We start from the raw sequence: 115,343 nt of genomic DNA on the forward strand, positions 1-115,343 counted from the left end.
TCCTGGCGTTCAGTCGAACCCGCGGGGGCCACGAACGATTCCTGCGCTTTGCGCATATTAAACAAAAAAGGGGTCCCCTTGGGGACCCCTTTTTTGTTTAATATGGCGGAGAGTGAGGGATTCGAACCCCCGGTAGGCTTTCGCCTACGTCTGATTTCAAGTCAGGTGCATTCAACCGAACTCTGCCAACTCTCCTTAACAACGGGGCGTATGTTAACGAACCTGAGTTGGGTGTCAACCAAAAAGTTGCTAAGCTGCTGAAATCAAACAAGAAAGCCCGCTTCCCTTTGGAGAACCAGCGATGTACTTATTAGTTGTTTATGTTCCAGATACACACACTGAAGCCCTCATCGAAGCCCTGTCTGACGCTGGCGCTGGCAGCATCGGAGACTATGACCGATGTGCCTGGTCAGTACTGGGCCAGGGTCAGTTTCGACCACTGACCGGGGCTAACCCGACACTGGGTCGTGCCGGTGAGCTGGAACGGGTTGCCGAGCACCGCGTTGAAATGGTGGTGGAGAAAGTCCACATCAAGGCCGTTTTGCAGGCTCTGGTGGTGGCGCACCCCTATGAAGAGCCAGCTCACCATGTGAGTGTGGTGATGGATCGGCGGGATTTTTTATAACGGGCATCTGACCAATACCCGCCCTATGACACACCCATAAAAAAACCCGGCGCACAGAATGCGCCGGGCTGAATCTTACTGCAAGAGAGTCAAAACGGTGCGAATCTTACGGCACGAGACCGGGATGTAAACACCAGCACCTAGTGTACTGCAATTAAAGCCGATCGAGCGTACATAGAATACTACAACGTACGCGCTGATTTATTCGTCGTCATTCGAGCGCAGACCTCCGTCTAGCCGCCCCTCGAACAAGTCATCGACTGTTGGCGGCAAATAGCGGTTGTCGACGTTATCCAGGGTTTGGATACGAACATCCCAAATACCATTCATACGGCGGACTCTCAAATCTTCATCGCCATCGACAATGATGGTTGGTCGAATGATAACCATCAGATTGGTTTTCTGGCGCTCGGTTGAGGTGCTCTTGAACAGATGCCCCAGAATAGGTATTCGCCCTAGCACCGGCACCCGACTTTCCCGTTCGATCAGGGTGTCATCAATCAGACCGCCCAACACTATGGTACGGCCATCGCCGATCAGAACTTCGGTTTTGACCTGGCGTTTGTCGGTGATGATATCAACGGCGCCAAAGGTGTTGTTGCCAGAAATGGATTCCACTACCTGGTCAACTTCCAGACGGACTGAACCATTCTGCTGCACATGCGGTATTACTGTGAGCGTGGTGCCCACGTCCTGGCGTTCAATAACAAAGGGGTTTTCGTCGGTTCCGTTGCCGCCGGTTTTGAAGGGCACTGAACTGCCTACGGTGATAAAGGCTTCACTGTTGTCGAGTGTCATAACACTGGGGGTCGACAACAGGTTGGTGTTCGACTGGGATTCGATTGCCTGAATGATGACAGCGAAGTTCGGGGTATCGCTGATCGGATCGACCAGTCCCAGAAAAGCGCCATTGGGCAAAGCATTAACGTTCTGGGTGGCCGCGCCGGCAACAACACTGGGTAAAGAAGAGACGGCCCCGTCGATGCCAAGGCTGGTGCTGCCAAAGGGAACGCCGTCCCCGACTTGTTCGGGGTTGGTCGCCCACTGAACCCCCAAGGCGTCACTGACGTTACCGTTCACTTCAACAATGGCGGCTTCGATCAACACCTGTTTACGGCGTACATCGAGCTGACGAATGATGCTTTCGATTTCCGTCATCACCGAAGGCTCGGCGCGCACCACCAGGGCGTTGAGGTCTTCATCTGCCAGAATGCTGACCGGACCGGCGGGCGGTTCATTCTGAGCACCCCCACTGCCTTGAGAGACATTGCTGGTCAAACCTTTCAACAGTTCAGACATCCGCGCTGCATCGGCGTTGTTTAGAAAAATAACCTTGGAGGCGCTGTTCTCCTGGGCGGGAATGTCGAGCTCACGAATCAGGGCAATAATTTGCGCCCGGGCTTCGGCTTCACCCTTGATAATAATACGGTTACTGCGTTCGTCACCGACCAGATGAACGCTGCGTGAGCCCCCTCTGGGGTCTCCATTCTGCGCACCGGAGGTCACCGGGGTCGGTGCCACGCGTTCGAGCAGGGTGATCACGTTACCCACCCAGGCATGCTCGAGCTCAATCACTTCAATTTCTTCACTGCCAGCCCGGTCGAGCAACTCGACGATTTCGGCTATTCGTTCAATGTTGGTGGCACGATCAGCGATGATCAGCGCATTGGCGGTACTAACACCCGCCAGATGGCCGTATTTGGCGACCAGAGGCCGCAGAATCGGCACCAGTTCCATGGCGGATGTATTCTGGATCGGGAATACCCGGATGATGATTTCCTCACCGGAAATCGTCCCATCGGTATCAACTTCCAGGCCCGCCGATTTGATGTCTGCCTGGCCTATGATCTTGATGGCGTTATCAGTCTCTACGGCGGAAAAACCATAGACCTCGATGGTGGCCAGAAATATTTCATAGATGGCGTCGGCTGTCAGCTCCTGGTCTGAAATAACCGTTACCTGGCCTCGCACCCGGGGGTCGACAATAAAGCTTTTTCCAGTGACGCGCGCCACCAGGTCAATCACTTCATTGATGTCCGCACCCTGCATATTCAACTGATAGGTTGGCTCTTCGGCCCGAACCGGCAGGCTAACCAGTACCAGCGCCAACATCAGTAGCAGTGACCGTAACAGAGGTTCCGCACTCCCGCGAACCAAACCGATAGCATGCATGTTGTTATCCTTTCTTAATCGATCGTTCTGCATTTGTCAGAATCGAGGTATGGATTGGTATATCGTAAAGGAGCGCGAACCCCGTTGAATCTGTATCTTTAATTCACCGCCGGTTTGCAGAATCTGGTTCAACAGAGCCTGATCCTGACCGATATTGCCGACCGGCTGATCATTGACCGCGGTCACCACATCACCCGGACGCAGGCCAGCCATAGCCAGTTGGCGCGCATTCTGAGTCACCTGATAGCCAGAACCAGTCGCTTCCAGGCCCACTTCATCGAGCAGGCCCTGAGGGTCTGAATTGGCGCGCTGCTGAACGTAGGACACCATCTGCTCAACCTGCGCCTGAACATCTTCGCCTCTATCTGCCTGCTGCTGGGCCTGATCGATGGTGTCACCAAAACTCGCGTTTTCTTCGATCGGTTCGTCGTTAACCTGCAGCAGCTGCGATGTTTCTTGCCGCTCGTAGCGCAGGGTCTCCAACTGACCGTTGCGATCGAGTATTACCCGGTCGCTGTAAACCGCTGTCAGGGTGGCCTGACTGAAAATATCGTCGCCGACGGAAAACGCACTGGCCTGACCACCACCCCGGGAAATAATAGCAAAGCCGGCACCGTCAGCTCCCCGGGAAAGTACTGCTTGCAGCGTCATGTTCAGCCGGGTCTCGGGGGCTTCGAGGGGTTGTTCCGGTTCAGTTGAAGCGACCGTTTCAAACTGCCCGAATAAATGTCGCTCACCCAGCGCGGTCCCCAGCTGCTCCGGGTTACCGCTGCCCGAGTTAGCGTTTTGGCTGGCAGGCTGAATGCGGGGTGCAGTAACGGTGGGCGCTGGCTGTAGCCAGAGCCAGGTTAGTTGTGCGCTGTACACGGCACTGAGGGCAACAAGGATCACAACGACCCAGCGTTGCAACGGCAACCAGATTTGCCGGGTTTGGTTCACCCAATCCATCAAAACACCTTTTGCGAGATTTCTACCAGGGTGTCACGTCCGCCTGGCACCGGTATACCCAAACGCTCGGCCATGGCCCGCTGCACGGTAACCTGCCCCTGCCCTTCCCGGCTTAATTCGGCCTGGATCAGTGAGGTGTTATCGAGTGCATCGATCGCCACACGCCAGGCGGTTTCGTCGCTGGAGATTTGGCCTTGCATTTGGGGCACGTCAAACTGTTGTCTGGATCCCCCCATCGGTACCTCGACGGGGCCACCCGACCACGAAAGGTCTCCAGATGCGTCACCCAGACTGCCGCCCCAGCCAGCGCTTGCATTCAGCTCTGATATGACCAACCGACCCTGAAGAGTCGAATTGTAGGCCCGGGTCACCTGAGCAAAGGCTGCTTCGTCCACATAGCCAGATACTTGCTCGATACCCACTCCAGTGGGACGCAGCAGAATCTGGCCGGACACGTCAAGTGCCGGGCTGGACACGCGTACATCGTAAGGTAACCGGGCGGTCAGCAGACCCAGGGGACGGGCATGCCATTCGAGGTTGAATGCGGGACTGTTCGGTACCAGCACCTGGCCTTCTCCCTGCCAGATATTACCCTGCGCCTGCTCCAGGCGAATGCCCAGAGATCGCAACATCGGGTCGCCATAGTGTATAACCCAGCTCAGCGGTACGGTGACCACCAGAGCGAGCAAATACACGGCAACAAACAGCACCACTAATTTTAGATTAATTCTCATAGACTTCCGTTCTGCACTATCCCTGCGCCTGCTTCAGGCATCTGCCCAAAGAACAAAATATCGGAATGTCAGTGTATAGAAGGCCCCCAAACACGACAATCGGTTTACAACGATCTGACAGTGCCAATGAGCCCTGCTGCTGCGTTGTGCCGGGTATTTATGCGCCCACAAAAAAGCCCGCACGAAGCGGGCTTGATCGGGTTAGAAAGGGGCCGGGCTGGCTTACATCATGCCGCCCATGCCGCCCATACCACCCATGCCACCCATATCCGGCATGCCACCACCAGAAGACTTGTCTTCAGGCTTGTCGGTGATCATAGCTTCAGTGGTGATCATCAGGCCAGCAACAGAGGCTGCCGCTTGCAGGGCTGCACGGGTCACTTTGGCCGGGTCGATAATACCCAGTTCCATCATGTCGCCGTATTCGCCGGTTGCCGCGTTGTAGCCGTAGTTACCAGAGCCATTCTTGACTTCGTTCAGCACAACAGACGGCTCGCCACCAGCGTTGTAGACGATTTGGCGCAGCGGTGCTTCCATGGCACGCAGTGCCAGAGCAATACCGGTACGCTGTTCTTCGTTTTCGCCTTTGATCTCGCCAACGTTCATCAGGGCGCGAACCAGGGCGACACCGCCACCGGCAACCACACCTTCCTGAACCGCAGCACGGGTTGCGTGCAGGGCGTCGTCAACACGAGCCTTCTTCTCTTTCATTTCCATCTCGGTGGCGGCGCCAACCTTGATGACAGCAACACCGCCGGCCAGTTTGGCAACGCGTTCCTGCAGTTTTTCCTTGTCGTAATCGGAGCTGGACTGCTCGATTTCGGCGCGGATCTGCTCAACACGACCTTTGATGTCGGCTTCTTCACCGGCACCGTCAACCACGATGGTGTTTTCTTTGGACAGAGTAACCTTCTTGGCGCTACCCAGGTGTTCCAGGGTGGCGGTTTCGAGGCTCATGCCCACTTCTTCGGAGATAACAGTACCACCGGTCAGAATCGCGAGATCCTGCAGCATGGCTTTACGACGATCGCCGAAGCCCGGTGCCTTGGCAGCGGATACTTTAACCGTACCGCGCATGTTGTTGACAACCAGAGTTGCCAGGGCTTCGCCTTCGATATCTTCAGCGATGATCATCAGCGGACGGCTGGCCTTGGAGACGGACTCCAGCACTGGGATCAGGTCACGAATATTGCTGATTTTTTTGTCGACCAACAGGATGTACGGGTTTTCGAGCTCGGCCGTCATGGTTTCCTGGTTGGTGATGAAGTACGGAGACAGGTAACCGCGGTCGAACTGCATGCCTTCCACGACTTCCAGTTCGTCGTCGAAGCCACTGCCTTCTTCAACGGTGATCACGCCTTCGTTACCCACTTTTTCCATCGCTTCGGCGATCAGGCCGCCAATGGTGGCGTCGGCGTTGGCGGAAATAGTACCCACCTGGGCGATGGCTTTTTTGTCTGAGCAAGGCACAGACAGCTTGGCAATTTCGTCAACAACGGCACGGGCCGCTTTGTCGATGCCGCGCTTCAGGTCCATCGGGTTCATGCCCGCAGCGACTGATTTGAGGCCTTCGTTGATGATTGCCTGGGCCAGCACAGTGGCGGTAGTGGTGCCGTCACCGGCTTCGTCGTTGGCCTTGGAAGCAACTTCCTTGACCATCTGAGCGCCCATGTTTTCGAACTTGTCTTCCAGTTCGATTTCCTTGGCGACCGATACACCGTCTTTGGTGACGGCGGGTGAGCCGAAGGATTTGTCAATAATTACGTTACGGCCTTTCGGGCCCAGTGTCACTTTGACGGCGTCTGCCAGCAGGTTCACGCCTTTCTGCATTTTACTGCGAGCGGAATCGCCAAATTTAACGTCTTTAGCTGCCATGATGTGCTTACCTTCCTTACAATTCGTTGAACGAGCTCGGTTTACTCAATAACGCCGAAGATGTCGCTTTCGGTCATAATCAGCAGTTCTTCGCCGTCGATTTTGACGGCACTGCCTGCGTACTGACCAAAGACAACGGTATCGCCTACCTTCACATCCAACGACTTGACGTCGCCGTTTTCAAGGATTCGGCCCTTGCCGATTGCCAGAACTTCACCCTGTGAGGGCTTTTCTTTGGCAGAGCCTGGCAGAACGATACCGCCAGCTGTCTTTTCCTCTTGTTCCTTGCGGCGTACAACGACGCGATCATGCAAAGGACGAATTTTCATGGATCCAATCTCCTAGAACACATAGTGGGAGTTTTGTTGTTAATTCGGGGCTGTTCGATACCGAACGGACCCGGAATATCAATGCCCACCGTTAATGGGGCCGATAAAATTTCATTTCAACACCTTGGTGGTTAAATTTTTTCTTTGGCGTTATCCCGTGCCGGGTACCGGGTATCCCTGTCGGGGGTCGGCGTAAACCCTTCCATGGGGCCTAGACCGCAACATCCATGTTGCGGACTCCCCCCGACAGGGATACCCGGTACCCGACACTCGGCTTAATTGGCAGCATAGAATTTCGAGAGTCAATACCACAGGTCTCCGATTGAGGTCGCAGATTCAAAGTGATATGCGCACTGGGCTTGAAACAGTTCTGCGGTGGCCAGGGCATCAGTGAGGGCATTATGCGGTGGGTAATGCGGCAGCCCATAGCGAATGCGGCTGTCGGCCAAGCGGATGGATACCGGGCGCCGGTTTGTCAGGCGCGCCCAGAGACTTGGCGACTTGTCACGGTGGAGGGAAGCTTCTATAGCCATGGTATCGACAATCGGGAATTGCAGGCCTTCGTTCCAGCGGGCTTTGACCACGACGTCCATAAAGGACCGCTCTATGGCCCGGTGATGTACGACGACTACTCTCCCGGCCAGGCAATCCAGCAGGTCTGGCAGGATCTCGGCCATGTCGGGCGCGTCTTTGATGTCGGTGTGGGTGATGCCGTGGAACTGTATGGATTGTTGCAGCAGCGGCAAGCGCGGTTTGACGACCCAGTGATGGCTGCCGGCTAAGGTTATTCGCTTTAACGTGAAGGGCACCAGCCCAACACTGAGAATGGCATGGCGCTCCGGGTTCAGGCCGGTGGTTTCGACATCCAGGGCGACGAATGGAACCTCGTTTAATGGGCAGTCAGAGGCTACTGCACCTGCTCGGTAGAACTGCTGGAGTTCGGGCCTTTTAACCTGATCGGCCCAGGCGGTAAACCGCGCCGGCCAGTCGGGCCTGGGGTCCTGATCTTTGTCGCGGGGCAGTACAACCGTCAAACCCGGTTAACCTGGTACCGCATGCGCAGGTACTTCTGGGCGTTGCTGATGACTTGAAAGGCATCCTTTAGGTTGCGTCGTTCGAATACGGTCATGTCTTCGGGTTCAACGTTGTTGTCGGGTTCCCGTTCGGCTTCCAGATCGAGCGCCTGGTGGCGAGCGCGGACAATTGAGATGTATTCCATGGCGTCACGCAGGTCGTCGCCATTGCTGTGACCGAGTATGCGGGATTCGGCAATGGCGTCGAGGCGATTGAAGGAATTCTGGGCGGTTGAGCCTGCTGCCAGGGCGTGCACGCGAATCACGTCGCTTAGTGGTGCGGTGCCACGGCGTTTCAGGTTGATGGATTTGTTCTGTTTGCCGTCGTTTTCCATCACAAAGGTTCTGAAGAAGCCCAGTGGCGGTGTTCGGTTCAAGGCGTTGCGCGCCAGACAGGCCAGGAACCTCGGGCTGCGCTGAGCCCGGCGGGCAATATCGACTTTCAGGGTTTCAGCCAGAGCGTTCTCGCCGAAAATGCCGTCCAGATCGAAAAATATGGAGCTGTTGAGCAGGGCCTGGGGGTCCGGGTTGTCGATCCAGTCTTTAAAATAGTCACGCCAGACCGATAATGGCTGCCGCCATTGGCTGTTCGTCGCCATGATGCCGCCTTTGCAGTATTCATAGCCACAGGCCGCCAGGCCATCGCTGACGAACGCCGCCAGTTTGGCGAAGTAGGCGTCGTGCTCGGCCGGGTTGAAATCGTCACTGAGGATCATGGCGTTGTCCTGATCGGTTACGACGTACTGTTCGTTCCGCGCCATCGAGCCCAGTGCCAGAAAGCAGTATGGCACGGGCGGTGGGCCGAGCTGTTCTTCACCGAGTTCCAGCAAACGCTGACTGAAACTGCGACCGATGCCAGCGATGGCGCTGCCGATCATGTGGCTGTTGGCGCCTTCATTGACCATGCGTATAAACGTGGCGTGAACGTCTGGCGTCAGGCTGCCCAGATCGTTCATGCTTTGCTGACGATGAATCTGGCTAACCAGATAGAGACTGCTCTGGGATTCGTAGCGGATGATATCGGACAGCGCGAGCACGCCCACTGGTTTTCGCTGACGCAGCACCGGCAGGTGATGCACGTTGTGGCGCAGCATGCTGAGCATGGCGTCGAACACGAAAGCGTTGGCGTCGATGGTAATGAGTTCACTCGACATGATTTGCCTGATCGGGGTGTCGTAGCCGAGACGCTCTGCCAATGCCCGGGTGCGCAGGTCCCGGTCGGTAATGATGCCCACCATAAAACCAGACGGTTCGGGGTGGTCCGGGTCGGTCACCACCAATGAGGACACGCCCTCGCCTGTCATCGCCAGAGCTGCCTCGTGTAAGGTCGCTGACTGGGGTAGCATCACCGCCTCGCGGGACACCAGTTTGTGCACGCGGGAGGTCATCAGATCGGTATTCTGTTGTTGGTTGACGGCGGCGCGCAGCCGGGACTGATCTTCAACTTCGACGTACTCGGCAAAGGCTTCGCTGGCTTCCCACAACTGGTCGAACAGGTCTTTGGCGATAAAGTAGATCAGGGAGTCTTCTATAGCGCGGGCCGGGAATCGCACCGGGCGGTTCATCAGTAAGCCCCAGTTACCGAAGATATCGCCTTCCGCCAGGCGGTTATAAAGATCGCCATTGCGCCGGTACAGCTCGACGGCACCACTGCGGATTATATGCAGATGAGTCACTTCCTCGCCGTGGACCAAGATCTCCGACCCAGCCTTGAAGTAGCCTATTTCTATTTGGCTGGCGAGGGTGTTAAGCCATTCATCCGATAACTGATCGAAGGGGGCAAAGCGCCTGAGCTGGTCGCGTATTTCCAAATGTTCGACTTCCATACCCGTCTCCTGTCATCGCCCGTTTTCCGTGCTGCCCTAGCTGGAAAACCTACCATCATCACCGCCGTTGAACTCGGCGCTGTATCAGAACGCATGGTGCCGACTCAAACAATGGTTGTCCAACCTCAGGGCCGACCTTATACTCCGCTAACTAAGGTTGTAACCTTTTTGTAAAGAACGCGTTTACCGGGCATTGGCATTACTGCAGAGCGCGGGAGTCAGGTTGTGCGCAGTGAGCGCGATGACAACAAGGATACATGGATATGTCAGACACCCCCAGAGGCTCGGCCACCACCGGGCAAGCCCCTCCGGACACTCATGATACCGCCATTATGATTGTCGACGACACCAAGTTCAGTAGCGCCATCATTCAGCACATGCTGGTCAACGCCGGGTTCAGAGACATTCGCACCGCCGATAACGCCATGGACGCGCTGGAGGCACTCAAGCAGCGACCGGCAGAGTTGATGCTGTCCGACTGGTTGATGCCGGATATGGACGGCCTGGAGCTTACCCAACAGGTGCGCGAGCTGGACCGGAGCCGAGGCTGCTTTACCTACGTGATGCTGCTGACCGCCAAGGAAAACGACGAAGCCCTGCAAGAAGCCTTTGCCAAGGGTGTCGACGACTTTCTTGGTAAAACTCACTTAAAGACCCAACTGCTGACGCGGGTTCATGCCGGACAGCGGCTGTCGCGGTTGCACAATTCCCTGATCTCACGTGAGCGCCAGTTGAAAGACCAGTTTCGGGCCGTTGCCCGCATGAACCGCCTTGATGCGACGACCGGCCTGGGCAATTCCCGACACCTGCGCCACCAACTGGACCGGACGCTGATCCACATTAAGGGCCGTACCGGGCAGATGGGTCTGATTCTGTGCCGGCTCGACAATCTTGGTGAACTGGCGACCCAGGGCGGGCGGGCATTACGCAATGAACTGATTCGTGAGGCCTGCAACCGGTTAACGGAACATACACGTCCACTGGACGATACCGCTCGCCTGGGTGAAAACATCATTGGCGTATTGTTGCATTCCACCGGTAGTGACGTGGCCACCCAGAAGCTGATTCGGCGTCTGTATGACGCCTTGTTCACCAAAGCTTACTCGACGTCGTCTGGCTTTGTATCGCTGACAGGCTGCATTCAACTAGACCTCGCCGATGCTTCCCAGCCATTGCCAGTGTCGGCAGAATGGATGCTGGAGCAAGCACTGGTGCGGCTGCAAGCGATTCCGGTGGAGCAGCGCCATGCCATGCATGTCTGGCAAAACGGACAAAACGCCTGACGCTTGCCGTTTAACCGGACATGCATCACAGTCGCCTCCGGAGGTGCGGTAGCGTTACCATAAGCGCTCACCCAGCCGGGACACGACATTTATGGCAACGATACTTTTAATAGGCCCCGGGGCCATCGGCAGCCTGATGGCCTGGTCGCTGCAAGGTGTTGCGACCGTTAAGGTTTATGCCCACCGGGCTGATATGAGCCTACCCACCTGCGTTGAATCTGAAGATGACACACACAGCCTTCACTGGTCGCTGACAGATGCTCCCGATAATATCAATGCTGTTGTGGTGTGCTGCAAGGCCACCCAGGTTGAGCGGGCGACCCAATCCCTGATCCCCCTTCTCGGGCACTGCCCCTGGCTGGTTCTGTGTAACGGCCTGGGGCCACAAGCCTGGCTCAGCCAGCAGTTGCCGGGCCAGGTGCTGTGGGCATCGACCACCGAAGGTGCCGGGCGTTTTGGATCGAGGGTTCGTCATACCGGCCTGGGGGAAACCCGTATTGGCAGCCCGGAACCGTATCCCGTTAATGCCGATACCGAGCGCTGGGGGCGTTGGCTGACAAGTCAGCCTGGCCCGCTGGAACTGCACTGGGAACCAGACATCACCACGGTGCTGTGGCGCAAACTGGCGATCAACGCGGTTATTAACCCGATCACCGCGGTGCAGCAGTGCCTGAACGGAGACCTGGCCAGCCCAGACTGGCAAGACGAGATAACCGCGATGTGCAGCGAGATTGAGCGCATTGCCCGCGCCTGCGATGTGCAGCTGCCTGCTGATTTGGCAGAAAGAGTGGTCGCCGTTGCCAGCGCGACTCGCCGTAACCGGTCATCCATGCTGACCGATATAGCAGCCGGGCGTGAAACGGAAGTGGATGCCATTCTCGGACCGCTGCTCTGTGCGGCCGATCGGCATGGTCTGTCGGCGCTGCGTTTGCAATACTGGTATCAGGCGGTTATTCGCCTGCATCCGCTAAACCGACAATGACTCATTCCTAAACCAAGGAGCCTGCATGGCCTATGCATCACCGACCCTGCTGGGGCGCATTCTCTGGTGGTTACTCGGCATCACCGTCGTCAGCAGCCTGAGCATTGGCATCGTATTCTTCTCTGGCCAGCATTTGCACCCATTGGTGGTGATGTGTTTGATTGTGGTGATCTCGATTCTGGGATCGGCCGTGTTGCTGCTCATCTTCCGGCGTCACTTTCTTAATCCGCTGAACCAGTTGATGCTGGTTTCGAACCAGGTCACGGCCACATCCAATGTGACTTTGCGGGCCAAAAAACACCATCAGGATGAGCTGGGTAAAGTAGTCGATGCGTTTAACGCCATGCTTGACCAGATGGCACGACGTGAAGCAGATCTTAAGGCGGAACGAGACCGGGCTACTGCGGCCGGGCAAGAGTCGGAAGCCATGGCTGAAGCGGCACAAAAAGCCATGCACAAGCTGGAATTCGAGGTTCAGGTGCGCCACCGGGTAGAGCGTCGGCTGACCGAGTTCCAGAATTACCTGAACGCCATTATCAACTCCATGCCGTCGGCACTCATTGCAGTAGACGAGAAGTTGATCGTAACTCAATGGAACACCGAGGCAGCTCACATCAGCGGTAGCCGGCCCGAGCAGGCTATTGGGTTATCGCTGCAGGAAGCCTCTCCGTTCCTCGGTCAGCATCAGGATTTAATCTTGCTGGCGCTGACCCGACACAAGGTACAGAGCAGACACAACCTTGAACTGCAGACTGGGGAGCAACCTACCCGCGTTGATCTGGTGGTTTACCCGCTGCAACAGACCGACTCTCAGGGTGCGGTGATACGTCTCGATGACGTGACCGAACAGTTCAAACTGGAAGAAGTCATGGTGCAAACCGAAAAAATGATGTCGGTTGGCGGGCTTGCGGCTGGCATGGCCCATGAAATCAATAACCCGCTGGGCGCTATTGTGCAGAATGCGCAGAACATTCAGCGCCGGCTTGACCCGGCGCTGAAACGCAACCGTGAGCTGGCATCAGACCTCGGGCTCAACCTGGAGCTAATGCAACAGTACCTGGCCTCAAGAGATGTACCCAAGTTTCTGGCCAATATTTCTGAATCCGGTTTGCGCGCTTCCCGCATCGTGACCAACATGCTGCAATTCAGCCGCGACAGCGACCGGCTATTGCAACCCTACCCCATTGGCCAGTTGCTGGATCAGGCGATCAATATCGCGCTGAACGATTTCAATCTTAAATCGGGCTATCGCAAACAGAATTTGTTTGTCGATCAGGATTTTCGCTCGCCCGAGGTTGAAGTACCCTGCGTTATGACCGAGCTCGAACAGGTGCTGCTGAATCTGATGAAAAATGCTGCCCAGGCCATTCGTGAACGGTTCGATACCCTGAATGACATCGATGAAGGCATTATCCAGATTCGGCAATACGTGCAGGACGACAACTGTGTGATTGAGGTATCCGATAACGGCATCGGCATGGACGAGCCAACCCGCAAGCGCATTTTTGAGCCGTTTTTCACCACCAAAGATGTGGGTGTGGGCACCGGCCTTGGCTTATCGGTCAGTTTCTTTATCATCACCACTCACCACCATGGCCGGTTGCAGGTGGAGTCGACGGTAGGTAAAGGCGCTCGGTTCATACTGTCACTGCCATTGACGGACCCGATGGTGCGCAAGACCCTGCAACAGACAGACGAGGCCGATGCTTCGCCGGACCCGGCCTCAGACGCTAACCAGCCGCTACTATAATTCAAGTTTCGGGGTACGCTATCGAGCCAGAACCCGCGCCGGGTGCCGGGTAGGCTCATCCAGGGTCGGCGTGAACCCATCCATGGGGCCTGGACCGCAGCATCCATGCTGCGAACCACCCTGGATGAGCCTACCCGGCACCCGGCGCTAGCTATCATAGAGCTCTGAAACTTGAGTTATAGCAACCAGCCCGCTGAAGCCTGCGGGCCTAACTGTAATTTCACCTGCAAGGACAGACATCACCATGGGTAACCGACTTTCTAAGATTTATACCCGCACCGGAGACGCCGGCGACACAGGCCTTGGTATGCAGGGCCGCGTCGCCAAAGACAGTGGGCGCATTGCGTCGATGGGTGACATTGATGAGTTGAACAGCCTGGTCGGCTTTCTGATGGTCTGCCTGGGCGACCACCACAGCGAGTACCGGATGCTCAGTCAGATTCAGCATGATCTGTTTGATCTTGGGGGCGAACTGGCCATGCCGGGCTATGAACTGCTCGAAGCGACCCTGATCAGTGATTTGGAAGACCACATCGACCGCATCAATGAACACTTGCCGCCGCTGAAGAACTTCATTCTACCGGGCGGTAACGAAGCCGCCAGCCGCTGCCATCTGGCCCGGGCCGCCTGCCGCCGTGCCGAGCGGACCATGGTGGCCTTTAACCGCCAGGAACCGGAAGGGCATCTACTCGCCCAGCAGTATCTGAACCGCTTGTCAGACCTCTTTTTCGTGCTGGCCCGACAGCTCGCCCGGGCCGACGGATCACAGGAAGTGCTGTGGCAATCCCGCCATCGGCAAAAAGATGCCTAACCGGGTTCCCAGTTTTATAGCTGGCTGACTGCTGTCGTAAAGCAGCGGTGGCTGTTTCGCATTCAGGCTGCTAAATTACGCAACAATTCCGGTAACTCGGGGTCAGGTCTATGCCTGCTCCGCCTTATCCATGCCTGCAAACCATGATCCGTGACGATCCGAGACCAAAGGGTTATACAATGAGTACGATTCCAGCCGATTTGAAATATGCCGCCTCCCACGAATGGGTCCGTGATGAAGGTGACGATGTCATTACCATTGGCGTGTCTGATTTTGCCCAGAAGCAATTGGGTGATGTAGTCTTCGTTGAAGTACCGGAAGTGGGCACCGAGATCGTTGCTGGTGACCCGGTTGCGGTGGTTGAATCGGTTAAGGCAGCTTCAGATATCTACACACCGGTTACCGGAACGGTCGTTGCGGTCAATGAATCGTTGGAAGACGCCCCAGAGCAAGTTAATGAAGACCCTTATGAAAATGGCTGGTTCTTTAAAGTAAAAATGCAGGACCCGGGTGAACTGAAAGACTTGATGGATGCTGAGTCCTACCAGGATCAGTGCGCCGAAGACTGATTCGTCTGCGGCATTGCCTGCCGCGCCAAAGACTCCGTACCAGGGCTGGCCCGTCTGAGGGCTCGGCCTATTCTGCCCTAATGGACTGAGAGCGAGCACCATGACCGCACCCTTTTCCCTTGATGATCTGGAAAATACCGACGAATTCATTCGCCGCCACATCGGCCCCGGCCAGGAAGAGCAGTCGGCTATGCTGGCGTCGATTGGCGCAGAGAGTCTGGATCACCTGACAGAACAGATTGTGCCCGGTGCCATTCGGCTAACATCGGATCTGAACATTGAACGCGCTACCAGTGAACAGGATGCCCTCGCCTACCTACACGCCATGGCACGCCAGAACCGGGTGTTTAAAAGTTATATTGGCCTGGGCTATCACGACACACTAACGCCCAACGTCATTGCCCGTAACGTGCTCGAAAACCCGGGATGGTACACGGCCTATACGCCCTATCAGCCAGAAATCGCCCAGGGCCGGCTGGAAGCGCTGATCAACTATCAGCAAACCATCAGTGACCTGACCGGCATGCCTCTGGCCAATGCCTCACTGCTGGACGAAGCCACGGCGGCGGCCGAAGCCATGGCGATGGCACATCGCTGTTTGCGCAAGGCGCCTGGCTCTGTCTTTTTTGTCGATGAGAATGTATTGCCACAAACCCTGGCCGTGGTTAAAACCCGCGCCCGTTACATGGGCTTTGAGGTCATGACCGGGCCGATGGAACAAGCGGCTGACCACCCGGTATTCGCGGCCTTGCTGCAATACCCCGGGGCCAATGGCGAAATCCGCGATCCGGCACCGGTGATTGAGGCGTTGCATGCCCGTGGTGCGCTGGCGGTGGTGGCAACCGATTTGATGGCCTTGCTGGTGCTGAAATCGCCCGGTGAGATGCAGGCAGATATTGTGCTCGGCAATTCGCAGCGATTTGGCGTTCCGCTTGGCTACGGCGGCCCCCATGCGGCGTTCTTTGCCACCCGCGATGAATTCAAACGCAACATTCCCGGCCGGCTGATCGGCGTCTCGAAAGACACCCGTGGCAAGCCTGCGCTGCGCATGGCGTTGCAGACGCGGGAACAACACATTCGCCGCGAAAAGGCTAACTCGAACATCTGTACGGCTCAGGTATTGCTGGCCAATATGGCCGGGTTTTACGCGGTCTACCATGGCCCCACTGGCCTGAAACGCATTGCCCAGCGCATTCACCGGCTGACCGGAATTCTGGCCGAAGGCCTGGAAGCCAAGGGCATTCACATTGTTAATAGCCACTTTTTCGACACCCTGACCATTGACCCCCAGGGCAACCGGGAGCTGATTCTGGAGCGGGCCGCAGACAAGCAGATTAACTTACGCGAGGACGCGGCCGGCACCCTGGGCATCAGCCTGCATGAGTGCGTAAGCCGGGAAGATGTTGAAGACCTGTTTGATGTGCTGATGGGCGACCATGATTTCAATGTGGCCGAGATCGATGCTCAGATCACCGAGCATGGCACGACGTTTCTGCCCGAAACGCTGGAACGGGACTCGAATTATTTGACTCACCCGGTGTTTAACAGCCATCACAGTGAAACGGCGATGCTGCGTTACCTGAAGCGACTGGAAAACCGGGATCTGACGCTGACCCACAGCATGATTTCGCTCGGCTCTTGCACCATGAAATTGAACGCTACGGCGGAGATGATCCCGGTTTCCTGGCCGGAATTCGCGCGCATTCACCCCTTCGCCCCCCGCGCTCAGACCAAGGGTTATCGGGTTCTGCTGGAAGAGCTGGATACGATGCTGCGAGCGATTACCGGTTTCGATGCGGTCAGCATGCAGCCCAATTCGGGTGCCCAGGGTGAATACGCGGGTTTGCTGGCGATTCGTCGCTATCAGGAAGCCCAGGGGCAGGCACATCGGCATATTTGCCTGATTCCACAATCGGCCCACGGTACCAACCCGGCCTCGGCCCAGATGATGGGCATGACGGTGGTCGTCGTTAAAACCGATGACGCGGGCAATGTGGATGCGGCGGACCTGGAGCAGAAAATCGCGGCGACGGGCGATGATTTAAGCTGTCTGATGATCACCTACCCTTCTACTCACGGTGTTTATGAGGAAGGCGTTAAGGCGTTATGCGATGTGGTCCACACGGCTGGGGGCCAGGTCTATATGGACGGTGCCAATCTGAATGCTCAGGTGGGGGTAACCCGACCGGCGGACATTGGCGCAGACGTCGCTCACCTGAACTTGCACAAGACTTTTGCTATTCCGCACGGCGGCGGTGGCCCGGGCATGGGGCCAATTGGTGTTAAATCTCACCTTGCGGAGTATTTGCCCGGTCACAGTGTGATGGCGACAGCGACGGGTCTGTCCTCTGAAGGCGCGGTCTCTGCGGCCCCCTTTGGCAGCAGTTCCATTCTGCCAATTTCGTGGATGTACGTTCGCATGCTGGGCGCCCAGGGTCTGCGCACGGCAACTCAGGTGGCCCTGCTCAATGCGAATTATCTCGCCCAGCAACTGAAACCGCACTATCCCATTCTGTACACCGGGCGCAATGATCGTGTCGCCCACGAGTGCATTCTGGATCTGCGGCCGCTGAAGGCGGCCACTGGCATTACTGAGGTGGATATTGCCAAGCGGTTGATGGATTTCGGTTTTCATGCTCCCACTATGAGTTTTCCGGTGCCGGGTACTTTTATGGTTGAACCGACAGAAAGCGAAAGCAAAGCCGAACTCGACCGCTTCGTCGACGCCATGGTCTGCATTCGTGCGGAAATCGATGCGGTTAGCTCGGGCGAGTGGCCCGCAGACAACAACCCCTTGGTCAATGCGCCCCACACCCAATCCGATCTGATCGGCACCTGGGAGCGCCCCTACAGCCGGGAAACTGCTGTGTTCCCAAGACCCTGGGTCAACCAGGCCAAATACTGGCCCAGCGTAAACCGGGTCGACGACGTCTGGGGCGATCGCAATTTGTTCTGCTCCTGCCCTAGTCTTGAGAGCTATATTTAAGGCTGGTGGTTGTTCCCGTTGCATTGAGTCTGTGCCGGGAGCTCGTTCAGGCCACCGGGTGAGCCTGTCCGGGGTCGGCGTGAACCCATCCATGGGGCCTAGACTGCAGCATCCATGCTGCAGACTACCCCGGACAGGCTCACCCGGCGGCCATCACTAAGTCAGTGGTTACAGTGACACCTACTTTCCTGAAAAGCCGAACCTATAACCAGACTCAGCTTATGGAAAAATTATAAACACGGAGCATTTATGGAAATTATTCTCAGCATCATGGCTTCAGACCGTCCCGGCATTGTTGAGCAAGTCGCCTCTGCAGTGGCTGATGCTGGTGGTAACTGGCAGGAAAGCCGGTTGTCGACCATGGCTGGTCGCTTTGCCGGTATTGTCCGGGTTAATCTCGATGCCAGTCAGTTGGAGTCTTTGCGTGCCAGCACTCAGGCGCTGAGCAGCAAAGGCTTGTCGATTCAGATTGAAGTGGGCGATAGCGAAGATACAACCCTGCACCTGCACCGTATCGCTGTGGTCGGCAATGACCGTACTGGCATCGTCGCGGAAGTCACCCGCAAGCTGGCGGCAATGAACATAAACCTCGTGGATGTGCATACCGATGTCGTACCGGCATCGATGAGCGGCGGCGTGTTGTTTCGGGCCGAACTGGAATTGGGGTTAACCGATGACCAGAGCCTCGATAGCGTGATTCAGGGTTTGGAGGATCTGTCGGCTGACCTGATGATCGACATATTAGCTGACGATTAGAAATCGGCGAATGCCGTTTTTTTGGTTCTAAACAGTAAAAAAGCGACCCGAGGGTCGCTTTTTTTATATCTACTACCTAAGCACTTAGCCGCGTGGTTCGCTGGCTAACCCTTTGAACAGGGAGATACAGCCGAACAGCAGTACCAGAGTGAATGGCAAGCCGGTCGAGACGGCCATGGCCTGCAAGGCCACCAGACCGCCGCCCAGAATCAGAGCGATGGCTACCAGGCCTTCAAAGGTTGCCCAGAACACCCGCTGGGGCGTTGGCGCATTGACTTTGCCCCCGGCGGTAATGGTATCGATCACCAGTGAACCGGAGTCGGATGAGGTCACGAAGAAGACGATGACCAGCACGATCGCGATGAACGAGGTGATCTGTGCAAATGGCAACACATCCAACATGGCGAACAATTGCAGTTCGAGGTTGGAGTTGGCGACCACTTCGTAGCCGTCGTTTACGTATTGGCTGATGGCGGTGCCACCAAAGGCTGTCATCCACAGAACACAGGCCGCTGACGGAATCAGCAGTACCGAGACCATGAATTCACGGACGGTACGGCCGCGTGATACGCGTGCGATGAACATGCCGACGAAAGGCGACCAGGAAATCCACCAGGCCCAATAAAAGGCTGTCCAGCCTTGTCTGAAGTTGTCGTCTTCACGGCCGAAGGGCATGGACAGGGCCGGAATGTTTTGGACGTAGCCCCAGAGGTTACTGACGAAGCCTGTCAGAATCGCCAGGGTTGGACCGACCAGAATGACGAACAGCAACAGTAAAATAGCCAGGCTCATATTGATCTCGGACAACCGCTTCACGCCAGCATCCAGTCCCGCCACAACAGAGACCAGGGCAATGGCGGTAATGCCTATCACCAACAAGACCTCGGTGGTTGCTCCCATGGGTACGCCAAATAGGTAATTCAGACCAGCACTTGCTTGAGAGGCCCCGATACCGAGTGACGTGGCCAGACCAAACAGCGTCGAAAAGACTGCCAGGATGTCGATAACATGACCCGGCCAGCCCCAGACCCGCTCGCCCAGCAGTGGGTAAAAGATGGAACGTACGGTCAGCGGCAGGCCTTTGTTAAAGGAAAACAATGCCAGCGCCAAGGCCAGTACGGCATAAATCGCCCAGGGGTGCAGACCCCAGTGGTAGATGGTGGCGGCCATACCCAGACGCTCAGCCGCGACGACATCGCCTGCTGCAGCGCCTAGAGGGGCCCAGTCGGTGCGCACGCCGCCTTCTGAGGCTATACCGCCCAGTGATGTGCTGAAGTGCGACATGGGTTCAGAGACGCCATAGAACATCAGGCCAATGCCCATGCCTGCGGCGAACAGCATCGAAAACCAGCCTGCGTAGGAATAGTCAGGCGTGGCATCGGTACCACCAATTCGGACCTTGCCCATGGGCGAGACGATTAGAAACAGGCAGACCAGTACAAAAATGTTGCCTGAAATCAGGAAGAACCAGTCGAGGTTACCGGTTAACCAGTTACGTAACTCGGAAAACCAGGGTCCAAGGCTGTTCTGAAAGGCCAGCGTCAACAATACAAACGCGACAATGGCCAGGCCGGAGATCATGAAAACACGGTTATGAATATCCAGGCCGAAAGGCCCGATGTTCATTTTTATGTTGTCCTGACCGACCTGGTAGTCGGTGTCGATGGCATCTACTCGCCCATCAGGCGGTATCATGTCGGTATTTTCGGTCATAAAGGTTCCCTACTGTCAGAATGGGATCGGAGAGTTTAGGCAAACGGTGGCGCTGGTATCATACTCGAACGTTTTAACCACTGTTTGCATACAGCAAAAGCAGCGACTATCGACTGCTCTGCCCGCTATTGATGGTTACTGAGGGCCGAGCTAAACAACGGTTGTTTGTCGCTGACAGGTCGCTTTGGAGAGTGAAAATCTCTCATCAACGTTTCTTTCACTAAACTAACGCACTGACACGCCCCATACAACCCATTGACAGTCACTCTACTCACAAAGAGTTACCATGAACGGTTATGCGAGATTCACTCAATGTTAGAACCAGCGTTCAAAAAAAAAGCGCCTGAAGGCGCTGTTTTTTGATCAAATAGCGACATTTCAACGGTCAGTCAGTGGTTATGGCTTCACTTCCATTCGCCGACACCGCCTGCCCAAACTGCAATTCCGCCAAACGCCGGTACAGAGGCGATTGAGTCAGTAACTGGTTGTGGGTACCTTCGGCAACAATACGCCCCTGATCCATTACCACGATGCGGTCGGCACCCTGAACCGTGGCAAGGCGATGAGCGATGATCAGCGTTGTTCGCTGTTTCATCAGTTTGTCCAATGCCTGCTGAACCTGATATTCACTTTCAGCATCCAGAGCGCTGGTCGCTTCGTCGAGTAACAACAGATCCGGGTCCTTGAGGATGGCACGGGCAATCACCAGGCGTTGTTTCTGCCCGCCGCTGAGCCGCACCCCAGCTTCGCCTAGGTCACTGGCGAAGCCTTGAGGCAATGCTTCAATAAAGGTCATGGCATTGGCCGCTTCGGCCGCAGCCAGTACGTCAGCATCGGATGCATCGGGTCGACCATAACGAACGTTGTGCCAGACGTCATTGCTGAATAGAACCGGTTGCTGTGGCACCAGACCAATGTGCTGGCGCAATTTGGGCAGCGGCAGCTCACGGACATCTTGCCCGAGTAGGCTGACCGAACCCTGTTGAGGGTCGTAAAAACGCAGCAGCAGCTCAAACAAGGTCGATTTACCAGCACCGCTCGGGCCTACTAACGCCACGGTTTCACCGCGTCTGACCGTGAGGTTCACATCAGTCAGGGCATTGGTTTCCGGTCGGCTTGGGTAGCTGAAGCTGACGTTATTCAGCGCCAGGTGATAGGGCGCTGCGTTGTCGAGCGGTTTGGACTCAGTTGGCGATATAATGATTGAGGGTTCAGCCAGCAATTCCATCAAACGCTCGGTTGCGCCTGCCGCCCGCTGAACTTCGCCGTACACTTCCGAAACACCGGCGACGCCAAAAGCCACCATCACCGCATAAAACACAAAGGCAGCCAGTTCACCGCCACTCATGGATCCGGTCATCACATCGTATCCGCCCACCCAGACCATGGCGGCGATGGCGGTAAACGCCAGCAATATAACCACGGCCATCAGAATACTGCGCTGGCGAATGCGTAGGCGGGCAACCTCCAGTGCGGCATCGACCTCAACCTGAAAAGCCGCCTTTTCGAACGGCTCGCGCGCATAGCTTTGCACGGTTTTGATCTGGCGAATAATTTCCCCGGCGTAACTGCCGACATCGGCGACGGTGTCCTGACTGCGCCGGCTGAGCTGGCGCACCTGCTTGCCCATGTACAACACCGGTATCAGCACAGCGGGAACCCCGAGCAGTACTACCAGAGATAACTTGAGATTGGTGATCAGCAACATCACCAGGCCGCCGGTGACTGTCAAAGCATTGCGCAGCGCAAACGACAGACTGGAGCCGATGATGGACTGCAGCAAGGTGGTATCTGTTGTTAGCCGCGACATGATGTCACCGCTGGCGTTCTCTTCGAAATAGCTTGGGTGCATGTGTACCAGATGGGCAAACACATCGGCGCGCAGATCCGCCGAGACCCGCTCACCCAGCCAGGTAACCAGATAGAAGCGGATAAAGGTGCCAAACGCCATGGCCACCACCAGCACCATAACAAAGCCCAGGGTTCGATTAAGCGCGCCCAGCGATTCTGCCAGAATGCCCTGGTCAATCACCAGGCGCACACCCTGCCCCAGGGCGAGCGTCAGGCCTGAGGTCAGGATAAGGGCGGCAGCAGCGCCCAGCATCAGGTGACGGTAGCGTTTTAAGTAGGGCCACAGCTGGGCCAGAAACCCAAAAGGTACTGCAGCCGCTACCCGGCCCGGAGCAGCTGGTGCAGAGGTTGTGGGGGTGGCCGTATTTGTGTCGGCTGCGGACTGAGGGTCACTGGCTGAACTCACGAGGCGTTTCTCCTGTTCGATTCCCGACAGGTCAGGTCAACCGGTGTCGAATGCAAGGGCGGCCCGGCAGATTATCGACGCCTTACGTCCGGCATTGCACAACCGGGCCATAGCCCAGGCACTGGCGATGATGCAAGAGCACCATGCCCGCATGGAAGATGACCTTTATGCGCTGGAAGAACCCGAGGTCTGAGACTGAACCGACAATTCGGGAGCCGTCTCGCACTGATTTGCCTGAAAATGGTCGGAAAGTTGGGGGTAGGTACCGATCAGGTGTTGCAATCGAGCCCGTGAGCCGGTAGTCAGCAGTCGGGTCTTTCCCTCGCCCAGTGCGGCGACTCCGGCCCTGCGGGCCACTTCACCGGCGATGGCCTCGCCGGTATCAATCAGCTGTACACCCGCACCCAGCAGGCGTTGTAGCCGGTCCTGTACCAGTGGGTAATGGGTACACCCCAGCACCACCCGATCAACCCCCGCCTCAGTCATAGCGGCAGTGCACCCGGCCAGAATGGTATCGATCGATCCCGTATCCGGCCCCTGCTCAATGGCATCGGCCAGGCCAGAACAGGGCTGATTAACAACTCGGGTATTGGGGTTAAAGCGGGATGCCAACTGCTGATACCGGCTGGATGCCAGCGTATTTTCTGTCGCGAGGATGCCAATGGCACCGCTGCGGGTGCCCAGGGCAGCCGGTTTGATACCGGGCTCGACACCGATGATGTCCACCGTCAGTCGATCCCGCAGAGCGTCGATGCAATGGGCAGTAGCGGTATTGCAGGCCACCACGAGAACGGTGCAGCCCTGTTCAATCAACCAGTCTGCAATTTGATCGCAACGCTGTTGCAGCAAATCACTGTCTTTGGCCCCGTAGGGCGCATACGCCTGGTCGGCAAGGTACAGCAGATTGGCCTGCGGCAGCCGCTGACGAATCCATTGCAATACCGTCAGACCGCCGATGCCCGAATCAAAAACCCCTATCACGATGCCGTTTGCCCCTGTGTGTACACAGGGCAAGCCTAAGGCCTGCCCTGCTCCTTGTAAACGGGATTACAGCAACTCCAATGCATCTTTGGGTGCCAGATACTCCAGCCCCTGGTCGTCAGCCACGCTTTTGTAGGTGACCTTGCCACGGCAGACGTTCAATCCGTTTAGCAGGTGGCTGTCATCCAGCATCGCCTGTTTGGCGCCTTTGTTGGCTAACGCCAGCGTGAACGGCAGCGTTGCATGGTTCAGCGCCATGGTGGATGTGCGGGCTACAGCGCCGGGCATGTTGGCGACGCAATAGTGCACCACGTCGTCAATCACATAGGTGGGTTCGGCGTGTGTGGTCGCTTTGGAGGTCTCGAAACACCCGCCCTGATCGATCGCGACATCGACCACAACAGCACCAGGCTTCATTCGCTTGATCATATCTGCGTTTACCAGTTTTGGGGCGGCTGCGCCGGGAATCAGCACCGCGCCGACAACCAAATCAGCTTCCAGAACATGCTGTTCTACACTCTCGCGGGTGGAGTAAACGGTGCGGATCTTATTGCCATACTGACGATCCAGCTCGCGCAGTGTGTCGATGCTTTTGTCGAGCACAGTTACATCTGCACCCAAGCCGACCGCCATGGCTATGGCATTCTGGCCAACCACACCACCGCCAATCACGGTTACCAGTGCCGGGGCCACTCCGGGTACGCCACCAAGCAGCAAACCACGACCACCCTGGGCTTTTTCCAGACAATGAGCACCCGCCTGAATCGACATGCGCCCGGCCACTTCGGACATAGGGGCCAACAGCGGTAACCGGCCTGCGTGATCGGTGACCGTTTCATAGGCGATGCACGTTGCACCCGAGGCGATCAAATCGTTGGTTTGCGGAACATCAGGCGCCAAATGCAAATAGGTGAAGAGGGTGTGGTGCGGCTTGATCATCTTGCGTTCGATGGCCTGAGGCTCCTTCACCTTGACGATCATCTCGGCCCAGTCGTACATCTCAGTGGCCGAGGGCAGTATCTGTGCGCCAGCCGTTTGGTATTCCTCGTTACTGAACCCGATGGACGCACCGGCCTGGGTTTCAACGGCCACTTCATGACCATTATGAACCAGTTCACGCACAGCGGTCGGGGTCAGGCCGACGCGATATTCGTGGTTTTTTATTTCTTTCGGGACTCCTACTCGCATTGTCTTCTCCTCTGCTTTCATTGTTGTTAAATTCAGAACGCTGGGGACCAACTCAGTATAGGAAAAAACATCTGCGTAGGTGGCACTGAAACAATAACCAATAACAGGAAATTATAGTGCAACAATAACCATTAACGATGAATAATCGGTTGGTATCAAGTGCCTACAGCGTTTTTACCTGCCTGCAGGCATTAGCATCCTATTCAGCCTCTACCCAGCCAGCCCCGCAACCGCCCTAATAATAAGTGCTGACGCAGCATTCGGTGATTTGCTGGCGTTGTTCCATAGCCTGACTCTCTAGACGGTGACCGGTGCGACGTCCCGAACCGATTGGCGCTCAATTAACCGGGGGGTAAATCGCAAAGGTGATGGCTCCAGCGGCCATGGCATCGTTATAAGTAAAGACAGCCGTGACACCCAGTTTTGCGGCTAACGGGATGGACTTGCCTGGTGGCTGCTCTCACAATACCGGGCTTAAAAACAATCAGGAGTCCCCTGTGTCTGGCACCCCCATCAATTCTGAAGAGATCATTGGCACCCTGAATGACGGCAGTGGCGTTAAGGCCTTCACGCTGCGTAATAAAAACGGCAGTGAGGCCCGGTTTTATAACCTGGGGGCTGCGTTCGTGGGTTTTCGGTTACCAGACATGACAGACGAGGAGAGCCTGGTACTAGGCTGCGACACCCTGGAGGCCTTTATCGCCCAGAACGCCAACTTTGGCGCAACTATTGGCCGTTACGCCAACCGCATCGGCCATGGTAAAACCCACATTAACGGCCAGGCGCTGGAACTGGAATGCAACAGCGGCGGGCACCATTTGCATGGCGGCTCTGACGGGTTTGGCCATCGTGTCTGGAACAGCCAGATCAACCTGGAAAAAGACGAACCCAATCTGGTATTCACCCTAACCTCACCAGACGGTGATGCCAACTACCCCGGCGAACTGACCATAACCCAGCGAATCCGGCTAACCGACGATGACGAAGTCATCATCGCCTACGAGGCGGCCACGACCAAAACCACTCTGGTGAATTTGACCAACCACGCTTACTTTAACCTGGCAGGTGCAGCGGCTGGTTCGCTGAAAGATCATGAATTTCGGGTTCACAGCGACACCGTTACCGGCATTGATGCCACCCTGCTACCGACAGGCGAGCTGGTTCCGGTTGAAAACACGGCACTGGATTTACGCGACTGGCGTCCAATCGACCAGGCGCTGGAAAGCCTCAATGACCCTAGCCTTGCTCGGGCAGGCAGCTACGATCACAACTATGTGTTTGGTACAGAAATGGAAAGGCCGCTAACGCTAATGGCTGAAGCTCGGCACGAACCAAGCGGTCGCTGGATGCGCTGCTCAAGCACCCTGCCCGGTCTGCAGTTCTACAGTGGCGGTTTTATGGGTGGTACGCCCAGAAATGAAACAGACATCTATCAACGTCATGGGGCCTTCTGCATGGAACCGGGCGCCTGGCCGGATTCACCCAATCACGATCACTTCCCCGACTGCACCCTAACCCCGGAGCAGACCTACCGGGCCACCCTGGTGTTTGGGTTCGGGCAGAAATCTTGACTACAGGTTAGCGGTCCGCTGGGCTTCACGTTCGGCCGCTTTTTGAGCCCGGCGCTGTTCGATGCTTTCTTTGGCATCAGCGCCAATGTGGGCTTCACCACGCTTTTTGGCTAGCTGCACCTGACGCTCGCGTTCAATAAAGCGCTGACGACGGTCTTCGGTCACGTTATCGTAGCAGTGCGGGCAGCTGACACCCGGCTCGTAATGGGCGTGGGATTTTTCGGTATCGGAAATCGGCATCCGGCAAGCGTGGCACTGGTCGTATCGGCCCGGTTCGAGACCATGCTTTACCGTGACCCGGTTGTCGAACACAAAACACTCGCCCTGCCACTTGGATTCGGCCTCAGGAACCTGTTCCAGGTATTTGAGAATGCCGCCTTCGAGATGATACACCTCATTGAAGCCTTGCTCTTTCAGGTAAGCCGTGGACTTTTCACAGCGAATGCCGCCGGTACAAAACATGGCCACTTTTTTATGTTTGGCCGGGTCGAGATTCTGTTTTACGTAGTCAGGGAATTCACGAAAGGTCTGAGTATGCGGATTCAGCGCATTCTCGAAGGTGCCGATGGCCACTTCGTATGCGTTGCGGGTGTCGACCAGTACCACATCCGGATCTGAAATCAGTGCATTCCAGTCTTCCGGTTTCACGTAGGTACCCGCGACGTTCAACGGATCGATGCCTTCGACACCCATGGTGACGATTTCTTTCTTAAGCTTAACCTTAGTGCGATAGAACGGCATCTCATCGCAAAAAGACTCTTTGTGACTGAGATTGGCGAACGGGCCCTGGCTCTTGATCCAGCCCAGCAGTTGCTCGATGGCTTCAGGGCGGCCTGCGACGGTACCGTTAATACCCTCGGAGGCAAGTAACAGGGTGCCGCGTATGCCCTCAGCTTCCATGAAATCAAGCAGCGGTTGGCGGTAGTCGGCATAATTATTCAGGCGAACGAAGTGATACATTGCAGAAACCGCAACGGTTTCTGCTACAGTTATATCAGTCATGAAATTTCCTATAGCGGGCTGGATCGCAAATCCAGAGCCATGGGTTAATGGAGTTGCGAAGTTTAAGTGACCCGGGCATTGATTTCCACAGTTGTTCACCCCGTTACAGCGTTCAAATTGACGTTCTGACCCGTTAAACTGCTCTATTGAGATTCAAGAAAGAGCGGTTTAGATTCGATACTTCCATCTGTTCACGTTGAGGATATTCACATGAAAAAAGTACTGATCGTTACCGCACTCACTGCGGCCACTCTTGCCAGCACCGCCTATGCCGGAGGTCGCGGAGGCGCTGAGTTGGGCCTGGCATCCTACGGCGGAGGCGTTGGTTTTATCGGCGCTATCGGCTTTCCCATTAACGTACCTTCATTGCAAAACAATGGTCTGAACACTTACGGCGAAATTGAACTGGGTGTTGGTTTTGACGACGATGTTTCCATCGGTGGGGATCTGTCGGTGGGTTTGCTGTTTCCGCTCGACACCGGCCTGGATATGTACGCCAGCCTGGGCCCCGGCCTTGGCGCTGAGGGGAACGGGGATGCAGACTTTGGTCTGGCAGCCGAAGTCGGGCTTAATATCCTGATCAGCAACCGGGTCCTGTTCGTTGAAGGCGGTGCTCACCCCGGTAACGGTTACTTCACCGTCGGCATGCATTTCTAAGCCGAGTTTCGGAGATCTGGTCAAATAGGTGGCCTTGGCCCGCTCCGGCTATCGGGTGTGCCCCTGTGGGGTCGGCGTAGATCCGTCCATGGAGCCTAGACCGCAGGATATGAATCCCATCCGTGGGATTCATATCCGGGCTCGCTGCGCTCATGCTAAAACGCTCCTGGCGTTTTAGTCCCTGCTGCGGACTCCCCCACAGGGGCACACCCGGCACCCGCCGCTGGTCACTTCACGCTTGGTTAGGCCGGACCTTTTAGTGCAACTATTCCCTGCTTTTCCAGAAACGCCAGCACCTGCTCTAGGCTCGTCTCGGTACGATGCGGTGCAACGATATCTCCGGTAAATACGTGATTCGATTCCCCCTCCACACCGTCTATTCGAATACGTTCCTTCACCTCTGAGCCCCACTTCTCATACACCCGGTCGGTGTATTTGGCATTCACCACCCGATCATCCTCACTGTACAGAAAGAGCGAGGGTGTTTTTATAGATTCGAGATGGCTTTTGCGCACCGCAACCACTAACGCTTGCAGCTGGTGCAAGACGCGGGTCGGGTAGCTATGAGTCCAATATTTTCCGTTGAGTTCCCCTTCGGGTTCCCAACCGTATTCATTGCCTGCAAGCCAGCGCATCCAATAGCCGGACCAGGGCCAGCCAAAGAGCTTCGACGCCCAGTGCCGGGGCTGATAATTGGGTGCGAACAACACCAGAGCGGCCAGGGCATCCTGTGCCGATGGCTGTTGTGCCAGCCAGGTAGCCAGGGTGCCGCCGGTCGAGCAACTGATGACGATGACCCGCTCGCCCAAAGAACGGGCAATCTGCCAGGCCTCGGCAGTGTCTTTGAGCCAGTCGCCAGCCTGGGCCTTGCCCAGGCTTTCGCCGTCTAACCCGTGGCCAGTCAGGCGGGCGCCGTAATAATTGGCGCCAATGGCTTCGGCCACTCGCTCGGGAATGGGCGCCAGTTCTTGCCGGGTGGCCGAGAATCCATGCAAATAGAGGACAACCAGCGGGGTCTTGGCCGGTGCGGTGGGGTTGGCGAAGCGGACGTGTTTTTCCGCACCTTCTGTGACCGTACCCAGCGACCGCTCCGACTCGGCCAACCAGTCGGCGAGGCCGCCGAGTTCGACCGGCAATTCTTCTACTGCCCACTGCAACAAGACTCGTGGGCGCGGGCCCAATACAATCAATAGTACAATCAACAGCACAATCACCAGGCCCAGTACAATCCAGATCACGTGGAGGTGTCCTTAAATGTTTGAATGTTAGAGACTAGAATCGCTCAAGAGTATCACAGGAGTGGCTTATTAATAAATTCACTGCGCATCAGGTTTATCCATTTGCTCCCCTAGCGCAAGAATGAGACCGATCAGTTGGCTTTGTTCACTATCGGTCAATGGTCGCTTCATCATCTTACGCACCCAGTACACCCACTGGACCTGTTGTTTGCGCCCCAGGCCATCGAGCCAGTAGCTCAGATCGGAATGTTTGAGCATGACGGCATCGCGCCGGGCATGGTTGCGGCAGCGCAACTGGTACCAGATGCGCAAGCTCCGGCCCGCCAGTGCCAGTGCGAATTCAAGATTGGAGACCGGCCCCAATTGCCACTGCTCATAACCGGGCACCCGTGACAACACTTCAAAACTCAGCGGATCCCGACCGGCAAAGCCGCCAGCCAATCCGCCAAGCGTGCCGCCGACTACCGCGCCGAGTAACAGAGACGCGCCGCCTACCGCAGCATCGACCACCAGACCAGACGCGGCCCCGGCCGCACCGCTCAACGAAGCCAGCCGGGCACGCGACAAGCCCCAGGCACGCCACTCATGGGCATCGAGCAAGTCATCGGTCGCCAGTGACTGCCACTCGCCGGACCAGTCGAGGTTGCGATGTCCGTAATAGTCGGCGAGTGTTACCTGGAGTCGCTGTTCCCGGCGCTGTATCTCGCGATTGAACTGAGCCAGCCCCTGCGTCTTTAGTTGCTCTTTCGGCCCTGCCAGGGGCAGTTGCAGCCGGTGCTGTAGCACCTTTTGCAGATACAGAACCAGAGCTTCGGCACTGCGCTGATGACGTTGTTGACGCTGTTCGGATAACGCTTCGACACTGCGCACCAGACCATCGCGCCAGGGCGGGTGAATCTCGGCCATGCTGCGCAGTAATGCCAGATGATGCTCGAACGGTGCCTGCAACGGATTGAACGTCCGTACCAGTGAGAAATACTGCTGCAGGGCAACCTGCCATTCGGTCTCGTTCCCGGTTTGGCGAATCGGGTTCAGCAGCGCCAGGCGTGGCTGAGCGGTCCAGGAAAGCAGCGTCAGTTCGGCTTCAAAGGTGGCGTCGAAGCGCTGGCTGGTATCGACGACGTAGACGATACCAGCCCCGCTCAGCACGGGTGTCAGCAGGGTGCAATCGTCCGCGAATTTGGGGTCGTCGCGGTGCTCTGTCACAAAGCGACGCAGGGCGTCTGGCCGACCAGCGGCGCTCTGGCTGTGCTGTTCGCACCAGGTGATGATCTGGCGGGCACGCTGAAAGCCGGGTGTATCAATCAGTTCGTACAGAACGCTCTTATCGAGCATGAGTTGATATCGATGCGCATTCCGGGTGGTGCCACTAACAGGTGACACGGCAATGTGATCATCCTGGGTGAGCGTCGATACCAGGCTGGACTTGCCCTGATTGGGATGTCCGACCACCGCAAAGACCGGGACGGCCGCGACCGATGACGGGCTCTGGGTCATGATGGAGTCTCCCCACCCGAACGCTCTTCAAGCCAATATAACCGTACCGGTAATTCCTGGGCACTGGCAAAGCCCTGCCAGCTCTGGCGCTCAACATTTCTCCGTTCGGATCCCGGTTCCGCCGAACTGCACAACAGAACGTTAACCTCTTTATGGCTACCGGCACTGAGCGTGATCAGATCAGCCAGGTCTCCGGTGGGAACCGCATGGGCAGCCATCACCCAGACGGGCTCTTCCTGTTCGGTGTGCCGGTCGATCGTCGCTTCGTCTTCCGCCAGGCTGCCGCGACCCAGAATGACAGAGCCGGGCGGTAGCTTGCCGGGCATTGGATCCTGCCAGGCAAGCACCGGCACTGAAGGGGGCAATGCGCTGGTCTCCAGGTCAGTATCGTCAGCGGTGAAAGTACCGGGCTGTTCAGGTGTTAGCGACGTAAAATGCAGGGTTTGGGGACGCTGTTGTTCAAACTGCTGGTGCAGCTCCCGGTTCCAGCGCGGCCAATGGGCCAGGCGGCGATTCAATACCCTGCGGTTAATCAGCACAGCGACTGCAATCGGTACCAGCACCCACACCACCACAACCTGGGTCAGCCAGACTGCCCAATAGGCTGAATAATTCAGCAGTGCTGTTTCCCAGCCGGTGATACTACCCGCCTGGGAAGCGCTGATCGCCAGGGGTTCAGGCACTTGAAGAATACCCAGCGACAGCAACCCAAATAAATCGTCGACCCGCGCTGAGGCGGATTGCAATGAGGTACTCCAATAGAAAATCAGCTGTCGGGTCAGCAGCATTAGCCACAACCAGGCTAGGCCAGCCACCGCAAACAACGCCTGTGCCTTAAGGCTCTGTTCAGCGCACCAGGCAGCCAACACCGCATCGTCTTCGATACACAGCCAGTGGCGCCACCAGGGGCTGCGCTTGCGCCACCAGGCATTCAGCAGAGTCCAGATCAATACCAGCAAAGGCGTCAGCCAGAACACCAGCAGAAAAATCAGCATATGAATACCGCTGCCGTCTGGCCAGACCATCAGCCCACTGAGTGCCAGAATGCCATTGATGGCTCCCAGCCAACAAAGCCAGGAGAACCAACGTACCCTGGGCTCGGCTCGGAACTGGCTCGCACTGGCCAGAAACTCAAACCAGTTGTCAGTGGCCGGACTCGGGCTCGCGCCTGGCTCGGCCCGCAACCAGCGCAGCCCCCAATCAATGGCTTGCGCGGATGATGGTCGGAAGGAGGTTCGCGAAATAGTCATGGATTCCTATTAAGATCGACAAAAGCACCGGGGTATTGCAATCATAAACATCGTAATGGCCCGAGTTTAGCAAGGAGCCTTGCAGGCGTCGCCTGCCCATTGGCATGATTTTGGGCAATGAAAAAGTCGGTGACGTTTTCCTGATGTGGTCTCATCATTCAGGTTAAATAGTGAGTTTAGGCCACCCGATTACCACCTGCTTTTTTCAGAACCAAACCTTACACTGTTCGCTGACAGCCATAGACAAGGCCCACTGTATGAAATTCCTCCGTCTGGCCACCTATAACGTCGCCCTTAACCGCTCCCAAGCTGGGGAACTGGTTACCGACCTTCGCTCAAAACCCGGCGTTCAATTGTCGGCCTTAATGCAAGTCATGGCCGAGGTTGATGCGGATGTCTGGATCATCAATGAACTGGACTACGACCCTGACAACCAGGCGTTAACCGCGTTTCAGGCTCTGCTTCGAACAGCTGGAATGGATTTCCCCTATTGCTTTACCGCACCGGTGAACACGGGCCTACCTTCTGGCCGGGATCTGGTGAAACAGGACCGGAATAATCCGCAGAAAACGCCTTTTGGTTTCGGCGATTTCCCCGGTCAATATGGCATGGCCGTGTTGTCAGCCTTTCCGCTCAGAGCTGACCAATGCCGGACGTTTCAGTTATTTTTATGGCGGGATATGCCCGCTGCCCTGCTGCCCGTGAACCCGGATGGTTCGGCCTTTTATTCCCAAGAGGATCTGGCGGTAGTGCGTTTATCGAGTAAATCGCACTGGGATTTGCCAGTCGAATTACCGACTGGGGTGTGCCATCTACTGGTCAGCCACCCCACACCACCGGCCTTCGACGGCCCGGAGCGGCGCAATGTCTGCCGCAATCACGATGAGATTCGCTTCTGGGTTGATTACATCAACAATGAATCGTACATGAGTGATGATCGCGGATTGAGTGGCGGGCTAACACCCGGCCAAACCTTCATAGTCGCCGGCGATTTGAACGCCTCACTAACGGCTGGAGACAGCCAGCAAGAGGCCATCAAACGCCTGATTTCACACCCCAGAATTCAGCCTGTGCGGCCTCTGTCGGACAGAGACCATGATCTTACCGCTCGCTGGCGCCTAAGAGCCGACTATGTATTGCCGTCGACTAATCTGCAGGTTCTGGATACGGGTGTCTTTTGGCCGAAACCCGGAGCACCGCTCAGCCAGAGCGTAGATCGGGCATCCGATCACCGACCGGTCTGGCTGGATATTGATGCGGTTGCACTACCCTAAAAGAGTGTTGAAATTTAGCAAATACTGAGTGCCGGGTGCCCGGCACGGACTCCTGGCAGTAAACCGAACCTGTAGTTCAGACCCCTTAGGGCTTGCCGTGATGCTCGGACAGATACATCCAGGTGCTGAGCACTGAGTCCGGGTTCAGCGACACCGATTCAATGCCCTGATCCATCAACCATTCGGCGAAATCCGGATGGTCTGACGGGCCCTGGCCACAAATGCCGATGTATTTATTGGCTTTGCGACAGGCCTGAATGGCCATGCTGAGCAGGATCTTGATGGCATCGTTGCGCTCGTCGAACAGATGCGCGATGACCCCGGAATCCCGGTCAAGTCCCAGAGTTAGCTGAGTCAGGTCGTTGGAGCCGATAGAGAAGCCATCGAAGTATTCCAGGAACTGGTCGGCCAGCAACGCGTTGGACGGCAGTTCGCACATCATGATCAGTTTCAGATCATCCTTGCCGGATTCCAGGCCATTGTCGGCCAGCAATTCGACTACCTGACGCGCTTCATCCACGGTACGCACAAAGGGCACCATAAGTTGGACGTTGGTCAGCCCCATCTCATTGCGCACCTTTTTCATCGCCCGACATTCCAGCTCGAAACACTCGCGGAAGGAGTCGTCGATGTAGCGCGAGGCGCCACGAAAACCGATCATCGGGTTTTCTTCCTGGGGTTCGTACTGGGCACCGCCAACCAGATGAGCGTATTCGTTCGATTTAAAATCGGACAGGCGCACAATGACCGGCTTTGGGTAGAAAGCTGCGGCAATGGACGCCACCCCTTCAACGATTTTTTCCACGTAGAAATCGACCGGACTCGCGTATCCCGCCATGCGGTGATCAATGCTCTCACGCACTTCGACCGGCGCTTCGTTGTAATGCAACAGCGCCTTGGGGTGTACACCAATCATCCGGTTAATGATGAATTCCAGTCGGGCCAGACCGACGCCAGCATTGGGCAGGGATTGAAAATCGAAGGCGCGGTCCGGGTTACCAACGTTCATCATGATTTTGAACGGCAGATCGGGCATCGAGCTCAGATCGTTCTGTTCAACATTGAATTCCAGCAGACCCCGGTATACGCGGCCAGTATCGCCTTCGGCGCACGACACCGTGACTTCATCGCCGTTGACCAGCTTGTCAGTCGCATCACCACAGCCGACAACAGCCGGAATGCCCAGCTCACGGGCAATGATCGCCGCGTGACAGGTACGGCCGCCGCGATTGGTGACAATGGCCGAAGCCCGTTTCATGATCGGTTCCCAGTCCGGGTCGGTCATGTCGGTGACCAGTACGTCGCCGGTATGCACCTGATGCATCTGGCTCAGATCACTAATAACCTTGACCGGACCACAGCCAATGCGCTGGCCAATGGCGCGGCCATCAATCAGTAACTTGCCTTTTTCTTTCAGGGCATAGCGTTCAATCACCGTAGCCGAGCCACGGCTCTTCACGGTTTCCGGACGTGCCTGCACGATGTACAGTTTGCCATCTTCACCGTCGCGCGCCCACTCGATGTCCATCGGGCGTTTGTAGTGTTTTTCGATGATCATCGCCTGGTGCGCCAATTGCTCGACTTCGTCATCGCTCAGGGAAAACCGGGTCCGATCGGCCTCGGGCACCCCGACGGTCTCGACGGATTTACCGGTCTCGGCCGATGCGCCATAGACCATCTTGATCAGTTTGCTGCCCAGAGTGCGGCGCAGAATGCCGTGGTGGCCATCGGCGAGCGCGCGTTTGCTGACGTAGAACTCATCGGGGTTTACCGCGCCTTGAACCACGGTTTCGCCAAGGCCGTAAGCCGAGGTAATAAACACCACCTGATCAAACCCGGATTCGGTGTCCATGGTGAACATCACCCCGGCAGCACCGATATCGCTGCGCACCATGCGCTGAATGCCGGCAGACAAGGCAACATGAGCATGGTCGAACCCCTGGTGAACCCGATAGGCAATAGCGCGGTCGTTAAACAGCGAAGCAAAGACTTCCTTGATCGCCTGCAGCACTTCGTCGATGCCGTGGATGTTCAGAAAGGTTTCCTGCTGGCCGGCAAAGGAGGCATCGGGCAAGTCTTCGGCGGTGGCAGAGGAACGTACCGCTAATGAGCGACCCGGATCACCGTCGGTCAATATCTGATAAGCCGCCCGGACTTCCTGCTCCAACCGTTCCGGGAAAGGCGCCAGCATAACTTCGGAGCGAATCTCGCGGCCGACGTTCGCCAGCACCTCGACGTCATCGACATCCAGCGATGACAGCCGTGCGTCAATCCGTTCTTTCAGGCCTTCAAACGCGAGGAATTCACGATAGGCATCGGCTGTGGTCGCAAAACCACCCGGAACCGACACGCCCAGGGCGGACAGGTGGCTGATCATCTCGCCCAGGGAGGCATTCTTGCCTCCTACAGTGGGTACGTCATGAATACCCAGTTCAGTAAAGTCCTTAACGAATTCCATGCTGCTCTCCACGTGCTAGTCGGTAGGTATTTCTGCCCTGTTGCCGGACAGTGCATTCATTAAACCTCAGAAAGAGGGTTTTGTGCATTTATTCTGTGAATGATGATCATTACCCTGCAAAATGGCCAACACCGCCACTTTGCCGCTATAGTGTAAAACACTCTTCACAACCTGATCCAACCGTTCAGCCCCCGGTTGCAAGGAAATGCCCATGAGCTCCAACCGCCCCGTGTTCTTTATCTCCGACAGCACCGGTATTACGGCCGAAACGCTGGGTCACAGCCTGCTGTCTCACTTCGACCGTACCCAGTTTACCGAAACGATTCTGTCTTTTATTGATACGGAACAGAAAGCACGCAATGCCATCGACCGGGTCGCCAAAGCCGCACGCGAATCCGGATTGCAACCGATTATCATTGAAACCATCATCGATCCGAAAATACGCGCCATAGTACACGACAGCGACGCCCATACCGTCGACATCATCTCCACCTTTCTCGGGCCTTTGGAACAACTGCTGGGACAGGCCTCTAACATACGCATCGGTCGACCCGAAGTTTCAGCCAATTATGGCCACTACCAGCGCCGTATGGACGCCATGCAATTTGCGCTTGAGAACGACGATGGCCGCCGCCTGCACCACTATGACAAGGCCGACATTATTCTGGTTGGAGTTTCACGCAGCGGTAAGACACCCACCAGCATTTTCCTGGCGCTGCAAGCGAACGTTTATGCCGCCAACTACCCGCTGACCGACGACGATTTTGAAGAAGCCAGAATGCCCAAGGCACTGGAGCCCTACCGTAACAAACTGTACGGCCTGAGCATCGATCCGAAACGGCTGAACCAGATCCGAGACGGCCGCAAAGCCGACAGCGACTACGCTTCGCTGCGCCAGTGTGAGGATGAGGTCCGTATGGCCGAAGCCCTGTTCCGGCGTTTCGGGATTCCCTTTATCGATACGACGCGGCTGTCGATTGAGGAAATCTCCACCCGAATCATCGTCGACAAAGGCCTGCGTGACCGGATCAGAACGGTCAATTAACGAACACTTCGGTATTCCTGGTCGGACGTCTGTGGCGAATAGACCTGTTGCCACAATTGCCCTTTCCGGGCGCGAAAAAAAGCCGCACAGCTGTAGAGGTAAAACATCCACAGTCGCTGAAACCGCTCATCGTAGCGGTCGGACAAATCGGGCCAGGCGGCATCGACTCTTTGTGCCCAGGCCATCAGCGTGCGGTCGTAATCCGGCCCGAAATTATGCCAATCTTCCAGCCGGAACAAACCCAGGCTGGCGTTGTTGATCTCACGCCGCGACGGCACTTTGCCATTGGGGAAAATGTATTTGTTGATAAAGGGCTCAGGGGCCGCAGTGTCGGCTTCTTCGCCTATGGTATGCAGCAGAAAAAGGCCATCTTCAGCCAGCAGTTGATGCGCCGTCTCAAAGAAAGTGCGGTGATTTTTGGCACCGACATGTTCAAACATGCCAACGGAGACAATACGGTCAAACCGACCTGACAAACTGCGGTAATCGGCCAGACGAATATCGACCGGCAGACCGGCGACTTTTTGCTGTGCCAGTACCTGCTGCTCCTGACTGACCGTCACTCCTACTACCTCAACCTGGTAGTGCCGGGCCAGATGTTCAGCCAGCCCACCCCAGCCACAACCGATGTCCAACACCGTCTGGCCGGGCTTCAAATCAAGTTTGCGACAAATAAGATCGATCTTGGCCTGCTGCGCCGCAGCCAGGTCGTTCGCCCCTGCCCAATAGCCACAGCTGTACATCATACTGTCGTCGAGCATGCGCCCAAACAGGTCATTGCCAATATCGTAATGCACTTTTCCGACCGTGAAGGCGCGACGGTCGGTCTGAAAATTAATCAGCTTGAACGCCAGACCCCGACAGGCATCCTTAACGCGCACCAGTGCTGGCATGCGTGTCTGCACTCCGGTTCTCAATAATCGGGTTACGAGCTCATCGACGCGGTAGCTATTCCACCAGCCGTCAACATAAGACTCTGCAAGCCCTACTGACCCATGGCGAAGCAAACGTCTATACAACCGGGGGTCGTATACCTGCAGATCCCAGGGGCGATCGCCCTGAACCCGGATATCCGCCTGATCCAACACACGTTTTATCCAGGCGGGTGGGTGCACATCCGGAAGTGCCAGCAGCGCTCGCTGAGTGCCGCTACCAACCCTCCGCCCGTCCGGTTGGGCGTTTTCTGTATTATCGCTTTTTTGAGCAATCTTAGTCGTCATAACCACCCCCCTTCTGAATCTGTTTTCAATGAGACAGAACAAACCAGCTATTCAGGGTAACCGTGCACTGCTGTGAGTACTCAAACGACTTATCACACTCCGGTGACACCAACTGTCTCCAACTATTCTGTTACTGATAGCTAAGCACTCCATGGCCAGAGTATCAACCCAGAATGCCTTAATCGGGTTTATTTAAAAATTCCAACGTAGCAGCATTACGTTCAGATTGCCGGAGCAGGCCTCAAATACCGCCCAGCACCCAGGCGAGTACCAGAGGAATCGACACAATACTCAGTGCATTGGAAAACATCACCATAGCAGCTACCTGTTCCGGCTGCTGATTATAGCGTTCAGCGACAAGATAGTTCAGAACGGCTGGAGGCAAGGCACCAAACAGAATTAACATGGCTTGCTGAACCGGTGACAGATCCAACATCAGCGTCAGCGGCCAGGCCACCATCAGGCCCAGTATGGGTGACGCAATTGCACTGATCACACCGATCCGCCAACCACTGAGGTCGAGATTGACCAGCCGAACGCCGAGCGCAAACAGCATCAGCGGAACCGCAATATCCCCCAATAACGCCAGCGACCGGATCAGCCAGTCGGGTAAATGCACACTGAAACCGGCAATCGCCAGCCCAACGGCTGCAGCAATGATCATGGGGTTTCTTAACACATGCAGTAGATGAGTCCGTGGATTAAGCAGCCAGGCGCCCACGGTAAAATGCAGGGTATTCTCAACAATGAACAGAATCACAGCCGCCGGCATGTATTCTTCACCAAAGGTAAAAAGCATTAACGGCAAGCCCGTATTGCCGCTGTTGCGAAACATCATCGGTGGTACAAAGGTTTTCCAGCTGACCCCAATGGCCCTGGCCAGATAATAAGCGCCGATACCAGGCAGCAGGGTCACGATGATCGCGCCCATGGCCAGCGGGGCATAATCACCCAAATCTACCGGACGCGAAGCAAAAACGCTGAGAATCAGGAAAGGCGTAAACACATCGATATTGATGCGATTGGCCGCTTCCATATTCGGAGCGTGTTTGCGCCCATACAGAAACCCGACCAGTACCACCAAAAAAATAGGCACCACAATGCCCGCTATACGCTCAACCATCGTACTCAACCCAATTCATTAAACAGGAACAGCCCACAAGGCGGCGCATGAGACTCAGTACTGCGCTTGCCGATTGGGCAACCGCCAGACCCAAAGCACCCACAAAACGGCAAAATTCAACTCGAACAGACGTTGCCACAAGCCGGGTAACCACTCGCGCTGCCAGGCGGCCAGCTGCAGAACCAGAAAGGCTAGCACCAGAGTCCCCTTCAGTACCCTCATGCCTTTGACGGAGGGCAACGGGACCAGTTTGACGCCTGATACAACAGCACCCGCGCTCAGCACCCAGATCACTGTGCTGTGAATCAGTTGGCTGCCACTGCCCGTCGCCGGGCAACCCAGATCGCAGGGAAACACCACACTGACGATGTAGCTAGCCGCAAAGGCAATGACGCCAAAACGCACCCAGGGGTCCATTTTGCCGGGTTCCAGCGCTTTGCGCGTGGCTTCCACGGCCCCCATCCAAAAGGCACCGACCAGTAAGAAGGCACCATTGGCGACCGACCGGTTAGGCATATCCAGAGCACCCAGTTCGCTAATGAACTGGGCGCTGCTATAACCAGGCACCTGAGAACCCAGTACCCACGGCAAGGTCACTAACAGAATGGCAGCCAACATAGACAACATCAGGGCTTTGTTGTTCACATAGTTTCCTTGTTTATAAGCCGGTCAACGAGGCGCAGAGCTTACCGGGACAGACCCGGGTCGTACAGGGCTCAAACAGATTTTGCTTTCTGGCCGAACTGCTGAATAATAGCGGCCCGTTTCACCCACTCACAACCGGGTTTTGCCTCTGCCATGTTAGCGCTGCTCTCATCCAGACTTTCCGGAATCGCCCTGCCGACCACCTTGCTGTGGCTTTTTCTCTGCCTGACTGCAACCGCCGCTGCAGATGGCGGAGTTCATGCCAGGCCAAGTGCTGACTGCCGGGTAAAAGGCCACCCCAAACGCCGTAGTTGAACCAGTGACTAACCAGTCACCACTCAAAAGATGGAGCGAAACTGTGCCCTTAGCGTTAATTCTAATTATTGGTATTTTCACCCTTGGCTATCTGGCCATCATTGCCGAACACACTTTAAAAATAGATAAGACCGCACCGGCTATCATGAGCGCGGTCCTGTGCTGGACGGTTTATATCCTGTTTGCAGGCGATCTTATCGCCATCGAAACCCTGCCCGCCTGGTTTTTGGAGGAGCACGCCAATCTTGACCAGGAAGCGCTGATTCATACCTGGGTCGGGGAACATCAGTTGCTGAGTTTCCTGGGAGAGATTGGCTCGATCCTGTTCTTCCTGCTCGGCGCCATGACCATCGTCGAATTTGTGGATGCCTACGGCGGCTTTGCCATTATTACCGACCGAATCAAAGCCACTTCCACTGTCACCTTGCTGTGGATGATTGCTGTGCTGGCATTTTTCATGTCGGCCGCGTTGGATAACCTGACCACCACCATTGTGATGATCTCCTTGATTCGCAAACTGATTGCCAGCCGACAGGAACGTCTGTTTTTCGCTGGCATGATTGTTGTGGCCGCCAACGCCGGAGGTGCCTGGTCCCCCATTGGCGACGTGACCACCACCATGCTTTGGATCGGTGGTCAAATTACCACTCTGGCGATTGTTAAATCGCTGTTTCTGCCATCGCTGATTTGCCTGCTGGTACCGATGCTCTACCTAACCTGGTCATTACGCGGCCAGACGATACACCCACCCCAGGCCATGCCCTACAAACAGGATGCCGACCAGGTGACCCGCCATCACCGAAACATTATTTTCACTGTAGGCATTCTGGGTTTGTTGTTTGTGCCTATCTTTAAAACCGTTACCCATCTGCCGCCTTTTATGGGCATGATGCTGAGCCTCTCGGTGTTGTGGGTTGTCAGTGAAATCATTCACCACCGTGCCGACTACGATGACGATACCGAGCTGCACATTACCCGCGTGCTGAAACGCATCGACACTCCAAGCGTACTGTTCTTTCTCGGTATTTTGCTGGCCGTATCGGCGCTGGAAGCCACTGGTTTGCTGGCTTCACTGGCCAGTACCCTGGATGAGTCGATCGGCAACATCAATGTCATCGTGTTTATGATCGGACTGATGTCTGCCATCATCGACAACGTCCCCCTGGTCGCTGCGACCATGGGCATGTATGACCTGTCGGTCTATCCGACCGATGCACCGATGTGGGAGTTTCTGGCCTATTCTGCCGGTACCGGTGGCAGCTGCCTGATCATCGGATCAGCAGCGGGCGTAGCCGCCATGGGCATGGAGCGCATCAGTTTTTTCTGGTATCTGAAACACATCGCCCCGCTGGCACTGATGGGTTATATCGGTGGCGCTGTCTTTTATCAGTGGGTGTACTAACTCACGTTCAAAAAAAAACCGAACGCCAGGCGTTCGGTTTTTTTGTGTCCGGATTATTCAAAGCATCCGAACAAAGCCAATCAATAGCTGACCTGACTTAACCATTCACTTCCTGGAAAGTGGCATGCATTTCCTTCGACGGTTCTGCCGATGCAACACTGCCAACATAGACAGCAATCGCAGAAAACAAGAAACCCGGAACAATTTCATATATATCGAAAATGCCACCGGTCAACTGTTTCCAAACCACAACGGTAATACCACCCACCAGAATACCGGCAATGCAACCTACCCGGTTCATGCGATTCCAGTACAGCGACAAAATAACCGCGGGGCCAAAGGCAGCACCGAACCCAGCCCAGGCATAAGACACCAGCGCCAACACCGAGCTGTCATCATCCAGCGCGAAGAACCAGGCCACAACGGCGATCAATACCACAGCACCACGACCAATCTTTATCAATGATGCCGGATCAGCATCCTTGTTGAAGATCGACTTGTAGAAATCTTCAGTCAGCGCCGATGAAGACACCAGCAACTGAGAATCAGCCGTAGACATAATCGCTGCCAGGATCGCTGCCAGCAGAATGCCTGCTACCAGAGGGTGGAATAAAGCCTGAACCAGACTGATAAAGACCGTCTCACCATCCGGCAAGCCGGTTTCGAAATAGCCAATGCCCGCAATACCCACCAACAAGGCACCGGCCATACCCAAAAACGTCCAGGTAACGGCGATGCGACGTGCACGCTTCACTTCATTGCGATCTTTAATGCCTTTGAAACGAGCCAGAATGTGCGGCTGTCCAAAGTAACCCAGACCCCAGGCCAGTGATGATATAATCGCGATCAGTCCCAGAGACGAGCCATCCGCATTGGTAAACATGCTGACCAGATTCGGATTTTTCGCTTCGAGTACTGCAGTGGGGCCATCACCGATAACCATCAATGCAAACACGGGAACAATGATCAGTGCGGCGGCCATCAGCAGACCTTGAACCAGATCGGTCCAGGAGACGGCCAGGTAGCCACCAAAGAGGGTATAGGAAACCACCATGATGGTGCCTATGGTCACCGCAATGGTGTAATCCCAACCAAATACCGTTTCGAACAACTTGCCACCGGCAACCAGACCGGAGCTGGTATAGAACAGGAAGAACAGCAAAATAAAGAAGGCAGAAATCGCGCGAATGGCGACCTTGTCTTCAAAACGATTGCTGAAATACTGAGGCAAGGTCAGGCTGTCTGATGCCGCTTGTGAATAAGCACGCAAACGTGGCGCGACGATCAGCCAGTTCAGGTAAGTACCTGCCAGCAAGCCTACCGCAATCCAGGCCTCACCCATGCCAGAGGCGTAAATGGCACCTGGCAGGCCGAGCAGCAACCAGCCAGACATATCGGAAGCGCCGGCCGACAGTGCAGAAGGCCAGGCACCCAACGAACGGCCGCCCAGAATGTAGTCAGATAAATCGGTGGTGCGGCGGTAGGCCCAAAGGCCAATCCACATCATCCCCGCGAGGTAAATAATAAAGGTCACACTGACCGCTAAGGTGTTGCTCATAATGTACTCCGAGTTCTAGTTGTTGTGATCGATTATGAAATCGAGCGCTCTCTCGCTCTGCTTCCTGACACCCGCGCCTTCCATTACATGGGGGAGTCGATCCGGCGTGCAGAAGAGGTATAGAAGGTAACTCCACACCCCCGGATCCAGTCAGGGCAGTTAGGTGTGGCTACGACATCAGCCACAGCCCGCCAGGTACAGAAAGTCGGGTTTCAACTTTCCGGCACCCGGTATCATTCTCCGGAATAAGCCGGTCGAACGATTCAGTTGCCTTGCTGGCAATGCCAGCGCGGCGGAATCCTCAGTCTTCACTTTCCAGTGACAGCAGGCTGGCATTGCCGCCGACAGCGGTGGTGTTGATGGTACGTACCCGCTCAGTAGCGAAGCGCTTGATGTAATTCGGCCCACCAGCTTTCGGACCAGTACCGGAGAGACCACGACCGCCAAATGGCTGTACACCCACTACCGCACCAATCTGATTACGGTTGACGTAGCAGTTGCCGACCCGGACCCGGGCCTCAATGTAAGCCGCCGTGGCTTCATTGCGGCTGTGAATGCCGAGCGTCAGGCCATAGCCAGTTTTATTGATATCTGCGATTACGTTATCCAAATCGCTAGCTTTAAACCGGTAGATGTGCAACACAGGACCAAATTGCTCCCGTCCCAGTTCATCGAGACCATCAATCTGAATCGCAACGGGTGGTATGAAATAACCGTGGCTGGTGTGTTCACTCAGTTTGGCTTCAGCCAACACCCGGTCTTTCTTGCGCCAGCCATCTACGTAGTCGGTCAGGCCGGTCAGTGCTTTCTGATCGATCACCGGACCGCAATCGGTTTGATAAAATTGCGGATTACCCATCTCGATGCGGCTCAGTGCACCGCCAATCAGTTCGATGATACGATCGGCGACATCGTCCTGAACGCAGAGTACGCGCAGTGCAGAACAACGCTGACCAGCGCTGGCAAAGGCCGAGCCCATAACGTCATCGACCACCTGCTCAGGCAACGCCGTCGAATCGACAATCATGGCGTTCTGACCACCGGTTTCGGCAATGAAGGTGGGCATGGCACCTGTACGTTCCGCCAGAGTGCGGTTGATCAACTGTGCGGTTTCGGTTGAGCCGGTAAAGGCAATGCCGACCAACCGCTCATCACTCAGCACCGCATTGCCGATGACCGGTCCGGAGCCTGGCAGGTACTGCAACACCTCACCCGGAATACCGGACTGGTGAAACAACTCAACGGTACGCCCGGCAATCAGCGAGGTACTTTCAGCCGGTTTAGCCAACACCGTGTTACCCGCTACAAGAGCGGCACAGATCTGGCCGGTAAAGATGGCCAGCGGAAAGTTCCAGGGACTGATGCACAGGAATACACCCCGGCCTGCGTAGTAATGCTCGTTGCTTTCACCGGTTGGACCGGGAAGCAGCGTCGGTTCATTCATATTTTCGCGAGCCTGTACCGCGTAGTAGCGGCAAAAATCAACGGCCTCGCGCACTTCATCGATGCTGTCCTGCAGCGACTTGCCTGCTTCGCGTGCGCACAGCGCCATCAGTTCAGCGGTGTTCTCTTCCAGCAAACCGGCCAGTTTATCGAGGCAGGCAGCACGCTTGATCGCTGGTGTTCGATTCCAGCCAAACCAGGCCTGATCGGCCGTCGCTAATGCCTGCTGCGCCATGTCGGCATCGGCGAAGTGTACCTGGCCCACTGCCTGGCGGGTGTCGTACGGGCTTTTGATTTCAATCACGTCGGAGGTTGCTATGGCGTTACCCGCCAACAAGGGTTTTTGTACCCATTGGGTGTCGTTCCAGGCATCAATGGTGTGCATCAGCGGTTCTCGTTCAAAGGCTACAGACAAGTTATATCCCTGGGAATTACGGCGGCTGTCGCCGTAGATTTCGGAGGGCAGCACTATTTTCGGGTTGCGGTACACGGCCCGGCTTTTAGCCAGTTCAACCGGAGAAGAGACCAGATCGCCAACCGGGGTTTCGGCATCGACCAGACGGTGTACAAATGAGGAGTTCGCACCGTTTTCCAGCAGCCGACGGACCAGATATGGCAGTAAATCCTTATGAGCACCCACCGGCGCGTAGATGCGCACCCGGTGCTTGTCTTCACTGAGCAAGGTGTCGTACAGCGCATCGCCCATGCCGTGCAGACGCTGGTATTCGAAGTCACGCTCCGGCCGTTGGCGCGAAAACTCAGCGATAACGGCGACGGTGTGAGCGTTGTGAGTTGCGAACTGGGGGTAAATATAGCCGTCAGCCTCGGCACTCATCAGATAGCGGGCGCAAGTAATGTAGGAAACATCGGTGTTTTCCTTGCGCGTAAACACCGGGTAGTCCGCCAGACCCAACACCTGAGCGTGTTTGATTTCTGTATCCCAATAAGCCCCTTTGACCAGACGTACCGGGATCATGTCACCCTGTACTTTGGCCAGAGCAGTCAGGTAGCCCAGCACAGCCAAAGCCCGCTTGGAATAGGCCTGAATAACCAGACCAAAATTACCCCAGCCTTTGGCCGCATCGCTGTGGTAAACCTGTTCAAACAATCGCAGTGACAGTTCCAGACGATCAGCTTCTTCAGCATCGATGGTAATGCCCACGCCCAGGCTGCGCGCTTCACCAACCAGATCCGTAACACGCTCGGCCAGTTCAGTCATCACCCATTCCTGATGCGATTCTTCATAGCGCGGGTGCAAGGCTGACAGCTTGATGGAAATAGTCGGTTTGGGGGCATCATCACCCCATTCATCCATACGCGCTCCAAGCGTCTGAACGGCATTGCGGTAGGACTGGAAATAGCGTTCGGCATCCGGATCGGTAAACGCCGCTTCGCCCAGCATGTCGAAGGAATAGGTGTAGCCCTTCTTGCGATAGGACTTGCCGTTTTTGATGGCTTCTTTAATGGTGCGCCCAAGCACGAACTGCTTGCCCATTATGCGCATGGCCTGGTTCATTGCAGCACGAATAACCGGTTCACCAGCGCGGTTAATCAGTTTTGACAGCAAGTTCGCCGGCGACGTTTCACGGCTTTCGAGCGAGGTAACCCGGCCGGTCAGCATCAACCCCCAGGTCGAGGCATTGACCAACAGCGAATCCGACTTGCCCATGTGATGTTTCCAGTCCGCCACCGACAGTTTGTCGCGGATCAGATCGTCGGCTGTTTCCGGGTCCGGCACGCGCATCAACGCTTCAGCCAGACACATCAGGATCACACCTTCTTCGTTGTCCAGACTGTATTGTTGCAACAACTTATCGACAGCATGGGTGACATCACCCTGGCTACGTACCCGTTCTACAATGCGCCGCGCGGTGGCTTCAATCGCTTTGGTACTGTCTGCACCCGGCTCGGCGATCTCTACCAGTTGCGCCATGTACTCGTCTTCATCGACGGCGTACTGATCTACGATGAACTGGAACCACTGCTGCGGTGCCAGATCCCGGTATTCCCCTGCTACTACCCGAGCGGCGTCAAACTGAGTCATCACCATCCTGCCTGAACCATCTATTGGAGTTATTCAGACACAGTAGCCGAGTCAGGCTGGTCAGCGATTGTCAAAAACGGGGCTTTTTTTGTTAAATAATCCGTAAATGAGGGAATGACGCAGGACAATAAAAGACGTGGGACATGAAAAGACGCGAAACACTAAGGGACGCAAAACATTAAAAGACGCGACACATATAAGACGTCCAACCCGCTAAACACCGAGGCTCCGGCGTCTTTTCGTGTTTCGCGTCTTTCCATGTCCTACGTCAGTTAACGTTACTCTTACGGACCTGCCCCGGGGAATGGCCGGTGCGGTTTTTTACGGCGTGAGTGAGTGCACTCTGGTTGCTGAAGCCGGTTTCCAGGGCGATGTCGGCAATGGAATGGGATGAACAGCGCAATAGCCAGATCGCCTGGTCGAGACGCATTTTCATGACGTACTGATAGGGTGTCATCCCGGTAACCTGGCGAAACCGCAAGTGAAACTGGCTGATGCTCATATGACACAGGTTGGCCATGTCGGTTACCGACACCTTGTCTTGCAACCGCTGGCGGATCATCTGGTCGATTCTCGACAAATCGAATCGACCCAGCGATTCCTGGCCCGGCACAGCGCGGCCAGTCAGGCGTTGATAGAGGCTATGCAGAAGCAATGCACTGACATGTTGCTGCATATGCGGGTCGTGGCCGAACTGATCGATCTCCCGGGCCATGGCGGTCAGCAGGCTGGCGAACTGGGCATCCAGTTGGAAGTAATGGGGCTTGTCGAACAGGCGGCACAGCATTTCATGGTCGATGCTGCTATCGATAGATGCATCCGCTGAAAAATCCAGCACCACCATGCGGTTATCACCCAGGCCCTGAAAGGCATGGTCGCTCTGGGTGGGAACCAGGCAGCCATTGCCGAGGCACAGCTGATCGCCGCCCTCGCCTTCGAGTTCAAAGGCCGCATTACCCTCAAATCCGAGCACGACCTGATGGTGACTGTGGTGGTGTCGGTCACCCGTTTGAGGCATTTGCTCCAAACGACTCAATCCTCCTAACCACATAGCACACTCCCATAGGTGTTGAACAGATACCGGCGATAAACCGGCATCAACGTTAGCCTCATACCATACGCCCTGCCACCAGACTCGCCAAGCGATCAGATCTATTTAGGCAAGCCGTTAGGTAATCCACCCCTGCCAGCCTGCCCCAACAAAGTGCGAAAACACGCCCCAAAGGCGGCAATTGCACCGAGATACGGCGTTATTGGCCAACAAGACGCCGTAAAGCGCTGATTTTAAAGGCACAGCCCTTGCAATAACAAGCAAACACCCTGTACCAGCCCAATAAGTAGGATCCCACCTTGCGCGTATGAACATTCTTGTTATTGACCAGCAACTCGAACGCGCCCAAATTCTGGAGACCGCGCTCACGGCACTCGGCTACGCCGTAGTGATTCGCTCGCCGGACGAGCATCGCATCTATCAGTTGGTCGAATCTTTTCAACCCGACGTGGTGATCGTTGACGCCCAGTCTCCCGACCGGGACATGCTTGAAGATGTAGCACTCACGTCCGACCGGACCCCGCGACCGATCATTTTCTTTGCCGAAGACGATGATGACACCGTTATTCGCGATGCCATCGCTGCCGGGGTCAGCGCCTACATTGTCGATGGCCTTCAGGCCAGTCGGGTCAACACCATTATCAAGGTTGCCATCTCCCGGTTTGAGGCGTTTCAGGCCCTGCGCGGCGAGCTGCGCAAAACCCGCGACGAGTTGGCCGAACGCAAGGTCATTGACCGGGCCAAGGGCTTGCTGATGAAGCACCGCCAGTGCGACGAGGCCGCCGCCTTTGGTGCCATGCGCAAAATGGCGATGAACAAAAACGTGTGCCTGGTCGACATCGCCCAGGACGTACTGATGCTGTTTGATGAGTAACCCAACACCGCACCACCAAGATTCCTATTCAGCCGATCCGACCGCTGGTGATGGTTCTGCGCCTGATCGGGTGTGCCCTGCCTGCAACACAGACGCAGCTGGGGCCGGCCTTGAAAGCCGTAATAGAGGAGCGTCATCGGTTAGACCAGCCCAGGCTGGTGTTTGGTACGGTGTTTCCCATGTCGATGCACACCGTGGGAAAATGTTTTCAAAAAGATGACACCGGTACTCGACAGTGAAAATTCAACCGATTCAGAGACTTAGAAAGCTGCTGTAAAAAATGCCTCCCACCGGCTGATTTTTTCTTTTAAAACCCTCTTTTCAGCCCCTGCTGTCCTCTGTATTATGCGCGACCCGCTGACCACTGAGCCTTTGGCAAACGGTTGTCAAAGCGCTGACGGGAGACCTGTATGAGTAAAGCAGCGTCGGCACCGGAGCCTAACCGGCACAATCCGGTTGCCAAGTTCAATCCGCATCGTGGCGAGGCTTTTAACGATCGTAAAAAGTCGGCCAAACGCGGATACCACAAGCACCGCCCAGACTGGGCATAACATCAACCCACTTTATCCAAAGCGATACCGGGAGCCCCATCATGATCCGTTTCACAGTCGATACCGTTCGTGTTCTCATTCACGTCAGCCCGCGCGGCGTGTTTGAGGACCTGTCTGACTGGGATCAGGAGGTCGTAGGCTCATATTCAGTGGATGTGTCCGCCAAGCTGGACAAGGAAAGCTGGGCCGACGCGGCACTCGATGCCTTTCACGGCTCTATTGCGGTAGATGATGAAGACGCCCTCGATTTTCTGGTTGAAGACAGCCAGGGCAGTTTGTTGATCGGCTCTCAGGGTCATCTGCATGCGTCTCTGATGGACGAAGCAGAACTGGTTTAAATCACTCCGAGCAAGCACGGCGCACCTCTAAAGAGTGCGCCGGATTTACCCCTGCCTCACGTTCGATTAGTGGCCATGGTCCGCGTCGGCTACCGGTGATGCCTCTGCGGGGTCGGCGTAAATCCGTCCATGGAGCCTAGACCGCAGCATCCATGCTGCGGACTCCCCCGCACAGGCATCACCGGCACCCACCGCTTGCATTGTGCAAACCCCTAAAACTTAAATTAAAAACCAAGCCTAATCACTCATTGTGCTCCACGCGCATTACCAAACTACTAAACTTTTTCCTACTTATAGCCTTCTTAATTTAGTCCCAAGATCTGGACCTAATTGTGCCGCAATGGTGCGACTGCTGAGTTAACAGTCCACAAATAGCGCATAAAACCCTTTGCTATCGACATAATCCCCTCCCGCACGACAAGTCCACAACCCGCAATATAGAGCCTTCTCTCTGCCATTTTTTAACCTTGGCACGTTAATCGCTACAACTAAATTACAGTAATCGTCTTTGCACCGGACATAACCGACGAGCACAGGACGACTACCCCCCAGATTACTTGGCAACGGTGCCCTGTTCGCAAACTGCGGACTCGGCGCCGTTTTTTTTGCACGCCATTCAGCCACGCCGACTCAGGCAGACTGAGAGCATTGGGAAACTCTATGGAGACACTAACCATGACCTTCGCCGACCTTTCAATACCGCTACGCCAATCCATCACCCGGGCACTGGCGGGTATTATTCTGTGTTCAACACTGGGCGTTGCCCAGGCTGATCTTGGCTGGCCGGAAAAAGAAGCCCTGACCATTGGCTTTATCAAATTGACCGATATGGCCCCGCTGGCCATTGCTTATGAGAAAGGGTATTTCGAAGACGAGAGGCTGTATGTCACGCTCGAAGCCCAGGCCAACTGGAAAGTATTGCTCGACGGCGTTATTACCGGTGAACTGGATGGCGCTCACATGCTGGCGGGGCAGCCGTTGGCGGCAACACTGGGCTATGGCACCCAGGCGAACATCATTACCCCTTTTTCGATGGATCTTAACGGCAACGGCATCACTGTCTCCAACGATGTGTGGGCGAGTATGAAAGAACACATCCCGCACGAAGACGGTAAGCCAGTTCACCCAATCAGCGCAGAAGCCTTGCAACCGGTGGTAAATGAATACCGGAACCGTGGCGAGGCCTTCAAGATGGGCATGGTGTTCCCGGTCTCGACCCACAACTATGAAATTCGCTACTGGCTTGCTGCCGGTGGGCTTCATCCTGGTTATTACGATCCCGCCGGTGGTGACACCTCCGGTCTGGTCGACGCCGACGTACAGCTCAGCGTAACACCACCACCGCAAATGCCTTCAACACTGGAAGCGGGCACGATCAAGGGATACAGCGTTGGTGAACCCTGGAACCAGCAAGCCGTGTTCAAAGGCATTGGTGTGCCGGTTATTACCGATTATGAGATTTGGAAAAACAATCCGGAAAAGGTTTTTGGCATCACCGAAGAATTTGCCGAGGAATACCCAAACACGACGGTGCGTATGGTGCGTGCATTAATCCGCGCCGCCTACTGGCTGGACGAAGACAACAACGCTAACCGTGAAGAAGCCGTTCGAATTCTGTCTCAGCCCAAGTACGTCGGTGCGGATGAAGAAGTCATTGCCAACTCCATGACCGGCACCTTTGAATACGAACGGGGCGATGTTCGCTCCGTGCCCGACTTCAATGTCTTTTTCCGCTTCAACGCTACCTACCCCTACTATTCCGATGCCATCTGGTACCTGACCCAAATGCGTCGCTGGGGTCAGATTGAAGAAGAAAAAACCGATGACTGGTATTTAGACATGGCCGCCCGGGTGTATCGCCCCGATCTGTATCAGACAGCCGCCGCTAGCCTGATTGAAGAAGGGCTATTCAGTGCCGATCAGTTCCCCGCCTTTGCCAGCGAAACCGGCTTCAAACCGGAGCAAGAGGAATTCATCGACGGTATTCCCTACAACGGCCGCGAGCCCAATGCCTACCTGAGCCGTTTTCCGATTGGCCTGCAAGGTAGCAACGAGTAATCGTCCGGGGTGCGGTGTCATCCGCACTGGACCAACGCACCCCACTAACAGGACAGGAGACCGACATGACAGCACAGACCTTCACTCACCCCTGGCGCAAACTCAAGCTTACACTGAGCACCCGCCTGGCCGATTTCAACCCGGTGCAGTGGCTGACATCACTGCTGTTGCCCGCGATCGGCATCGCGATTTTTCTGATGCTGTGGCACCTTGGTGCCGGGCAGATCAATACCTCACTGGGTACCTTCCCGGGCCCGGGCGATGTGGTTGAACAGAGCCAGTCTTTATGGGAAGGCCATCAGGCTGAGCGAGCCAAGGAAAGTGCGTTTTACCAGCGCCAGGAAGAACGCAATGCGGCGCGTGTGGCAGACGACCCAAGCTACAGCCCGACCGTTCACAGCTACCCGGGCAAAGCGACGTTTATCGACCAGATTTTTACCAGTCTGTTCACCGTTCTGGCTGGTTTTCTGGTGGCCAGTGTCATCGCGATTCCCTGCGGTATTTTGATTGGCCTGTCGCGCTCAACCTACCAGGCGGTGAATCCGATTATCCAGATTTTCAAACCGGTCTCGCCACTGGCCTGGCTGCCGCTGGTGACCATGGTGGTCAGTGCGATCTATGTATCGGACGACCCGATGTTTGAAAAATCTTTCATCACGTCACTGTTCACAGTCACCCTGTGTTCGCTGTGGCCAACGCTGATTAATACCGCCGTTGGCGTGGCCAATATTGATCGCGACTTGCTGAACGTCAGCAAGGTATTGCGGCTGCCCACCCTGACCCACATTCGCAAAATCGTCATTCCATCGGCCATTCCGATGATGTTTACCGGTTTGCGCGTCTCACTGGGCATCGCCTGGATGGTGCTGATTGCCGCTGAAATGCTGGCGCAGAACCCAGGGTTGGGAAAATTCGTCTGGGATGAATTCCAGAACGGCAGTTCCGATTCACTTGGTCGCATAATGGTAGCGGTACTGGCCATTGGTTTAATCGGCTATGCACTGGATCGGGTCATGCTGTTGATGCAGCAAGCCGTTAGTTGGGACAAAACCAGTGAACAACGCTGACCAACACAACGACACACCAAGTACTGAACCCTTTTATGCGCCAGGAGATCTATCATGACTCAGACACACCTCGAACTGACTGGCGTTGGCATTGACTTCCCAACGCCCAAAGGCCCCTTCACCGCCTTGCACAACGTGAACCTGAAGGTTCGCGACGGTGAATTCGTCTCTCTGATCGGGCATTCCGGTTGTGGCAAAAGTACCGTACTCAACATTGTTGCAGGCTTGCACCAGGCAACGCGCGGCGGTGTTTTACTAAACGGAAAAGAAGTGGACGAACCCGGCCCGGAACGGGCTGTAGTGTTTCAAAACCACAGCCTTCTGCCCTGGTTAACCGCCTGGGAAAACGTTGAACTGGCGGTAAAACGCGTGTTTGGCAAAACCAAAAGCCGGGCTGAAATGAAAGACTGGATTACCCACAACCTGGAACTGGTGCACATGGCTCATGCCATGCACAAACGCCCCGGTGAGATTTCCGGTGGTATGAAGCAACGGGTCGGCATTGCCCGGGCACTGGCCATGCAGCCGAGTGTTTTGTTACTGGATGAACCCTTTGGCGCACTGGACGCCCTGACGCGTGCGCACCTGCAGGATTCACTGATGGAGATTCAGGCGCAGCTGGGAACAACGGTGCTTATGATCACCCACGATGTCGATGAAGCCGTGCTGTTATCCGACCGCATCGTGATGATGACCAATGGCCCCTCGGCTACCGTCGGTCAGATTTTGGAGGTTGATCTGGAGCGACCGCGCAATCGTCTGACACTGGCCGACGATGTGCATTACAACCATCTGCGCTCTGAAGTGCTGACGTTTCTGTACGAAAAACAGCTCAAAGTCGAGCCTATTTCGGCTCGAGCCAAGGCCTCTACTCAGGCAAAAAATAATACCGAGGTTGCCTGATACCCTCCTGAAACAGGGTACGCTGCGTACCCTGTTTATTGATCTTTTTTATAACAACACTTCAAAAAAACCAGAACAAATAGGTCGCCGTTCCGTGATATTTTGTTATTTCATTACAGTTCAGTGGCCTGTCAACTGGCCTGGGAAAGGCTTTCGGAAATTGGCCGTTACTGAGCAACAAAGCTGACTACACGGGCAGGCCGCAAGGCATGGCCACCATTGGAGAAGCCGCTAAAGGGATGGTAGCGTAAAGACCTTAACGCACTCCTCAGGATCCCATCGCCCCATGGCGTACCACAGTTATTTACACCTTGTATCAAGCTATCAACAGGATCGCACGGCCATCAATGGCCTGATCGAATCGATTGTCTCCAGCCTGGACCGGATCAGCCTGCTTACCGACCCCAAGGCACAAAAAGAAGAAGTCGCTCACCTGAGCCGGGCCTACCCGTTCATCGAAATGCTGTACAGCCTGGACGCCAGCGGCTGCCAGCTACTGCCTTCAGCCTACGGCCAGGGCATTACCGAGCCAACAAGACGCACCCTCGGGCAACATAGTGATCGCAGCCACCGGCCGTATTTTCAGGCCGCTCATCGAAACCCCGGTGCCATCACCGTCTCTGAACCTTATTTGTCGAGTGCAACGCACCGGCTGGCTATTTCGGCCGTACTGCGCTTTAACCGCAGCGACGGTGACGCAAACCCTTCTGAAACACCCGGGTACCTGGTGCTTAATCTAAACCTGCAGGCGCTGATCGCCTATCTGAACAACGATCAGTTGCGTTATCGTTTTCACCCGGCCTTTCGGGCCGTCTACGCACTGATCGGGTCGGTATTGATCGCGGTATCCGGTCTGTTGCTCTGGGCATCGCTGGAATCACTGCTGGGCACTCTATTAACCCCCAGTCACATCGCGACCGACTCCTTCGGTGTCGTCATTCTCATTACGCTGAGCCTGGCGATTTTTGACCTTGGCAAAACCATCATCGAAGAAGAAGTCTTTGTACACAAAGACATCCACCACCATGGCTCGACGGAAAGAACCATAACCCGCTTCATGTCTGCTATTCTGATAGCGATCTCGATCGAGGCGTTATTGCTGATGTTCAAATCACTGCTGGGTGAGAGCAATCAACTGATCCAGGCGGTGTATATGATGTTGTCGGCCGTGGCCCTATTGATAGGGCTCGGTATTTACCTGAAACTGAGTCGGCCCGAAGGTAGCAATGGCAGTTAACTGAGTCACCCCGCTACTGGAGTTCGGGTCTAACCGGTGGCACTAGTCCGCACCGACCGCCGGGGTCACTCCTGTGGGGTCGGCGTGAATCCATCCATGGAGCCTAGACCGCAGCATCCCTGCTGCGGACTACCCCACAGGAGTAACCCCGGCAATCGCTGCTCGCGCTTTTGGCGAACTCCAAAACCAAAATACAAAACAACCTGACAGGGTGCCATGAAACAGCTCGAATTTTTCGACATACCCAGCCCCTGCATCGGCGTTTGTGAATCCGGTGCCAGGGGCTATTGTCGCGGTTGTTTTCGTTCCCGGGCCGAACGGCAGTATTGGTTTCAGGCTGACGATGAAGCCAAGCGTTTGATTATTCGTGCCTGCCAGGTACGCAAGCTTCGTTTCGAGCGAGCCAAATCCAGCCTGACATCTGAACCATCACCACCGCAAGAAGCCCTCTTTCCCAATCTCGACGAAGATTTTGGCAGTAATTCCGAACGCTAAATTCAGAGTTCACAACTCAAGTTTCGGAGTTCGCCATGGAGACGAGCGCCGACTGCCGGGGGTTGCCCCGGTAGTCGGTGCGGACCAATGCCACTGAATTTCCCCGAACTCCGGAACTCGACGTCCAAATAAAGCCGTGCAGGTCGGTGAGCCATGCACTACTTTCTGTCGTATCGCCGTGCCAATCCTTCGGAGGCCGTCATGTCACTCGATCATCTGTCTACAGAACTGGTGGATCTGCGTTGTCCTTATTGCGACGCCAGTATTCATCTCATCGTCGACCCGACGGAAGACAGTCAGGAATACACCGAAGACTGTGAAGTCTGCTGCCAGCCGATGGTGGTTTTCACCGAGGGCGACAACATTGTGCGCCTGGCGCGCGAAGACGAGTAGTTCTCCCGGCATTATGCCCCAACACAGAACACCTCCCCCTCTGCCTGGCCCTTCTTGGTGCAAAAACAGGCGGCTTTCAGGATGATTTCTGACTAACCCCCTGATTTTAAGAGGTTTTTTCAAAGTGTCGGAAGTTGGCACGCCCTTCGCTATATAGAACTTAGTCATCACAGATCAGAGTCTGGCTTGCCAGTGCTCTGAAATGAGGTGGCCTTACACTGTGATTTGCGTATCGAGCATTGGCGCTCTTGGGGAAACCCAAGAGCGTCTTTTTTTTGCCTGGCCGAAACCGGCTGGTACTGGCGAGGGGCCATATGAACCAGGGGCGTTTACTGATCATCGGGCATGGTATGGCCGCGACCCGGCTGCTGCAAAAGCTGGTCGAGCGTGGCTATGAGGGCTCCTTGACCGTCATCGGAGCAGAAGGTGGCGTGGGTTACAACCGTATCCAACTAACCCCCTGGCTGGCCGGTGAAGTCAGCGAGGCCAGTATGGATCTGGTCTCCGATACCTGGTACCGGGAACACCGGATTTACCGAGTCAAGCAGGATGCCGTTGCATCTCTGGATCCGGCTGGCCAGGTCACTTTGAAATCCGGCCGCACCCTGCCCTTCGATACAGCGGTACTGGCGACGGGTGCCGTACCCCGGTTTCCCGACCTGCCCTTTGCGCCTCAGCCCACCATTCGCGCGTTTCGCAACAAAGCCGATGGGCATTGGCTGAAAGCTTTGCCAGAAAACCAGTCCGTGGTGGTGGTTGGCGGTGGCCTCCTTGGTCTGGAAGCGGCCTGGGGCCTGCGTGCCCTGGGGCATAACGTCAGTCTGGTGCACCGCAACAGCCACCTGATGAACCGGCAGCTGTCAGCACCCACGGCGGCGTATCTCGCCCGGGCTGCCAGGCAGGCGGGTATTCAACTGCATCTGTCCAACGAACTGAGTCACATTAATGCCGACCCGGTACTGACATCCGTTCAGTTGAGCGGCGGCGAAACACTGAGTGCCGATGTGCTGATCGCCGCTGCCGGTATCGCACCGCATCGTCAGCTCGCCGAAGACGCGGGCCTGGCGGTAAACCGGGGCATTCTAATCAACGATCAAATGCGCACCAGCCACCCGCGCATTTTCGCACTGGGCGAATGCGCGGAATTCAATGGTGAGACCTTTGGTCTGGTCGCACCGGCTTACCAGCAGGCCGAGGTACTGGCTTCCGTGCTCTGTGCTGAACCCGCGCACTGGGCTCCGCAGCAAAGTACTACTCGTTTAAAAATTTCCGGTCTCGATGTGGTCTCACACGGGCGTATCGACCACCCCGACGCACGACATCTCACCCTGGATGCACCGGGCCTCAACCAGTGTCGGCGGCTGCATTTTCTGCACGACCGGCTGATCGGTACCGAGATGATCGGTATCCGCACCCATCTTGAGCTTTATCAAAGCCTGATTGACCAACAGACCCCCATCAACGATGCCCGCGCCGTGATGCTGGGCTCTGTCAGGGCGGCCTAGGAGAACACTATGACCCTACACTCGACGAACACAGTGACACAGACTCCGCGCCAGCTGATCATTATCGGCAATGGCATGGTCGGTCATCATACTGCCATGAGCTTCCTGGAATCCACCGGTGATGCGAAAGACTGGGCGATACACATTATCGGCGAAGAACCCTACAGCGCTTACGACCGGGTGCATTTATCGGAATATTTTCAGGGCAAAACCCACGCCGATCTGGCGCTGGGAACGAGCGAGCAATACCAACGCCTTGGCATACACACCCATCTGGGCGTGGCCGCACAATGCATCGATCGCGATGCCAAAACCGTGACCCTGGCTGACGAGTCGGTGCTGCCTTACGACGCTTTGATTCTGGCCACCGGCTCCTACCCTTTCGTACCCCCGATTCCCGGGCACGATCTGCCTTCCTGTCTGGTTTACCGGACTCTGGATGACCTTGATTCAATTCGCAATGCAGCCAGCGATGGCAGTGTCGGCGTTGTCATCGGCGGCGGCTTGCTTGGCCTTGAAGCCGCTAATGCCCTTAAATCACTCGGACTCGAGACTCATGTCATTGAGTTCGCGCCACAACTGATGCCGGTGCAGCTCGATAGCGACGCCGGCACCCTGCTGCGCAATAAAATTCAGGCGCTGGGTGTTCAGGCCCACGTCAATACCGCGACGAAATCCATTACCACCGACGACCAGGGTCGTACCGTTCTGACCTTTGCCGAGGGCGACCCTCTGGTCACTGACGTGGTGGTTTTTTCCGCTGGTATTCGCCCTCAGGATACGCTGGCGCGAGACGCTGGTCTGACGCTCGGTGAGCGTGGTGGTGTTGCCATCAACAACCAGTGTCAGACCTCCGACCCGGCCATTTACGCGGTCGGCGAAGTTGCCTTATGGAACAACGCCATCTTCGGTCTGGTAGCACCCGGTTACCGTATGGCCGAAACCGCCGCGGCCCACCTGGCCGGTGGCGAAGCTTCGTTCACCGGGGCTGATATGAGTACCAAACTGAAGCTGCTCGGGGTGGATGTCGGTGCCATTGGGGATGCTCATGCCCGCAGTGCCGGTGCCCTGACCTATCGCTACAGCAACGAGCGTTCTGGTGTTTATCGCAAGCTGGTCACCAGTGCCGATGGCACTCGCCTGCTCGGTGCCATTCTGGTCGGCGACAACAGCCTGTACGACACCTTGCTGCAGTACTACCTGAACGACATTACCCTGCCGAAAGAACCGGACAGCCTGATTCTACCAAGCAGCGAAGGCGCGCCCCAGCTGGGTGTCGATGCGCTGCCGGATACTGCCACTCTGTGTTCCTGCCTCAACGTCACCAAAGGCGACGTCATCGGCGCCATCGATGATGGCTGTTGTTCGCTGGGTGAGGTAAAAACCGAAACCCGGGCCAGCAGCGGCTGCGGTGGTTGCGCCGCCATGCTGAAACAGGTGGTCGACGCGACACTGGAAGCACGCGGTGTCGAAGTCGATCATTCGTTGTGTGAACACTTCCGCTACACCCGCCAGGAATTGTTCTATCTGGTGCAGGTCGGACAGATCAAAACCTTTGATGCCCTGATTCATGAGCATGGCCAGGGCCTCGGATGCGACATTTGCAAACCCACCGTGGCCTCCATTCTCGCCAGTTGCTGGAATGAAGGCGTGCTGGAACCGGCCCATGTCAAATTGCAGGACACCAACGACACCTTTCTGGCCAACATGCAAAAAGACGGTACTTACTCAGTGGTACCGCGCATCGCTGGCGGTGAAATCACCGCCGATAAACTGATTGTGATCGGCGAAGTCGCCAAAGAATACGACCTGTACACCAAGATCACCGGCGGCCAGCGCGTCGATTTGTTCGGTGCCCAGTTGCACCAGTTACCCGCTATCTGGAAACGGCTGATCGACGCCGGATTTGAAACCGGCCAGGCCTATGGCAAGTCGGTACGCACAGTGAAATCCTGCGTCGGCAGCACCTGGTGCCGTTATGGCCAGCAGGACAGCGTCGGTATGGCCATTTTATTGGAGAACCGTTACAAGGGCCTGCGCGCGCCGCACAAGCTGAAATTCGCGGTCTCCGGCTGCACCCGCGAATGCGCTGAGGCGCAGAGCAAGGACATCGGTGTTATAGCCACCGAGCACGGCTGGAACCTGTACGTCTGCGGTAACGGCGGTATGAAACCGCGCCATGCCGATCTGTTTGCGACCGATCTCGACGACGTCACCCTGATCAAAACCATCGACCGGCTGCTGATGTTCTACATCAAAACCGCCGACCGTTTGCAACGCACCGCCCGCTGGATGGAAAACCTGGAAGGCGGTCTCGACTACCTGAAAGACGTCATCCTCAACGACTCATTGCAACTGAATGATGACCTGGAACACCAGATGGCACGCATCGTTGAATCTTACGAGTGCGAGTGGAAGGCTGTGCTCGACGACCCGGAAAAACTGAAACGCTTCCGCACCTTCGTCAACAACGACAGTGCCGACAGCAACGTGGTGTTTGTTAAGGAACGCGAGCAGATTCGCCCGGCCCGGGACGACGAAAAAGCCAAGTTGATTGCGACCGCCTGAGGAAACCGACATGACCGCCAATGCCCAACCACATATAACCGACCAATCGCAGAAATCCAGCCCCTGGGTTCACATTTGCCAGGTCGATGATCTGGTGCCCGATTCAGGAGTGGCCGCACTGGTACTCGGCCAACAGATTGCGCTGTTTTTTCTGAGTGAAACACAGCAAGTCTATGCGATCGCCAACCAGGATCCGGCCAGTGGTGCCAGCGTGATGGCACGGGGTATTCTCGGTGACCTTAACGGAGAAACCGTGGTCGCCGCACCGTTGTACAAACATCATTTCTCGCTGAAAACCGGTCGCTGCCTGGAAAACGAGGACTGGCAAGTCCGGGTCTGGCCAGCGCGCATTGTCGATGGCCAGGTCGAGATTGAGTGGGTATGACCGATCGGAGTCTGCACACCACCTGCGCTTATTGCGGCGTTGGCTGTGGGGTGGAAATACCCCGGGCCGGGGACCGCGATATTCAGGTCAGCGGGCTGGCCAACCACCCGGCCAACCTGGGCCGACTCTGCGTTAAGGGAACTCATCTGGGTGAAGTCCTGCCTTTGCAGCAGCGCCTGCTACGGCCCCAGTTGGCCGGGAAAACCGTCAGTTGGGACACCGCTCTCGACTTTATCAGCCAGAAAATTGACCGGGCCCGCACCGATTTCGGATCGGACAGCCTGGGGTTCTATCTCTCCGGGCAATTACTGACTGAAGATTATTACGTTGCCAACAAACTCGCCAAAGGCTTTCTCGGCACGGCGAATCTGGATACCAATTCGCGGCTGTGCATGTCGTCGGCCGTTGCTGCCTATCAGCAATCGCTGGGCGAAGATGCGGTTCCCGGTTGTTATGAAGACCTGGAACAGGCTGACCTGGTGATTCTGGTTGGCTCCAACCTCGCCTGGGCACACCCGGTGCTGTTTCAGCGCTTGCAGGCGGCGCGCAAAACCCGGCCGCAAATGCGCCTGGTGGTGATCGACCCGCGTGCGACCGATACCAGCCGTGCCGCCGATCTGCATTTGCCGCTCAAACCCGGTACCGATGGCCGTTTATTCAATGGCGCCCTGGCCTGGCTGGCCGACCAGAACGCTCTGGATGCTGAATTCATCAAACAGCACACTGAACAATTTGACGAAACCCTGGCCGCTGCCCGCCAGCATGCGGTTTCAAACTGGGCGGCCCTGGCTGACGATTGCGACCTGTCACTGGCCGACCTGCTGCAATTTTTTGACTGGCTGAAGGACACACCCAGAACCGTCACCGCCTGGTCTATGGGGATTAACCAGAGCCGCTCTGGTGTCGCCAAAAGTCAGGCGATCATTAACCTGCATTTGGCAACCGGTCGCATCGGTAAGGTCGGTGCCACGCCCTTCTCCATCACCGGCCAGCCCAATGCTATGGGAGGCCGTGAAGTCGGTGGCCTGGCCAATCAACTGGCCAGTCACCGCGGGTTCACGCAGGCCGATTGTGACGCCGTTGCCCGGTTCTGGGAGGCCCCCAACATGGCTCGTACACCGGGCCTGAAAGCGGTGGATCTGTTTAAAGCGGCTGCCCGGGGTGAGATCAAAGTGCTTTGGATCATGGCCACCAACCCACTGGCCAGCCTGCCCGATGCCAACCGGGTACGGGAAGCGCTGGCCCGGGTAGAGACCGTCATCGTCTCCGATGTCGTGACCGACAACGACACCCTGGCTTATGCCGATCTGGTATTGCCGGCACTCGCCTGGGGCGAAAAAGACGGCACCGTCACCAACTCCGAACGCTGCCTGTCACGTCAGCGTGGTTTTCTACTGCCTCCCGGTGAAGCGCGCCCCGATTGGTGGGCGCTGACCCAGGTAGGTCAACGGCTAGGTTTCAGGGCCGCCTTTGATTACGACTCTGCCGCAGACATCTTCGTTGAACATGCGGCGCTCAGCGCCTTTGAACCGGCCCCCAACCGCCAGTTTAATTTACAGCCATTAAAGAACCTCACGGCGCGCGAATACGACAATCTGGCACCGATGCAATGGCCTTTTGAGGCCGATGGCTGCCCCCGTGCACGCCTTTTCAGCGATGGTTGCTTCGCCACGCCCAATGGCCGCGCCCGTTTTATACCGGTCGCGCCCGCCGAGCCCGATGCCGCCGCTGGCCAGCTACGACTGAACACCGGTCGCCTGCGTGATCAGTGGCACACCATGACCCGCACCGGCCTGGTGAATCGGCTTGGTCAGCACCGCCCAGATTTCTGCATTACCCTACACCCGGCCGATGCCGCCGAACGTGGGCTGACAGCAGGCCAACCGGTACGCATCAGCAATGCCCTGGGCCACTTTGTGGCACTGCTGGCCATAGACACCGGTCAGCGACGCGGGGATGCCTTTGCACCCATGCACTGGAACGCCACCTTTGCCGCCGAAGGCGGAGTTACCCGGGTTATTCCGGCCATCGTCGACCCGCAGTCGGGCCAGCCAGAAGCCAAACATGCCTTAATTGACGTGGAACCCTTACCCGTACGCTGCTCGGGTATTTACATCGGGGAGCATCTGCCTGAGCCATTAGCACAATCTGCCATCTGGTTTAAACGGTCTCTGGGCCAACAATGGCTGTGGTCATTGTTTTATGCTGAACAGAAGGTGACTGAACTGGCTAGTCTATGGCAATCCATCGCGCCGGAAAACAGCGTGACGCTGAGTGACTCCGGTCACCACTGGTTTCATCAGGCTAGCCTGCCCGGTCAGTCGCCCGGCTTCTGGCTGGCCCTGGGCGATCAGTATCGACCTGAGGTAGATACCGACTGGCTGATAGAACACTGGCAAGTCAGTGACGTAGCACTGGATGACTGGCTAGCGGGCAAGCCGGGTAAAGCGGACCCCCGTGGCAATCTGATCTGTACCTGCTATTCGGTGTATGACAGAGACATTCAGGGTTACCTTGAACAACACCCGGGTGCCAGGTTGGCCGACGTACAACACGAATTGAAGTGCAGTACCCAGTGCGGCAGCTGTCTGGAGGAAGTCACGGGCCTGGTACAACAATGCAGTCTTCGCTCATCCGCCGTCGAGACGGCTTAGAATTACTGCAACCCCTGCAAGGCATTCTCAACATTAACCCCGGCCACCAGCATGCCAATTAGCTCACCGGAGGAATCATGAATCGGCAATGCAATCTGAGACAAAAACCGGCGAGTGGACTCATCATAGGAAATAGCATCTATCTGAACCGGTTGACGCCGGGTAACAATGGCGTCAAAAGGGCCTTCATCGCCCTGAAACCAATCCGATGTTACATTGCCGGCCCCTATCGTCACGCCATGTACATCGGTAATAAACAGTTCGCTGAACACCCCCTGAGACTGGCGACGAATAAACTCCAACCGGGTCGAGAGGTCCCGGCTCAGCACCTCTCCGATCAAGTCAAAATCACCGGTTCGAACTTCGTCGACCCATTGCCGGTCGATCCGGTTGATCTCACCAGCGCTTAAATGCCGATTGCGCGCGTTAGCCTGCAAGACCGGTTCGCGCACCCAGTCAGAAACCAGCCATCGGGATAATGGGTCAACCAGCTTAGACAGCGACCGCTCATTTTTATCCGTTAGCGAAATCTGTTCGATTCGACAGCCCGTTGCCGCTGCGTTAAAAGCAACCATGAAACCGGGATGCTCGTTTGAGAACGCATCTGTGATGTAAAGACCAAGCGGGATAAACCCCACAAAGCGCTTGTTAATCGCCGAGAGCTCACCATTCAGGCGGGCTACCGCTTCATCAAAAACAGACTCACTGATCAATAGATGCTGTGCTCGCCCTGCCAGGAAAGCCCGCACCAGACTGTCGGTCGACGAAACGCTGAAGAACTCTGAAAAGCCCTGGCTTTGTAGCCAGATCGCCTGATAGGTACCATCCATAACCAGAACCGTTTCGTTTTTCAGGTCACTGAGCGTCACATCGGATACATCGTCCAGGCTGTACCAGTACCAGGATTCCAACATCAGCGGATCGGACAACCCTGCAAAATCGTCACTGCTGGCGTTTTGAACATACAAAAACCAGCCATCTATTTCACCACGATGGGCCAGGCGAACCACTCTGGGCCAGGGTGCAATAACGGTTTGGAACTGATAGTCGGGCAATTGATCGAACACACAATCGAGGGTGTGTTTAGCGTTGCCCTGCAACACCTGCTCAGACGTTTCAAACAAATAGGGAGGCATGATGTCCGTGCCCAGTCGCAACGTCGTCTCCGCCTGAACCGCGCCGGTAAGGCCAAATAAACAGAAGCACGACATTGCTGAAAGCCGGGTAATCAGGAAAAACGGACGCATCAGTACCTACTTATTTCATAGAATAAGTAGAGTGTAGTGCGATTTTTGGAAAAGCACAGTGCCTCCGGCGGGCGAAGGCACTGTCGAGACCGGATCAGCCGCCCTGTTTCGGGCCTATCCAGACTTGCTGCGCGTTAACGAACTCACGAATACCGTGGGGTCCCAACTCCCGGCCCATACCCGAGCGCTTGATGCCGCCACTGGGCAAACGCGGGTCGGTTTTCACAATACCATTGACCGCTACCTGGCCCACTTCAAGACGGCGCGCAATGGCCTCGCCGCGATCGGCCTTCGTCCATATGGCAGCCGCCAGGCCGTAGTCGCTGTTGTTGGCAATGGCAATGGCCTGCTCTTCGTTCTCGGCTTTCATCACCACCGCGACCGGGCCAAAGGTTTCCTCGCAGCTGGCCACCATGGTCTCAGTGACGTCCACCAGCAGCGTGACCGGATAGAAATAGCCTGGCCCCGATGGCAACTCGCCACCAAGCAAACACCGCGCTCCAGCTTCCATCGAAGCCGTAACCTGGCCATGCAGGTTATCGCGAAGTTCCGCCCGGGCGATCGGGCCTATATCGGTGGTTTCCTCTCGCGGGTCTCCCATATTCAATTTAGCCAGACGTTCATGCAGCTTTTCGACCAGGCTGTCATACACCGGCGCTTCGACAATAATTCGCTTGGCGGCGATGCAACTCTGGCCAGCATTGATAATGCGCGACAGCGTAATGATGTCGGCCGCTTCGTCCAGGTTGGCATCCGCCAGCACGATACAGGGGTCTGAGCCACCCAGTTCCAGTACTGAATGTTTGATCTCTGAAGCCGCAATCGAAGCCACGGCACCGCCGCCTTTTTCCGACCCGGTAAAGGACACTGCCTGTATCCGTTTATCACGGATAACCGCTTCGACGGCGGGCGTTTCCAATGGCAAATTCTGAAAAATATCAGCCGGAGCACCAGCCTGCACAAACAGATCAGCAATCGCCTGGGCACAGGCAGGCACGTGCGGATCATGTTTCATCACGCAAGTATTGCCCGCCATCAATGTCGGGGCAGCATAGCGAAACGCCAGCCAGAAGGGAGCGTTCCAGGGCAGGATACCGAGGATTACACCCAAAGGGAGGTGCTGTACGTAACTGAGCGTGGCATCGGAAGCCAGAGTCTCGGGTTGCAAATAGGCTTCACCATGCTCGGCATAGTGCTCGGCACACCAGGCCGATTTGATCACCTCGGCGCGGGCCTCCTTGATCGGTTTGCCCATCTCCTCGGTCATCAGCACAGCCAGACGATCAACGTCATCGCGCATTAATTTGGCCACGGCCAGCAACACCCCGGCACGGTCGCTGTAAGAGCGAGCGCGCCAGCTTTTGAAGGCCGTTTCGGCTCGCGCCAGGATATCCTCAACCTGCGCGGGCGTGGCCGCAGGCACTTCATGCAGAAGCTTGCCTGTGGAAGGATCTGTGGCGGTCAACATTATCATTCTCCTCACCTGGTCGATAATTGCTTAAGAGCTCGCAGCCTCTTGGCTGACTTTGCCGGCTTTGGCGCTGGACTTGTCTTTCTTGCCGGTGCGCTTTGCATCCGCCGTATTGTTATTGGCCTGGGTCTGCGGTTCGCTGCTTAACGCATTGCCCGAGACATCGGTCAGCCTAGCCGGAGTATTGGCACTGAGTTCACGTGCTGCGAATTCTGGCTTGACGATAAAATCCTCATCCAGACTGAAGAAGGATTCGCAGCCCCGGCTGGTCACATAAACAGTGTCTGAAATGCCCACCGTCTTGTTACCATCGACGCCCCACATCCAGGGAATGATGTGAAAGGTCATGCCTTCGCGCAGCACTTGCGAATCGCCCTGTTTCAGACTGATGATATAGCCTTCATCCCAACTCGGCGGAAAGGCGATGCCGATCGAATAGCCGGAACGGGTGACCAGACGGGCGCCCACGTCGTTGTCGGTAATGATGTTGCGCACCAGGTTATCGACATCCGACACGGTAAGCCCGGGTCGTATCAGCTTTTTAACTTCACGCAACGCATGCTTCATGCGCTCCTGGGCGTGGTGCATCGACTCCGACAAATCGCCCAGTACGATGGTGCGCATCATGGCGGTGTGATAGCGGCGATAACAGCCGCCGACTTCCAGAAACACATGCTCACCCGGCTGAACCGTTCGGCCTTCCCAGGTCGCGTGACCAATCATCGAACGCGGCCCGGACGTAACGTACGGCATCACCGCCGGCGGTTCACCACCGGCACGAAACATGGCAGCCGAAATAGCCGCACCGATGTCGTTTTCGGTCGCACCGGCTACCGTGGCTTCGAAACCGGCTTTGATGCCAGCTTCAGTTGCCCGGGCCGCTTTACGCATGACATCCAGTTCAGCAGCAGACTTGCAAATCCGGCCTTCTTCGACAATGCCAAAACAATCGTTCAGGGAACCATCGAGGAAGGTGGTGTGAATGCTGTCCTGGTGATAGGCCGGGAAAAAATAGCTGTTGCGCTCGTAGCCAATGCTTTTTCCGTTCAGTCCAAACTCACGCAACGCCTCGACCAGCATCTGGATCGCGTCACCCGTATCCGGGTAGGGGCGGGTTCGTTCCACCCAGGTTCGGGCATGGACGTTAGACTCTTCCAGTGCCCGGGTGATCATGAAGGGTTCGTCTTCCAGTGGCACAACCAGAGCCTGAAAGAACGAATACCCTGTAGTCTGATAATCGGTCAGATACATCAGGTTTTCCGGATCGGTGATCACCACCGCGTCCAGCAGCCGACTGGCCATACGTTCACGCAGACCTTCCAGTCGACGCACATACTCGTCGAACGGAAAGGTCATGTCTTCGCGTTGTTTCATGCCGCCTCCAACGCTTCCCCGATGGCTTTGGACAGTGTCGCCAGACCTTCGTGCAAATCACTGTTGGGGATTGTCAGTGGCGGAATAAGTTTCAATACACGCCCGCCGACACCACAGGCACCAATCAGCAGCCCGGCTTCAAAACAGCGACGCGCCACGTCTTTTGCCAGCGCACCATCGCCCAGATCAATGGCCTGCATCATGCCTTTGCCACGCACCTGGAATGCCTGAGCGCTGTGCTCGGTGCAGATACCCTGAAGATGCTCTTTCATCTCCCTGCCTTTGGTGACCACTTCGGTCATCAGCTCGTTGTCTTTGAAATAGCTGAGCGCCTGGACACCAGCAACAAAGGAGAAGCCCTGGCCGCGGAAGGTACCGGTGTGTTCGCCGGGTCCCCAGTGCTTGTCGTGCTCCGGACGCACCAGATTCATCGCCAGCGGTGTACCAAAACCGCCGATGCCTTTGGCGAGCGTTACGATATCCGGATCCAGACCCATATCATCGAAGCTGAAATATTTGCCAGTACGTCCACAACCGGCCTGGATATCATCGATAATGAACATCGCGCCCAGGTCGTGAGCCAGTTTCTGAACAGCCTGAAGCCATTCTTTGGAGGCAACATGCACCCCGCCTTCGGCTTGAATAGCCTCGACCAGAAACGCCGCAGGCGGCTCCAGGCCACTGCTTGGATCGGCATAGAGTGCGCGCAGGCGGTCAACTGAATCCACCCCACACCCCAGGGTGCAGCCTTTGCACTGAGTCTCACAGCCAAACGGCTGGCGCAGTACGTGGTTGAGCGGCACGCCAGCGGCGTTGCGGAAATAGCTGTTCGCGGTAGCGGCCAGTGCACCCAGTGTCATGCCATGAAAGCCATGGCTGTAAGCCACAATGGTTTGCCGTCCGGTCACTTTCCGGGCCAGTTTCATGGCGGCTTCCACGGCATTGGTGCCTGTCGGGCCCATGAACTGCATTTTGTAATTCATCTGGCGCGGTTCGAGAATGGTTTGCGCAAACTCCTGAATGAAATCACGCTTGACCGTGGTGTACATATCGAGACTGTGAGCAACACCGTCGTTCTGGATAAATTCGATCAGCGCTTTTTTCATGCGCTCGTTGTTGTGACCGAAGTTCAACACCCCGGCTCCGGCGAAGAAGTCCACATAAGACTTACCCGCTTCGTCTACCTGACGGGCATTAGACGCCGACTTGAACACCGTCGGGTACAAACGGCAGTAACCACGGATATCAGATTCCCACTTTTCAAATACGTCCATTTCAACCCCTCCAGTTGTGTTGTTAGAAAACCATCTTGTTAACTCTGAATGCCCGGTGTTAGCTCACGGTACCGCGACATCGAGTATGTTTTGCAGCACCGTTTCATTGAACGATGCCAGACCAGAACAGATTGTACCTGGCCAGTAAATCCGGTCAGTCCGGAATCGGGACACCGGCCAGGCGAGCATAGATGCGCGCCACCGGATCAATCAGAGCATCGTTAAAATCGTAATTCGGGCTATGACAAGGCACCTCATGCGCCAGTTCACCGTCTCCGGAACCGATCAGGGCAAAAGCACCCGGGCATGCCTGCAAGTAATAGCTGAAATCTTCCGATGCCATAATCGGCAACCGCGTTGTCTCACTTAACGCACGCTCACCCAGTTGCTCCACCAGCACAGACCGGTAAACAGCGGCTTCGGCACTGTGGTTAACCGTAGCCAAATATCGCGGAAATACCTCTACCTGGCACTCAACGCCGTAGGCCTGCGCCGTGCCGGTGGCAATCTCCTGTATCATCTGTGTTAGCGGCTCGCGCATAGCGGGATCAGCCAGGCGAAAACTGCCTTCGAGTACCGCCTTATCCGGAATGACGGTGACGCCACTGCGCGCATCAAACGAGGTAACGCTTAGTACGGTCGCATTTTGCGCCGGTAACCGGCGGCTGACCGCCTGCTGCAACGCCACAACGATGGCCGAACCAGCCAAAACCGGATCGCGGCACAGCTCCGGCTGGCTAGCGTGCCCACCCTGGCCTTTTACGACCAGTTTGAAGGTTCCGTTGCCGGCCATAACAGCTCCATCCGGGCACACTGCCTGGCCAAAGGGTATGGCGGGCCAGTTATGCCAGCCAAACACGGCTTCAACACCAGCCAGAGCACCATCCTCGATCATCCGTTTGGCGCCATGCCCACCCTCTTCAGCCGGTTGAAACAACAAAGTCACCGGCCCGGGCAGCCGATCTTCCCGGGACTTCAGCCACCGGGTGGCTGCGAACAGAGTTGCCGCGTGGCCGTCGTGACCACAGGCATGCATGCAACCCTGGTTGTGTGACGCCCAGGCCACGCCACTGTTTTCTTCGATGGGCAGCGCGTCTATGTCGGCCCGTAACGCTATGTGTCGGCCAGGGGCGTCAGGGGCGAGTGTCGCGACCGTACCTGTCTCGGCGCATACTCGCCACTCTATACCCAGAGCGGTGAGCTTCTGACGCAGCGTCGCCGCCGTTCTTTGCTCCGACCAACTCAGCTCCGGCTGGCGATGCAAATCCCGGCGCAGGGCAATGGCGTCTTTTACGGCCTGCGCCCAGCTTGAATTGGTTGACGATGGAGTGGGTGCTGACACCGCTGAATCACCTCTGCCTGTCTATGAATATGGCTGTATCAATGTTGAAGTCGTTGCTGATCATCGTGGACCTGCAGGGAAAATGTTTTGATCCCCACAGATCGATCATCAGGCCTGTAACCCACCCTAGTTTCATAAGCCGAGGCCTTGCAAGGTTTTTTTCCTACAGGGTGACAGACCCGTTCACCAACCTGCCCCTACCAGCGTTAGACTTCGCTCTCAACAGCCCATCCAGTTCGTTCTAATTTTTTAGTAATATCAGTAAGTTAGAGTAATTATTCCACTATCAAAAGCAGCAAGAAATGACCTTTCCATAGGCTCCGTAAAGGCCTTGGAAAACCTCATTCCTGACGAGGTAATTTCAGGCTATTTCCCGTTTTTTTATTCTTGAGGGGAATAACCATTAGGCCCCTAATAGTAAGGGGCATAAATCGTTTTTTACCAAAACCAACTTTGTCAGTTAATCCTTGATCAATTCAGACGATTCCGCCCGAACTGACTATACTGTCCCCCGATTCTGGATGAGCGCTTGGTCTTCTTTCACCGGGCCGACCAGGATTTTGAATGGCAGGAATATTCAGATCTGACGGACGATTAGCCTGCCAACCTAATCCAGCCCATCGACTGGGCAACCTGGCTGACCGACATAAACACACACATGGTGATCACGATCGGACGAATCAAACGAGCACCACCGCTGAGCATGGTATGGCTACCGACAAAAGCCCCCAGCACTTGCCCCAGCATCATTGCAAAACCGATCACCCAGACCACCTGACCGCCTGCGGAAAACACCGCCAGCGAAACGACATTTGACATAAAATTCAGGGGTTTGGCAGAGATGGTGGCAGCCAACAGCGTCTGGCCACGAAAGGCGACTCCGGTTGCGGCATAAAACGACCCGGCGCCCGGCCCGAAAAAGCCATCGTAAAAGCCCACTGCTGGCGCCCAGGTCACTGCCCACTCACGTTCTGTCTGATGTGCCTTCGTCTCGATGCTTCCCAGGATTGGCGTTAACCAGAAATACACAGCGACACTGATCAGCAATACCGGAACCAGCCATTCCAGCCACCCGGTATCTACACCCTGCACCAGCCAACTGCCCAGGGCAGCGCCCAGACCAGCCGCAACGAGCCGCCACAGCAACGCCTGCCCGCGCAAATGCCCTTTCAGCAACAGTGTCACCGAGGCGGTCAGTGTTCCAACCACGCCCTGCGCCTTATTCGTCGCCAGAGCACTGACCGGTGGCACACCCAACAGCAACATGGCTGGCAACGAAATCAAACCACCACCTCCGGCCAGGGTATCTACCCAACCGGCCAACATGGCGACAGCAAACAAGATTAAGAGAATGCTAAAAGACCACTCCATGTATGAGATCTCCCTGGGAATTTTTATGATTCAGGTTTCGGAGTTTGCAAGGTACGAACGGCGTTACTCTTGGCTCGTCATAGCAAGTAGGGTGGCAGCGTTCACCGCAGATACAATCCGGCTAATTCTTTGACAGGTTAGCGCCCAGAGCCGACAAAAGTTTAGAGACCGTCCCCATTCAAAGGGATGTCCAGCACATAACTGGTGGCCTTAACCGGCGTGGAAATGTCGTGCTCCCACAGCTCAGCCTGGTGTTTCTTAACGGCCCAGTCGGCTAAATCGTGAAACGGCTGACGACCGGGATCTGCGATCAGAATCTGACGCACACCCGCCTTTTTGGCGCGTTTGATCAGGGTTTTCCACTCCTCTGCCAGACTGTCCCAGAAGCAGATATCGCCACCGATCACCGTGTCGGCCATCGACAGATCAGCGGTTTTCAACTGTTTGATTTTACGCTGCCAGAATACAGGCTTGAGCTCGTTCAGTTCACCGTGCAACTGCAGGTAGGGCTCTACAGAATCGTCGGCATCTATTGACATGACTTTGGATTGAAACCGGTCCATCAGAAACAGAGTGGTCGGGCCCCAGCCACAGCCAATATCAAACACGACTCGGCCTTCAGGAATAGGATCGAGCAGCAGATAGTCCATCAGCACGAAACTGGAATCCCAGACTTTATTACCGTGCAGATTGGCATCTCCGACACTGTGCTTCAGGGTTTTAATAACCGGATGACTGGCTTTTAAAAAGGTCAGACCATGGGCAGACATCTGATGCCTGGACAGGGAATTTTTAGACAAAGAGAATCTCCAGCCGTTTACGGCAACGTTATTGGGAACAGGGTTGTTATTCAGAGGCTCCTTAATACACCAACTAAGACCAACCCTGTTACTTCAACGGAATCCCCAGGCGCTGATAAATAAAGCTGAGTAACCAGGCCGGGCCTATTAACAGGAACTGAACGTCTTCGAAGAAGCTTGGTTTCTTGCCTTCGATACGGTGCCCCCAGAACTGACCTATCCAGGCTGCGACAAACAGGATCAGCGCAAAAGCCCAGAGCGGCAAGGCCAACCCTAGCGATTGATACCCGAGTACCAACGCTACCGAGACCGCGACCAGAATGCCCATACCGATGGTAAGCGTCCACGACAGACCCGAATAGAACAGAATGCTAACAGCAATCAGCACAACGGCTGCATTCATGATCGGATTTGGCCCCAGGGGAATCTGCCACAACAACGCCAGCACACACCAGAAAATAACCGGCACACAGATCCAGTGAACTTTTTTATTGGTGGGGTTTTGATGGCTCTCGCCGTATTGGCTTAACCAGACTTCGAGAGACTTGGCCATTGGTGTTCCTCCCGCTTGCGGTGAGTCTCATTGTTGAGGAATAAGACTCTACAGCATAACGGGTTGGAGACCAGTAGAACAGGCGAAGCAACTTTTACCGGTAAAACCACCCTATCGATACACAAAAGTACCTTGGTGGTCTTGGTGGCATCCTGCCTTTGCCCGACTTTGAGACGCCCGGGCGGCGACGATCAGTTGTCGCTAAGAACCGCTACACCTTTGAGTGACAGCTCATCGCGCACTTCAGGACGTGACAAGCGGTCCAGCGTTGTGTGGTTACCACGACGACGCGACTTGGACTTGCTGACCACTCCCAAAAAGGCAAGGAACGACTGTTTGGCGGTTGCTTTCTTCTCCATTGTGTTCACCTTGAACTCAGTATTCTGAGGGTTAGTACCCGGTTTACCATCAGAGTAAGCGTTTCGAGTTGGGTACGTGAATACTGTACTCCGGCTATTGATCACTTTCTGCACATAAATCAGACAAACATTTATAACTTAGCGTCGTCAATAACCGTACCTATACACAGTAACCATAAAAATGCGGCAACATTATGACGCTGGCAAGCCGTCACTGGCTGTTACAGTTTGATACTTGTGACTCGACAGACAGGCTGGGTTAATGTCTGAAAAATAACGATTACTCACGAAGGAGCTGCGTCTATGGCACACCCCGCCATTCGAACCGGTATTATCGGCTACGGCCTCTCGGGTCGGGTCTTTCATGCGCCTTTCATCCACGGCTTGCCCGACTTCGAGCTGAGCGCCGTGTGCAGCCGACAGGCCGAGGTCGTCCATGAGCGGTACCCGGATACCCGGGTGGTCGTAGATGTTGAGCCGTTAATTGAATCAACGTCGCTGGATCTGATTATCATCACTGCACCCAATACCCTGCACTTCCCGTTGGCCGAAGCTGCATTAAAGGCTGGCAAGGACGTTCTGCTGGAAAAGCCCTCGGTCACCTCGCTGCAGGAAATTGAAACGCTGACGCAATTGGCAAACGACCATGATCGGCTGCTGACGGTTTATCAGAATCGACGTTTCGACGGTGATTTCCTGCATTTAAAAGCGCTGATCGATTCAGCAGAGCTGGGTACCTTGAAGCATCTGACCAGTCGATTCGACCGGTTCAGGCCCAAGCCACAAGATCGCTGGCGCGAGCAACCAGGGCCTGCGAGCGGCATATTCTGGGATCTGGGACCCCACCTTCTGGACCAGGCATTGCATCTGCTGGGCGCGCCTGACTCATTGCAAGCCAGCCTGAAAATTCTGCGTCCCGGCGGCAACACGCCCGACTGGTTTGAAATCATGCTGGATTACCCGGAACTCCAGGTTACGCTTGGCTCGACGCCTTTTGAAGCGGGACCCATGCGCCGCTTTAATGCCCGTTTCGAACAGGGTAGTTGGCAGTGCTGGGGGCTGGACCCGCAGGAAGAAGCCCTGCGTGCCGGTCAAATGCCCTGGCAGAATGATTACCCCAGCGCCGGTCAGTCACAAACCGCACATCGGCACATGGCTACAGAGGACGGGGAAATAACCATTCAGTCTGATAACTGCGCACCCGGTCATTACCAGGCCTATTTTAAAGCGCTGGCAAAGGCTGTTAACACCCGAGCCGAGCCGCCGGTCAGTCTTGGCGATGCCCGTGCTCTATTGTATACGCTGGAGTTGGCTGAACAATCGTCGGCTGAAGGCAAACGCCTGAGTTGGCGGTATCCAACATTGTAAACGGCGTTACGGGCTGCTCATAGACCAGGTTTCCAGCCCATCGCTCAGCGCTCGCTGAGCGGTGCCATCTGCGACCAGATTAGCCATGATGCGGGTCAGTTCGGCTCGCAAGGCTTCGGTATTGCAGGGAGAGCGACGGGAAATCGTCAGAAACAAGCCTTCTGCGCTGATGGGTGGCTCTATTTGCTCAATGATATAATCGAAATCAAGCTCTGCCGCATACGCCAGACCCGGATATTCCTCGTACAGCACATAATCGACACGCCCCTGAGCCAGCATGCGAAAAGCCTGAGGCAGACTGGTCACGTTATCGATGCTGAGGTTAGTGCTGGCGTATTCGTCGAAATTTTGGCCAAAGCTGTTGTTGATCACCGTGGCGCCTTCATAGGGTTGCAGGTCGACCCACTCGCTGTAGTCGAACGCCACCAGCGAACGTTTCCAGACGACCGAGCGGGTGGTCAGGAAAGCCGGTTCAATGTAATCCATGTAGGCCAGGCGCGGCAGCGTGAAAAAGGCACCGGCAATCAGATCGACGCGCCCTACCCTCACTTCTTCCTGAGCGCGGGACCAGGGACCGGTGTAAATCACTTCAATGGGAATCCCCAGGCGTTCGCTCAGGGCTTCCATAATGGTCTTGTTAGCACCAATCAGCCCGCGCCGGGATCCGGGTTCCTGCCACAAATAAGGCGGGTATTCGGGATTGCCCGTAGCGGTCAGTCGGGTGCAACTCTCGGAAGGGACAGCGGAGGCCATGGTGCCCGGTTGACCTGGTTCGGCCTGTAAGGCGGCCAACGAAACCACAGAGGAGACCAGCAACAGGCGCCGACACCAGCCGGATAAGCCAAAAATCATTATGCGTGCCCCATGTTGGGCAGTAGATCCAATAAGATCATATGCTCAGCTATTCTCTGCAGTTTCAACAACTCAGTAAGTCCACGCCCTCCCTGATTGGAACACCAGGGGAGGCTTTGAACACGCCACGCGAGCCTCCCGAGCCCAATAATAGATGGGCAGAAGAGAAAGCACAAAAGCCCGGTCGTCGCGCCGGGCCCACATCACCCTAAACGGGCCGCCAAAAACGCCTTAAACGCCAGTGCACTGGCCTTGGGCGTTCTGACTTGGGTGTCATAATTTACATGCACAGTACCGAATCGCTGACTGTGGCCTCACTGAGCGGGTGTGAAAATTGATGCCCAAAAAATCCAGATCGCCAGCGATGAGGTCCGGCGAGCTCACCCGGCAGGCAATCCATGTAATGAACGAACCCTCTGCGTTCTTAGTAACCGGCCGGGGTGATGCGCTGGGTATACACTGAAAAGTCGGGTTTCGCTGGCGTGTAGTCACTGTGTAGCAACGGAGACTGAATCATAAAATCCGCACTGGCCCGGTTGCAGGCAACCGGAATATTATACAGCGCGGCAATGCGCAGCAGAGCTTTGATGTCTGGATCATGCGGTTGTGGCTCGAGCGGATCCCAGAAAAAGATCAACAGATCGATGTCGCCTTCGGCGATCTTGGCGCCAATTTGCTGATCGCCACCAAGAGGACCACTGAGCAACTTTTGCACGGGTCGGTTCAGCCCCTTTTCAATCAGCTTGCCGGTCGTTCCGGTAGCATAGATGCCCAGCGACTCAAACAGTGCCTGGTTTTCCTGAGCCCAGGCAACCAGCTCCTGCTTTTTGTTGTCGTGAGCCACCAGGGCCACGTTTCGATTCGGTTTGGACATACTCTTTCCTTTATTGAGTGGAGTTAACACGGAACAGCGCCAGGATGCGGCCCCAAAGCGTGATGATCGCAAGGCCAATCAGCAATCCGGCCCCGTTGGCCAAAGCGTCGGCCACACTGAACATCCGGTAGGAAGTCAGGCCCTGCGCCCCTTCAAGCGCGAAGCTGGCGCACCAGAGCAACAACACGAGTCGCACTCGCGCTGTCCAGCCCAAACACCCCAGTAACCCCAGCACACCCCAGCCGAGCAGATGATTCACCTTGTCGTTCGGAGAAAACTCCGGGTGGTCCACGGGAGCGAGCGACAATACAATGATGCTCAGGAACAACAGCCAGAACAAGCCCCGGAACAAGGCGGGTGGCAGAGAAAGTCGCCAACTGGGTTTCAAAAACAGATTCCTTCGGGGCAGACAATAGGAAGCGTAGATCGTATCCGGCAAGCGGGACACAGATGCCACTTTACCATATCCTGCAGACTAACAACGATAACCCACTCCCACAGCAGCAAGTGACTCAGGCTTCGGAGTTGGGGGGGTGGCTGCGTAGCCATGAACCCGCGTCGGATGGTAGGGATGGTACGGCCCAGGAGTCTGTCGGACTTAGGGGGATCGAAGCGAGGGAGTGGGCGACATTCCGCCCGACCCCACAGGGGCATACCCGGCATCCGATGCGGGCCAACGCCACTCAAGCGACTCGAACTCCGGAACTTAAGTTAAACCTAGTCAGTGCCGCCATCATCCTTGTACCGGGCCTTGTCGAGGCCGTGCTTTTTCATCTTGTCGTAGAGTGTTTTGCGCGCCAGACCCAGGTGTACCATGGTGTCCTTGATACTGCCCTGGCAAACCTGCAGCGCATTTTCCAGTACGGAACGTTCAAAGGCGTCGACGATTTCAGCCAGGGTTTGTCGGCCGGAAACATCCGTTGAATAGATGCTCTGGCCATCCTCCAGGGCACTAGGGCCCATCAACACATAACGTTCGGCCCGGTTGCGCAATTCCCGTACATTCCCTGGCCAGCTATGGCGCAATAACTGCCCGACCTGCTGCGTATTCAGGGGAATGCTTTCCCGGTCATAGCGTGCCGCTGCAATCAACGCAAAGTGATGAAACAGCATGGGAATGTCTTCCTTGCGATCGCGCAGCGGTGGGATATCGATCTGAATGACATTCAGCCGGTAATACAAATCTTCACGAAAATCGCCGCGCTCGCTCAGCATTTTCAAATCAATCTTGGTCGCGGCGATGATGCGTACATCCACCTCAATACTGCTGTTGCTGCCCAGGCGTTCTACCTTGCGTTCTTCCAGAACCCGCAACAATTTCACCTGCAACGGCATTGGCATACTTTCCATCTCGTCCAGAAAGATAGTGCCTTTGTGGGCGTGCTCGAATTTACCGATGCGCTTTTTATCAGCGCCGGTAAAGGCACCGGATTCGTGGCCGAACAATTCGCTTTCGATCAGGTTTTCCGGCACGGCACCACAGTTAATGGCAACGAAATTGTGCTGGCTGCGCGGGCTGGTCTCATGAATGTAGCGGGCAATGGCGTCCTTTCCCGCGCCAGTTTCACCGTGTAGCAGAATATCTGCCGAGGTATCAACCAGACTGTTGAGCATGGACATCACCCGTTTCATACTCGCCGATTCACCACCCAACAGGCGTGGGCCCGGCCGCACAAACTGTCGCAGCTGAGCCTTGAGCATGCGGTTTTCCAGTGCCAGCTGTCGCTTTTCGATTGCTCGTTTCAACAGTTCTATCAGTTCATCATGATTGAACGGCTTTTCGATAAAATCATAGGCCCCCTGCTGCATCGCCGCTACCGCGGTACTGATGTCTCCCTGCCCGGTCAGCATGATGACCGGTATCGACTCGTCGATGGCCCGCACTCGAGCCAGAACGCCCAAACCGTCCAGTCCCGGCATGTGATAATCACACAACACCACGCCCTGGAAATCCGGTTTGATGTCGACCAGTGCCGAAGCACCGTCCGGGTACCCTCGGGCGTTTAACTCTTCAAGTGCCAGCGTCTGCAGCATGACTTGCCGAAGCGCCGATTCATCGTCAATAAACATTACATCGATGGCAGTCATTCTGACGTCTCTCTTCGATTCAGTACCACAATAAATTCCGCCCCCCGGGCATCGGTACGGTTCCGTCCGGTCAATTGTCCACCCAAAGCGTCTACGATTTGCCGGGAAATGGACAACCCTAGCCCCAAGCCCTGCTTTAGGGATTTAGTGGTAAAAAAGGGTTCAAATAACTGTTCCGTATTGGCGGGTAATCCGGGCCCGTTGTCTATAACCCGACACACCCAGTGCTGCGGTTGTGCGACCAATTGCACGTTCACAGTTGGCGCATCACTGGACTCCACCGCGTGCAAGGCATTAGCCACCAGGTTCACCAACACCTGCTCAATGCGAATCAGATCGCCATGAACAAAGGCCGGGTGCTCCGGTCGCTGCCAGTCGATTTGGATAGTCGCGCTTAGATCCTGCGCCTGAATGATTTTCAGGGCAGCGTCAATCGGCAAGCGCAAATCAACCGTAGAGGGCGGCCCCTCAGATTTGCGGGCAAACACTTTAAACTGACGAGTCAGTTCGGCCATTTTGTCACACAGACCGACAATTTCGCTTAGATTAGCCTGAACCGTTTCCGAATCACCTCGTTCGAGAAAGCGCCCGCTGTTGCGTGCATAAGCTTGAATGGCCGTCAGCGGCTGATTCATTTCATGGTTAAGACCCGCCGACATCTGACCCAGAACCGCAAGCTTGGCCGCCTGAATCAGTTCCTGCTGAGTTTCCTTAAGCTCGTTCTCGGCACGCTCCCGTTCATGAATCTCCGCCTTCAACTGCTGGTTCGATGCTTCCAGATCGGCCGTGCGTTCGGCCACCCGATGTTCCAGTTGCACACCCCGCTCCGCCAATTCCGCTTCGCGCCGGTAACGTTCACGCAAATACAACCAGGTTAGAAAACAGCCCAGGTAGACCAGCGTCCCGGCGATCAGGAACTGAACCTGGGTCCAGAGCACCGGGCTGGTGCCAATCAGTACCCGCAAGGTCCAGTCCAGTTGCGGCAAGGGTGTGTCCACACTGAGGTATTCCTGTTGGTTGTCTCCAGTGTTGATGGCCACCCGAACCGATCGCTCCCCTACCCCCCAGGGGCGGCCACGCTCGACCTTGGGTATTGGGGTCAGGGGTTCATCAAAGTAACGACGCTGCGCCCGAATTTCAGCCAGTCGCTGCTCGGAAATGGGTTCAAAAGCACGATAAAGCCAGCTGGGGCGACTGGCCAGGAAACTGACCCCGTCAAGACCCAGTACCACCATTTCAGCGATTGAGAAGGACTCGGGTCGACGCCATTGGGATTCCAGTTCATTCACCTGAATCTTCACCGTAATCACACCCATTGGGCGGTCGGGCTGTTGATCCGAGGTCACTGTGTGCGAAAAGTACAGGCCTCGCTCATTGGTGGTGATGCCCAGAGCGTAATACAGTGCGGCACCGTTGCGCTCCATAGCCTCAAAAAAATAAGGTCGAAAGGCAAAATTCCGGCCGATGAAACTGGTCGGCAACTCATAATTATTGGCTGCGATGGTCAGACCGTTAGTGTTCATCAGGTAGACGTCGGAACTAGCGACAATGGTCGCCATTCGCTTCATCTCTTCATTGGCAGCCAGCACCAGGCCGGGATTATCGGGTTCGCGCAATACATCCACCATCACCGGGTGTTGCGCCATCAGTTCCGGAATGGGCCGGTACCGGTTCAGTTCGTTGGCAACCAGCTGGGAGTAACGGAAGGATTCTTCCAGGCTCTCACGCTCTACCTGACGATATCCCACCCAGGAGCCGAGTACCCAGGACACCAGACAGGTCACAACAAACAACAGCAGACCCCAGGTACGGTATTTCATGCTCGGTTTCCATCTCAGTTCTCGGTTCAGCCGGGTGACGTTCGCCATAGGCTTCTGATTCTACCCGAATTGGTGCGCTTCGGTGACCGCGACTTAAACCAAAATCAGACTGCAGAAACAAAACAACCCGCAATCCACGTTGGCTTGCGGGTTGTCATCATTTCAGGCTAAACGGTTCACTCGACTTTCAATGGCAATGCCGTCTCAGGACGGGGCCTGAGCCAGCCGACCATTGATCACCCTCTGTACAAAGAAGGCAATGGCTCCGGCCGCAACACCCACAAGGTCAGTATAAATACCGCCTTCGATCATCAGGAAAGCCGCGACGATCAATAGGATGCGCAAATACCAGGGAGCCGCATAGCGCAGGAACCAGGCTTGCACACCTGAGGACAGCAAGTAGACACCAACCACAGCGGTAATCAGCGCACGAATGATGGCCAGTGGCTCCGCATCCATCAGAAGTGCACTGTTATAGAAGAACATAAAGGGCACAATGAATGCGGCCAGACCCATCTTGAACGAGGCTACTGAGGTTGCCATAGCTTTCGCACCGGATATCGCAGCTGCAGCATAGGACGCCAGAGCCACTGGCGGGGTAATCGCCGACACTACCGCAAAGTAAAACACAAAGAAGTGCGCCGTCAGTACGGGGATACCCATTTGCACCAAACCAGGTGCGACAACGGAGGCAGCCACCGCATAGGCTGCGGTTGTCGGCATGCCCATACCCAGCAGAATGGAGATGCACATGGCGAAAAACAGCGCCAGCAACTGACTGGCTTCAGCCACACCCAACAGCAACGAGCTGAAGCGCGCACCGACACCCGTCAGAGAGATAACAGCAACGATAATGCCGGCACAGGCACAGACGACAATGATCTGAATCGACATATAGGCCGCGATTTCCAACGCCTTGAGAATCGCTTTGATCCCCATCTTGTTGGGTGATATCCAGCTGACCACCGCCGCAGACACCGTCGCCAGTGTACCGGCACGTATCACCGAGTACCCCATAAAGAGCGCGCCAATCAGAATAATGATCGGGATAAACAGGTACACCTGACGCACCATGCGACGCAGTGACGGCAATTCGTCATCACGCATGCCACGCATGCCGGTTCTGGCGGCTTCCAGATCCACCATGAAATAGACGGACGCAAAGTACAGGATGGCCGGAATAATGGCCGCAATCGCGATTTCAGTGTAAGGGATACCGGTAATTTCAGCCATAATAAAGGCACCGGCACCCATGATCGGCGGCATAATCTGCCCACCGGTCGAGGCCGCGGCTTCAACTGCACCTGCCGAGGTTTTGTTGTAGCCAACCTTCTTCATCAGCGGAATGGTCAGGGAACCGGTTGATACCACGTTACCGGCACTGGTGCCGTTGATCATCCCCATCAGGCCCGAGGCGAAAATAGCCACCTTGGCCGGACCCCCGCGTGACCGTCCGGCCAGAGCAAAGGCAAAATTCACAAAGTAGTCACCCACTTTAGAGGCTTGCAGAAAGGCGGCGAAGATAATAAATAGAATGATGTAGGTCGACGACACCGCCGTAGTTGGTCCGAGCACACCAGCGTCAGTGTACACCTGGCTGAAAAAGCGCTGCACACTCAACCCGGGGTAACCCAGGAAGCCCGGTAAATAGGGGCCAATGAACACATAACCGAGAAACACCAATGAAATAACCACCAGTGCATAGCCAGCAAGGCGTCGGGTCAATTCAAAAATCAGGGCCGTACCGGCAACGGCTGCAAAAGAAATACCCACCGGTGCGAAGGAAGTACCCGTACTCATACGGATCGAGGTGTTGAACACGATAACCAGGTAACTGGCGACGGCCATGGAACACACTACCAATACCAGATCAGGAATCGAGAACACACCCCGGTCACGACGGTGCAACCAACTCAATACAATGCCCAGACCCGTTACGGTCAGCAGTGGCCAACCAAAGTGCCAAACTTCCATTTCCACAGGCAAACGCAAAGCACCGCCGGACAGGAGATTTTGCATAATGGCCGTTTGCACCAGCACATAGAGCGCCGGCACCAAAAGCACGACACCCGCCCAGGTTGTCCAGGGCGCGCTCTGGCCACCCTTTTCATCATCCGTAAAGCGGGCACCGGAAAACAGAATAAAACCAAGAATAGAGGCACCGCAAACGTGAAGAATCCGGAAGGCCCAGGTTTCCAGCGGAGCAATGTTCAGTGTATAGAGGTGGAATCCCGAATACAGGATCGACAAGGCCATAATCAGCCATAGCATCGGACCGGTAAACTGACGGCGATTCGGCTCTATCGGCTCGTCATCAACTCCAGCTGCTACAACCACATCTTCAATGGACTCGACCTCAGTCGACTCCGGGGTGTTCTTTTCAGTTGTCATAAGTCTGACCCATACCCAAACAGGCAAACGGGTGGCCCGCAGACCACCCTATTTTTGGAACAAAGGCTTTTATAAAACCCAAATAATTACTTGATCAGACTAGCGTCAATGGTGTAACCATTTTCGTTGAACCAGCGTGCCGCACCCGGATGCCAGGGGATAAAGGTGTTTTTATCGTAGTTTTCCGGGATAGACGTTCTGGCTGCGTTATGGATCGAAACCATTTGGTCGTTATTTTCCATGGTCAGCTTGGTTGCTTCATACACAAAGCTTTCAGACAGGGTGCAATCGGCAATCGCGAAGTTCCACATAGACACCGCACGGGCGCCTTCGGTCAGCGTAGTATAAGTGCTGGCCGGAATGGTAAATTCGGACACTGGGAATTCAGCGGTGATGGTGTTCATTTCATCTTCGGTAAACTCAATGATGTTCACATCAGTCTGAACTTCCAACTGGCTGACAGCAGGAATCGGAATACCGGCGGCAAAAGCGATGACGTCAAGCAGGCCATCCTGTAACTGGGTACCCAGATCACTCCAGCCACCGTTACGACGTTCAAAGTCAACACCGAGCGTTTCCAGCATAGCCGGGAAATAGGTATCGGAAGTTGAACCGGCAGGGCCGAAACCGATGCGTGAACCGGCAGGAATATCGCTGATGCTTTCGATACCTGAATCAGACAGGGCCGTCACTGAGAAAGGCGTCTCATACATCGGGAACACCGCGCAGACGTTGTCCATCATAAGTCCTGGTGCGAGCGGGCTGTTGCCATCCATCGATTCACGGGCAGGCCCCATGGTGGTCAGACCAAAAGCTACTTCGCCGGTATGAACCAGCGCCATGTTCTGCATCGGACCACCGGTGATTTCAGAACCGCCACTGATGCCCAGGTTTTCAGCAACAAAGTTGGCCCAGCCAGTGCCGTAAGCAAAGAAAGTCCCGCCCTGACTGGCGGTACCGATGGTAAAGTTGGAAGGCCAGTCTGACCGGTCTTCGGCGATAGCAACGCCAGCGGTCATAACAGAGGCAGACAGAGCCGCAAGGGCAAACATACGTTTGGACATTATATAGAACTCCAGTTTGTTGTTGTCGTTGTGGTTAACACTTATTCGTTCAGGTTAACAATTGGTGGCTACCAGTGTAGTGCGTTTTCGTTCTTATTCGAGCGCTCAGACGATCGGGTACATATCCGGTCACCGGCTCGGCGCACCATAGCGACTGCAAAGCTCGGGCCAACGCTGCGGAATTGGGCAAACCGGGCCTTTCAGCGCACTGCGGCGGCGACACTGGGTGAGCCCACACCCACTGCCGGACCCTGCATGGGTGTAAAACCACCCATTTCTGGCAGAGCAGAATAATATAGCCGTTCCTTTTGATAGCGTGTTTCCAACCCCAATTCAGGGCAGTCAGCCCAGCCGCAATGCGGTAAACTTGTCGCCCAATCCATTGTTGTCGCGACCTAGGAGCCTGACCGGTGCTGACCCTGCCTGCGCCTGCCAAACTGAACCTGATGTTACACATTGTCGGGCGCCGACCCGACGGCTACCACAGCCTGCAAACGCTGTTTCAGATACTGGATTTTGGTGACACCCTGACCCTCGAACATCAGTCCGGATCCGCTATTGAGCTGTCTTGCTCCGACCCTGCCCTGGCGACGCCTGACAATCTGGTTACGCGGGCCGCCCGGGCACTGCAGTCTGCGACCAACACCCGCCACGGGGTCAGACTGCACCTCGAAAAACGCCTGCCGCTCGGTGGCGGTGTAGGGGGCGGCAGCTCTGACTGTGCCAGCACCTTGGTGGGGCTGAATCACCTCTGGTCACTAAACCTCAGTATTGATGAACTGGCGGATATTGGTGTAAAGCTGGGTGCCGACGTACCCGTCTTTGTGCGAGGCTATTCAGCCTGGGCGGAGGGCATCGGCGAGGTGTTAACACCGGTTGAGTTGCCCGAACACTGGTTCGTTGTGGTGCACCCGGGCATCCACGTCAGTACCGCCGCATTGTTCAACCATCCTCAATTGACACGCCATACCCCAGTCAGCACAATACGCACCGCGCTGGCCGGGGCGGGACACAATGACTTCGAGCCTACCGTCAGAGCACTCTATCCCGGCATCGACCGTGCTTTTCGTGAGTTGACTGAATTAACCGGCGCAGATGCTGAACCGGTCAGACTCAGCGGAAGCGGATCCTGTATGTTTATTAAGACGCGAAGCGATATGGCAGCCCAACAGATTCTGAACAGCATTCACGATCAATACCCCGGCTACCGTGCTTTTCTCGCCCGGGGGGTTAATCAATCGTCCCTGCAGCGAAACCTGGCCAAACAAGCCTGATCGCAACACCGAATTCCTGACAGGTGGTTGCGAACCACCTGACTTACGTTTGAGTAAACGCCAACATAGGGTGGTTTGAAGTGTCAAAAATGATGGTATTCACGGGGAACGCCAACCCCGAACTCGCCAACCAGGTGGTTGAGCGTCTCTGCATTCCCATGGGTGACGCCACCATAACCCAGTTCAGCGATGGTGAAACCGCCATTGACATCAACGAGAACGTCAGAGGTGCCGATGTTTTTATCATTCAGCCGACCTGCGCGCCGACCAACGACAACCTGATGGAAGTCATCCTGCTCGCCGACGCTCTGCGCCGTGCCTCGGCAGGCCGCATCACCGCTGTTATGCCCTATTTTGGCTATGCCCGTCAGGATCGCCGACCACGCAGCTCTCGCGTCCCGATTTCCGCCAAAGTAGTTGCCGATATGCTGACCGTGGTCGGTATTGATCGCATTCTTACCGTCGACCTGCACGCCGACCAGATACAGGGGTTCTTCAGCATTCCGGTCGACAACATCTACGGCTCTCCCATTCTGCTCGACGACATACAACGCCAGGACTTTGAAGACCTGATCGTAGTCTCACCCGACGTCGGTGGCGTCGTGCGTGCCCGGGCGGTTGCCAAGCAGCTGGGTGCGGATCTGGCCATCATCGATAAACGCCGGCCCAAGGCCAACCAGGCCGAGATCATGCACATCATTGGTGATGTCAAAGATCGCACCTGCGTCATTGTCGATGACATGGTGGATACCGCAGGTACGCTGTGCCATGCCGCTGAAGCCCTGGTCAAGCACGGAGCGCGGAAAGTCGTGGCCTATGCCGTTCACCCCGTCCTCAGCGGACCGGCGGTGGAGCGCATTGCAGGATCAAACCTCGAATTGGTAGTCACCGATACGATTCCCCTCTCGGATGCTGCAAAAAACTGTGCTAATATCCGCCAGCTTTCTATGGCGGGGATTCTTGCAGAGTCCATGCGCCGGGTCAGCAATGAGGAATCAATCAGTGCAATGTTCCGTTAATTCGGAACATTTACCGACTTTTCCCAGCTAAATTCGCTTATCGGGAGTCACCCGATACTTTTATAAACGGTACCGCCCAGACTGGTCGCGGTCTGTGGTACCTATATTTGGAGAAACACCATGTCCAATTCTTTTGCATTAAACGCCGAAGTGCGTGAGCTTGCAGGAAAGGGTGCGAGCCGCCGCCTGCGTAAAGAAGGCAAAGTACCTGCCATCATTTACGGTGGCGCCAAAAACCGCAAGCCGACCAGCCTGACACTGGAAGCTCGCGAACTGGTTAAGGCACTGAACAACGAAGCCTTCTTTTCTCATGTGCTGACGCTGACCATCAATGGCAAAGAAGAACAAGCCATCCTGATGGACCTTCAGCGTCACCCGGCCAAGGGCCACCCGCTGCACGCCGACTTTGAACGTGTAACTAAATCCAGCGTGGTTCACAAGAAGGTGCCATTGCACTTCATTAATGAAGAGCAGTGCAAAGCGGTGAAACTGCAAGGCGGCAAGATCCAGCACAGCGCCACCGAAGTTGACATCACCTGTAAGGTCAGCGATCTGCCCGAGTTCATCGAAGTCGACATGGCCAAGATTGAAATGGGTACCGTTCTTCACCTGAGTAACCTGTCATTGCCCAAGGGTGTTGCCCTGGTTGAACTGAACAAGGGTGCCGACCACGACGCACCGGTCGTTTCCGTTGTTAAGCCAGCTGGTATTCTTGACGATGTGGACGCCGCTGAAGAAGACGCGGCTGAAGAATAAGCACCGCTTCTTGACTGTAAAAAGGGCCTCTGGGCCCTTTTTTTGCTCAGGCAGCTTAGAAAATGAACCCCATTTTCCAAACTGCTTTCATCACCAAGGTTGAACAGTGGCACGATCATGAATGACCCCATTGCGATGATTGTCGGGTTGGGTAATCCCGGAACCCAATACGACCATACCCGACATAATGCGGGATTTGAGTACATAGATGCACTCGCCGAATCCGCTGGCGGACACTGGAAACTCGACAGCAAATATCAGGCACTTACCGCCAGGATCAGCATTGCCAGTGCCGAAATCTGGCTACTGAAACCCATGACCTTTATGAATCGCAGCGGTCATAGCGTGGCGGCTATGGCGCAGTTCTACAAAATTCCGGCTGAACGTATTCTGGTTGCCCACGATGAGCTGGACCTGCCCGCAGGTGTGGCCCGATTCAAACTGGGCGGTGGTCATGGCGGTCACAACGGGTTGCGCGACATCATTGCCTGCCTGGCCAACAACCGGAACTTCTACCGGCTGCGGCTGGGTATTGGCCACCCGGGAACGGCAAGCCAGGTCGTGAACTACGTGCTGTCGAAGGCACATCCTGACGAACGGATCAGTCTCGCTCGCGCTATTGACGCCGCTGTTGACCAGACCCCGCTGTGCATCTCAGGACACTGGCAAAAAGCCATGAACCAATTACACCAATTCAAAGCAGACTGAACCCTGCCTTCAGGAGACCCCCAACATGGGCATTAAATGTGGCATCGTCGGACTACCCAACGTCGGTAAGTCCACTCTCTTCAACGCCCTGACTCAGGCTGGCATTGACGCAGAGAACTTCCCGTTCTGCACCATTGAGCCGAATACCGGCGTGGTCCCGGTCCCGGACCCGCGCCAGGACAAGCTGGTAGAGATCGTCAAACCCGAGCGTACAGTCCCGACGACCATGGAATTTGTGGATATTGCCGGCCTGGTAGCGGGTGCATCCAAAGGTGAAGGCCTGGGCAACCAGTTTTTGGCCAACATCCGCGAAACCGACGCCATTGCACACGTTGTTCGCTGCTTCGAAAACGATAACGTTATTCATGTCGCCAACAAAATAGACCCGGCGTCAGACATCGAGATCATCAATACCGAACTGGCCCTGGCCGACCTCGACATGCTCGACAAGCAGCTGCTAAAACTGCAGAAAAAAGCCAAGGGACAAGACAAAGACGCCATTCGTCAGGTAGCGGTGCTGGAAAAAATCAAACCAGCCCTCAACGAAGCCCGCCCTATCCGCAGCGTAGCATTGACCGATGAAGAAAAAGCCGACCTGAAGCCCTTTTTCTTTCTAACCACCAAGCCCACCCTCTATATCGCCAACGTTGATGAAGACGGTTTCGAGAATAACCCCATGCTGGAGCGGGTACGGGAAATAGCTGTAGCCGAGAATGCTGAAGTTGTGGCCATTTGCAACAAACTCGAATCCGAAATCGCAGAGCTGGAAGATGAAGAGAAAACTGAGTTTCTGGCCGACCTGGGCATGGAAGAACCCGGTTTGAACCGGGTGATCAGGGCCGCCTACTCACTGCTCGGCCTGCAGACCTACTTTACAGCGGGTGTCAAAGAGGTTCGCGCCTGGACCGTCAGAATAGGAGCCACCGCCCCGCAAGCGGCGGGTGTGATCCACACCGACTTTGAAAAAGGCTTTATCCGGTCAGAGACCATTTCTTACCACGACTTCGTCGCCTACAATGGCGAGGCAGGTGCCAAAGAAGCGGGTAAATGGCGTCTCGAAGGCAAGGAATACATCGTTAAAGACGGCGATGTGATGCATTTTCGTTTCAACGTCTGACGGTCCCCGGGTGACCCAGGTCACCCCCCCTTAGTGGAATAGCCTTTTTACCGATTGACTGCTAGCTTACGAATTAACGTCTCAACAGAAGACCGGATTCGATGCACTGACGGGTAATCCCGAAGTGGATTTGGTGGTAACCGGATTACCCCGGTGACATACCCCGCAACCGCTCGGACCGGCGCCGCAGCAGCTCTACCGTCGTCAGCAGCAGTATTGAAAACGCCACAAGAATAGACGCTACGGCAAGAATGGTTGGACTGATCTGCTCACGAATACCCGACCACATTTCACGGGGAATGGTTCTCTGCTCCACCCCGGCCAGAAACAGCACAATCACGATCTCATCGAAGGACGTGATAAAAGCGAACAGACCACCCGAGATGACACCCGGTAGAATTAGCGGCATCTGTATTTTGAAGAAGGTGCGCCCTGCCCCGGCACCCAGACTCGCCGAAGCACGCGTCAGAGAGTGATCAAACCCCACCAGCGTTGCCGTCACCGTAATCACCACAAAAGGTGTTCCCAGGGCAGCATGCGCGAGTATGACACCCGGCATGGTATTGGCCAGTCCAATACTGGAATAGAAGAAGAACATGCCAGCGGCGGAGATAATCAGCGGCACAATCATGGGAGAAATCAGTAACCCCATGATCAGACCTTTAAAAGGCATTTCCGAGCGGGATAACCCCAAGGCCGCCAACGTACCGAGAAAGGTTGCAATCAACGTAGACGCAATTCCAATGATCAGGGAGTTCTGGATCGATGTCATCCAGGATTCGGATGCAAACAAATCACGATACCAGCGCAGTGAATAGCCTTCCGGGTTCAGCATTAACATGTCACGCGTATAAGTGAAGTACGGTTCAACGTTAAAACTCAACGGCACCATAATCACAATGGGCGCGATTAGAAAAAAGAAGATCAGCGCGCAGATCACACGAAACGTGTAATACCAGGTTCGCTCCAGCGGTCCCGCATACGTTGGTACTGCCATCGTTTTCGCTCCTTCAACCCAGCTTCAGGGAATCTGCACCGACCAGGCGGTTATAGACCCAATAGAGAATTAATACGCTGATCAGCAACACAGACCCAAGCGCCGCCGCCAGCCCCCAGTTCAGGGAGGACTGCATATGATGCGCAATTAGATTGGAAATCATCTGGCCAGACTGACCACCCACCAGCGCCGGTGTAATGTAATAGCCAATGGAAATAATAAACACCAACACAGCACCGGCACCGATCCCCGGTAGCGTTTGTGGTACATAGATGCGCCAGAATGCCGTCCAGGGAGTGGCACCAAGACTTTTCGCGGCGCGAACGTAAGACGGTGGGATGGTCTTCATTACGCTGTAGAGAGGCAGCACCATGAACGGCAACAGGATATGTGTCATCGCGATAATGGTGCCGGTCATGTTGTAGATCATACCCAGACGGCCATCATCCCCGATAAACCCCACGGCAATCAGCAATTCGTTAATTACCCCCTGTTGCTGCAATAGAACAATCCAGGAGGTGGTTCGCACCAGCAGGGACGTCCAGAATGGCAGCAGCACGAAGATCATCAGCAAATTGGCATGACGCATCGGCAAGCTGGCCATCAAGAAGGAGATCGGGAACCCCAGTAACAGCGTTATCAGCGTTATTGTCAGGCTCATACCGAACGTTCGGATGAACAAATCGGTGTAAATGCGCCGGTTTTCATCCTGAAGAACGACATCGCCCTGTTCATTGTAGGTGCCATCGAACGCGGCTATGTAATAAGACGCTGTTAGTGGTCGACCTTCACGTTTGATAATCCGATAGAACGCAGGGTCGTTCCAAAGCCGGTGGGAATCCAGAAACGCCTCTTTATATGGCGGCTCCATGTCCTCTACCGAACGCGATGTCCGCATCAGCGCTCCGCGGGCTGCACTGATTTCATAGTTCAGCCGAACCGCCAGTTGACCGACGGTCCGGTTCGCGCTGGCTACTGCAAGTTCCTCCGCCAGTGCCTCAAATACGGATTCATCGGGTATACCTTCGCCGTCCCAGTCTTGCAGCGCCTCAAGTGTTTTCGGGATTGTCGAAATGACCTGCGGGTTATCGACACTGCGCCACATCATTTGCCCGATGGGAAAAATGAACGATATCAACAAGTAAACAAGCAACGGCGCAACCAACAAAAAAGCCATCGCAGTGCGTTTGCGCTCGGCTCGCTTCAAGCTGGCTTTCAACGGCGTTCCGTCAACGGTCACCATCTGTCCATTGACCATATGGTCGATGTTGTGTCCGCTTTGGGTACCGTCTGACTGGCTCATACTCACTCCTGTTCACCCCTGTTCTGATTTTTTTCCGTGATCATTCACTTGTAATACGACCGCAAAAAGGTCATTTATTCGAGTTGATCTAAAGCAAAATTTTTATCTTAGATGCTCATGCCACTACATCTTCAATGCAAAAAACCCTGGTTTAGAAACGCTCTTTGTTATCGTCGGGAAGTCAGTAATGCAAACGGGGTAACGCAGTGCGTTTGCGTTGCCCCGCTTGCGGGTCTATTGCTGTGGTTTATCCACGCAACATCCAGTTGGAGAATCGCTCACGCAATTCGTCGCCATAGTCAGTCCAGAAATCATTATTCAACAATATCGGAGATTCATAGTTAGCGGGGTTGGTCGGCATGTGCGGACGCATGTCAATACCCAGATCAGCATGTTCGCTGACCAGAGGCGCTGAAGACGCACGGGCCGGGCCGTAGGAAATGTACTTGGCCTGGTCTGCCAGACGTTGGGTATCCGTCGCCCAGTAAACGTACTCAAGCACTTCTTCCTGGTTCGGGCCGTAAGGAATTACCCAACCGTCCCACTCAACGATCTGGCCATCCCAGATGATTTCAAATGGTTGACCTTCAACTTCGGCAGCGTTGAAAATCCGGCCGTTGTAACCTGTAGAGAAGGCTACTTCCTGATCCGCTAGCAGTTGAGGTGACTGTGCACCTTCGGTCCAGAACACCAGATTGTCTTTAATGGTATCCAGCTTGGCAAAGGCACGATCTACCCCTTCAGGCGTTGCCAGCACGTCGTAGATATCATCCGGGTTTACACCGTCGGCAAACAAAGCCCACTCAAGGTTACCCGCAGGTCTGTCCTGAATGGCTCGGCGGCCCGGGAAATCTTCCGGATTGAAGAAATCATCAATGCTGCCAGGCTGATTATTTTCCGGGAACATTTCAGTGTTGTAAGTAACAACGGTGGAATAAACGATCTGCGGAATGAAGCACTCACCCAGGCTACCCGGCAGGAAGTCTTCGCTTGCAGGCGTGCCATCGGGTGCCGGTGCCAGCATTTCATCAGCATCGACAGGCATAATAATGCCCTCGTCGCAGGCCAACTGGGCATCTGACGGCAACATGTCGACCAGATCCCAGGTAACATTGCCAGCCATGCTCTGCGAGCGCAAACCTGCAAGGGCGTTGGCTGAACCATCATCATTAATGATCGTAACGTGATCCTTAACGGCAACGTAGGGCTCGTGGTAGGCGCGAACCTGACTTTCCGTGTATGCACCACCCCAGGAGACAATGGTCAGGTTTATGGGGTCTTCTGCGTGTACCGCTGTCACAGCCAACAGGCTGATCGCGCTGCTGACTCCAAGCATTCTAAGCATCGGCTGTTTCATGGGTAACTCCTCTTATGAATATAAACCAGGCAACACTGCCTGGCCGCTTTTTGCCACCAAACCTACTGGACAGATGCCGGAAACCAAAGCATCCGGCCCAGAGTTCAGCGAATCATTCGCCGCGCGATCAGGAAGCATCCAGTGCGCGACAATCATGTTCCGACCAACCGATGCGGACTGACTGACCCACACGCATGGAATGATGATCGGAAGAATTGGGTACTTTCATAATAAAATCGTCACGTCCACAGACACTGACCCGTGACCGGATGTGGTCGCCAAGATAAATCAGCTCTTTTACCGTGGCGTCAAACGTATTCGCGTACTGAGTGCCTTCTTTTACCACCAGGGCGCGCTCCGGCCGCAACGACAGGGTGGTTTTATCCCCCACTTCGTTAACACAAACCTTCAGAGCTTTCACTTTGGAACCATCGTCAAGACGCACCTGAGCGAACTCGCCATCAATGCTTTCAACCTGGCCCTGCATGCGATTATTTTCGCCAATAAACTGGGCTACAAAGGCGTTCTCGGGCCGTTCGTAAAGATCGGCTGGTGATGCCAGTTGCTGTATACGCCCGTCATCAAATACCGCAATACGATCGGACATGGTCAACGCTTCTGTCTGATCATGGGTCACATACACCACGGTAATACCCAAACGATCATGCAAGTGCTTGATTTCATACTGCATGCGTTCGCGCAGGTTTTTGTCCAGCGCACCCAGAGGCTCGTCCATCAGCACCAGTTCGGGCTCAAACACCAGCGCTCGCGCCAGAGCCACCCGCTGCTGCTGCCCACCGGACAGTTGCGCCGGCCGCCGGCCTGCAAAGGCTTCCATCTGCACCATACTCAGCGCGTGCTTCACTTTTTCTTCCCGTTCGCTCTTACCCATACCGCGAACTTCCAGTGGGAACGACAGGTTTTCACCAATGGTCATGTGCGGAAACAGTGCGTAGTTCTGAAACACCATGCCGATGCCGCGTTTGTGAGGAGGGATGTTATTGATGGCTTTGCCATTGAGAAGAATGTCGCCGTAGGTCGCTGTTTCAAAGCCTGCCAACATCATCAGACAGGTCGTTTTTCCTGAACCGGAGGGCCCCAGCATGGTGAGAAACTCACCTTTGCTAATGGCCAGATTCAAATCCTTGACAACCAACTCCTCCCCGTCATAACTCTTTTGCACACGATCAAAGGCTACGAATACTTCACCGGGTTTTTCATTCTCCAACGTGACATCTCCTGTGTTGTTTTGACTGCTTTAACATACGCCTGCCCTGCAGGTGACGTCGATGAAATCCCGATGACTGCCTTAAAGAAAATGACTCATTCCGAGCATCAACAATCATATGTCCACAAAACCGGACAACCCGACCAATCAATTGTAGTCTAAGCGTATGCAAATACTTTGCCGACTGTCCAGATTCGCTAATCCATCATGACCACAGGCTATTTTGCCAGCTTTTTTGTTGTCACAACCCTGTATAGGAAAGGTTGCAGTCAGTTGCGGTCAAATAACGTGCAGACTTATGGTGCATGATGTCCTTCTTTGGGGCAATGCTCACTTGCGACCATTTGGTAACACTTTCACCCTGCTTAAGACACAGCCAGCACTCTCTTATTACAGTAAACATTGTTTTAGTGATTTTGCAAGAATGTCCCGGCCTCCCCCTGTTAGAAAAAGGTAATCAGGCAGGCGTTAAAACAAGGGTTATAATGACATTGAATCAGTCAGGCACAGAGCCACTTAGTTGCACCTGAAGAGGGCACGGTTTTGGTGGAGAGCGGCATAATGGATCGGTGCCCAGTCGACATCACAGACACAAAAAAGGGCACTGCCCGAAGACAGCACCCTTTTTGCTACGCCGTTTTACAACGGCTCATCCGACACTCGCCAGCTTGGAACAGCCTGTGCCGGGTATTCTATTTCACCGCAATCAGAGAACGACGATGTTCTCAGCCTGGGGGCCTTTCTGGCCCTGAGTAATGGTGAATTCTACTTTTTGGCCTTCAACCAGCGTCTTGAAGCCTGAGCCAGAGATGGCGCTGAAGTGAGCGAAAACGTCAGGGCCATTTTCCTGCTCGATGAAGCCAAAACCTTTAGTTTCGTTGAACCACTTGACGGTGCCGGTAGTCGTTGACATGAGTATAACCTATCAATTTACAAGTAATGTATTGCTCCCCGGGCATAAGCAGAACCCTGCCTGACCCGTGAGAACCTTTTTTGCTTTTCAGTGTTGTTAATACTTATGGATAACCGACGAGTTCAACTGACAACAGCACTTACAGTGTTCACATCAAGCTAACATTCATAAATAATAAGACGTACTTTCAAGCTGCAATCATGTTAGCCGACTGCTAATTGATGTCAACAATAAATCGGATGAGCCCGCAGTGGTGGGCCTTAGCAGAGGTTCCGGTATTTTTCTAACACCTTGAATCCTATCCATTTATTACTTCAGATAGCACCATCGAACAATTTTTCATTCCGGCCTATTCTTTCAACATTATCCCCTTTCCGACCTGAACTTATGCCCAAAAATCAAGAGCTACCAACGCTATTTGCCACCCGGTGGAACCTGGCGGATGGGGGTGGATGATCGGACCGTGGTCGATGCCAGGTTTCGGGTTCGAGGTGTGCCTGGGTTAGGTGTTGGCTAGCGGAAATACCAATGCGCCTGCTCAGGTATTGGCAGAACGAGCGGCCGACTGGGTCCGGCGGGGGGAACAGCGTAAAAGCGGCGTGGCGAAGGCTGGACCACTGAAATAGCCTTTCTGCTTCAGCTTTCTTTCCAGACCCAACGGACAGGTTCGCCAAAATCGTCGTATATCCAGACTTTCTTTGGCCCACGGTTTTTGATTTTCCGGTTTTCTTTGTGCTTGCGCGACTCGATGGCTGCGATCACTTCGGGAACAGGCGTGCGCTCCTTGGGCGGTTCCTGGCTCTGACCCGATTGGAACGGGTTGGACCAGGGTTTATTGCGGTCGAGCCCGGTCTCACCGCGTTCAATCGGTTTAATCTGGCCGCCTTCGCGCAGGAAGGCATCAACCTGGGATTCCAGGTCTTTTCGGATGTCTTTTTTATCGATCGGACGCTTCACCACTGGCCTCGGCTGACTGGACCCGCTCACCCGAAGTTTAGCAAATTTCACCCCAGCTTCCGAACCGGTGGTGACATCTGGTAGGCGGCGACGTTTGAACGAACCCGGGAAACTCATTCGCCTTTCAACTGTTTCAGCAGGCTGGCTGGTATTTCATGGATGATCAGGCGTTCATTATCGGCATCAAATTGCACGTCTTTCCCCAGGTTAATGTTGCTGAAGCTGATAGAAACATCCTTGCTTCTACCCGAGTAGCGAATGTATTTCTTAAGGCTTTTGCGGTCCGGAATAAAGGTTTCCTTTAGACTCGGCTGTTCCTGTTCGATGAACTGTGAAAAAGAGGCATCGGCGTCGGCCTGTAGCTCTTCTGACAGTACCCGGTAGGACACCGGCTCTCCCATCTTGTCTTGCTCAATACAGAACTCGGCCGCTTTTTTGCGGTAATTTTGACCCTTGTCTTCCGGCAATTGCACCGAAAATGCATCGACAACCGCCATAAAGGCCTCGGTATCGGCACTGGTATCGACAGTGGCGACAAAATCCACGAAGTTCAGCATGGCATCCTGCAAGGCTTTGTCACCGAAGCCAAAGCTGATTGTCAGGTATTGACTGGCCGTCTCTTGCTGCCATTCGGTCACGTCCAGACAGATACCAAAGCCGAGTCGACCGTAATCAATCAGGCGGCTGTCACTCAGATTCAGATCGTGGGTGATCGACAACCCGTGCTTATGCCGCAACTGAAAGAACCAGACCTGACGCCCGGACTCCAGCTGTTCATCGGCAAACAGCCAGTAACCCTCTGATTCAACGCCGTCGCTCTCCAGCGCCAGAGCCAGCCGTTCCATGATTTGCTGGCTCCAGGTTTTAAAGCTGATGCCATCCTTCAGCCACTGACCGGTCAGCGCCTTGAAATGCCCGGCCTGGTCAGCGAAACCACCGTACCGTTTGCTGGCGCGGCCGGCAAAACTGCTTTTAACTTCCCCAACCAGCGTCAGGGCCCCATCGTCGACCGTTAAGACTTCATCCTGTAAATGCAGATCAGTTTTGGTGTCAAGTCGAGTCAATTGGTGGACAATCAGATGGTTCAATGACAATGGTCTAACCCCGGAGTCTACAATTTGAAACAGCGGAACAGTATACGGGTTAATCGTCGCCTTGTCGGTCTTCCTGTCATGTTTAGTGGCTGAGGGCTATCCTGGCGTGCCATTAGGACCTTGAACACCGGTTTGCACAGGGCCGTCAGACGGTAGACAAAGCCCCGACAGACTGTCATTCTTGGAAACGGTTACAAGCTATCAGGGCGCCAACTTATGGGCAGCCCGGAGGCAGCAGTACTGGCTGTACCGCTGTTCGTTCAAACAAGGGCACGGGGTGCATAAGGCTGAAGCACGCCAGCGCTACGGATCCAGGCAATTCGGTTCCCACAATGAATCAAAATGAAGAATTCATTGAATACCACAGAACATTGATGTCGCTCAGTCACGACTCGGCGTTTATCCAGAGCTCACGGATTGAAAAGATGTCGGCACTGCTGGACCTCTGCGGCCGGCTACTGCGTGTAGAACGCGTCAGTGTCTGGAAACTGACTGACAATGGTGATGCCATCAATCTGGAGTGCCTGAATACACTCAGCGACGGCATCTTTACCAATGACACCACCCTCACCCGGAAACAAAACCCCCGCTATTTCGATGCAATGCTGACCGCAGAAGTCATCGACGCCCGCCATGCCATTACCGACCCCCGAACCCGAAAATTCAACGACTTCTACCTGCAACCACTGGGTATTGAATCGATGCTGGATGCTCCGGTGTTTGATGGCAGCAAGCTCAGCGGGGTTATTTGCCTGGAAGCGACCAGCCATCGAGCCTGGACACTGCCCGAAATTTCAATTGTTACCGTCGTGGCCGACACCATCAGCCTGATCAACTCCTACGAAGCCTGGCATGCCTCCCAGCAAGCCCTCGATTTTATCAGTCACTACGATGAGCTGACCGGCCTGCCCAACCTGCGAGCATTTCGCAAACACCTGGAGTACCTCTGCCAGGTCATCGAATACCCGCCTTCAATGGCTGTTTTCTGGATAGACATAGACCGAATCAAGAGCATTAACGATGGCATGGGTGAAACCATTGGCAATCACCTGATTCAGGAGACCGCGAGCCGGATCCAGTCGTTACGTATCAGCGGTAAGGAAAAAGTCGCCCGGTGCGGCGGCGACGAATTTCTGTTACTGATTCGCCACCCCGCTGAACCGGACGCGCTGCGCCAGTTAGCCGACCAGATTCAGGCGTTGCTGTCTCAACCCCTGTCGATGACTGACGTGGATGTAGCCACAACGGTATCCATCGGCATCAGCCTGTACCCGGCCGATAGCAAAGACCCTCAGGGCCTGCTCAAACAAGCGGAAGCGGCTATGTACCAGGCCAAAGACTTCGGCCGTGGCCAGGCCCGGTTTTTCAACGCAGAGCTGTCGAAAAAGGCCCGCCAGCGTTTTCAGGCCGAGGCGGAATTGCGCCATGCCATTGCCTCGCGTGAGCTGGTAGCTTTCTACCAGCCGATCGTCGATGCCTTCAACCAGAACATTGTCAGTGTCGAAGCCCTGGTGCGCTGGCAACACCCTGAACGCGGGCTGATCAGCCCTGACGGGTTTCTGGATCTGGTTCGCTCGGCTAACCTGATGAAAGAGCTGGGGCAGGCTATGCTGGAGACGGTACTTGAAGACGTTCTAAAACTGCGTAAACAGGGTATACCGATTCCGGGCATCAGTTTAAATCTGTCGGCCGAACAATTGCTCGACCCGGAGTTCGCCGGATCAGTGCGCAACCAGTTACAACGCGCCCAGCTACCGGCATCGACGCTGGATTTCGAAGTCACCGAAGACGCCATCGAAAGCGACACAAAAACTTTGCACGACAACCTGACCACCCTGGTGGAGATGGGTGCCAGTCTGTCGATAGACGATTTCGGTACCGGCTACTCCTCGCTGTCACGGTTAAAGCACCTGCCCTTCACTCACCTGAAAATTGATCGTTCATTTGTTTCAGGCTTGCCAAACAAACAGGACGACAAGGCCATCACCTTGTCGATTCTCGGCCTGGCCCGGGGTCTGGGTATGTCGGTCGTTGCCGAAGGGGTCGAGACTGCCACCCAGGCAGACTGGCTACAGGCACAGGGCTGCGCCTGCTTACAGGGCTACCTGCTACACCGTCCCATGCCATTCAAACAACTGGCTGCATTGCTGCGAGACCGTTAGGGCAATCGTTTAGACGGCAAAAACTCATCCAGCACGATGGTTTCCTGAGCCTGCATCAGGCTTTCCGCGCGGATCATGTGCGCCCGCATCACACGTCGCACCTCGTCTTCGTCTTTGCGCTTCAGTGCCCCCAGCAACTGCATCTGAAAATGCCGGCCGGTTTCCCAGAGTTCCGGGTTAGGCAGGTCATAGATGTCGTGGCACAGGCGCAGATTTTTCAGTAACCCGAGCAAGAAATGACAGGTAAAACTCAGAATGGGGTTGGGGCACAAATCGACCAGCACTTCATGAAAGCTCAGTTCAGCCAGGCGCTGGGAATGTTCTTCCTGCTGGTTTTTGGGCGGCGCATCGTAGATGGTCATGGTGTTCTGCAGCCGCTGAAAATCGTCGTTCGACAAACGACCACAGACTGAAGCGGCGAGTTCCGGTTCCAGATGAATGCGCAGCTGATAGATATCGTGAATGGTGATGTCTTTAAAGTAGAAGTAGTTGGCCAGCAACGACATCGCACGGTCCGGTGGCACATCGGCAACAAAAGCCCCGCCGCCGGGGCCGGTTCGGGTGATGATCAGGCCCTGGGTATCGAGTGCCTTCAGCGCTTCACGCACGGTGCCTTTGCTGGCGACAAACTGCACCATTAATTCTTTTTCCTGAGGCAAGCGGTCGCCCGGTTTCAGCCGGTGCTCCGCGATCAGCCCCTTCAATGCATCAGCAACCTGGTCGGAACGTTTAGTCATGGTTATTCGCATTCGGTGGAGACAGCGGATGATAACACGCCACCCGGTGACCGGTCGCCAGAGCATCCAGCTCAGGATCGGACTGCCGGCATTCGGCTGTGGCGACCGGACAACGCGCCGCGAAAGCACAGCCCGCCGGCGGGTGCATTGGGTCAGGTAACTCAACCGCATCGTCTTCCGGCGGCAACTTGCGAACCGACTGACCGGGAACACTGTCGAGCAATCGCTGGGTATAGGGATGGCGAGGCTGACTGAAAATAGCGTCGACCGGCCCCTCTTCGACAATACGCCCCAAATACATGACCGCCACCCGGTCGCAGAAATTGCGCACCACACCCAGATCGTGACTGATAAACACATAGGTTAACTGCAACGATTCGCGCAAATCCTTGAACAGATTTAGCACTTGCGCCTGAACCGACACATCGAGTGCCGATACCGGTTCATCGAGGATTAGCACCTCAGCCTCAGCCGCCAGTGCCCGGGCCACACCAATGCGCTGAGCCTGACCGCCAGAAAACTCATGGGGGTAGCGTTCCAGAAATTCAGGACGCAGATTGACTTGCGTCATCAACTCATCAAGCCGCTGCTGGCGTTGTTCTGCCGACAGCCCCTGCAAATAAATCAGCGGGGCCGACAAGATCTCGCGAATGGTTTTACGCGGGTTTAACGACGAGATCGGATCCTGAAAAATATACTGAACCCGGCGTGCATGCTGTTTGAGGTTCACCTTACCGTTGGCACCCACCAGGTCTTTGCCGTCCAGTTGGATACGGCCTTCGCTGGGCTGGTCGAGCCCTACCAGCATCTTGGCCAGCGTGGATTTGCCACAACCGGATTCGCCGACCACACCCAGAATTTCACCGGCAACCACCTGCAGCGTAATGCCCCGAACCGCTTGTACGGAGGGCCGGCGTTTGCGCAAGAGGGTCAGGCCGCCGCCGAAGTGTTTTACCAGATCACTGACGTCCAGTTTGGTCTGCGTTGTCATAAAACCTCCCGCGCGAAGATGCAGCGTGCTTGCCGGCTGTCGGTCAGTGTTTCCAGTTCGACCGGAGCAGCCCGGCAGGCGTCGGTTACCTGATCACAACGATCGGCAAACTTGCAGCCGACCGGCAAGTCATTCACCTTAGGCGGCAAGCCGGGAATTTCAGTCAGCCGGTCAGTTACCCGGTTAACATCCGGAACGCAGGCGATCAGTCGTCGGGTATAGGGGTGTACCGGCTTGGCCAGCACCTCAGCTACCGGGCCCACCTCGACCAACTCTCCGGCATACATCACTGCAACCCGATCGCACAGCTCTGCCACAACGCCAAAGTCATGGGTGATAAACATCAGGCTGGAGTTTTGTTCGTGCCGAAGCTGATTCAAGAGTTTCAGCACTTGTGCCTGAACCGTTACATCCAGGGCGGTGGTAGGCTCATCGGCTATGATCAGTTGCGGTTCATTGGCCAGTGCCATGGCTATACTGACTCGCTGGCGCATACCGCCCGACAACTGATGCGGATATACCTTGGCCCTGGCCTTCGCATTGGGTATACGCACCTGCTCCAGCAGAGCCACGGCTTTATGCCAGGCCGCCTGATGGCTCAACGGCTGATGCGCTCGCAAGGCTTCCACCAGCTGATCACCAATTGAAAACAGTGGGTGCAGCGTCGACAGCGGATCCTGAAAAATGTAGGCCAGTTCACCGCCGCGCAGGGTACGCAACCGGTTATCATCCACCGCTAACAGATTTTCATCCCGATAATTCACCTGACCATCCATGATGGTGCCCGGCGGCGATGCCACCAGCCCCAGCAACGACATCGCCGTGACCGACTTGCCGGAACCCGACTCACCGATGATGCCCAGGCATTCGCCGGGTGCGATGGAAAAACTCGGCCCATTGACCGCATGGTGAACTTCGGAACCAATGTGAAATTCGGTGCGCAGTTCGACCACATCCAACAATCCCTGTTGCGCCTGTGCCGGTGCCCGTTTGGCCGCACTGGCGACCCGGGTTCGGGCCGCCGGGCGCATCAGAGCACCGGCTTTTAAACGCGGATCGAGTGCATCACGCACGCCGTCACCGAGCAAATTAATGCTCATGACCAGAATAAAAATTACCAGACCGGGCAAGGTCGCCACATGAGGGGCATTAATAATCAACCGCCGGCCTTCACCGAGAATGGAGCCCAGATCCGCCGTCGGTGGCTGCGCCCCCAAACCCAGAAACGACAGCCCGGCGGTTTCCAGAATCATCCAGCCGACGGTGGTCGACATGGTGATGACGATGACCGGCAATACATTGGGCAGCACCTCGGTCAGCACAATCATCACATTTCCTTTACCCGACAAGCGAGCCGCGTCCACGAATTCCCGGTTGCGCAATGTCACCGCCACACCCCGGACGTTTCTGGCGAAAAAAGGAATATTCACAATGGCAATGGCGTAGAGGGCATTCAGCAATCCAGGACCGAGCACCGCTACAATGGCCAGTGCCAGCAGAATGTAGGGAAAAGCCATCAGCATATCGATGCCGCGCATCAGGGTGCCATCGACCCGGCCGCCGAAATAACCAGCCAGCAACCCGATGGTGGAACCCAGTGTGGCGGCCACCAGCGTCGCCACAATACCCACTGCCAGAGAAACCCGGGTACCCCAAAGCAGGCGCGATAGCATATCGCGCCCCAACTGGTCAGTCCCCAGCCAGTTGCCGGGGGTAAAGGGCGGCAACAGCCGCTGTGAGGGATCGGTAATATTCGGATCAGCCAGTGGCAACCAGGGTGTCACACTGATCAATAGCAGAATAACGGCGAGCACTATCAAACCAAAACCCGCCAACTGGTTACGCATCAGCAGCTTAAAAGGCCCTGCACGGCCCGACTTTCGAGTCATCACCGACCCGGATGCATTGGCAACCGTCATGACGTCACCCTCGGATCCAGCAGTACTTGCACCACATCGGCGAGCAGGTTAAAAAACACATAAGCGGCCGCCACAACCAACACCCCGCCCTGCACCAGCAACAGATCCCGCGTCGATATCGCCGTGACCAACATACTGCCAATGCCCGGCCATTGAAAAACCGTTTCTATATACACCGCTCCACCGAGCACAAAGCCAGCCTGAATACCGATAACCGGCACAATGCTGACCAGCGCCGCTTTAAAGGCATGACGATAAATAACCCGCCGCTCGGCCAACCCTTTGGCCCGGGCGGTGCGAATATAATCCTGGCGCAACACTTCCAGCATGCTAGCGCGGGTCAGCCGCGCGATCACACCGGTGGCAATAAACGCCAGCGTTCCGGCGGGCAGAATCAAATGCCGGATCAGATCGGGCAAGTCACCGCCGCCATACACAGCGTACATGCCGCTGGCGGGCAACAGCCGCCATTCAACAGCGAATAACATGATCATCAGCAGGCCCAGCCAGAAGGCGGGCGTGGAAATGCCGATCAATACGATCAGCGTCAACACCTTATCGGCGAACCCGTACTGTTTTACCGCCGATATAATGCCGACCAGCAAACCCATGATCGAACACAGAACCAGCGCCGTACCGGCCAGTATCAGCGTCGCGCCAAAGCGTTCGCTAACGATCTCCAGCACTTCACGGTTTTGGTTGAAAGACCGACCCAGATCTCCCTGCAACAGGTTGCCCAGCCAGGTGAAATACTGGCTGACCAGAGGCTTGTCGAGCCCGAGCTGGGCGTTGAGCCGGGCCACGTTTTCGGGTGTAGCATAGGAACCCAGTATTGCGGTCGCGGGATCCCCCGGAATCAGCGCCATAATAAAAAAGACAATAAGGGTCAGGCCCAACAGAACCGGTAAAGTCATTACCAGTCGTTTGCCAATATATGGCCAAATAGGACTGCGCATGAAATACCCTGCCTGCTGTAACTCAAGCTTCGTGGCTATGGTCCGCGTCGGCTACCGGTTATGCCTCTGCAGGGTCGGCGTGAATCCATCCATGGAGCCTAGACCGCAGCATCCATGCTGCGGACTCCCCTGCAGAGGCATAACCGGCACCCGCCGCTCGCATTGTGCGCACTCCAAAACTTGAGTTGATCTTAGAAACCCCGGCCAGTGCTTCGCTTCAAGGCACCGGCCGACAAAGGTCAGTCGGCACCAGGGCCGACGTCAGCTCAATTACGGCTTGCTCACATTCTGTAACTGCAACAGAAAGGAGGGCTGCAACTTGAAGTTCTCGACCGCATCTGTCGCCACGGCATTTTGTTGCCAGTTGGCGATAAAGGCCCAGGGCGCATCGTCGTAAACAATGGCCTGCATTTCCTTATACAGCCGCGCTCGCTCATCCTGATCGGTGCTGGTACGGGCCTGGTTCAGCAACTCATCCACTTTCGGGTTGCTGTAATAGCCCGAGTTGAAGCCACCGTTTTCCGGAAAGGCTTCGGTACGCAACGCCAGAAACGGCAGGGTATCCGGGTCGTTGGTCATCCAGGCCATTTCAGCCATATCCGCCTTGCCTTCCAGTCCCGGGTTAACTTGACCAAGAAAGGTGTTCCATTCATAGGTTTCGATGCTGACATCAAGGCCTACCGCTGCCAGATCAGCCTGAATGGCCGTGCCCATGGAAATGGGGTCGAGCATACCCGAGCCGCCTTCGGTCACGAAGAAGGTTACTTCCGCACCCTCGGCACCGGCCTGGGCGATCAGTTCGCGAGCACGCTCAGGGTCATAGGGGTAAGGTTCGAGCTCATCGTTGTAAGCCCAGCCAAACGCCGGCGGAGTTGGCCCGGTCGCGACCGTTGCGGTGCCCTGCAAAATGTCGTTGACCAGTGACTCCTTGTCGATCGCATAGTTCACCGCCTGACGCACCGCTTTATTGTTGAACGGCGCTTCCTTCATATTGAGAATCAGGAACCACAGGTGCGGACCCGCTTGCTCATAAAGCTCGAAAGAGCCGTCATCCACAAAAGTTGAGACGTTATCCGGCGGCACTTCAACCATCAGGTCGATACCGCCCGAGAGCATTTCGGCCACCCGGGTGTTGGCATCGGTAATGGGCCTGAACACCACCGCTTCCAGTGAGGGCGCACCGTCCCAGTAGTCCGGGTTGCGGGTTACCACCACGCGCTGATTGGCCTGCCACTCTTCAAATTGGAAGGCACCGGTACCGGACGGGTTACGCCCGACTTCTTCGCCATGCTCACGCACCGCTTCCGGAGAAATGATCAGGCCAGTGGGATACGCCAGGTTCGACAGAAAGGGAGCAAACGGCTCGGTCAGCGTGAACTTGACCTGATACTCACTCACTGCTTCGACGGTATCAACCTGACCGAAATAGAACGCCAGCGGGAAGGGGCCGGTGTCGTAGTAAGGATGGTCTTCATCGAGCATGCGTTCGAAATTGAACACCACGGCCTCAGCATTGAACGGCGAGCCGTCGTGAAACGACACGTCTTCGCGCAGATTGAAGGTGTACTCCAGACCATCATCACTGATGCTCCAGTCGGTCGCCAGCGAAGGCTCTACGTTCAGGGTGCCGTCGGCATAGCGCACCAACCCGTCATAGATGTTCACCAGAATCCGGAAATCGTTCACCGCGGTTACCGCGTGAGGGTCCAGAGATTGTGGCTCGGCAATCTGACCGACAATCAGGACGTTGGGGGGCGTTTCGGCCCATAGTGGACTGCTGGCCAGTGCAACCAGTCCGAAAAGCAGGGATTGGACGACGCGTTTCACCTTGAGTGCCTCTCTGTTTTTTTACTGTTTTTATTGTGATTGCGTGCAGAGTGCGCCCCGGTTTTCTCATCCTGTCGAAGCCAGAAGGACTGGGATCGGTCACACTGCCCTACTACATTTATCACTATAAATTAGTGGACGCAATAAATTTTATGATGATAAATTAACCCGACAGTCTGAATGGATACCCCGCATGACCTACTCCATCATCGCCACAGACCCTGCCAGCGGCGCCCTGGGCGTGGCCACGGCCACTGGCAGTGTAGCGGTGGGCGGTTTTGTGCCACACGTACGCTGTGGTCAAGGCGCCATTGCCACCCAGGGGGCTTTCACCAACTGGCTTTATGGTGATCAGGGCCTGGCGTTGCTTAACGATGGGCTGAGCGCCGAACAGGTGCGGAACCGGTTGATTGAAACCGACGAGGGCCAGGCCCAGCGCCAAGTGATTATCTGCGACCGCTGGGGCAACACCGCAGGGCATACCGGTTCGGCCAATCTCAATGCCAAGCTACACCTGTGTGAACCGAATTTCGCGGTCGCAGGCAATATGCTTAACAGCACTGACATCGTGCTGGCCATGAAAAAGGTTTTTCAGCAGTTATCAGCTGCGCCGCTGCACGACCGGCTGCTAGCGGCAATGATGGAAGGCGAGCGCATCGGCGGTGATTTTCGCGGCACCCACAGCGCCGCCCTGAAAGTTCATTACCCCGACAAACCACCGGTCGACCTGCGTGTCGACTGGGCTGAACGGGACTGCATTGAGCAGTTAAAAATTCTGTACCACAAAACCCAAAGCGAACCCTTCCAGGAATTTCTGGCAGGGGTGCCGACCCTGGCTCATCCCACCAAGACCGGCCACGTCAATCGCAAGGAGGTTCGTTAATGTCACTGGGCAAACGCATTATGGAGTGGTCCGGGCAGGCCGCTCGCCATTCAGTACCGGGGCCGGGCGTCACCCGGCTGTTGGGTTCACCGGAACACAAGGCCCTGCTGGCGGATCTTAAAGGCTGGATGATACAGGCCGGGCTGACCACCGAGCTCGATGGCGCCGGCAATCTGGTCGGTCGCACCGCCCCCAAATCAGACCGCAAAACCCTGATCATCGGCTCCCACCAAGACACCGTTCGACAGGGCGGCGCTTACGACGGCATGCTTGGTATTCTGGTGCCGCTGGCCGTTTTGCAGCACCTGCAGGAACAGGCAATCGACTTGCCGGTCAATATTGAACTGATTGCGTTCAGTGACGAGGAAGGCGCCCGGTTTTCATCCACCCTGGTTGGCAGCTCAGCCCTGGCCGGTACCTTTAACCCGGATATCCTGAACGCAACCGATCGCGACGGCATTTCTCTGAACAGCGCCCTGCGCAGCCTGGGCGCCAACCCGGATCAGATTCCGAGCCTTAAACGGGACCCAGCTCAACTGGCGGGTTTTGTGGAAGTTCATATCGAACAGGGCCCGGTTCTGGAATCCCTCGATTTACCGGTCGGTGTGGTCTCCGCCATCACCGGCATTGAACGCCACAAGGTTCACATCACCGGCAAGGCTGGCCACGCCGGCACCACCCCCATGCATCTGCGTCAGGATGCCCTGCTCGCCGCGACCGAGGTAGTGCGCGCGGTCAACGACCTGTGCCAGAACACCGAAGACCTGGTCGGCGTCGTCGGCGAATTGAACGTAACGCCCAATGCCGTCAACGTTATTCCCAGTGGGGTAGACCTGACCATCGAACTGCGCTCCCCCGTCACCCGCATTCGTGAAACAGCCCGTCAACAATTGCTCGCCCTGTTGAATGAACGTATTGCCACCTACGCTTGCCAGTGGACCCATAAACTCGTTTATGAACAGCAAGAAGTAGACTGCTCGCCAGCCATTCAGCAGCAGTTGCACCACGCCATTACCGCCTGCGGCTGGAAACCGCACACATTGTTCAGCGGCGCAGGTCACGACGGCCTGGCAATGGCCCGCAGTATGCCGATTGGCATGCTCTTTGTACGCTGCACCGGCGGCCTCAGCCACCACCCCGATGAAGCGATCACAGAAGCCGATGCCGATGCTGCGGCACAGGTCATCAAACAGGCGCTGTTAAACTGGGAGGTACCGGCATGAGCACCCTACCCCCGGTCAATATCAACCGATTGCTAACCACACTCGACCAACTATTGCGCATCGACAGCCCCACCGGCGATACCGCCGCCATGGAACACGCCATGTGCGAGCGGCTGGCTCCTTTTGGCTGGCAGGTCAACCAGACGCACCGGGGCAATGTGCTGGCGCAATCGGGCGAGGCCCCCAAACGCGTGATCGCGGCCCACATCGACACCCTGGGCGCCATGGTGCAATTCATTCGCGACGACGGCCGGCTCGAAGTTACCCCACTCGGTACCTGGTCCGCCCGCTTTGCCGAAGGTGCCCGGGTCACGGTAAAAACCCGCCAGGGCCCGATTCGGGCCAGCCTGTTGCCGTTGCTGTCATCCGGCCATGCCTGGCATGACGCAGTGGATACTCAGCCGGTGGCCTGGTCGCAACTCAGTGCCCGCCTCGACCGGCCTACCTCAAGCCGGAAAGAAACACTCGCGCTCGGCGTTCAACCCGGCGACATTGTCTGCATTGACCCCGCCCCGGAATTCGACGATTCCGGCTACCTCATCAGCCGGTTTCTCGACAACAAAGCGGGCATCGCCTGCGTATTGGAAATGCTGAATCTGCTACAGGAAAACAATCTGACGCCTGCGCAGCCAGTACTGCTGGCCTTCACCAACGCCGAAGAAATCGGACTCGGTGCAGGAACCGCCCTACCCCGGTCAATTAAAGAATTAATCAGCGTCGACATCGCCCCGGTTGCCAGCAACCAGGCCAGCAGCGAACACAGCGCAACCTTAGGGTACAAAGACGCGCTCGGCCCCCACAGTCGTTCTCTGCTCGACCGGCTCGACCGGATCGCTACGGAACATCAGGTTAATGTCGTGCGCGATGTTTTTCGCCACTACCACAGCGACTGCTCGTCTACTCTCACAGCGGGCTATGACGCAACCACCGCTCTGGTTGGCTTTGGCACAGACAGTACCCACGGTTATGAACGAACTCATCAGGACAGTTTAATAGCGGTTACCCAGTTACTGACCGGATATGTGCTGAGCAACTAACCTCATGAGGTAGGAATTCGCGTAAATTTAACCGCAAATAGTCCGGCTGGCACCAGATTATAAGATGAAACAGAAACAAGTTATCCTGCGAATTCCTGGCTCATGACCCCCGAAAACAAAAAACCCGGCTGACGCTAACCGGGTTTTTTATGTACATCAACGGTGATCAGTAAGCCGCATCGGGCTCGTAGAATTCATCCGCATTATCGGCAGTGATCGGGTCGGCCGCCAGAACCATGCGTGATGGTACGCCATGGTACATGTCGCCCATTTTCTCGCCACGCACACCGTGTACTGCCAGTGCAATGCCGGAAGCAATCATATTCGGCGGATAAGTCACGGTTGCCTTCACGATCGGGTGATTATCACGGATCATACCGATCACGTCTTTGGAACCACCGCCGCCGACCAGAATCTTGATGTCATCACGACCGGACTCTTCAATCGCCGTCAGCACACCCTTGAGCGCATCGTCATCACCGGCCCAGACCGCATCGATATGCGGGTGACGCGCCAGCATGTCTTCCATCACATTCAGAGACGTCTGTGGGTTCCACTCACCGGACTGTGAGTCCAGAATGGTGATGCCCGGGTGACGCTCTATTTCCGCATTAAACGCATTTACGCGTTGGCTGTTGATCGGAATTGAAGGCCCTTCAATCACCACTACATTGCCTTCGCCATCCATTGCTTCGGCCATGTATTTCGCCGCCTGCTCACCCATGCCCGGGTTGTCACCGGCCAGGAACACATCCTGAGTCGGCGTTTCCAGTTCACGGTCAACCACAACGGTGTAAATGCCGTCCTGATAGGTTTCGGCGATCACCTGCTGCAGGGTTGCCGGGTTGTGCGGCAGGATCACAAGCGCATCGATCTGACGCACACGAAGGTCTTCGACATCACCCACCTGGGCCGTGCCATTGTTGGCGGCGAGAATGGTGAATTCAATCTCGGGGTATTTTGCTGACAGGTCTTCCGAAGCCTGACGCGCCCACCACAACAAACCGGCCGTCCAGCCGTGGTCCGCCGAAGGTACACTGACCCCGATGTGATAGCTGTCTTCCCCGAACGCGACAAAAGGCGTCACCGACAAAGCCGTAGCAACCGCCGCCGTTTTTAACAGTTTTTTAAGTTTCATCTTTTCCGTCCACCTCTGGTTGTTGTTATTCCATCCCCCTTTTGCAGGAGAATGCCTACCTAACAAAGCCAGGCGTTTCCCAGCCATGTTTTTTACTTAAACTTCGGAGTTCACCACGAGCTGAGTGACAGGTGCCGGGTGTACCTTTCCGGGGAAGTCCGCAACATGGATGTTGCGGTCTAGGCCCCATGGAAGGGTTTATGCCGACCCCGGAAAGGTACACCCGGTGCCTGGCCCGGACTCCTGGCAATACAACGAAACTGAACTCCAAAGCTTGACAAACTCCTACTGCTGGCGTTTGTATTGCACCAGCACGGCGATAATGATTACCGACCCTTTAACCAGCCCCTGCAAATAGGGCGATACCCCGAGCAGGTTCAGCATATTGTTGATAATGCCCAGAATCAGCGCACCGATAACGGTGCCCCAAATCGACCCCTTGCCACCGGACAATGCCGTACCGCCGATTACTACCGCTGCAATGGCATCCAGCTCATAAAGCACACCGGCATCGGACGGGCTGATTGAATTGAGACGGGAGGACAGCATGATCGCCGACAAACCCACGCAGGCACCGGCAATGGTAAAACTACCCAGAATCACCGACCGGACCCGAATGCCCGAATAGCGGGCGACCTGCGCATTGGCACCGACGGCGCACAAATGACGACCAAAGCGGGTATAAAACAGCAGAATGTGCGCCCCGACCGCCAGAATCAAAAACGCCCAGACCGGAATCGGAACACCCAGCCAATAGCCGCCACCCAGGTCGGGAAACAAAGGGTTGCGGGAGACTACTTCACCGGCGTCAGTCAGGTAGAGGGCCACGGAGCGGAAAATCGACATGGTGGCCAGCGTTGCGATGAAAGCGGTTATCTTCCCCCGGGTTACCAGCAGACCGTTGAATACACCAAAGAGCGCACCACTGCCAAGTGCCACCAGAATCCCGACCACGATGGCCATGACCGGATCGGTCACTGCGTTCAGCGCATAGAGCAACAGCACACCGACCAGGGCGACCATGGACCCTACCGACAAATCAATGCCACCGCCGATGATCACAAAGGTGACCCCGATGGCGATGATGCCGGTGTAGGAAACCTGCCGCATAACGTTGGTCAGGTTCCGGGTATTCAGAAAATATTCACTGGCCAGTGACGATGCGATCAACAATACAACCAGAGCAATCAAAGGGGCCAGAATGGTCAGGTCCAGGCCCAGCCGATTGACGGTACTGGAGAAGCGATCAGTCATTTGTTTTACCTGAGTCATGACAACGCGGCTCCCGCGCCGGTTATTGCCGATGCGCCCCGGGCGCCCGCTGCGTACAACATGATGTCTTCCTCAGTTATCTGTTCATCGTGCAAATCGGCGACGATGCGCCCTTCGCGTACCACCAGCACCTGATCGCACAAGCCAATAATTTCTTCCAACTCCGACGAGATCACCAGAATCGCCTTGCCCTCGCTGGCGAGCGTTCGGATCAACCGGTAAAACTCGTGTTTGGTACCCACATCAATGCCACGCGTGGGTTCATCCAGGATCAGAATCTCCGGTTCAATATCCAGCAATTTAGCCAGATATACCTTCTGCTGGTTGCCGCCACTCAACAGCCCCACCTCCGTATTAAGACTCGCCGTGCGAATACTGAGCGCCTGCTGATAATGTTCGGCCTGGCGGCGCTCGGCCCGGTGGTTTATGAGACCTTTGATATAACGCTTCAAACTCAACAGTGTGATGTTTTCGATCAGATTAAAACTGAGCACCAGGCCCTTTCCCTGCCGGTCTTCCGACAAATAAGCCAGGTTATGACGATGCGCATCTTCCGGCGAGGTGATGCTGCACGGCTCACCGTTTATCAGCACCTGACCCGAGGTTTTTTCGCGCAACCCCATAATAGTTTCCGCAATTTCCGTTCGCCCGGAACCGACCAGACCAGAGAGCCCCAGAATCTGTCCGCGATGCAGGGTAAAATTCACATCGGTGACCAGTCGGTCCAGAGACAGCTGACGGACTTCCAGTGCAATCTCACCGGCATGTCCTTGCTTCGGTGGAAAGACCTGCGACAGTTCACGGCCTACCATTTTCCGGGCCATGTCTTCTTCATCCAGATCGGCGGTTGACCGTTGCTCCACTACCTGACCATCGCGCAGGATCAACACACTGTGGCAGAGGTCTTTGACTTCCTTGAGCTTGTGGGAAATAAACAGCACCGCAACACCGGCAGTCTGCAAGCGACGCACAACATCGAACAGCACACTGACTTCACGATCGGTGAGCACCGTGGTTGGTTCATCCAGAATGACAACCTGGGCATCATCGACCAGCACGCGCGCCACTTCGACCATTTGTTTTTCAGCGACGCTGAGATGACTGATCGACGCTTCAGGGTCGAGGTTCGATTGCAGACTTTCCATGACCTCACGGGTCTTGCGACGCATGGTAGTGCGATCCAGAAAGCCGTGTTTACGGAGCTCCTGTCCGAGAAACACGTTTTCATAAACACGCAGGGTGGGTACCAGGTTAAACTCCTGCGGAATCATCGCGATGCCCAACCGACGGGACATCACCGGGTCCAGCTCGGAATAACGACGGCCGCCTATTTCCAGCGAACCGACACTGGGCTGATAAACCCCGCTGATCAGTTTCAGCAGCGTCGATTTACCGGCCCCGTTTTCCCCCAGAATGCCGATGATCTCACCCGGATGAATGTCGAGATTGATGCCTTGCAGAACGACATTGGGCCCGAACGATTTACCAATATTGTGCAAACGAATAATGGGTTCGGTCATGACGCTGCTCCGAAGTCGAGCGGCGTCCAGGTGCCGTTGTTCTGGTTCGATCGCAAGGTAGCCGCAATAAATTTCAGGCCATCCACCCCTGTCGACACATCTGGTAGCCAGCCGCCCTGTGACGCCGTATTCACATCAGCAGCGAGCGCCTGATAAAGATTGGCAAACCCTTCCAGATACCCTTCCGGATGCCCTGGTGGCAAACGCACGCTCGCGCCGGTGGTGCTGCTGAACCAATCATCCCGGCGTGTAATGCGTTGCCGGGGCTGATTCAGTGGCGAGAACCAGAGCTCGTTGGGATTTTCCTGCGCCCACTCCAGCGATGCTTTCTCGCCAACGACTCTAATGCGTAACGCGTTCTCGAAACCCGGTGCCGTCTGACTGGCCCATAACATGCCAGTGGCCCCACCCTCGAAACGCAGCAGTGCCTGGACGTTGTCATCCAGAACACGACCGGGTACCTGACTGGTTAATTCTGCACTGACGGCCTCGGGTGTTAACCCGGAAATAAAGCAGGCCAATTGAAAAGCGTGGGTGCCGATATCGCCCAAAGCACCGGCAGACCCGGCCCGCTTTGGGTCGAGCCGCCAATCGGCTTGTTTGTTATCGGCTGAGGGAACTTCGCTTAGCCATTCCTGCAGGTATTCGACCTGCAGGCTGCGAATGCGCCCCAGGTCGCCACGTTGAACACACTCGCGCGCATGCTGAACCAGAGGGTAACCGCAGTAATTGTGCATCAGTAAAAAACGCACATGCCGGTCGGCAACGCGCTCTGCAAGATGCTCGGCTTCAGCCAGGGTAACCGTCATCGGCTTTTCGCAAATCACATCCAGGCCCGCCTCGATGCAGGTTAGCGCAATCGGATAGTGCAAATGGTTGGGCGTGGTAATGGCCACGACACGGGCACCATCGTCACGAGCGGCTTCGGCTTTGATTAGGGCGTCATAACTATCGTAGCAACGATTGGGGTCGAGCCTCAGCTGCGAAGCAGTGTCCCGATTACTCTCAGACCGGGTGCTGAACACGCCAGCGACCAGTTCAAAACGGTTGTCCATACGGGCCGCGAAACGGTGCACCGCACCGATCATGGAGCCCGGTCCGCCGCCGATCATCGCCAGGCGCAGGGGAGTCGATTGGGTCATCACAAACATCCTTTATCGGCTATACCGCTCAGAGACCGAGCAGTGACCGGTTGGTGGCTTCATCGGTACCAGCGGCGGCAAAATCATCAAAGGCCTTGTCGGTCACACGAATGATGTGATCTTCCACAAAGCGCGCCCCTTCGGCTGCGCCTTGCTCCGGATGTTTGAGTGCACATTCCCATTCGATAACGGCCCAGCCAGCGAAATCGTACTGAGCCAGTCGCGAGAAAATGCCGTTAAAGTCGACCTGGCCATCGCCCAGCGAACGGAAACGACCCGCCCGATCAACCCAACCCTCGTAGCCACCGTAGGTGCCTTGCAAAGCCGTCGGATTAAACTCCGCGTCCTTCACATGAAACATTTTGATGCGATCACGGAAGTGATCGAGGAAGCCCAGGTAGTCGAGCTGCTGCAGCACAAAGTGAGACGGATCAAATAGGATGCAACAACGCGGGTGATGATCAACGGCTTTCAGAAACCGCTCGAAGGTGGCGCCATCGTGGAGGTCTTCACCAGGGTGAATTTCGTAGCACAGGTCGACCCCGGCGGCATCAAACGCATCGAGAATGGGTTTCCAGCGTAGGGCCAGTTCTTCAAAACCGGTCTCGACCAAGCCAGGCGGACGCTGCGGCCATGGGTAAAGGAAAGGCCACAATAAGGCGCCGGAAAAAGTAGCGTGAGCGGTCAGCCCAAGGTTTTTACTGGCCTTTGCGGCCAGCAACAATTGGTCGACAGCCCAGGCTTGTCGTGCCTGCGGATTCTTGCGTACCGACTCGGGGGCAAAGCCATCGAACAGATCATCGTACACCGGGTGCACGGCAACTAACTGGCCTTGCAGGTGGGTAGACAGCTCGGTAATTTCCAGGCCATAACCGGCCAGCAAGGCAGTCACTTCCCGGCAATAGTCGAGGTCTTCGGCGGCACGCTCCAGATCAAACAGACGTTTATCACCGCTTGGAATCTGCACCCCTTTAAACCCCAGGCTGGACGCCCAGCGGGCAATACTGTCGAGACTGTTGAACGGTGCATCATCACTGACGTATTGAGCCAGAAAGAGCGCAGGCCCTTTGATGGTCTTCATAAACAAACACCTTAGATTTTGTTTTTGTATAATGTAATGCATTACATTCAAGCAGAGTAACTCAGGAAGGTCAACACCCTGCCTACCAGTTTATTTTTGTGTAACAGTAAAAATAAGCTTATATTTAGCCATCTATGCGCTACTGTGGGCTAAGGACTGATGCGAAAACCCCTGTTACTGAATGTAATGCATTACATATCAAACAGCAATTATCTACAATGGGGACCTGACAACCAGCCGGTTTATCCTGAATTGTATCGCTGTGTTACCATCGCCTCTGTTGACTTTGCAGATACGTACCATGCCCACCATTAAAGACGTTGCCCTGGCCGCTGACTGCTCTACCGCCACGGTATCCCGGGCGCTTGCCAACCCGGAAAAAGTGACCGAAGCCACGCGCAAACGAGTGGCCAGTGCCATCGCGAAAGTCGGTTACTCACCGAACCTGGCAGCGCGTAATCTCCGCCGCAGCGAGTCACGCACCATCGTCGTGTTGTTACCGGATATCGCCAACCCGTTTTTCTCGGAAATCATCGCTGGCCTCGAAGACGTTGCCCACCGCGAAGGCTACCGCGTCTTGCTGGGCGACTGCGAACACGACACTGGCCGGGCCCAGGCCTATTTCGATTTACTGCCGACTAACCAGGCCGATGGCATCATCCTGCTGACCGCTGAAATCCCCCTGGCGCTGGTCACCCAACAGGCCCGCGGCAGCCAGATACCGCTGGTGATGGCCTGCGAATATTTTGATCAACTGACCCTACCCACTGTGCGCATCGACAACCCGCTTGCAGCCGCCCGTGCAGTGGAATATTTGTCGTCACTCGGTCACCGGCGCATTGCGACCATCACCGGGCCGATGCAAAACCCCATTTGCATAGACCGCGTCAAAGGCTATCGGTCGGAGATGGCGCGTCAGAATCTACCGGTAAATTCACGCTGGGTGGTTGAGGGCGACTTTGGTTTTCTGTCGGGGTACCAGCAGGGCCAGGGGTTATTGGCCATGCCATCCGAAGAACGCCCCAGCGCTATTTTTTGCCACAGCGACGAAATGGCCATTGGCCTGATGAAAGCCGCACGGGATGCGTCAATCCGGGTACCGGAAGACCTCTCGGTGATCGGCTTCGACAACATTGGTCTGAGCGAATACTGCCAGCCGGAATTGACCACCGTCAGCCAACCCAGAGACGAGATTGGCCGTTGTGCAATGCGCCTGCTATTGGACGTCTTGCGCAAAAAGCAGGTACCTCACCAACAGGTGCTCAGCACCCAGCTGATCGTTCGCGCCAGCACGGCACCGGCACCGGCACCGGCACCGGCACCCAGAGCCTGATTGCAGACGGCCAGCTAGCCAACTCTTAAACGATTAAGTTAACATTGGGTGCCAAGCTGGTTAGACTGGGAAAAAGCCACCCGTTCACACTGCATTGTTGCTGGAAGGCCGCGCCATGGATCATCCGCTCGATTACGACGCCCGCATCACCCTAGACCGCCTGCTACCCCGGCTGAAACCCAAAGCCAGCAGCGATAAGGAATGGGCGGCTTTTGAAGCGAACCTGAACGCCCAGTTTCCCCGACTCTTTGGTCTGCTGCGATCCTTGTATGGAAACCAGTACGACTTCTACTACCACCTGGAAACTACGCTCGACACCTTGCTGGAATCTTTCCAGGCGCGACCGTCCGTATTGCGCAATCAGGACAAAAAACGCCAGGCCGACCCACTCTGGTTCAAACGTGAAACCATGCTCGGGGCCGCCTGTTACGTCGATCTGTTCGCCGGGGACCTGAAAGCTTTGCGCGATCAG

95 protein-coding genes, 1 tRNA gene and 1 pseudogene (1 of these 97 cut by a window edge) are annotated in these 115,343 nt (G+C 55.6%); 40 read left to right on the plus strand and 57 right to left on the minus strand.

The genetic code is table 11. The features are described 5' to 3' along the window. Positions 1-103: 103 nt before the first annotated feature. Positions 104-195 (minus strand) — tRNA-Ser (locus WEB54_RS02510). Positions 196-301: 106 nt separating this feature from the next. Between WEB54_RS02510 and WEB54_RS02515 the strand changes: the two genes are divergently transcribed. Then, positions 302-625 carry an NGG1p interacting factor NIF3 gene (locus WEB54_RS02515; RefSeq protein ID WP_368053075.1) on the plus strand — a complete coding sequence of 108 codons (324 nt, stop codon included), beginning with the start codon at positions 302-304 and terminating at the stop codon, positions 623-625. 201 nt (positions 626-826) lie between these two features. On the opposite strand, the gene gspD is transcribed toward WEB54_RS02515, so the two are convergent. The 7 genes from gspD to WEB54_RS02550 all read right to left on the minus strand — a co-directional run bounded on the left by gspD (position 827) and on the right by WEB54_RS02550 (position 9,582). Beyond that, positions 827-2,797, minus strand: a complete 1,971-nt coding sequence (gspD, locus tag WEB54_RS02520; RefSeq protein ID WP_368053076.1) for a type II secretion system secretin GspD — start codon at positions 2,795-2,797, stop codon at positions 827-829. Positions 2,798-2,833: 36 nt separating this feature from the next. Next, positions 2,834-3,745, minus strand: a complete 912-nt coding sequence (locus WEB54_RS02525) for a type II secretion system protein N (protein WP_368053077.1) — start codon at positions 3,743-3,745, stop codon at positions 2,834-2,836. Beyond that, positions 3,745-4,479 (minus strand): type II secretion system protein N, encoded by a 735-nt coding sequence (gene gspN, locus WEB54_RS02530; RefSeq protein ID WP_368053078.1) that lies wholly within the window; start codon positions 4,477-4,479, stop codon positions 3,745-3,747. Before gspN ends, WEB54_RS02525 begins: the two co-directional genes overlap by 1 nt. Positions 4,480-4,701: 222 nt before the next feature. Further along, positions 4,702-6,354, minus strand: a complete 1,653-nt coding sequence (gene groL / locus WEB54_RS02535; RefSeq protein ID WP_368053079.1) for a chaperonin GroEL — start codon at positions 6,352-6,354, stop codon at positions 4,702-4,704. 41 nt (positions 6,355-6,395) lie between these two features. Further along, positions 6,396-6,683 carry a co-chaperone GroES gene (gene groES / locus WEB54_RS02540; RefSeq protein ID WP_368053080.1) on the minus strand — a complete coding sequence of 96 codons (288 nt, stop codon included), beginning with the start codon at positions 6,681-6,683 and terminating at the stop codon, positions 6,396-6,398. Positions 6,684-6,985: 302 nt separating this feature from the next. After that, positions 6,986-7,717 (minus strand): 3'-5' exonuclease, encoded by a 732-nt coding sequence (locus tag WEB54_RS02545; protein WP_368053081.1) that lies wholly within the window; start codon positions 7,715-7,717, stop codon positions 6,986-6,988. Continuing rightward, positions 7,714-9,582 (minus strand): DUF294 nucleotidyltransferase-like domain-containing protein, encoded by a 1,869-nt coding sequence (locus WEB54_RS02550; protein ID WP_368053082.1) that lies wholly within the window; start codon positions 9,580-9,582, stop codon positions 7,714-7,716. The genes WEB54_RS02545 and WEB54_RS02550 overlap by 4 nt, the downstream gene beginning before the upstream one ends. Positions 9,583-9,845: 263 nt before the next feature. Here WEB54_RS02550 and WEB54_RS02555 point away from each other — a divergent pair, with 263 nt between their 5' ends. The 7 genes from WEB54_RS02555 to WEB54_RS02585 all read left to right on the plus strand — a co-directional run bounded on the left by WEB54_RS02555 (position 9,846) and on the right by WEB54_RS02585 (position 18,719). Continuing rightward, complete coding sequence (locus WEB54_RS02555; RefSeq protein WP_368053083.1) at positions 9,846-10,865, plus strand: response regulator; 1,020 nt, start codon at positions 9,846-9,848, stop codon at positions 10,863-10,865. A 91-nt stretch (positions 10,866-10,956) separates the two neighbouring features. Beyond that, positions 10,957-11,847: a ketopantoate reductase family protein gene (locus tag WEB54_RS02560; RefSeq protein WP_368053084.1), complete on the plus strand. Its 891-nt coding sequence runs from the start codon at positions 10,957-10,959 to the stop codon at positions 11,845-11,847. A gap of 25 nt (positions 11,848-11,872) precedes the next feature. Beyond that, positions 11,873-13,597 carry an ATP-binding protein gene (locus tag WEB54_RS02565; protein ID WP_368053085.1) on the plus strand — a complete coding sequence of 575 codons (1,725 nt, stop codon included), beginning with the start codon at positions 11,873-11,875 and terminating at the stop codon, positions 13,595-13,597. Positions 13,598-13,841: 244 nt separating this feature from the next. Then, positions 13,842-14,408 (plus strand): cob(I)yrinic acid a,c-diamide adenosyltransferase, encoded by a 567-nt coding sequence (locus WEB54_RS02570; RefSeq protein ID WP_368053086.1) that lies wholly within the window; start codon positions 13,842-13,844, stop codon positions 14,406-14,408. Between the two features lie 179 nt (positions 14,409-14,587). Beyond that, complete coding sequence (gcvH, locus tag WEB54_RS02575; RefSeq protein WP_368053087.1) at positions 14,588-14,977, plus strand: glycine cleavage system protein GcvH; 390 nt, start codon at positions 14,588-14,590, stop codon at positions 14,975-14,977. 100 nt (positions 14,978-15,077) lie between these two features. Next, the gene (gene gcvP, locus WEB54_RS02580; protein ID WP_368053088.1) at positions 15,078-17,963 is read left to right on the plus strand and encodes an aminomethyl-transferring glycine dehydrogenase; all 2,886 of its coding nucleotides are present in this window, start codon (positions 15,078-15,080) and stop codon (positions 17,961-17,963) included. A 249-nt stretch (positions 17,964-18,212) separates the two neighbouring features. Next, on the plus strand, positions 18,213-18,719 hold the full coding sequence (locus WEB54_RS02585; RefSeq protein ID WP_368053089.1) for a glycine cleavage system protein R: 507 nt from the start codon (positions 18,213-18,215) through the stop codon (positions 18,717-18,719). Positions 18,720-18,803: 84 nt separating this feature from the next. On the opposite strand, the gene WEB54_RS02590 is transcribed toward WEB54_RS02585, so the two are convergent. After that, the gene (locus WEB54_RS02590) at positions 18,804-20,432 is read right to left on the minus strand and encodes a BCCT family transporter (protein ID WP_368053090.1); all 1,629 of its coding nucleotides are present in this window, start codon (positions 20,430-20,432) and stop codon (positions 18,804-18,806) included. A 385-nt stretch (positions 20,433-20,817) separates the two neighbouring features. Further along, positions 20,818-22,689 carry an ABC transporter transmembrane domain-containing protein gene (locus WEB54_RS02595; protein WP_368053091.1) on the minus strand — a complete coding sequence of 624 codons (1,872 nt, stop codon included), beginning with the start codon at positions 22,687-22,689 and terminating at the stop codon, positions 20,818-20,820. A 43-nt stretch (positions 22,690-22,732) separates the two neighbouring features. Between WEB54_RS02595 and WEB54_RS02600 the strand changes: the two genes are divergently transcribed. Then, positions 22,733-22,882, plus strand: coding sequence for a hypothetical protein (locus WEB54_RS02600; protein WP_368053092.1), 150 nt, complete (start codon positions 22,733-22,735; stop codon positions 22,880-22,882). Here the strand turns inward: WEB54_RS02600 and murI are convergent. Together murI and ald are read right to left on the minus strand one after the other, a co-directional pair. After that, the gene (murI, locus tag WEB54_RS02605) at positions 22,855-23,670 is read right to left on the minus strand and encodes a glutamate racemase (RefSeq protein ID WP_368053093.1); all 816 of its coding nucleotides are present in this window, start codon (positions 23,668-23,670) and stop codon (positions 22,855-22,857) included. The genes WEB54_RS02600 and murI overlap by 28 nt on opposite strands. Before the next feature lie 66 nt (positions 23,671-23,736). Further along, a complete protein-coding gene (gene ald / locus WEB54_RS02610; RefSeq protein ID WP_368053094.1) occupies positions 23,737-24,858 on the minus strand; it encodes an alanine dehydrogenase in 1,122 nt (373 codons plus the stop codon). A gap of 497 nt (positions 24,859-25,355) precedes the next feature. On the opposite strand from ald, the gene WEB54_RS02615 reads away from it, so the two are divergent. Next, entirely contained in the window at positions 25,356-26,429 is a 1,074-nt protein-coding gene (locus tag WEB54_RS02615) for an aldose epimerase family protein (protein WP_368053095.1), read from the plus strand. Here WEB54_RS02615 and WEB54_RS02620 read toward each other — a convergent pair whose 3' ends face one another. Continuing rightward, entirely contained in the window at positions 26,430-27,431 is a 1,002-nt protein-coding gene (locus tag WEB54_RS02620; RefSeq protein ID WP_368053096.1) for a rhodanese-related sulfurtransferase, read from the minus strand. It lies immediately after the preceding gene. Between the two features lie 210 nt (positions 27,432-27,641). Here WEB54_RS02620 and WEB54_RS02625 point away from each other — a divergent pair, with 210 nt between their 5' ends. Next, complete coding sequence (locus WEB54_RS02625) at positions 27,642-28,088, plus strand: hypothetical protein (RefSeq protein WP_368053097.1); 447 nt, start codon at positions 27,642-27,644, stop codon at positions 28,086-28,088. 242 nt (positions 28,089-28,330) lie between these two features. Here WEB54_RS02625 and WEB54_RS02630 read toward each other — a convergent pair whose 3' ends face one another. From WEB54_RS02630 to WEB54_RS02640, 3 genes are all read right to left on the minus strand, one after another. Then, the gene (locus tag WEB54_RS02630; RefSeq protein ID WP_368053098.1) at positions 28,331-29,326 is read right to left on the minus strand and encodes an alpha/beta hydrolase; all 996 of its coding nucleotides are present in this window, start codon (positions 29,324-29,326) and stop codon (positions 28,331-28,333) included. A gap of 78 nt (positions 29,327-29,404) precedes the next feature. Further along, positions 29,405-30,823 carry a DUF3482 domain-containing protein gene (locus WEB54_RS02635; RefSeq protein ID WP_368053099.1) on the minus strand — a complete coding sequence of 473 codons (1,419 nt, stop codon included), beginning with the start codon at positions 30,821-30,823 and terminating at the stop codon, positions 29,405-29,407. Then, positions 30,820-32,073 (minus strand): DUF2868 domain-containing protein, encoded by a 1,254-nt coding sequence (locus WEB54_RS02640; RefSeq protein ID WP_368053100.1) that lies wholly within the window; start codon positions 32,071-32,073, stop codon positions 30,820-30,822. The genes WEB54_RS02635 and WEB54_RS02640 overlap by 4 nt, the downstream gene beginning before the upstream one ends. A 257-nt stretch (positions 32,074-32,330) precedes the next feature. Here WEB54_RS02640 and WEB54_RS02645 point away from each other — a divergent pair, with 257 nt between their 5' ends. Beyond that, positions 32,331-33,347 (plus strand): endonuclease/exonuclease/phosphatase family protein, encoded by a 1,017-nt coding sequence (locus WEB54_RS02645; protein WP_368053101.1) that lies wholly within the window; start codon positions 32,331-32,333, stop codon positions 33,345-33,347. Positions 33,348-33,432: 85 nt separating this feature from the next. Here the strand turns inward: WEB54_RS02645 and ppsA are convergent, their stop codons facing one another. Further along, positions 33,433-35,805, minus strand: coding sequence for a phosphoenolpyruvate synthase (ppsA, locus tag WEB54_RS02650; protein ID WP_368053102.1), 2,373 nt, complete (start codon positions 35,803-35,805; stop codon positions 33,433-33,435). 211 nt (positions 35,806-36,016) lie between these two features. Between ppsA and WEB54_RS02655 the strand changes: the two genes are divergently transcribed. After that, entirely contained in the window at positions 36,017-36,850 is an 834-nt protein-coding gene (locus WEB54_RS02655; protein WP_368053103.1) for a pyruvate, water dikinase regulatory protein, read from the plus strand. Here the strand turns inward: WEB54_RS02655 and cfa are convergent. From cfa to WEB54_RS02670, 3 genes are all read right to left on the minus strand, one after another. Next, a complete protein-coding gene (gene cfa / locus WEB54_RS02660; RefSeq protein ID WP_368053104.1) occupies positions 36,847-38,070 on the minus strand; it encodes a cyclopropane fatty acyl phospholipid synthase in 1,224 nt (407 codons plus the stop codon). The genes WEB54_RS02655 and cfa overlap by 4 nt on opposite strands. Positions 38,071-38,311: 241 nt before the next feature. Continuing rightward, positions 38,312-39,193, minus strand: a complete 882-nt coding sequence (locus WEB54_RS02665) for an AEC family transporter (RefSeq protein ID WP_368053165.1) — start codon at positions 39,191-39,193, stop codon at positions 38,312-38,314. 54 nt (positions 39,194-39,247) lie between these two features. After that, positions 39,248-39,838 carry a DUF998 domain-containing protein gene (locus tag WEB54_RS02670; RefSeq protein ID WP_368053105.1) on the minus strand — a complete coding sequence of 197 codons (591 nt, stop codon included), beginning with the start codon at positions 39,836-39,838 and terminating at the stop codon, positions 39,248-39,250. Between the two features lie 358 nt (positions 39,839-40,196). On the opposite strand from WEB54_RS02670, the gene nhaD reads away from it, so the two are divergent. Further along, positions 40,197-41,555, plus strand: a complete 1,359-nt coding sequence (gene nhaD / locus WEB54_RS02675; RefSeq protein ID WP_368053106.1) for a sodium:proton antiporter NhaD — start codon at positions 40,197-40,199, stop codon at positions 41,553-41,555. Between the two features lie 97 nt (positions 41,556-41,652). On the opposite strand, the gene putP is transcribed toward nhaD, so the two are convergent. The 3 genes from putP to WEB54_RS02690 form a co-directional block, all read right to left on the minus strand. Next, entirely contained in the window at positions 41,653-43,116 is a 1,464-nt protein-coding gene (gene putP, locus WEB54_RS02680) for a sodium/proline symporter PutP (RefSeq protein ID WP_368053166.1), read from the minus strand. 298 nt (positions 43,117-43,414) lie between these two features. After that, the gene (gene putA / locus WEB54_RS02685) at positions 43,415-46,600 is read right to left on the minus strand and encodes a bifunctional proline dehydrogenase/L-glutamate gamma-semialdehyde dehydrogenase PutA (RefSeq protein WP_368053107.1); all 3,186 of its coding nucleotides are present in this window, start codon (positions 46,598-46,600) and stop codon (positions 43,415-43,417) included. Between the two features lie 268 nt (positions 46,601-46,868). Further along, on the minus strand, positions 46,869-47,651 hold the full coding sequence (locus WEB54_RS02690) for a helix-turn-helix domain-containing protein (RefSeq protein WP_368053108.1): 783 nt from the start codon (positions 47,649-47,651) through the stop codon (positions 46,869-46,871). 307 nt (positions 47,652-47,958) lie between these two features. Between WEB54_RS02690 and WEB54_RS02695 the strand changes: the two genes are divergently transcribed. From WEB54_RS02695 to WEB54_RS02755, 13 genes are all read left to right on the plus strand, one after another. Then, entirely contained in the window at positions 47,959-48,525 is a 567-nt protein-coding gene (locus WEB54_RS02695; RefSeq protein WP_368053109.1) for an ANTAR domain-containing response regulator, read from the plus strand. 410 nt (positions 48,526-48,935) lie between these two features. After that, on the plus strand, positions 48,936-49,076 hold the full coding sequence (locus WEB54_RS02700) for a hypothetical protein (RefSeq protein WP_368053110.1): 141 nt from the start codon (positions 48,936-48,938) through the stop codon (positions 49,074-49,076). A 41-nt stretch (positions 49,077-49,117) separates the two neighbouring features. Next, complete coding sequence (locus tag WEB54_RS02705; protein ID WP_368053111.1) at positions 49,118-49,414, plus strand: hypothetical protein; 297 nt, start codon at positions 49,118-49,120, stop codon at positions 49,412-49,414. Positions 49,415-50,074: 660 nt separating this feature from the next. Then, the gene (locus tag WEB54_RS02710; RefSeq protein ID WP_368053112.1) at positions 50,075-51,472 is read left to right on the plus strand and encodes a CmpA/NrtA family ABC transporter substrate-binding protein; all 1,398 of its coding nucleotides are present in this window, start codon (positions 50,075-50,077) and stop codon (positions 51,470-51,472) included. Between the two features lie 65 nt (positions 51,473-51,537). Then, a complete protein-coding gene (locus WEB54_RS02715) occupies positions 51,538-52,539 on the plus strand; it encodes an ABC transporter permease (protein ID WP_368053113.1) in 1,002 nt (333 codons plus the stop codon). A gap of 54 nt (positions 52,540-52,593) precedes the next feature. Next, entirely contained in the window at positions 52,594-53,442 is an 849-nt protein-coding gene (locus WEB54_RS02720; RefSeq protein WP_368053114.1) for an ABC transporter ATP-binding protein, read from the plus strand. Positions 53,443-53,728: 286 nt separating this feature from the next. Beyond that, positions 53,729-54,679, plus strand: a complete 951-nt coding sequence (locus tag WEB54_RS02725) for a hypothetical protein (protein ID WP_368053115.1) — start codon at positions 53,729-53,731, stop codon at positions 54,677-54,679. A gap of 216 nt (positions 54,680-54,895) precedes the next feature. Continuing rightward, on the plus strand, positions 54,896-55,174 hold the full coding sequence (locus tag WEB54_RS02730) for a DUF1289 domain-containing protein (RefSeq protein WP_368053116.1): 279 nt from the start codon (positions 54,896-54,898) through the stop codon (positions 55,172-55,174). Positions 55,175-55,375: 201 nt separating this feature from the next. After that, on the plus strand, positions 55,376-55,567 hold the full coding sequence (locus WEB54_RS02735) for a CPXCG motif-containing cysteine-rich protein (RefSeq protein WP_368053117.1): 192 nt from the start codon (positions 55,376-55,378) through the stop codon (positions 55,565-55,567). Positions 55,568-55,881: 314 nt separating this feature from the next. Then, positions 55,882-57,072 carry an NAD(P)/FAD-dependent oxidoreductase gene (locus tag WEB54_RS02740; RefSeq protein ID WP_368053118.1) on the plus strand — a complete coding sequence of 397 codons (1,191 nt, stop codon included), beginning with the start codon at positions 55,882-55,884 and terminating at the stop codon, positions 57,070-57,072. A 9-nt stretch (positions 57,073-57,081) separates the two neighbouring features. Continuing rightward, on the plus strand, positions 57,082-59,640 hold the full coding sequence (gene nirB, locus WEB54_RS02745; protein ID WP_368053119.1) for a nitrite reductase large subunit NirB: 2,559 nt from the start codon (positions 57,082-57,084) through the stop codon (positions 59,638-59,640). A gap of 10 nt (positions 59,641-59,650) precedes the next feature. Continuing rightward, positions 59,651-60,025, plus strand: coding sequence for a nitrite reductase small subunit NirD (gene nirD, locus WEB54_RS02750; RefSeq protein WP_368053120.1), 375 nt, complete (start codon positions 59,651-59,653; stop codon positions 60,023-60,025). Beyond that, entirely contained in the window at positions 60,022-62,679 is a 2,658-nt protein-coding gene (locus WEB54_RS02755; protein ID WP_368053121.1) for a molybdopterin-dependent oxidoreductase, read from the plus strand. Before nirD ends, WEB54_RS02755 begins: the two co-directional genes overlap by 4 nt. Positions 62,680-62,681: 2 nt before the next feature. Here WEB54_RS02755 and WEB54_RS02760 read toward each other — a convergent pair whose 3' ends face one another. The 9 genes from WEB54_RS02760 to WEB54_RS02800 all read right to left on the minus strand — a co-directional run bounded on the left by WEB54_RS02760 (position 62,682) and on the right by WEB54_RS02800 (position 72,470). Beyond that, positions 62,682-63,926, minus strand: coding sequence for a hypothetical protein (locus tag WEB54_RS02760; protein ID WP_368053122.1), 1,245 nt, complete (start codon positions 63,924-63,926; stop codon positions 62,682-62,684). 94 nt (positions 63,927-64,020) lie between these two features. Then, positions 64,021-65,394, minus strand: coding sequence for an NAD-dependent succinate-semialdehyde dehydrogenase (locus tag WEB54_RS02765; RefSeq protein ID WP_368053123.1), 1,374 nt, complete (start codon positions 65,392-65,394; stop codon positions 64,021-64,023). Positions 65,395-65,424: 30 nt separating this feature from the next. Beyond that, positions 65,425-66,771: an ectoine hydrolase gene (gene doeA, locus WEB54_RS02770; protein WP_368053124.1), complete on the minus strand. Its 1,347-nt coding sequence runs from the start codon at positions 66,769-66,771 to the stop codon at positions 65,425-65,427. Beyond that, positions 66,768-68,045, minus strand: coding sequence for an aspartate aminotransferase family protein (locus tag WEB54_RS02775; RefSeq protein WP_368053125.1), 1,278 nt, complete (start codon positions 68,043-68,045; stop codon positions 66,768-66,770). The genes doeA and WEB54_RS02775 overlap by 4 nt, the downstream gene beginning before the upstream one ends. A gap of 154 nt (positions 68,046-68,199) precedes the next feature. Then, positions 68,200-69,387, minus strand: coding sequence for a N(2)-acetyl-L-2,4-diaminobutanoate deacetylase DoeB2 (gene doeB2, locus WEB54_RS02780; RefSeq protein ID WP_368053126.1), 1,188 nt, complete (start codon positions 69,385-69,387; stop codon positions 68,200-68,202). Positions 69,388-69,981: 594 nt separating this feature from the next. Beyond that, complete coding sequence (locus tag WEB54_RS02785) at positions 69,982-70,758, minus strand: TSUP family transporter (RefSeq protein ID WP_368053127.1); 777 nt, start codon at positions 70,756-70,758, stop codon at positions 69,982-69,984. Between the two features lie 161 nt (positions 70,759-70,919). Then, positions 70,920-71,558 (minus strand): methyltransferase, encoded by a 639-nt coding sequence (locus WEB54_RS02790; protein WP_368053128.1) that lies wholly within the window; start codon positions 71,556-71,558, stop codon positions 70,920-70,922. Between the two features lie 88 nt (positions 71,559-71,646). Continuing rightward, positions 71,647-72,111, minus strand: a complete 465-nt coding sequence (locus WEB54_RS02795) for a DUF962 domain-containing protein (RefSeq protein ID WP_368053129.1) — start codon at positions 72,109-72,111, stop codon at positions 71,647-71,649. Between the two features lie 191 nt (positions 72,112-72,302). After that, entirely contained in the window at positions 72,303-72,470 is a 168-nt protein-coding gene (locus WEB54_RS02800; RefSeq protein WP_164743820.1) for a hypothetical protein, read from the minus strand. A gap of 303 nt (positions 72,471-72,773) precedes the next feature. Here WEB54_RS02800 and WEB54_RS02805 point away from each other — a divergent pair, with 303 nt between their 5' ends. Further along, complete coding sequence (locus WEB54_RS02805; RefSeq protein ID WP_368053130.1) at positions 72,774-73,838, plus strand: Gfo/Idh/MocA family oxidoreductase; 1,065 nt, start codon at positions 72,774-72,776, stop codon at positions 73,836-73,838. Between the two features lie 6 nt (positions 73,839-73,844). On the opposite strand, the gene WEB54_RS02810 is transcribed toward WEB54_RS02805, so the two are convergent. From WEB54_RS02810 to WEB54_RS02845, 8 genes and pseudogenes are all read right to left on the minus strand, one after another. After that, the gene (locus tag WEB54_RS02810) at positions 73,845-74,690 is read right to left on the minus strand and encodes a substrate-binding periplasmic protein (RefSeq protein WP_368053131.1); all 846 of its coding nucleotides are present in this window, start codon (positions 74,688-74,690) and stop codon (positions 73,845-73,847) included. Positions 74,691-74,893: 203 nt separating this feature from the next. Further along, positions 74,894-74,992, minus strand: a pseudogene (locus tag WEB54_RS02815) (hypothetical protein); the annotation flags it as partial. A gap of 122 nt (positions 74,993-75,114) precedes the next feature. Continuing rightward, positions 75,115-75,564, minus strand: a complete 450-nt coding sequence (locus WEB54_RS02820; protein WP_368053132.1) for a methylglyoxal synthase — start codon at positions 75,562-75,564, stop codon at positions 75,115-75,117. Positions 75,565-75,574: 10 nt separating this feature from the next. After that, entirely contained in the window at positions 75,575-76,021 is a 447-nt protein-coding gene (locus WEB54_RS02825) for a hypothetical protein (RefSeq protein WP_368053133.1), read from the minus strand. A gap of 260 nt (positions 76,022-76,281) precedes the next feature. Continuing rightward, positions 76,282-77,652: a sigma-54-dependent transcriptional regulator gene (locus WEB54_RS02830; RefSeq protein ID WP_368053134.1), complete on the minus strand. Its 1,371-nt coding sequence runs from the start codon at positions 77,650-77,652 to the stop codon at positions 76,282-76,284. Then, positions 77,649-79,472, minus strand: coding sequence for an ATP-binding protein (locus WEB54_RS02835; protein WP_368053135.1), 1,824 nt, complete (start codon positions 79,470-79,472; stop codon positions 77,649-77,651). Before WEB54_RS02835 ends, WEB54_RS02830 begins: the two co-directional genes overlap by 4 nt. 204 nt (positions 79,473-79,676) lie before the next feature. Continuing rightward, entirely contained in the window at positions 79,677-81,863 is a 2,187-nt protein-coding gene (locus WEB54_RS02840) for a TRAP transporter permease (protein ID WP_368053136.1), read from the minus strand. An 86-nt stretch (positions 81,864-81,949) separates the two neighbouring features. Then, on the minus strand, positions 81,950-82,915 hold the full coding sequence (locus WEB54_RS02845; RefSeq protein WP_368053167.1) for a TAXI family TRAP transporter solute-binding subunit: 966 nt from the start codon (positions 82,913-82,915) through the stop codon (positions 81,950-81,952). Between the two features lie 422 nt (positions 82,916-83,337). On the opposite strand from WEB54_RS02845, the gene ispE reads away from it, so the two are divergent. The 5 genes from ispE (at position 83,338) to ychF (ending at position 87,801) form a co-directional block, all read left to right on the plus strand. Further along, complete coding sequence (gene ispE / locus WEB54_RS02850; protein ID WP_368053137.1) at positions 83,338-84,201, plus strand: 4-(cytidine 5'-diphospho)-2-C-methyl-D-erythritol kinase; 864 nt, start codon at positions 83,338-83,340, stop codon at positions 84,199-84,201. A gap of 80 nt (positions 84,202-84,281) precedes the next feature. After that, positions 84,282-85,220 carry a ribose-phosphate pyrophosphokinase gene (locus WEB54_RS02855; RefSeq protein WP_368053138.1) on the plus strand — a complete coding sequence of 313 codons (939 nt, stop codon included), beginning with the start codon at positions 84,282-84,284 and terminating at the stop codon, positions 85,218-85,220. A 120-nt stretch (positions 85,221-85,340) separates the two neighbouring features. Next, positions 85,341-85,976 carry a 50S ribosomal protein L25/general stress protein Ctc gene (locus WEB54_RS02860; protein ID WP_368053139.1) on the plus strand — a complete coding sequence of 212 codons (636 nt, stop codon included), beginning with the start codon at positions 85,341-85,343 and terminating at the stop codon, positions 85,974-85,976. Between the two features lie 117 nt (positions 85,977-86,093). Further along, positions 86,094-86,684 (plus strand): aminoacyl-tRNA hydrolase, encoded by a 591-nt coding sequence (pth, locus tag WEB54_RS02865; RefSeq protein WP_368053140.1) that lies wholly within the window; start codon positions 86,094-86,096, stop codon positions 86,682-86,684. Positions 86,685-86,709: 25 nt separating this feature from the next. Beyond that, positions 86,710-87,801, plus strand: coding sequence for a redox-regulated ATPase YchF (ychF, locus tag WEB54_RS02870; RefSeq protein ID WP_368053141.1), 1,092 nt, complete (start codon positions 86,710-86,712; stop codon positions 87,799-87,801). A gap of 145 nt (positions 87,802-87,946) precedes the next feature. Here ychF and WEB54_RS02875 read toward each other — a convergent pair whose 3' ends face one another. From WEB54_RS02875 to WEB54_RS02895, 5 genes are all read right to left on the minus strand, one after another. Next, the gene (locus tag WEB54_RS02875; RefSeq protein ID WP_368053142.1) at positions 87,947-88,798 is read right to left on the minus strand and encodes an ABC transporter permease; all 852 of its coding nucleotides are present in this window, start codon (positions 88,796-88,798) and stop codon (positions 87,947-87,949) included. A 13-nt stretch (positions 88,799-88,811) separates the two neighbouring features. Further along, complete coding sequence (locus WEB54_RS02880; protein WP_368053143.1) at positions 88,812-90,101, minus strand: ABC transporter permease; 1,290 nt, start codon at positions 90,099-90,101, stop codon at positions 88,812-88,814. Positions 90,102-90,348: 247 nt separating this feature from the next. Beyond that, entirely contained in the window at positions 90,349-91,458 is a 1,110-nt protein-coding gene (locus WEB54_RS02885) for an ABC transporter substrate-binding protein (RefSeq protein ID WP_368053144.1), read from the minus strand. A 127-nt stretch (positions 91,459-91,585) separates the two neighbouring features. Next, the gene (locus WEB54_RS02890) at positions 91,586-92,686 is read right to left on the minus strand and encodes an ABC transporter ATP-binding protein (RefSeq protein WP_368053145.1); all 1,101 of its coding nucleotides are present in this window, start codon (positions 92,684-92,686) and stop codon (positions 91,586-91,588) included. 706 nt (positions 92,687-93,392) lie between these two features. Further along, positions 93,393-93,599, minus strand: a complete 207-nt coding sequence (locus WEB54_RS02895; RefSeq protein WP_028672005.1) for a cold-shock protein — start codon at positions 93,597-93,599, stop codon at positions 93,393-93,395. A 418-nt stretch (positions 93,600-94,017) separates the two neighbouring features. On the opposite strand from WEB54_RS02895, the gene WEB54_RS02900 reads away from it, so the two are divergent. Continuing rightward, positions 94,018-94,116 (plus strand): GMC oxidoreductase, encoded by a 99-nt coding sequence (locus WEB54_RS02900; protein WP_368053146.1) that lies wholly within the window; start codon positions 94,018-94,020, stop codon positions 94,114-94,116. A gap of 119 nt (positions 94,117-94,235) precedes the next feature. Here WEB54_RS02900 and WEB54_RS02905 read toward each other — a convergent pair whose 3' ends face one another. After that, on the minus strand, positions 94,236-94,556 hold the full coding sequence (locus WEB54_RS02905; protein ID WP_368053147.1) for a hypothetical protein: 321 nt from the start codon (positions 94,554-94,556) through the stop codon (positions 94,236-94,238). Between the two features lie 113 nt (positions 94,557-94,669). Then, entirely contained in the window at positions 94,670-95,620 is a 951-nt protein-coding gene (locus WEB54_RS02910; RefSeq protein WP_368053148.1) for a nucleoid-associated protein, read from the minus strand. A gap of 362 nt (positions 95,621-95,982) precedes the next feature. On the opposite strand from WEB54_RS02910, the gene WEB54_RS02915 reads away from it, so the two are divergent. Further along, complete coding sequence (locus tag WEB54_RS02915) at positions 95,983-97,812, plus strand: putative bifunctional diguanylate cyclase/phosphodiesterase (protein WP_368053149.1); 1,830 nt, start codon at positions 95,983-95,985, stop codon at positions 97,810-97,812. Here WEB54_RS02915 and WEB54_RS02920 read toward each other — a convergent pair. The 5 genes from WEB54_RS02920 to WEB54_RS02940 all read right to left on the minus strand — a co-directional run bounded on the left by WEB54_RS02920 (position 97,809) and on the right by WEB54_RS02940 (position 104,242). Then, the gene (locus WEB54_RS02920; RefSeq protein WP_368053150.1) at positions 97,809-98,549 is read right to left on the minus strand and encodes a FadR/GntR family transcriptional regulator; all 741 of its coding nucleotides are present in this window, start codon (positions 98,547-98,549) and stop codon (positions 97,809-97,811) included. The genes WEB54_RS02915 and WEB54_RS02920 overlap by 4 nt on opposite strands. Then, the gene (locus WEB54_RS02925; RefSeq protein ID WP_368053151.1) at positions 98,542-99,540 is read right to left on the minus strand and encodes an ABC transporter ATP-binding protein; all 999 of its coding nucleotides are present in this window, start codon (positions 99,538-99,540) and stop codon (positions 98,542-98,544) included. The genes WEB54_RS02920 and WEB54_RS02925 overlap by 8 nt, the downstream gene beginning before the upstream one ends. Continuing rightward, the gene (locus WEB54_RS02930) at positions 99,537-101,459 is read right to left on the minus strand and encodes a dipeptide/oligopeptide/nickel ABC transporter permease/ATP-binding protein (protein ID WP_368053152.1); all 1,923 of its coding nucleotides are present in this window, start codon (positions 101,457-101,459) and stop codon (positions 99,537-99,539) included. The genes WEB54_RS02925 and WEB54_RS02930 overlap by 4 nt, the downstream gene beginning before the upstream one ends. Beyond that, positions 101,456-102,415 (minus strand): ABC transporter permease, encoded by a 960-nt coding sequence (locus WEB54_RS02935; RefSeq protein WP_368053153.1) that lies wholly within the window; start codon positions 102,413-102,415, stop codon positions 101,456-101,458. The genes WEB54_RS02930 and WEB54_RS02935 overlap by 4 nt, the downstream gene beginning before the upstream one ends. 270 nt (positions 102,416-102,685) lie before the next feature. Next, positions 102,686-104,242, minus strand: a complete 1,557-nt coding sequence (locus WEB54_RS02940; protein WP_368053154.1) for an ABC transporter substrate-binding protein — start codon at positions 104,240-104,242, stop codon at positions 102,686-102,688. A 193-nt stretch (positions 104,243-104,435) separates the two neighbouring features. Between WEB54_RS02940 and WEB54_RS02945 the strand changes: the two genes are divergently transcribed. From WEB54_RS02945 to WEB54_RS02955, 3 genes are read left to right on the plus strand one after another with little or no spacing between them, the layout of a single operon-like run. Further along, complete coding sequence (locus WEB54_RS02945) at positions 104,436-105,125, plus strand: DUF1028 domain-containing protein (RefSeq protein WP_368053155.1); 690 nt, start codon at positions 104,436-104,438, stop codon at positions 105,123-105,125. Beyond that, on the plus strand, positions 105,125-106,348 hold the full coding sequence (locus WEB54_RS02950; protein WP_368053156.1) for a M20 family metallo-hydrolase: 1,224 nt from the start codon (positions 105,125-105,127) through the stop codon (positions 106,346-106,348). Before WEB54_RS02945 ends, WEB54_RS02950 begins: the two co-directional genes overlap by 1 nt. After that, positions 106,345-107,385 (plus strand): M20/M25/M40 family metallo-hydrolase, encoded by a 1,041-nt coding sequence (locus WEB54_RS02955; protein WP_368053157.1) that lies wholly within the window; start codon positions 106,345-106,347, stop codon positions 107,383-107,385. Before WEB54_RS02950 ends, WEB54_RS02955 begins: the two co-directional genes overlap by 4 nt. A gap of 166 nt (positions 107,386-107,551) precedes the next feature. Here the strand turns inward: WEB54_RS02955 and WEB54_RS02960 are convergent, their stop codons facing one another. The 5 genes from WEB54_RS02960 to WEB54_RS02980 all read right to left on the minus strand — a co-directional run bounded on the left by WEB54_RS02960 (position 107,552) and on the right by WEB54_RS02980 (position 113,538). Next, positions 107,552-108,523 (minus strand): substrate-binding domain-containing protein, encoded by a 972-nt coding sequence (locus WEB54_RS02960; protein ID WP_368053158.1) that lies wholly within the window; start codon positions 108,521-108,523, stop codon positions 107,552-107,554. A gap of 285 nt (positions 108,524-108,808) precedes the next feature. Then, complete coding sequence (locus WEB54_RS02965; RefSeq protein WP_368053159.1) at positions 108,809-109,795, minus strand: ABC transporter permease; 987 nt, start codon at positions 109,793-109,795, stop codon at positions 108,809-108,811. Beyond that, entirely contained in the window at positions 109,792-111,315 is a 1,524-nt protein-coding gene (locus WEB54_RS02970; RefSeq protein WP_368053160.1) for a sugar ABC transporter ATP-binding protein, read from the minus strand. The genes WEB54_RS02965 and WEB54_RS02970 overlap by 4 nt, the downstream gene beginning before the upstream one ends. Then, positions 111,312-112,457, minus strand: a complete 1,146-nt coding sequence (locus WEB54_RS02975) for a Gfo/Idh/MocA family protein (RefSeq protein ID WP_368053161.1) — start codon at positions 112,455-112,457, stop codon at positions 111,312-111,314. Before WEB54_RS02975 ends, WEB54_RS02970 begins: the two co-directional genes overlap by 4 nt. A gap of 28 nt (positions 112,458-112,485) precedes the next feature. Then, positions 112,486-113,538, minus strand: a complete 1,053-nt coding sequence (locus WEB54_RS02980; protein ID WP_368053162.1) for a sugar phosphate isomerase/epimerase family protein — start codon at positions 113,536-113,538, stop codon at positions 112,486-112,488. A 301-nt stretch (positions 113,539-113,839) separates the two neighbouring features. Here WEB54_RS02980 and WEB54_RS02985 point away from each other — a divergent pair, with 301 nt between their 5' ends. Next, entirely contained in the window at positions 113,840-114,871 is a 1,032-nt protein-coding gene (locus WEB54_RS02985; protein ID WP_368053163.1) for a LacI family DNA-binding transcriptional regulator, read from the plus strand. A gap of 115 nt (positions 114,872-114,986) precedes the next feature. Then, positions 114,987-115,343, plus strand: the beginning of a protein-coding gene (locus WEB54_RS02990; protein ID WP_368053164.1) for an amylosucrase. 1,569 nt of this gene lie beyond the right edge of the window; only the first 357 of its 1,926 coding nucleotides appear in the window; the start codon lies at positions 114,987-114,989; its stop codon lies off the right edge, out of view.

Source organism: Saccharospirillum sp., from assembly GCF_040881935.1.
Lineage (GTDB): Bacteria > Pseudomonadota > Gammaproteobacteria > Pseudomonadales > Natronospirillaceae > Saccharospirillum.

Excerpts from the sequence above, each read along its gene's own strand:
- WEB54_RS02625 (WP_368053097.1), top strand. The coding sequence starts at position 27,642 with ATGAAAAAAGTACTGATCGTTACCGCACTCACTGCGGCCACTCTTGCC.
- WEB54_RS02920 (WP_368053150.1), bottom strand. The coding sequence starts at position 98,549 with ATGACTAAACGTTCCGACCAGGTTGCTGATGCATTGAAGGGGCTGATC.
- groL (WP_368053079.1), bottom strand. The coding sequence starts at position 6,354 with ATGGCAGCTAAAGACGTTAAATTTGGCGATTCCGCTCGCAGTAAAATG.
- WEB54_RS02735 (WP_368053117.1), top strand. The coding sequence starts at position 55,376 with ATGTCACTCGATCATCTGTCTACAGAACTGGTGGATCTGCGTTGTCCT.
- WEB54_RS02785 (WP_368053127.1), bottom strand. The coding sequence starts at position 70,758 with ATGGAGTGGTCTTTTAGCATTCTCTTAATCTTGTTTGCTGTCGCCATG.
- WEB54_RS02945 (WP_368053155.1), top strand. The coding sequence starts at position 104,436 with ATGACCTACTCCATCATCGCCACAGACCCTGCCAGCGGCGCCCTGGGC.
- WEB54_RS02620 (WP_368053096.1), bottom strand. The coding sequence starts at position 27,431 with ATGACTGATATAACTGTAGCAGAAACCGTTGCGGTTTCTGCAATGTAT.
- WEB54_RS02955 (WP_368053157.1), top strand. The coding sequence starts at position 106,345 with ATGAGCACCCTACCCCCGGTCAATATCAACCGATTGCTAACCACACTC.
- WEB54_RS02830 (WP_368053134.1), bottom strand. The coding sequence starts at position 77,652 with ATGACTGCCATCGATGTAATGTTTATTGACGATGAATCGGCGCTTCGG.
- WEB54_RS02570 (WP_368053086.1), top strand. The coding sequence starts at position 13,842 with ATGGGTAACCGACTTTCTAAGATTTATACCCGCACCGGAGACGCCGGC.
- WEB54_RS02515 (WP_368053075.1), top strand. The coding sequence starts at position 302 with ATGTACTTATTAGTTGTTTATGTTCCAGATACACACACTGAAGCCCTC.
- WEB54_RS02810 (WP_368053131.1), bottom strand. The coding sequence starts at position 74,690 with ATGATTTTTGGCTTATCCGGCTGGTGTCGGCGCCTGTTGCTGGTCTCC.
- groES (WP_368053080.1), bottom strand. The coding sequence starts at position 6,683 with ATGAAAATTCGTCCTTTGCATGATCGCGTCGTTGTACGCCGCAAGGAA.
- WEB54_RS02960 (WP_368053158.1), bottom strand. The coding sequence starts at position 108,523 with ATGAAACTTAAAAAACTGTTAAAAACGGCGGCGGTTGCTACGGCTTTG.
- WEB54_RS02895 (WP_028672005.1), bottom strand. The coding sequence starts at position 93,599 with ATGTCAACGACTACCGGCACCGTCAAGTGGTTCAACGAAACTAAAGGT.
- WEB54_RS02875 (WP_368053142.1), bottom strand. The coding sequence starts at position 88,798 with ATGGCAGTACCAACGTATGCGGGACCGCTGGAGCGAACCTGGTATTAC.
- WEB54_RS02765 (WP_368053123.1), bottom strand. The coding sequence starts at position 65,394 with ATGTTGACCGCCACAGATCCTTCCACAGGCAAGCTTCTGCATGAAGTG.
- WEB54_RS02565 (WP_368053085.1), top strand. The coding sequence starts at position 11,873 with ATGGCCTATGCATCACCGACCCTGCTGGGGCGCATTCTCTGGTGGTTA.
- WEB54_RS02715 (WP_368053113.1), top strand. The coding sequence starts at position 51,538 with ATGACAGCACAGACCTTCACTCACCCCTGGCGCAAACTCAAGCTTACA.
- WEB54_RS02690 (WP_368053108.1), bottom strand. The coding sequence starts at position 47,651 with ATGTGGTTAGGAGGATTGAGTCGTTTGGAGCAAATGCCTCAAACGGGT.
- WEB54_RS02585 (WP_368053089.1), top strand. The coding sequence starts at position 18,213 with ATGGAAATTATTCTCAGCATCATGGCTTCAGACCGTCCCGGCATTGTT.
- cfa (WP_368053104.1), bottom strand. The coding sequence starts at position 38,070 with ATGACGACTAAGATTGCTCAAAAAAGCGATAATACAGAAAACGCCCAA.
- WEB54_RS02925 (WP_368053151.1), bottom strand. The coding sequence starts at position 99,540 with ATGACAACGCAGACCAAACTGGACGTCAGTGATCTGGTAAAACACTTC.
- WEB54_RS02665 (WP_368053165.1), bottom strand. The coding sequence starts at position 39,193 with ATGGTTGAGCGTATAGCGGGCATTGTGGTGCCTATTTTTTTGGTGGTA.
- WEB54_RS02640 (WP_368053100.1), bottom strand. The coding sequence starts at position 32,073 with ATGACTATTTCGCGAACCTCCTTCCGACCATCATCCGCGCAAGCCATT.
- WEB54_RS02840 (WP_368053136.1), bottom strand. The coding sequence starts at position 81,863 with ATGACAACTGAAAAGAACACCCCGGAGTCGACTGAGGTCGAGTCCATT.
- WEB54_RS02950 (WP_368053156.1), top strand. The coding sequence starts at position 105,125 with ATGTCACTGGGCAAACGCATTATGGAGTGGTCCGGGCAGGCCGCTCGC.
- ppsA (WP_368053102.1), bottom strand. The coding sequence starts at position 35,805 with ATGGAATTCGTTAAGGACTTTACTGAACTGGGTATTCATGACGTACCC.
- WEB54_RS02975 (WP_368053161.1), bottom strand. The coding sequence starts at position 112,457 with ATGACCCAATCGACTCCCCTGCGCCTGGCGATGATCGGCGGCGGACCG.
- WEB54_RS02965 (WP_368053159.1), bottom strand. The coding sequence starts at position 109,795 with ATGACTCAGGTAAAACAAATGACTGATCGCTTCTCCAGTACCGTCAAT.
- WEB54_RS02845 (WP_368053167.1), bottom strand. The coding sequence starts at position 82,915 with ATGTTTGCCCTTGCGGCTCTGTCTGCCTCTGTTATGACCGCTGGCGTT.
- gspD (WP_368053076.1), bottom strand. The coding sequence starts at position 2,797 with ATGCATGCTATCGGTTTGGTTCGCGGGAGTGCGGAACCTCTGTTACGG.
- ald (WP_368053094.1), bottom strand. The coding sequence starts at position 24,858 with ATGCGAGTAGGAGTCCCGAAAGAAATAAAAAACCACGAATATCGCGTC.
- WEB54_RS02590 (WP_368053090.1), bottom strand. The coding sequence starts at position 20,432 with ATGACCGAAAATACCGACATGATACCGCCTGATGGGCGAGTAGATGCC.
- WEB54_RS02555 (WP_368053083.1), top strand. The coding sequence starts at position 9,846 with ATGTCAGACACCCCCAGAGGCTCGGCCACCACCGGGCAAGCCCCTCCG.
- WEB54_RS02635 (WP_368053099.1), bottom strand. The coding sequence starts at position 30,823 with ATGACCCAGAGCCCGTCATCGGTCGCGGCCGTCCCGGTCTTTGCGGTG.
- WEB54_RS02795 (WP_368053129.1), bottom strand. The coding sequence starts at position 72,111 with ATGGCCAAGTCTCTCGAAGTCTGGTTAAGCCAATACGGCGAGAGCCAT.
- WEB54_RS02760 (WP_368053122.1), bottom strand. The coding sequence starts at position 63,926 with ATGCGTCCGTTTTTCCTGATTACCCGGCTTTCAGCAATGTCGTGCTTC.
- WEB54_RS02880 (WP_368053143.1), bottom strand. The coding sequence starts at position 90,101 with ATGAGCCAGTCAGACGGTACCCAAAGCGGACACAACATCGACCATATG.
- nirB (WP_368053119.1), top strand. The coding sequence starts at position 57,082 with ATGACCCTACACTCGACGAACACAGTGACACAGACTCCGCGCCAGCTG.
- WEB54_RS02755 (WP_368053121.1), top strand. The coding sequence starts at position 60,022 with ATGACCGATCGGAGTCTGCACACCACCTGCGCTTATTGCGGCGTTGGC.
- pth (WP_368053140.1), top strand. The coding sequence starts at position 86,094 with ATGAATGACCCCATTGCGATGATTGTCGGGTTGGGTAATCCCGGAACC.
- WEB54_RS02730 (WP_368053116.1), top strand. The coding sequence starts at position 54,896 with ATGAAACAGCTCGAATTTTTCGACATACCCAGCCCCTGCATCGGCGTT.
- WEB54_RS02935 (WP_368053153.1), bottom strand. The coding sequence starts at position 102,415 with ATGCGCAGTCCTATTTGGCCATATATTGGCAAACGACTGGTAATGACT.
- nirD (WP_368053120.1), top strand. The coding sequence starts at position 59,651 with ATGACCGCCAATGCCCAACCACATATAACCGACCAATCGCAGAAATCC.
- WEB54_RS02560 (WP_368053084.1), top strand. The coding sequence starts at position 10,957 with ATGGCAACGATACTTTTAATAGGCCCCGGGGCCATCGGCAGCCTGATG.
- WEB54_RS02820 (WP_368053132.1), bottom strand. The coding sequence starts at position 75,564 with ATGTCCAAACCGAATCGAAACGTGGCCCTGGTGGCTCACGACAACAAA.
- WEB54_RS02885 (WP_368053144.1), bottom strand. The coding sequence starts at position 91,458 with ATGAAACAGCCGATGCTTAGAATGCTTGGAGTCAGCAGCGCGATCAGC.
- putA (WP_368053107.1), bottom strand. The coding sequence starts at position 46,600 with ATGACTCAGTTTGACGCCGCTCGGGTAGTAGCAGGGGAATACCGGGAT.
- WEB54_RS02775 (WP_368053125.1), bottom strand. The coding sequence starts at position 68,045 with ATGGACGTATTTGAAAAGTGGGAATCTGATATCCGTGGTTACTGCCGT.
- WEB54_RS02550 (WP_368053082.1), bottom strand. The coding sequence starts at position 9,582 with ATGGAAGTCGAACATTTGGAAATACGCGACCAGCTCAGGCGCTTTGCC.
- gcvP (WP_368053088.1), top strand. The coding sequence starts at position 15,078 with ATGACCGCACCCTTTTCCCTTGATGATCTGGAAAATACCGACGAATTC.
- WEB54_RS02915 (WP_368053149.1), top strand. The coding sequence starts at position 95,983 with ATGAATCAAAATGAAGAATTCATTGAATACCACAGAACATTGATGTCG.
- WEB54_RS02700 (WP_368053110.1), top strand. The coding sequence starts at position 48,936 with ATGAGTAAAGCAGCGTCGGCACCGGAGCCTAACCGGCACAATCCGGTT.
- WEB54_RS02725 (WP_368053115.1), top strand. The coding sequence starts at position 53,729 with ATGGCGTACCACAGTTATTTACACCTTGTATCAAGCTATCAACAGGAT.
- WEB54_RS02740 (WP_368053118.1), top strand. The coding sequence starts at position 55,882 with ATGAACCAGGGGCGTTTACTGATCATCGGGCATGGTATGGCCGCGACC.
- WEB54_RS02720 (WP_368053114.1), top strand. The coding sequence starts at position 52,594 with ATGACTCAGACACACCTCGAACTGACTGGCGTTGGCATTGACTTCCCA.
- WEB54_RS02860 (WP_368053139.1), top strand. The coding sequence starts at position 85,341 with ATGTCCAATTCTTTTGCATTAAACGCCGAAGTGCGTGAGCTTGCAGGA.
- WEB54_RS02645 (WP_368053101.1), top strand. The coding sequence starts at position 32,331 with ATGAAATTCCTCCGTCTGGCCACCTATAACGTCGCCCTTAACCGCTCC.
- WEB54_RS02985 (WP_368053163.1), top strand. The coding sequence starts at position 113,840 with ATGCCCACCATTAAAGACGTTGCCCTGGCCGCTGACTGCTCTACCGCC.
- gcvH (WP_368053087.1), top strand. The coding sequence starts at position 14,588 with ATGAGTACGATTCCAGCCGATTTGAAATATGCCGCCTCCCACGAATGG.
- WEB54_RS02800 (WP_164743820.1), bottom strand. The coding sequence starts at position 72,470 with ATGGAGAAGAAAGCAACCGCCAAACAGTCGTTCCTTGCCTTTTTGGGA.
- WEB54_RS02930 (WP_368053152.1), bottom strand. The coding sequence starts at position 101,459 with ATGACGGTTGCCAATGCATCCGGGTCGGTGATGACTCGAAAGTCGGGC.
- WEB54_RS02710 (WP_368053112.1), top strand. The coding sequence starts at position 50,075 with ATGGAGACACTAACCATGACCTTCGCCGACCTTTCAATACCGCTACGC.
- WEB54_RS02980 (WP_368053162.1), bottom strand. The coding sequence starts at position 113,538 with ATGAAGACCATCAAAGGGCCTGCGCTCTTTCTGGCTCAATACGTCAGT.
- WEB54_RS02695 (WP_368053109.1), top strand. The coding sequence starts at position 47,959 with ATGAACATTCTTGTTATTGACCAGCAACTCGAACGCGCCCAAATTCTG.
- WEB54_RS02705 (WP_368053111.1), top strand. The coding sequence starts at position 49,118 with ATGATCCGTTTCACAGTCGATACCGTTCGTGTTCTCATTCACGTCAGC.
- WEB54_RS02805 (WP_368053130.1), top strand. The coding sequence starts at position 72,774 with ATGGCACACCCCGCCATTCGAACCGGTATTATCGGCTACGGCCTCTCG.
- doeA (WP_368053124.1), bottom strand. The coding sequence starts at position 66,771 with ATGAAACAACGCGAAGACATGACCTTTCCGTTCGACGAGTATGTGCGT.
- gspN (WP_368053078.1), bottom strand. The coding sequence starts at position 4,479 with ATGAGAATTAATCTAAAATTAGTGGTGCTGTTTGTTGCCGTGTATTTG.
- ychF (WP_368053141.1), top strand. The coding sequence starts at position 86,710 with ATGGGCATTAAATGTGGCATCGTCGGACTACCCAACGTCGGTAAGTCC.
- WEB54_RS02970 (WP_368053160.1), bottom strand. The coding sequence starts at position 111,315 with ATGACCGAACCCATTATTCGTTTGCACAATATTGGTAAATCGTTCGGG.
- WEB54_RS02655 (WP_368053103.1), top strand. The coding sequence starts at position 36,017 with ATGAGCTCCAACCGCCCCGTGTTCTTTATCTCCGACAGCACCGGTATT.
- WEB54_RS02835 (WP_368053135.1), bottom strand. The coding sequence starts at position 79,472 with ATGAAATACCGTACCTGGGGTCTGCTGTTGTTTGTTGTGACCTGTCTG.
- WEB54_RS02525 (WP_368053077.1), bottom strand. The coding sequence starts at position 3,745 with ATGGATTGGGTGAACCAAACCCGGCAAATCTGGTTGCCGTTGCAACGC.